Below are 85,379 nucleotides of genomic sequence, written 5' to 3'. Positions count from 1 at the left end.
GAGCGCCGTGTACGACTACCTGACCAGCAACGGCATCGACGCCGGTCGCCTGGTGGGCCCGGTGGGATACGGCGAGAGCCGTCCGATCGCGCCGAACACCAACGACGACGGTTCGGACAATCCGGAAGGCCGTGCGCGCAACCGCCGCACCGAGCTCAACGTCCAGAACTGAGTTCGACGTCAAGCAGGACCACGAAGCCCGGCGCATGCCGGGCTTCGTTTTTTCCGGCGAACCGTTTGCGGGGATGTTCACGTTTCACATGAACAAGCGCGTGCAAGGGTTGTTCGTTCCGATTGCCGCACCTACACTCGCGGTATCGAAAAGAGGGTGCCGGACATGCGCAAGACCGTTGTTTTCCTGCTGGGCCTGGTGGTCATCGCGCCGGGGTTCGCGCATGCGGCCGTGCAGTGTCCGTCGACGAGCGTGCCGCAGGCCGCGCCGCTGCGCCCGACCATCATTGCACCGGTATCGAGCGAGCTCGCCGCCTCGGCCTACCAGCTGGGCACCCAGGTCAGCGTGCTGAGCCAGGCGTACGACGAATCGCAGTCCGCCGACCAGGTGCTGCTGCGCCTGCGCATCGAGGGTTGCCAGAACGTCGCCAAGGCCATGCCCGCGCCGAGCGCGATCAAGGCCGACGACCCGGCCGCGTACAAGCCGAAGACCGAATTCGACAACACGCCGTGGCGCTTCGACATGAGCCAGAACGGCAAGCGCATGACGGCCGACGAATTCAGCGCGTGGATGCAATCGCGCGGCGTGCGGGTCGCCAAGGGCGCGGCGCCGGTGGCGGTGCCCGCCGCAGCGGTTCCGGGCGCGACGACGCCCGCAGTCCCGGCTGCCGATGCCACCGCGCCCCAGGCAACCGCGCCGGCCGCAACCGAGCCGGCTGCAACCGAGCCGCCGGCAGCCGAGCCGGCGACGGAAGCCGAAAAGCCCGTCAAGCCCTGATCGCCGGAGCGCAGCTGCTCCGGGCGTCTTCGCCGTGACCAGCACGCCTCGTCGGCCGCGCTACGGCCTGGCGCGCGTGCTGTCGAAGCGGGGCCTGTGCTCGCGCAGCGAGGCCGCCCGGTGGATCGAGGCGGGGCGCGTCACGGTCGGCGGACGGCGCGTGTACGACGCCGAGTCCCCGACGTTGGCGGACGACCCGACGATCCGCATCGACGGCCTCGCACCCGTCGCGCCGGCGCTGCGCTACTTCGCGCTCAACAAGCCGCGCGGCCTGGTTACCACGGCGATCGACGAGCACGGGCGCGACACCGTCTATCGCTGCTTCGATGGCGCCGGATTGGGCTGGATCGCGCCGGCCGGACGCCTCGACAAGGCCAGCGAAGGCCTGTTGCTGTTCGGCAACGACCCCGCCTGGGCAGCGCGCCTCACCGACCCCGCCACCGGACCGCGTAAGACCTACCACGTGCAGATCGATGCCCTGCCGGAGCCTTCCCTGCTCGCGAATCTGGTCGAAGGCGTCGCTTCGGACGGCGAGTCGCTGCGCGTGGTGTCGGCCACGCTGCTGCGCTCCGGCGGGCGGACGGCCTGGCTGGAAATCGTGCTCGACGAGGGCCGCAACCGCCAGATCCGGCGGCTGCTGTCCGCGTTCGACATCGCCGTGCTCCGGCTGGTGCGCGTGGCGATCGGCGGGCTCGCGCTGGGCGAGCTGGGCAAGGGGCAGTGGCGCGAGCTTTCGGCTGCCGACCTCGATGCGGTCTGGTCGTGAGTGGCCCGCAAAAACCGTAGGGGCGGCCTGGGCCGCTCGCTTCGATATTCGGATATCGCGAAGGGCCCGCGGCGGCGGCCGCTCCGCAACGCGCCGCGCGGCTCAGACCTTGAGGACGCCCAGCTCGCGGCCGATGCGCGTGAACGCGTCGATCGCGCGGTCCAGGTGCTCGCGCGTATGCGCGGCGCTGATCTGGGTGCGGATGCGGGCCTGGCCCTGGGGCACGACCGGGAAGAAGAAGCCGATTGCGTAGATGCCTTCCTCGAGCAGCCGCTGCGCGAACTTCTGCGCCAGCGGCGCGTCGTACAGCATCACCGGACTGATCGGATGCACGCCGGGCCTCAGGTCGAAACCCGCGGCGGTCATCCTTTCGCGGAAGTACGCGGTGTTGGCTGCCAGCCGCTCGCGCAGCTCGCCCGCGGCGTCGAGCATCTCGAAGGCTTTGATGCCGGCGGCAACCACGTGCGGCGGCAGCGAATTGGAGAACAGGTAGGGCCGCGACCGCTGGCGCAGCAGTCCGATGACCTCGCTCGACGCAGTGGTGAAGCCGCCCACCGCGCCACCCATCGCCTTGCCGAGCGTGCCGGTGATGATGTCGATGCGGTCGAGCACGCCCTTGACCTCGGCCGAGCCGCGGCCGGTCGCGCCGAGGAAGCCGGTGGCGTGGCATTCGTCGATGTGCACCAGCGCGCCGTACTTCTTCGCCAGCGCGGTGATCTCGTCGAGCGGGGCGATGAAGCCGTCCATCGAGAACACGCCGTCGGTGGAGATCAGCTTGGTCCGCGCGCCCGCGGCGTCGGCTGCCTGCAACTGCTTCTCCAGGTCGGCCATGTCGCAGTTGGCGTAGCGGAAGCGCTTGGCCTTGCACAACCGTACGCCGTCGATGATCGAGGCGTGGTTGAGCGCGTCGGAAATGATCGCGTCTTCCTCGCCCAGCAGCGGCTCGAACAGACCGCCGTTGGCATCGAAGCAGGCGGCGTAGAGAATCGTGTCGCCCTTGCCGAAGAAGTCGGCGATCGTCTTCTCCAGCTGCTTGTGCAGGTCCTGGGTGCCGCAGATGAAGCGCACCGAAGCCATGCCGAAGCCGTGCGTGTCGAGCGCCTCCTTGGCCACCGCGATGATGTCCGGGTGGTCGGCGAGACCCAGGTAGTTGTTGGCGCAGAAATTGAGCACCGTGCGGCCGTCTTCGAGCGTGATCTCGGCGGCCTGCGGACTGGTGATGACGCGCTCTGCCTTGAACAGGCCGGCGTCGCGGATCTCGTCGAGGGTGTCGGCGTAGCGTTGGGTCAGGGACATGGCGGTTCCGTGCGGATGTTGTTCTCGTAGGAGCGGCTTCAGCCGCGAGCTTTTTCCCGAGGGCTGCAGGAGCTCGCGGCTGAAGCTGCTCCTACAGAAACCTGGGAGGCGGTGCTCAATTCCAGCTCAGCACGACCTTGCCCGACTTGCCCGATTCCATCAGGTCGAAGCCCTTCTGGAACTCGTCCACCGGCAGCTGGTGGCTGAGCACCTTGCCCAGCGGGAAGCCCGACAGCACCAGCTGGGTCATCTTGTACCAGGTCTCGTACATGCGCCGGCCGTAGATGCCGTGCAGGGTCAGGCCCTTGAAGATCACCCGGTCCCAGTCGATGCCGGCGCCCTTGGGCTGCAGGCCGAGCAGGGCGACCTTGCCGCCGTTGTACATGCAGTCGAGCATGTCGTTGAGCGCGCGCGGGTTGCCGCTCATCTCCAGGCCCACGTCGAAACCTTCCATGTGCAGGTCGGCCATCACGTCCTTCACCGACTGGTTGGCGACGTTGACCACGCGCGTCGCGCCCATGTCGGCGGCCAGCTTCAGGCGATAGTCGTTGACGTCGGTGACCACCACGTTGCGCGCGCCGATGTGCTTGCAGATGCCGGCGGCCATGACCCCGATCGGGCCGGCGCCGGTGATCAGCACGTCCTCGCCGACCACGTCGAACTCCAGCGCGCAGTGCGCGGCGTTGCCGTACGGGTCGAAGAACGCGGCCAGCTCCGACGGGATCTGGTCGGGAATCGGCCACAGGTTGCTGGCCGGCATGACGATGTATTCGGCGAACGCGCCGTTACGGTTGACGCCGATGCCGACCGTGTTCGGGCACAGGTGCTGCTTGCCGGCGCGGCAGTTGCGGCAGTGGCCGCAGACGATGTGGCCCTCGGCCGAAACCCGCTGGCCGATCGCGTAGCCATTCACGCCAGGGCCGATGCCAACGATGCGGCCGACGAACTCATGGCCGATCACCAGGCCCGGCTTGATCGTGCGCTGGCTCCATTCATCCCACAGGTAGATGTGCAGGTCGGTGCCGCAGATCGCGGTCTTCTCCAGCTTGATCAACACCTCGTTGGGGCCCGCTTCGGGCACCGGCACTTCCTCCATCCAGATGCCCTTGGCCGCTTCGCGCTTGACCAGCGCCTTCATGGTCGAGGGAATCTGCGAGGGCTGGCTGGCGATGGGCGACATGGAATGGCCTGGGGTCCGGACGGATATGCGATTGTACCGCCCGGCCCCGGCGCCGACCCCGCCATGACCCCCGGCATTTGCCTCGCGGCCCCCGTCATGCCTATGGTCGGGGGTTTATCCCAGAACCGTCCCTTTTCGAGGAGAGATCGTGTCCCTGCGCATCCTGACTGCGGCCTTGGCCGTCGCCCTGCTGTCCACCGCCGCACGTGCCGATGAAGGCATGTGGGAACCCAGGCAGATGCCGGAACTGGCCGCGCAGCTCAAGGCGCGCGGGCTGCAGATGAACCCGGAAGACCTGTCGAACCTGGCCGCCAAGCCGCTCGACGCGGTGATCAGCCTCGGCGGCTGTACCGCCAGCTTCGTCTCGCCCAAGGGCCTGGTGGTCACCAACCACCACTGCGGCTACGGCGCGATCCAGTACAACTCCACGCCCGAACGCGACCTGCTCGCCGACGGCTTCGTGGCGAAGGATTTCGCCGCAGAACTGCCGGCCGATCCCAACGCCCGGATCTACGTCACCCAGGACATCCGCGACGTCACCGACCAGGTTACCGGCGACCTGGCGGCCGACATGGACGGCAAGGCCCGCTTCGATGCGATCGACGCGCGCCGCAAGGCGCTGGTCGCCGAATGCGAAAAGCCCGGCGGCTTGCGCTGCAACGTCTACAACTTCAACGGCGGCCTGCGGTTCTCGCTGATCCGGCAGCTGGAAATCCGCGACGTGCGGCTGGTGTACGCGCCGCCCGAATCGATCGGCAAGTTCGGCGGCGACGAGGACAACTTCGAGTGGCCGCGCCACACCGGCGACTGGAGCTTCCTGCGCGCCTATGTCGGCAAGGACGGCAAGCCGGCCGCGTACTCGAAGGACAACGTGCCGTACCAGCCCAAGAGCTGGCTGACCGTGTCCCGGGACGACCTGAAGGCCGGCGACTACGTGATGGTCACCGGCTACCCGGGTTCTACCAATCGCTACCGCCTGGCGGACGAAGTCAACGACGCGATCAGCTGGGAGTACCCGATGCTGGTCGATTACCTGAAGGACTACCTCGCCACCATCGACCGCACCACGCAGGGCGACAAGGCCGCGGCGCTGAAATACGCGTCGACCATCGCCGGGCTCAACAATGCGATGAAGCTGTTCCAGGGCCAGCTGGACGGCTTCGCGAAGATGGATGTCCCGGTCGGCGCCAAGCGCGCCCGCGAGGATGAGTTGAAGGCCTGGCTGGCCAAGCGCGGCAACGACGGCGAGGGCCAGGCCCGCGCCATCGACGCGCTGGAAAGGGAGCTTGCGGCCGAGCGCGCGACCCGCGAGCGCGACCAGTGGTTCGACGGCGCGGTAGGCGGCGGGTTGGCGGGCGTGGCGGTGCAGCTGTACCGCAACGCGATCGAGCAGTCCAAGCCCGATGCCCAGCGCGAGAGCGGCTTCCAGGACCGCGACGCGCCGCGCATGGAAGGCCGCCTGAAGTCGATGGACAAGCGCTACGACGCCAAGGTCGACAAGGCGATCATGGCGCTGCGCCTGCAGCGCTACGCAAGCCGCGTGCCGGCCGACCAGCGCGTGCCGGAGCTGGACGCATGGCTGGGCATCGGCGCCAACGACAAGACCATTCCGGGCCTTGAAGCGAAGCTCAACGCGCTCTACGCGGGCTCGAAGCTGGGCGACGAAGCTGCACGCCTGCAGTGGTGGAAGGCAGATAAGGCGGCGATCGACGCGTCCGACGACGCCGCGCTGCAGTTCGCGGCGAAGGTGATGCCGGCGATCCTGCGCCTGGAAGATGAAGACGAGGCCCGCAGCGGCCGCATCCAGGCGCTGCGCCCGCAGTACATGCAGGCGATGATCGACTTCAATGCCTCGCAAGGTCGCCCGGTCTACCCGGACGCCAACAGCTCGCTGCGCATCACCTTCGGTACCGTGCGCGGTTATTCACCGCGCGACGGCGTGGAGATGAAGCCGTTCACCACCCTGGCCGGCATCGTCGCCAAGACCACCGGCAAGGAGCCCTTCATCTCGCCGCGGGCGGAGCTTGACGCCATCGCCCAGGGCAAGGGCGCGCAGTATCGGATGGAAGCGCTGGGCGACGTGCCGGTGAACTTCCTCAGCGACGTCGACACCACCGGCGGCAATTCCGGTTCGCCGACGCTCAATGCGAAGGGCGAACTGGTCGGCCTGCTGTTCGACGGCAACTACGAAAGCCTGAGCGCGGACTGGATCTTCAATCCCGCGCTGACCCGCTCGATCCACGTCGACGCGCGCTATATGCGCTGGACGATGGACGAGGTGGACCACGCCGAACGCCTGCTTGAAGAGATGGGGCTGCCGCATGACTGAGCACAAGGGAGCATTGACCATGGCACTGCGCAGCGCATTGCTGGCATCCGCCGCCGGGCTGTCGCTCGGCGCCCACGCTGATGAAGGCATGTGGATGCCGTCGCAACTGCCGGAGATTTCCGCGCAGCTGGAAGCCGCCGGCTTCAAGGGCGATCCGAAGGACCTCGCCGTCCTGACGAAGCCGCCGATGAGCGCGGTGGTTTCGCTCGGCGGCTGCACCGCCAGCTTCGTTTCCCCGCAGGGCCTGGTGGTCACCAACCACCACTGTGCCTACGGCGCGATCCAGCTCAACTCGACGCCTGAAAGCAACCTGCTCACCAACGGCTTCAACGCCGCCACGCGCGCGCAGGAAGTGTCCGCCGGCCCGGCGGCGCGGGTGCTGGTGACCGAGTCGTTCGACCGAATCACCGACCGCATCCTCGCGGACGCGCGCGGCAAGACCGGCCGCGCCTATTACGACGCCGTCGATGCCGCCAGCAAGGCGGCCGTGGCCGAATGCGAGCAGGAGGCCGGCTACCGTTGCAGCGTCGCCAACATGTACTACGGCACGGACTTCTACCTGGTGAAGCAGCTGGAGCTGAAGGACATCCGCCTGGTGTACGCGCCGCCGGAGTCGATCGGCAGCTACGGCGACGAGATCGACAACTTCATGTGGCCGCGCCACAGCGGCGATTTCGCCTTCTATCGCGCTTACGTCGGCAAGGACGGCAAGCCGGCGCCGTTCGCGCAGGACAACGTGCCATACCAGCCGAAGGCGTTCCTCGAGGTGTCGACGGACCCGGTCGCCGAAGGCGACTTCACGATGCTTGCCGGTTACCCGGGCCGCACCTTCCGGCATCGCACCGCGGCCGAGTTCGCCGACCAGGTGCAGTCGCAGCTGCCGGCGCGCATCGACCTGTACGGGGCGCTGATCGAGACGATCGAAGGCGCCGCCGCCGGCAGCGCCGATGCCGGGGTGCGCTACGCCTCGCAGCTCGCCAGCCTCGAAAACGGCCTCAAGCGCGCACGCGGCGAACTCGAGGGCCTCGGCCGCAGCGACGCCGTCGACGTGAAGGCGAAGGACGAAGCCGCGATGCTGGCATGGCTGGCACCGCGGGCCGATGCGGCCGCCACGCGCGCCGACATCGATGCCGCACAGGCGGTGATCGCCCGCTCGCACGCCACCCGCGAGCGCGACACCCTGTTCGCGACGATGCGATCGCAGACCCAGCTGCTCAAGTCCGCGCTGCAGCTGCAGCGGCTGGCGGCCGAGCGCGGCAAGCCCGACCCGGAACGCGAACGCGGCTACCAGCAGCGCGACGAAGCCCTGATCGAGGCCTCGCTCAAGCAGGCGCAGCGCCGCTACGAGCCGGCAGTGGAGAAGGCCGTGCTGGCCGAACTGCTGTCGCGCTACTTCAGCCTGCCCGCCGACCAGCGCATCGCCGAGGTCGAGTCCGTCTTCGGCACCGACGCCGCGCAGGCCAAGGCCGCGCTCGACGCGCTGTACGCCAGCACAAAACTCGGCGACGAAGCCGAGCGCCTGCGCCTGCTCGCCGCGCCGCCGGCCGAGGTGGCCGCATCGACCGATCCGCTGCTGCAGGCTGCCGCGAAACTGCTGCCGGCCGAGTTGCGGATCGAGGATGCCGACAAGGCGCAGGAAGGCGAACTGCTGCGCCTGCGCCCGGCGTACATGCGCGCGCTGATCGGCTACCGCCAGTCCCAGGGCAGCGCGGTGTACCCCGACGCCAACTCCACGCTGCGCGTGAGCTACGGCAAGGTCAGCTCGCTCGACCCACGCGATGGCGTGCACTACGGGCCGCTGACCACGGTGCGGGGCATCGTCGAGAAGCATACGGGCGTGGTGCCGTTCGACGCCCCCAGGCCGCTGCGCGACGCGATCGCGAAGGGCGATTTCGGCAGCACCGCCGACCCGGTGCTGGGGACGCAGACGGTCAACCTCATGACCAACCTCGACACCACCGGCGGCAACTCCGGCTCGCCGGTGCTGGATGCGAACGGCCGCCTGATCGGGTTGAACTTCGACAGCAACTGGGAGGCGGTCAGCGCCAGCTGGATGTACGACCCGCGCTACAAGCGTGCGATCCATGTCGACGTGCGCTACCTGCGCTGGCTGCTGGCCAAGGTTTACCCGGCGCCGCGGCTGCTGGAGGAAATGAAGCTGCCGGCGGAGTAGCGCCGGCGGCGCAGCCGCATTCCATCACGCGGATCCGCATGGCGCGATCCGCACGACACCGATTCCGAAAGCAGGAAAAACAACATGCGAATGACGATTCTGGCCGCGACGACCGCGGCAACGGCCCTGGTGGTGGCGATGGCCCCGGTCACCGCCCGCGCAGGCGAGGGCATGTGGGTCCCGCAGCAGTTGCCGGAGATCGCGAAGACCCTGAAGAAGGCCGGCCTCAAGCTCGATCCCGACGACCTGGCCGACCTCACCGGCGACCCGATGGGCGCGGTGGTCTCGCTCGGCGGCTGCACCGCGAGCTTCGTGTCCCCGCAGGGGCTCGTGGTCACCAACCACCATTGCGCCTACGGCGCGATCCAGCTCAACTCGACGCCCGACCGCAACCTGATGACCGACGGCTTCAACGCCGCGCAGCGCAGCGACGAGCTGACGGCCGGGCCCAACGCCCGCATCTACGCACTGGAATCGATCGAGGACGTCACCGAGCGGGTCAAGGCCGCGATCAGCGCGGCGCCCGACGCGCTCGCGCGCGCCAACGCGCTCGATGCGATCGAGAAGCAACTGGTCGCCGGCTGCGAGGCCGGCGGCGGCTATCGCTGCCGGCTTTACAGCTTCGCCGGCGGCAACACGTACCGTCTGTTCAAGAACCTCGAGATCCGCGACGTGCGCCTGGTCTATGCGCCGCCCGGCAGCATCGGCGCCTTCGGTGGCGACATCGACAACTGGATGTGGCCGCGCCACACCGGCGACTTTTCTTTCTATCGCGCCTACGTCGGCAAGGACGGCAAGCCGGCCGCCTATGCCGAGGACAACGTGCCCTACCAGCCGAAGCACTGGCTGAAGTTCGCCGACAAGCCGCTGGGCGCGGGCGACTTCGTCATGGTGGCCGGCTACCCTGGCGTCACCAGCCGGTATGCGCTGGCCGACGAGTTCGACAACGCCGCTGGCTGGAGCTATCCGGCGATCGCCAACCATTACCGGCAGCTCGCGGCGCTGGTCGACGCGGCGGGCGTCAAGGATCCCGACATCGCGGTGAAGTACGCCAGCACCGTGCGCGGCTGGGAAAACACGATGAAGAACTACACCGGCCAGGTGGAAGGCTTCGAGCGCATCGGCGCCGCCGCGCGCAAGCGCAGCGAGGAAACCGCCGTGCTCGACTGGCTGCGCGCGCAGGGCGACAAGGGCAAGCCGGCGCTCGAGGCGCATGAAAAGCTGGTGGCGCTTGCCGCAGATGCCCGTGCCACCCGCGAGCGCGACCTCGTCGTCTCCCGCTTCGACAGCACCGGCGTGGTCGATGTCGCGCTCAGCCTGTATCGCCGCGCCATCGAGCACGAAAAGCCCGACGCGGAACGCGAAGCGGGCTACCAGGACCGCGACGACGCCAGCATCGAAGGTGCGATGCGGCAGATGGAGCGCCGCTACGTGCCGGAGATGGATCGCCAGCTGCAGCGCTACTGGCTGCAGCAGTACGTCGCGCTACCCGAGGCGCAGCGCGACGAGGCGATCGACAAGTGGCTCGGCGGCAGCGACGGCAGGCACGTCGAGCGCGCCATCGACCGGCTGGCGAAGACGAAGCTTGGCGACACCGACGAGCGTCTGCGCTGGTTCGCCGCCTCGCGCAAGGACTTCGAGTCGAGCAAGGACCCGGCGATCCAGTATGCGGTCGCGGTGATGCCGTCGCTGCTCGAGCGCGAGGCCGAGCGCAAGGCGCGTGCCGGCGATGCGCTGCTGGCCCGCCCGGTCTACCTGCAGGCCGTCGCCGACTACCGCAAGAGCAGGGGCGAGGCGGTGTATCCCGATGCCAACAGCTCGCTGCGCATCACCTTCGGCCACGTGCAGCCGTACACCAAGCTCAATGGCGCGAAGCAGCTGCCGTTCACCACGCTGGAGCAGGTCGCGGCGAAGGCCACCGGCAAGGAGCCGTTCGACGCGCCGCCCGCGCTGCTCGAAGCGGTCAAGGCCAGGCGTTACGGCGGACTGGCCGACAAGCTCCTGGGCACCGTGCCGGTGAACTTCCTGTCCGACCTCGACATCACCGGCGGCAATTCGGGCTCGCCGGTGCTGGACGCGCGCGGAAGGCTGGTGGGCCTGGCGTTCGACATGAACTGGGAAGCGGTGGTGTCGAACTGGGTGTTCGACCCGGAGATGACGCGGATGATCTCGGTCGACGGCCGCTACATGCGCTGGATCATGCAGGAAGTCTATCCGGCGCCGCAGGTGCTGCAGGAAATCGGCCTCGCGCCGCGCCCAAGGCGCTGACGCGCCCTGTCATTGCGATGAGAAACGGCGGCCTCGGCCGCCGTTTCCCTGCGTGCAACCGGCGCTGGTCGCTCAGGGCAGGTTGCACATCAGGTGGCCGTTGGTCACCGGATGGCTGGTGCGCGTGCCCTGGTAGCTGAAGACGCCGTCGCAGCTCACCGAGAACGTGCCGACCACGTGACCGGCATCGTCGAGATAGACGCCAAGATCGCCGTTGTTCGGCTTGGCGATGGCCAGCCCCGCGGCGAGGGCGATGGAAAGTCCAAGGGCGGTAAGGATCGTGTACCTGCGACGCATGCGTTTCTCCTGGTGGCATGGGAACGGCGCGTGCCCGACGTGACAGGACAGCCCCGGGGCATCGCCGCCCGAGCACGCTAGACAGGCCGATGTTGCATGCGCGTTAGCATTTGGTGAGTTTCTCCGGCGTGGCACCGCACCATCGCGATTTTGTGACTGCGTGCGCGCATCGCGTCCCCGGAAGCGGGTCTTGCTGCGCCACGCCCGGCGCGAGCGCTAGGCGAGTTCGAATTCCAGGGTGTAGAAGTGCTGGCCGTCGGCGACGTCGATGTGCATCGTTCCGGAAAGCCCGTCGAGTTCACCCGTGCCCGAATCGGGGACGATGGAAACCGACAGGCTTGGCGTGCCGCGATCCATCGTGCCGGCATGCTGCAGCGCGAAACTGCCGTCGCGCCCATCGAGCCGTCCCCGTACGTGCTCGATCGCCACGTAGGCGGCCGAGCCGGGCACCGCGGTGCCGACGCTGGTCATCTCCACCACGCTGCTGGCTTCGAGCGCACCGTGGAAGGTTTTCTCGAGGCGAATCCGCGCCATGTTCGTCTCCTCGCCGGCGCCCTCGACAACCGATTGCCCGGTGCGGCGGACATCGAACGTTCCCTTGACCTGTTTCATCGGCAGCGCTCCCGGTGGCGAGCCGGCATCCTCGCGCAGCGGGAGGCTGGACGCGAGTGCCGGTTGTGCGCGTCTGCTACGCTGCCGCCGCCCCCGCGGAGTCATCTCACCATGAAAATCCTGCTCGCCCGCCACGGCGAAACGCAGTGGAATGCCGAAGGCCGCTACCAGGGCCAGGAGGACATCGCGCTCTCTCCGGTCGGCGAGGCGCAGGCGCGGGCGCTCGGCGAACGCCTGGGCGACGTGCGCATCGACCGAGCGGTCGCCTCGCCGCTTTCGCGCGCGCGGCGTACCGCCGAGCTTGCGCTGGGCCCGGCGCGCGCCGGCATGCTGGCCACGGATCCGGGGTTGATGGAAATCGCCCATGGCACCTGGGAGGGCCTGCTCGCCGCCGAGATCCGCGAGCGCGATCCCGACCGCCTGCTGGCCTGGCGCGACGCCCCGCACGAGGTCCTGATGCCGGGCGGCGAATCGCTGCAGCACGTGTTCGATCGCGCCTGGCCGGCGCTGGCGCGCGCGACCACAGGCCTCGGCACCGACGACACCGTGCTGGTCGTGGCCCACGACGCGGTCAATCGCGTCCTGCTGTGCCACGTACTCGGCATCCCGCTGGCGCGCCTGTGGACCTTCCGCCAGGCCCCGACCACGCTCAACCTGCTCGAAGGCCGCGACGTCGACCATCTCGACGTGGTGCGCCTCAACGACTGCTCGCACCACACGCCGTTCTTCGGGGAGGCGGTGCACCGGGCGTTGTAGGCCATACCGGAGTCGGGCCGGCGCGCAGGCAGGACGGACGACGCTCACTCGCGCACCGTCGTGGGAGGTTTCAGCCGCAAGCTCTTGGCGGCGAGCTGAAGGACACGGTTCCGGCGCCGCATTCCCGGCGCGCACCATGGAATTCAAACGGGAAGCAGCGGCGCTTTTCGACTTCGGGGGCTCGCGGCTGAAGCCGCTCCCACGGGTTTGACTCTCACGATGCGCGCCCGGCAGTTCTCCCACCCGGACGCGCCCGGTCGAACGCTTCGATTCTCGTCCGGCACTCCCATTTCCGCCGGCAATCACCCGCCAAAGCGCTAGGCTATTCGCCAATGGCCCGACACCAACCCCCAGCATGCATCCCGACTCGCTGACCGACTGGCTCGCCTACATCGAAGGCCAGCACCCCCGGCCCATCGACATGGGCCTGGATCGCGTGCGCGACGTCGCGGCGCGGATGCGGATGGGGCGTCCGGCGCGGCACGTGATCACCGTCGGCGGCACCAACGGCAAGGGTTCGACGGTCGCCTTCATCGAGGCGATCGCGCGCGCGGCGGGCTGGAAGGTCGGCGCCTACACCTCGCCGCACCTGCTTGCCTACAACGAGCGCGTGCGCATCGACGGTCGCGATGCGGACGACGCCTCGCTGGTGGCGGCCTTCGCCGCGGTCGAAGCCGCGCGCAGCGCGGCGGGCGGGGGCGGTGGGACGGACGACACCGCGCTGACCTATTTCGAATACGGCACGCTGGCCGCGCTGTGGCTGTTCGAACGCAGCGGCCTCGACCTGGCCGTGCTCGAGGTCGGCCTCGGCGGGCGGTTGGACGCGGTCAACGTGGTCGATGCGGACGTTGCGGTGGTGACCACCGTCGACCTCGACCACCAGGACTGGCTTGGCGCGGACCGCGAGCGCATCGGCTTCGAGAAGGCCGGCATCGCGCGCGCGTGGAAGCCGCTGGTGCTGGGAGACAACGACCCGCCTTCGAGCGTGCTCGGCCACGCCTACGCGATCGGCGCTTCGACCTGGCGCGCCGGCAGTGATTTTCTCTTCGAACCGATCGACGACGCCCGCTGGCGCTGGCGCGAACTGGGTTTCGAACTGGAACTGCCGCTGCCCGCGCTCGCCGCGCCGGTGCAGATGCGCAACGCCGCCGCCGCGATCGCGGCGCTGCGGGCGCTGGATGCGACCGTTCCCGACGTCGCGTGGGCCCAGGGCGTGGCGGCGGCGCGCCTGCCCGGCCGCCTGCAGCGATTCGAACGCGGCGGGGTGGAGGTGATGGTCGACGTCGGCCACAACCCGCAGGCCGCGCGCGCGCTGGCGGCGTGGCTCGACGCCGCGCCGGTCGCCGGGCGCTGCCTGGCGATCTACGCCGCCCTCGGCGACAAGGACGCGAGCGGGGTGGTCGACGCGCTCGCCGGGCGGGTCGACGCCTGGTTCCTGGCCGGGCTGGAATCGGCCGGGCCACGCGGCACGTCGGTCGACGCGCTGGCCGCGCGCCTGGCGGCGACCGCGGCGGCGCGGGCCGATCGCCATCCGGACGTGGCCACTGCGCTGTCGGCGGCGCTGGCGCAAGCGAGCCCCGGCGACCGCATCCTCGTGTTCGGGTCGTTCCACACCGCGGCGGCAGCGCTGCAATGGCTGGCCGGCGATTCATGAGGGTGCGGGTGGCCCGCGTATAATTCGCGGGCCCCCGCGCTGTCGCGGCTGCGATGGAATCCGACTGTGGACTCTCAACTCAAGCAGCGCCTGATCGGCGCCGCCGTGCTGGTTGCGCTCGCGGTAATCTTCCTGCCGATGCTGGTCAAGGGGCCGGCTCCTGACAGCGGCGTGTCGGACGTGCCGCTGAAGGTGCCGGACGCCCCGCAGGGTGGATACGAGACCCGCGACCTGCCGCTGGTGACGCCCGACGAGGCGCCCGCGGGCGGCGTGGTCGGGATGCGGTCGCAGGCTCCCGCCGACGGCAATGGCGAGGCGCTGCCGACCGTGGACACCACCACCGCGCCGTCCGGGCGAGACGCACGACAGGCCGATGCGCCCGCCGAAGCCGGCGCGATGCTGCCGCCGACGGCCGCCGGCGGCGACTACGCGGTCGACTTCGCCGCCTACGACAGCAGCGTCAACGCCGACACCGTGGTCGCACGCCTGCGCGGCGCGCAGCTGCCGGCGTACCGCGAGGCGTCCCGGGTCGGCGAGCGCCAGGCCTGGAGCGTGCGGATCGGCCCGTACGCCACCCGCGCCGACGCCGAGATCGCCCGCGTGGAAGCCGCGCGCGTCGGCAAGCACGCCGGCGCCCGCGTGATCGCGCTGGATGCCGCCGAGCCAGCGGGCGCTTCCTCCGTATCCAAGCCGGCGCCCGCGCCGGAGGCCGAAGTCGCCAGCCAGCCGCTGCCGCCGAGCACCGTGGCCGCCAAGCCGGTCGAAGCGCCGAAACCGGTGGCCAAGCCTGCCGAAGCAGCCCAGCCTGTCGCCAAACCGGACGCGGCACGGGCCGCCGCAGGCGTCGGCTTCGCGGTCCAGATCGGCGCGTTCGGCAACGCCGCGCAGGCGGCCGGCAAGCGCGACCAGCTGCGCGCTGCGGGTTTCGCGGCGTTCACCGAAACGGTCGATACCGACAAGGGCACGCTGACCCGGGTGCTCGCCGGGCCGGTGGTGAGCCGCGCCGACGCCGAGCGGCTCAAGGGCCAGGTCAAGGCCAAGCTCGGCATCGACGGCATGGTGCGATCGCATCCCTGACCCCATATCGATTCCGCGGCCATCGTCCCGGCGGTGGCCGCGCTTCCCCCAGCAACGGCAGAAACCCCATGTGCGGCATCGTCGGCATCGTCGGAACCACTGAAGTCGCGGCAGCGCTGTACGACGGCCTGACCGTGCTCCAGCATCGTGGCCAGGACGCGGCGGGCATCGCCACCGTCAGCGGCACCCAGCTGCGCGTGCACAAGGGCAACGGGCTGGTGCGCGACGTCTTCGACGCCCGCGCGATGGCCCTGCTCGAAGGCCGCGTCGGCATCGGCCACTGCCGCTACCCCACCGCCGGCAGCGAGGGCTCGGACGAGGCGCAGCCGTTCTACGTCAATTCGCCCTACGGCATCGCGCTGGCGCACAACGGCAACCTGATCAACACCGACGCGCTGCGGCGCGAGGTGTTCGAGACCGACCGCCGCAACGTCAACACCGAGTCGGATTCGGAGGTGCTGCTCAACGTGTTCGCGCACGAGCTCGACACCCAGCGCACGCTCAGCCCCGAAGCCGCGCTGCGCGCAATCGAGGGCGTGGCCCGGCGGGCAAAGGGCGGCTACGCGGTGGTCGCCACGGTACTTGGCCTGGGCCTGGTGGCGTTCCGCGATCCGCACGGCATCCGCCCGCTGGTGCTGGGCCGGCGCGAGGCAGAGGGTGGCACCGAATATGCGATCGCCTCCGAGTCGGTGGCGCTGGACATCCTCGGCTTCGAGCGCATGCGCGACGTGGCGCCGGGCGAGGGCATCGTGGTCACCGCGCGCGGCGAACTGCACACGCGCCAGTGCGCCGAGCCGCTGGCGCACGCGCCGTGCATCTTCGAATACGTCTACTTCGCCCGCCCCGATTCGATGATCGAGAACATCTCGGTGCACAAGGCGCGCATGCGCATGGGGGTGACCCTGGGCGAGAAGATCCTGCGCGAGCGACCGGACCACGACATCGACGTGGTGATCCCGATCCCGGACACCTCGCGCGACGCCGCGCTGGAAATCGCCAACGTGCTGGGCGTGAAGTACCGCGAGGGCTTCATCAAGAACCGCTACGTCGGCCGGACCTTCATCATGCCGGGGCAGGGCGAGCGCGCGAAGTCGGTCAAGCGCAAGTTGAACCCGATCCCGCTGGAATTCCGCAACCGCGTAGTGCTGCTGGTCGACGACTCGATCGTGCGCGGCACCACGTCCAAGCAGATCGTGCAGATGGCGCGCGACGCCGGCGCCCGCAAGGTCTACCTGGCCTCGGCCGCGCCGCCGGTGCGCCATCCCAACATCTACGGCATCGACATGCCCTCGGTGGACGAGCTGGTCGCGCACGGCCGCAGCGAGCAGGAAATCGAGCAGCTCCTCGGCTGCGACTGGCTGATCTACCAGGACCTGGCGGATCTCGAGGCCGCCGTTGCCGGACCCAAATGCCCCGACCTCCGGTTCGACAGCTCGTGCTTCAACGGTCAGTACGTGACCGGCATCGAGCCGGGCTACTTCGACCGCATCCAGCAGCTGCGTTCGGACGAAGCGAAGCGACAGCGCCGCTTGGCGTCGTGACGACGGCGCCCGCGGTTGTGGGGGCGGTCTCGGGCGCGTCGCCGCCCGTCCGAGCCACGTCAGTCAGGAGTCTTCAGTTCCTTTCCTGCGAAAGTGGGGGAGGGCGCCGGAGCGGCGCCTCAAGCAGCGTTGCGAGCTTCGGCCCCCTTCGAGTGCCCATCCGTATTCACGCGGCGAGCATTAGGCGCGAAGGGCTCGGGGCTGAAGCCGCTCCCACGGCGGCGATGGCGTGACCGGCTCGCTGTTCGCAGCCGCCCGCGCCTGCCTGGACGCCGCGTCCCCTGACGACAAGGTCGCTGCCACTTTCGCCGCCGCCGAGGCCTTTGCCCGCGGCGAGCTGGCCATCGATGGCGACGCGCTGCCGCCCGAACCCATCGCCATGCCGGGCCGCCCGCCGCACCCGCGGCTGGTGCATCCGCGCGGCCTGCCGCGACGCGGTTTCGGCACGCCCGAGGGTCGCGCCGCGTTCATCCATTCGATCGCGCACATCGAGTTCAACGCCATCGACCTGGGGTGGGACGCGGTCTACCGCTTCCGCGGCCTGCCGGCGGCGTTCTATGCCGACTGGGTTGCGGTGGCGAGCGACGAGGCGCGGCACTTCTCGATGCTGCGCGAGCGCCTGCGCGCGCTGGGCCAAGATTACGGCGACTTCGACGCGCACAACGGCCTGTGGGAAATGGCCGAGAAGACCGCGCACGACGGCCTTTCGCGGATGGCGCTGGTGCCGCGCGTGCTGGAAGCGCGCGGGCTCGACGTCACGCCCGCGATGATCGTCAAGCTGCGATCGCTCGGCGACGAGGACACCGCCACGATCCTCGAAACCATCCTGCGCGAGGAGGTCGCCCACGTCGCGGCCGGGTCGCGCTGGTTCCGCTGGTACTGCGAGCGCGCGGGAGTGGCGCCGGAGCCGCGGTTCCGCGAACTGCTCGCGCAGTACGCGCGCTCGGCGCTGCACGGTCCGTTCAACTTCGAGGCACGCGCGGCCGCGGGATTCGGCGAAGACGAACTGGCAGCGCTGCGCCAGCTTTCGGCCGGGACCTGAACCGGCAAGGCAGCGGTGCCCTCGTCACCCGGGCTTGGCGGGCGGCCCGCTAGCGTGCGCGCAGACCTCCGAGGGAACGCGCCATGACTTTGCCCATCCGCCTGCCGTCAATCCTCCTGCTGGCCTGCCTGGCTGCGTGTACCGCGACCGATCGCGGCGGCGACCCGGCGCCAGGCCCGGCGGCGGACGCGCGCAATGCCGGCCAGCCGGTGGACGCCGCGAGCCCCGCCTCGAGCCAGGGCGATGCCCCGGCCAGCGACGGCTTCCGCGCGCGGGGCAACGAGCCTTTCTGGGCCATCGACGTGGAGGGCGATGTCCTCCACTTCGTGACCCCGGAAATGCCGGAAGGACGGACGCTGCACGGCAGGCGCATCGCGCATGCGAAAGGGGTGGCGTTCTCGGGCGAAGACGAGGGCAGGCCGTTCAACCTCGACATCACCCGCACCGCGTGCACGGATTCGATGTCGGGCGACCCGTTCGAGTTCACCGCGACCTGGGATTACGCCGGCCAGCGCATGCATGGCTGCGCGCGTTCGAGTCACTGAGCGATCCCGGCCTGCCCCTGCAGCAGCGGCGGAAGCCGCGAGCGCTTTTCCCCGCAAGACCGAGCCTCCGGCAGCGCTGGAGGCTGACGTCACGTTCGCGCGAAGGCGGGATCATCCAGTGATGCTGCCCCGTTGGAAGACCAGGTCCGTGGATGGCCAAGCGTTCGCGTGAAGCCGTTTCCTCGGGCGAATGACGAGTAGCGGCGAATCAGCGCTGCCGGGGCGAGCAGCCCGCAGCGTCCACTTGGAGCGAATCTTCAGCGCGAGGGCGCGGGCAGCGACGACAGGTCGAATCCCTGCGACGACACGCGCAGCACCGATCCCTGCTCGTACCAGTCGCCCAGTACGATCCTCTGCCGCGCCCCACCGCCGACCTCAAGCTCGTGAACCGCGGGGCGATGGGTATGCCCGTGGATGATCGCGTCCACGTCGTGCGCGGCAAACGCCGCCTCCACCGCTGCCGGCGACACGTCGGTGATCGTCTCCATCGTCCCGGCCTCGCGCAGTTCGCCCTGCCGCGCCAGGCTGGCGGCGCGCGCCTGTTGCGCGAATGCGAGGCGCGCTTCCAGCGGCTGCGAGAGGAACCGCGCCTGCCAGGCCGGGTCCCGCGTCTGCGCGCGGAACTGCTGGTAGGCCACGTCATCGGTGCACAGCGTGTCGCCGTGCATCAGCAGCACCGGCCGGCCCTGCAGGTCGATGCGGGTGGGATCGGCGAGCAAGGTCATTCCGGCGCTGCGCGCGTAGTCCGCGCCAAGCAGGAAGTCGCGGTTGCCGTGCATGAAGGATACCGGCACGCCGCTGTCGGACAGGGCCTTCAACTTGCGTGCGACGAAGGCGCCGGTTTCCGATGGGTCGTCGTCACCGACCCAGGCCTCGAACAGGTCGCCGAGGATGTACAGCGCGTCCGCGCCGCGGGCCTCGCCGTCGATGAACTCGCCGAACAGGCCGGTGATGTCCGGGCGCGCCGGATCGAGGTGCAGGTCGGAGATGAAGAGCGTCGCCATGGCGGCATTGTAGGTGCCAGCGCGCCCAGGGCCGCGAAGGCACCCCCGGCTCCCTGCAGGAGCGGCTTCAGCCGCGAGCTCTTTCCCGGATGGGACCGAAGCGGAAGAGCCGGCGGCTGAAGCCGCTCCGGCAGCGGAGGCCGTCCCGTTCTCCGTCGCATCTTCTCCGTCGCATCGCAATCGGCAGGCAGCTCGCGCACCGCGCTACGGTAAAATCGCGCGTTCCCCGTCCCCGGCGCATTCCATGACTTGCCGCACCCGCTTCGCCCCCAGCCCCACCGGTTACCTGCACATCGGCGGCGCGCGCACCGCGCTGTACTGCTGGCTGGAGGCGCGCCGGCGCGGCGGGCAGTTCATCCTGCGCATCGAGGACACCGATCGCGAGCGCAGCACGCAGGAAGCGATCGACGCGATCCTCGAGGCGATGGACTGGCTCGGCCTGGATTACGACGAAGGACCGATCTACCAGACCCAGCGCGTCGAGCGCTATCGCGAGGTCGCCGAACAGCTGGTGGCATCCGGCCACGCCTACTACGCCTACGAGACGAAGGCCGAACTCGACGCGATGCGCGAGGCCGCGATGGTGAAGGGTGAGAAGCCGCGCTACAACGGCGCCTACCGCGAGCAGGGCGCGCCGCATCGGGACGATCCCAACCGCGTCATTCGCCTGAAGAATCCGCGGGACGGCGTGGTGGCCTGGGATGACAAGGTCAAGGGTCGCATCGAAATCGCCAACGCCGAGCTCGACGACCTGGTGATCTTCCGTCCCGACGGCTATCCCACCTACAACTTCGCCGTGGTCGTCGACGACCTCGACATGCGGATCACCGATGTCGTCCGCGGCGACGACCACGTCAACAACACCCCGCGCCAGATCAACATCTACAAGGCCCTGGGGGCGCAGGTGCCTGCGTTCGCGCACCTGCCGATGATCCTCGACGAGCAGGGCGCCAAGCTGTCCAAGCGCACCGGCGCGGCCGACGTGATGCAGTACCGGAATGCCGGCTACCTGCCGCACGCGCTGCTTAATTACCTGGTGCGGCTGGGCTGGTCGCACGGCGACCAGGAGGTCTTCTCGATCGACCAAATGCAGTCGCTGTTCGATCTGTGCGACGTCAACGCCAAGGCCTCGCGGCTGGACCCGGCCAAGCTCGGCTGGCTCAACCAGCAATACCTGAAGAGCGACGATCCCGCGGCGGTGGCGAAACACCTGCAATGGCACCTGCAACAGGCCGGATGCGATCTCGCCACCGGTCCCGCGCCGTCCGACGTGGTGGTGGCGCTGCGCGACCGCGTGCAGACGCTCAAGGACATGGCCGAGCGCGCGCTGGTCTGGTACCGGCCGCTCGCGCAATACGACGAGAAGGCGGTGGCCAAGCACCTCAAGCCCGAAGCCATGGCGCCGCTGCGCGACATGCGCGCGCGGCTCGTGGCGCTGGAGGCCTGGACGGTCGAAGGCATCGACGCCGCCTTCCACGCCGCAGTGGAAGCGTCCGGCCTGGGCATGGGCAAAGTCGCGCAGCCGCTGCGCGTGGCGATCACCGGCACCCAGGTCAGCCCCGACATCGCGCATACCATCTACCTGGCCGGCCGCGACGAAGCGCTCGCGCGCATCGACGTGGCGATCGCGAAGATTCCTGCGGGCATGGAGTAGTAGCGCTTGGCAATGGCTGTCGCACTTTTCACTGTGGGAGCGGCTTCAGCCGCGAGCTTTCCCCGGGAATCACAAAGATCACCGAAGGCACGCTGCTAAAGCCGCTCCCACAAAAATGGACGCGCGTTCATCAGGCTTGAGTCCTGTGGCGCGCGCCACCATCATCAGGCCATGCCCAAGCACGCCTGCATCGATCCCAAGCACCATGTCCACGACGCCGAAGGCTTCGTGGCCGCGGTCGAGCGCGCCTGCCACGAACGCGGCCTGCGCCTGACCCCGATCCGTGCGCGCGTGCTCGGCCTGGTCGCCGATGCCGGGCAGCCGATCAAGGCCTACGACCTGCTCGAACGCATCCGCTCCGGCAACAACGCCGACGCGGACAACGCCGGGGCCGCCGCGCCGCCGACGGTGTATCGCGCACTCGATTTCCTGCTGGCCAACGGCTTCATCCACAAGCTCGAATCGGTCAATGCCTTCGTCGCCTGCCACCACCCGAGCACGGCGCAGCACTCGGTGCCGTTCCTGATCTGCGATCGCTGCCATTCGGCGGTGGAACTCGAGGACCTCGACGTCGTCGCGCAGCTGGAGACGCGCGCCCGGTCGCTCGGCTTCCAGCCGCAGGCGCAAACCCTGGAAGTGCACGGCCTCTGCGCGCGCTGCGCCCCCTGAGACCCGCCAGGAAGGTCTGAACTCGACTTTTGCTCGTCATTTCCGCGAAGGCGGGGATGACGGCAATAGATCAGGGATTCCCTGCGCAGATGCCGTCATCGCCGCCCTGCGGAATAGGAACCGCGGCGTCCCGGTGCAGAGGCAAGCCACTCGGGACTACCGCGGCGTGATCGCCCGACCGGATCCGTGCGCCAGCGTTCAACGCAGGATCGTCGCGGTCGCGAGCGCGGCCAGGTACAGGCCGAAGCCGAACACCGCGTGCGTGGCCAAGCTGCGCATGCGCGCCTGCGTGGGGTTCGGCGTCCTGGATGAAGCAATGCCGGCGCCAAGCGCCGGCTGCATCACGAACCACGGCAACACGACCGTCAACAGGCCGAGGACCAGGCAAGGCAGCAGCGTCGGCTGCCTGGCCCAGGCAGTTCCGTTTGCGGCCAGCAGCGCGGCGGCGAACGCGATCCCGGTGGCGTAGTGGAAACACCAGCCCAACGGCCGTTCGCCGCGTACCGGCGCCGCCGCCGCGATACCGGCGTGCCTGAAGCGTCCGCGCGGAACGTGCCCGATCCAGCGCCCCACCAGCGCCCAGTCCGGCGCACGGATACCGAACGCGCGTCGCAGCACTACGGTCCACGCGTCGAGCACCAGCGTGGCGCCGATGCCGATGAGCAGTGCGCGCAACGCGAAGTCGACGGCGGCGTCCATCACTGCGATTCCATCAGAAGAACACGCGCACGCCCGCGCTCACGCCACGCCCCGGCAGCGGCGCGACATCCTTGAGGAACGATGTGTGGGCCCGCGCCTCCCTGTCGAGCAGGTTGCTGCCGTCGAGGAACACTTCCCAGGCGTTGTCGTGCGCGGTGTCGGCATGCCAGGCCAGGTGGGCATCGACCAGGGTGTAGCCGGGCGTCGGCTGCTCGAATTCCGCAACCCGGTCCTGTTCGGCGTAGCGCACCGCGCCCAGCGAGGCGCGCAGTGGGCCGCGTTCCCAGCGCAGTTCGCCGCCCAGTCGCCACGGCGCGATCCGCGGCAGGTTGCCGCCGCGTGCTAGCTCCACGCTGTAGTCGTGGGCGTGGTCGCCGTGCGGCACCGAGACGTCGAGCTGGCGCGTGCCGCTGCCACTGAGCTTCGCCCGCACCAGGTCGCCGAACAGGCGCAGGTTCCACAGGCCGCTGTCGTTGTCGGCGAAGTTCCAGTCCATGCTCGCTTCGGCGCCGTTGAAGCGCGCGTCGTCCTGGGTCCACACCCGCAGCGGCCCATCGTGTTCCTCGACGCCGGTGTCGGCCAGGTAGATGAAGTCCGCATAGCGCACGTGGTAAAGCGACGCGCCGAGGGTCAGTGGACCCTGGTGCCAGTGCACGCCCAGCTCGGCGCGGTTGGCGGTTTCCGCGTCGAGGCGCGAATCGCCGAGTTCGACGCTGCCGGTCGCCACGTGCAGGCCGCTGGAGTACAGCTCCTCGGCAGTGGGCGATCGCTGCGCGCGGTCGAGACCGAACGAGAGGTGGAAGTCATTGGCGACGTCCCATCGCAGCGCCGCCGACACGCTGGTGGTGTCGAAATCGCGGTCGGGGCGCGCGGCATCCGCGCCCGCGTCGACGACGTCGATCCCGTTGCGATCGTACCGTGTGCCGAGCTCCAGGCGTAGGGCATCGAACTGCCTGCGGCCGATCCAGAACAGGCCGGTGTCGCGCGACTGCGAATCCGGGACGAACGCCTCGTCGCCGACAGCGCCGAAGTCGCGCTGCGCCCACTGCAGCCCGAACGCGCCGTCCCAGCCGCCCCAGGGCTGGTGCACCAGCTCGACGCGGCCCTCGGTGCTCTCGTTCTCGAACACGGTCCCCACTTCCTCGCCTTCGTATTCGGTGTGGGTGTAATCGGTGTGCGCGAGCTTGACCCGCAGCGAGGCGAACGGGCCGAGGTCGTCGAGGCCGCCGCGCAGCTCGCCGCGGCGCTGGTCCATCACGATCCGCACGCCGCCTTCTTCCGCGTGCGCTTCTTCGCCATCGTGTTCGTGCTCGTCTTCGTGTTCGTGGCCGTCTTCTTCCCCGTGCGCGTGCTCGTGGCCCGGCACCCCGTAGCGAGTGTTGAACAGGCTGTAGCCGACGCCCAGGAAGCCACGGTCGCCGACCCAGGTGATGCCGAGCGCGCCGCTGTCGGTGCGCAGCGCGCTGTTGCCGAGCGTTCCGCGCGTGGCCGGGTCCGGCGCCTCGCCTTCCTCCGCCATGTGCGCCGCGCTCTCTGCGTAGCCGGGGATGTCGTAATCGCCGGTCTCGCGATGCAGGGCGTCGAAGTGGAACACGAGGTTGCCCGAGGCCGACGTGCCGTCCAGGCGCGCCATGCCGGTGGTCTCGTCGTTGACGCTGCCGGCGCGCAGTTCGGCGCGCCCCTGCAGCGGCTGGTCGGTGGCGGCCTGCGGGACGCGGCCGTCGACGACGTTGACCGCGCCGCCGATGGCGCCGCTGCCGTAAAGCAGCGTCGACGGGCCTTTCAGCACTTCGATCTGGTCGGCGAGGAACGGCTCGATGGTGACCGCGTGGTCGACGCTTACGGTCGACACGTCGCCCGATCCGAGCCCGTCGCTCAACACCTGTACGCGTGCGCCGTCGAAGCCGCGGATGATCGGTCGCCCGACGCCGGGGCCGAAGTACGAAGACTGCACGCCGGGCAGCTTGTTGACCGTGTCGCCCAGGGAGTTGGACTTGGCTTCGTCGAGCCGCGCGCCGGCCAGCACCTCGACTGGGCGGATCAGGTTCTCGGCTGTGTCGGGCAGGGGACTGGCCGTGACCACGACGCTGTCCAGGTCCTTGACGTGGCGATCGTCCTGCACGTTCGCGTTCGCCGGATCGGGCGCAGGCGAGGAGGGGGCCGCGCTATCTGGTGCTGCAGCCGGGGCAGCGCCCGGAGGCGGTGTCGCCGCCACGGCAGCTGCCGGGAGGGCGACCGAGATGGCCAGGGCGAGCGCAAGGCGGGTAGGAGCGGGGGGCAGTCGGACAAATCGGGTCACTGAAGCGGTTCCTGGGGCAGGTCGACGAGAACGTTGCAAATGTTATAACATATCAATTCTGGACAACCACCCTGCCGCAAGTCACGATGCCCGCCCGATGAACCCACGCCTGCACGCCTTCCTCGACCGCTTCGGCGCCACCGGTTCGTTGGTCTGCGCCGTCCACTGCGCGCTGCTGCCGCTGCTGCTGGCGGCGATTCCCTCGCTCGGGCTGTCGGCCTGGCTGGGGGATGGCTTCGAACTGGCCTTCATCGCGTTCGCGACGTCGGTCGGCATCTTCAGCCTGGTCTACGGCTACCGCCGCCACCGCCGGATCCGCGCGCTGGGCGTCCTGCTGTTCGGCCTGATCCTGTTGTGGAGCGGGTTGCTGTACGGCCCCTGGCACCACGGCTCGGTGGCGCTGCATGCGGCGGTGATGACCCTCGGCGGCACCCTGATCGGCATCGCCCACCTGCTCAACCTGCGGCATGCGCATGACGCGAGCTGCGCGCATTGAACCCAAGCAAGGTATTGGATCAATCCCAGAATCCGCTGCGCGTATTCCCGGAGCCGGCTTGGGACTTCCGCACCCAGCCCCTTCGGGGCGCCCCCTGACAGCATTGAACCCATGCTGCGCATTGGTTCAATCCCAAAATCCGCTTCGCGTATTTCGGGCCCCGCTTGGTACTTCCACACCCCGCCCCTTCGGGGCGCCCCCTGACCCAGGGGGCTTTGCTCCGGGAAGGATCCGGGGGAAGGCCCGAAAGGCGAAGGCGGCAATGTCTGCGTGATAGAATCCCGGCCCTCGCGCGCGCCGCGATCCATCTACGAAGACACGATTTCAGGAGCACGACATGGGCAAGGGCGACCGCAAGACCGCCAAGGGCAAGCGCTACAACTCCAGCTACGGCAACGCCCGTTCGCAGGTGACCAAGAAGGCTGCAGGCGCGGCCTCGGCGCCGGTAGCGAAGAAGACCGCGGCCAAGACCGCGACCCGGGCGCCGGCCAAGAAGGTCGTGGCCAAGAAGACCGTCGCCAAGGAGTAAGCATCGGCCCGCTGCCGGTGTGATGAAAAGCCCCGCCAAAAGCGGGGCTTTTTCATGGGCCGCGTTCGGGCTCTCGGCGCGCGTACGTCCCATGCAGGAGCGGCTTCAGCCGTGAGCTCGCACGCTTCCCCCTACGAGGTTTCGGCGGCAACGCGACCGCCGGTCGCAACCTGCAGGTCTGCTTTGCAGGACGCTGCGGAACCTCGCGGCTGAAGCCGCTCCCACAAGCATCCCGGGATATCAAGGGGCCTTGGGGTCTGCTGCGCCAGCCTCGATCGCCGCCCACGCGCGCAGCAGGTTGCCGCCCAGGATCTTGCGGATGTCCTCGTCCTGGTAGCCGCGCGCCTGCAGGCCGGCGACCAGGTTGGGATAGTCGGCCGTGGTCAGCAGGCCCTGGGGCAGTTCGCCGCCCACGCCGTCGAAGTCGGAGCCAATGCCGACATGGTCGATGCCGACCAGCTTCACCCCGTAGTCGACCTGGTCGAGCACCGCGTCGATCTTGGTCACCGGCGCGGGATGGGCAGCGGCCCACGCCTTGTCGAAGGCTTCCTCGCTTTCCAGCGGCTTGCCAGCGGCTTTGAGCTCCGCATTGCGCTGGTTGAAGTCGTTGATCGCGCGGAAGTGCGCCTGCGTATCGGCCGCGCCCTTCGGATCGACGAATGCGGTGCCGAACGGGACCTGCACCACGCCGCCCTTGGCGGCCACTGCCTTGGCCAGCTCGTCGCTGATGTTGCGTTCGAAGTCGGGCGTGAAATGGCGGAACGCCGAGTGGCTGGCGATCACCGGCACCGTGCTGAGTGCGATCGCCTCGCGCGCGGATTCGTCGGAGATGTGCGAGACGTCGACCATGATGCCGAGCCGGTTCATCTCGGCGACCACCTGCTTGCCGAAGGGGCTCAGGCCGTGCCACTTGCGTTCGATCGCATACGACGAATCGGCGATGCGATTGGCCGCGCTGTGGGCGAGGGTGATGTAACGCACGCCGCGATCGAAGAAGAACTGCAGGTTCGCCAGGTCATCGCCGATCGGCGCGCCGTTCTCCATGCCCAGCGGCAGCAGCACGCGGTCGCCCTTGCGCAGCGCGTCGACGTCCCCGGGCGAGCGCAGCAGCGCGAACTTGTCCGGATGGCGCGCGGCCAGGGCCTCGACCGCGTCGATCATCTCGTTGGCCACCTGCCACGCCGTGCCGTTGTCGTCCTGCTTCGGCGAGGTGTAGATCGACATGAAGGCGACATCCAGGCCGCCGGCGCGCGCCTTCGGATAGTCGAACTCGCGGCCCTTGGCCTCTTCGCCCAGGTCCATCCAGCCGTCCATCAGCATGCCGGGCGCATCGATGTGGGTGTCGACGATGACCGCGTCCTGCGCCAGCGCGCGCGCGGCATCGGTGGCTTGCGCAGATGCGAGCGTGGGGACAAGGGCGAGCAGCAGGACGGGCAGAGTGCGTTGCATGGTGGTCTCCGGCAGCGACAGGAATTTGTAGGAGCGGCTTCAGCCGCGAGCTTTTCCGACATCTGCAGGAGAAACAGAAGCTCGCGGCTGAAGCCGCTCCTACAGGGATGCGATGGCGCTCAAGCGACGCGCCGGCCACCAGCGTACACCGCCGCGGCCAGCGATCCACCCAGCCAGTAGCACAGCTCCGCCGGCTGGCGCACGCGCCAGTGCACGAAATCCGCGCGCATGCCGGCGCGCAGCGCGCCGCGGTCCCCGAGGCCGAGCGCGCGCGCGCCGTTGATCGTCGCAGCGCGTAGCGCTTCTTCCGGGGTGAGGCGAAAATGCGTGCAGGCCAGCTGCATCGCCTGGCGCAGCGACAACAGCGGCGAGGTGCCGGGATTGCAGTCGGTGGCCACCGCCATCGGCACGTGCCGTGCGCGGAACAGGTCCAGTGGTGGCAATCGCGTTTCGCGCAGCACGTGGAACGCGCCCGGCAGCAGCACCGCCACCGTGCCGGCCACGGCCATCGCTTCGACCCCGGCCATCGACGTGTATTCGACATGGTCGGCCGACAGGCCGCCGAACTCCGCCACCAGCGCCGCGCCCTCCCCATCGCTGAGTTGGTCGGCATGCAGCTTCACCGGCAGCGCCAGCGCGCGAGCGGCCTCGAACACCCGCCGCGTCTGCGCCAGGCTGAAGCCGATGCGCTCGCAGAACGCATCCACCGCGTCCACCAGTCCCTCGGCATGCAGCCGTGGAAGCCAGTCGACGACCGCGTCGATGTAGCCGTCGGGATCATCGGAGAACTCCGGCGGCAGCGCGTGCGCACCGAGGAACGTCGCGCGCACCTCGATGCCGAGCATGTCGCCGATCCGGCGCGCAACTCGCAGCATCTTGCGCTCGTTGTCGAAGTCCAGGCCGTAGCCCGACTTGATTTCCAGCGTGGTCACCCCGTCGGCCACCAGCGCGCGTGCGCGCGGTAGCGACTGCGCCAGCAGTTCGTCTTCGCTGGCGGCGCGGGTGTGGCGCACGGTCGACACGATGCCGCCGCCGGCGCGCGCGATCTGCTCGTAGCCGGCGCCCTGCAGGCGCTGCTCGAACTCTCCGGCGCGTTCGCCGGCGAATACCGCGTGGGTGTGGCAGTCGACCAGTCCGGGCGTGATGCAGCCGCCGCCGGCATCGATCGCATCCCCGGCGAGTTCGCCGGGCAGCCCGGCGCGCGGCCCGGCGTAGCGGATGACGCCATCGCGCCAGGCGAGGGCGCCGTCTTCCACCAGGCCGTAGCCGGCGCCGCCGTCGAGCGTGACCAGGGTCGCGCCAGTCACCAGGCCATCTTCCGCTGCGCGTGCCGACTCGTTCATGCCCCGATTGTAGCGGTCGCGTTTCCATGGCGGGCGCGCGAGAATGCGCGCATGTCGACCTCCGCATCCCAGGTTCAGCGCACCCCCGAAGGCTGGCGCGCGCCCGGCATCGCTAACCTGCATTCGCACGCCTTCCAGCGCGCCATGGCCGGCATGGCCGAGCGCCAGACCCATCCGGAGGATTCGTTCTGGACCTGGCGCGAGACGATGTACCGGTTCGCGGCGCGCTTTGATCCCGACATGCTGCACGCGGTCGCCGCGCAGCTCTACGTGGAGATGCTCGAGGCCGGCTACACCAGTGTCTGCGAATTCCACTACCTGCACCACGCGCCCGATGGCCGCCCGTATGCCGACCCGTCGGCGATGTCGCAGGCGTTGGTCGCCGCCGCGCGCGACACCGGTATCCGGCTGACGCTGCTGCCGGTGCTGTACATGACCGGCGGCTTCGACGGCCGCGCCCTGGGCGAACGGCAGCAGCGTTTCGGCCACGACGTCGATGGCTACCTGCGCCTGTTCGAATCGCTGCATGCCGGGCAGGACGACGGCCTGCGCGTCGGCTGTGCGCTGCACAGCCTGCGCGCGGTGCCGGCCGACGCGATGCGCGCCGTGGTCGCCGCATTGCCGGTCGATGCACGCCTGCACGTGCACATCGCCGAACAGCTGGGCGAAGTGCAGGACTGCCTCGCGCTCCGCGGCGCGCGCCCGGTGGAATGGCTGCTGGCCAACGCCGCGGTCGACGCGCGCTGGACGCTGGTGCACGCGACCCACCTGACGCCGGACGAAACCCGCGGCATCGCCGCCAGCGGCGCAACTGTGGCGATCTGCCCGACCACCGAGGCCAACCTCGGCGACGGCCTGTTCCCGATGCGCGCGTACCTGGAGGCCGGCGGCGCCTGGGGCATCGGCTCGGATTCCCACATCTCGGTGTCGCCGGTCGAGGAGCTGCGCTGGCTCGAATACGGCCAGCGCCTGGCCACGCACCATCGCAACATCGCCGTGCGCGCCGGTTCGACCAGCGTCGGCGAAACGCTGCTGCACGACGTCGACGCCAGCCGCGCGCAGGCGACCGGCTTCGATGCCGTCGACGACCACGTGCTGCTCGATGCCGCCGCGCCGAGCCTTGCCGGCGCCACCGACGCGGACGTCGCCGACCGCTGGATCTTCAGCGGCAACCGCAACCTCGTGCGCGAAGTGGTGGTGTGCGGCGAACGCGTCGTCCATGACGGCCATCACCGCGACCGCGATGCGATCGTGCTGCGCTTTCTCAAGGTCATGGAGCGGCTACTGGGAGATTCCTGACCCGACTGGCGGTCGGGCCGTCGCTGCATGCCTGGGGCGCGGAGCTACTCCGGGCGCTCGAACAGCGCGTTCAAGCGCGCGTAGTCCAGCGCGTTGGCGAACGACGGCGCGAAGTCGCCGCCGAGCCAGGCCTTCACGGATGCTTCCGCCGTACCGTAGGCGTTGCGGAACAGCGCCGGACCGGCGCTGATCCGACGCACGCCGGCCTGCATCAGGGCGTCGATCGACGGTAGGCCGGGCATCGCCATGACGTTGATGGCCAGGCCCGGCACGGCGGCCACGATCTTCGCCGCATCGTCCGTCGAAGCCAGCCCCGGCACGAAGCCGCCGTCGGCGCCCGCATCGCGATACGCGGTGAGGCGCTCGACCGTCATCGCGACCGCTTCGTCGCCCTTGGCCAGGCCGCGCAGATACACGTCGGTGCGCGCGTTGACGAACAGCGGCGCGGCGCCCCCGGGTTCGCGGATCGCGCGGATCTTGTCCACGAGCAGCGTGGGCGCGCCGCCACCGTCCTCGAGGTTCACCCCGACCGCGCCGGCGGCCACGATCGAACGCAGCAGGTCCGCTACCGCACGCGGATCGTCGCTGTAGCCGTCCTCGACATTGACGCTGACCGGTACCGAGACCACGCGCAGGATGCCGCGCAGCGATTCGAGCAGCGCCTCGCGCGGCAGCCGGCCGCCGTCGGCATGTCCGAGCGCCCAGGCCACCGCGGCGCTGCTGGTGGCGACGGCGGTCGCGCCGGCCTCCTGCCACAGGCGCGCGCTTGCGGCGTCCCACGCGTTGGGCAGCAGCAGCGGCACATCAGTGTCGTGTAGCGCGACGAACTGGGCGTGTGGGGAAAGCGTCACGGATGACTCCGTATCGATGTCGATTGCCGATGATCCCGTAGGAGCGGCGGGAGCCGCGAGCTTTTCGTACAGGGGCGAGGTTGGCAGGAGCTCGCGGCTTCCGCCGCTCCTACAAGGCTTGTGTAGCGACTTGTCCGAACAGGTCCCCGCCCGGCAGCGCGCTTTCCAGCATCAGCAGGAACTGCTTGGTCGGCAAGCCGCCGCCGAACCCGGTCAGCGAGCCATCGGCGCCGATCACGCGATGGCAGGGCAGCACGATCGGGAGCGGATTGCGCCCGTTGGCCGCGCCTACCGCGCGTACCGCCTGCGGCTTGCCGATGTGCCTGGCGACGTCGCCGTAGCTCCAGGTCTGCCCGTACGGGATCTGCGCGAGCGTCGACCACACCTCGCGCTGGAACGGCGTGCCGACCGGCTGCAGCGGCAGGTCGAACGCGCGCAGCCTGCCGGTGAAATAGGCCTCCAGCTGCGCACCGGTTTCGCGCAGCACCGCGTTGTCGCCGCCCTCGATCGCCACGCTGCGCGGCAGCGGATGGCGCGGCGTGCTGAACCAGATCAGGCGCAAGTGGTCCTCGTCCGCGCCGAGCAGCAGCGGTCCGACGGGACTGGGGATGTGCTTCGAAACCACGTTCACGGAGGCTTCTCCCTCCTGGCAGCGGTGCGCCGCATTGCGCCATCGGATCGCGCAGGTGCGGGGCGCGACGTGTCGGTCGCAACGCGGTCGCGCTGCGACGTGGGCCTTCGTTTCGCGTTGGCGGGAGCCGGCATCGCCATCGCCGCGTGCCACAGCTGCAGCGTCGCGTAGCCACGCCACGGCCGCCAGGCCTCGGCACGCGCGGTCAGTGCCTTCGCGGTCATGCGCGTGCCATCCAGGGGCACGGCCTTCTGCAGCACCAGGTCGTCGGCGGGAAAAGCATCGGGGTGGCCCAGCGCGCGCAGCGCGATGTAGTTCGCCGTCCACGGGCCGATGCCGGGCAGGGCGGTCCAGTGCGCGACGAAATCGTCGAGCGTGCGTTCGACCCGGAAGTCGACGCGCCCGTCGAGGAGTGCACGCGCGATCGTGCGCACCGTGTCGGCGCGCGCGCGCATGATGCCGATGCCGGCCAGGTCCGCGTCGGCCAGCGCTTCGGGCGTGGGGAACAGATGCGTCAGCCCCTGCGCACCATGCTCGTCTGGCAGAGTCGTGCCGAAACGATCCGCGAGGCGCGCAGCCAGCGTGCGTGCGGCGGCCACGCTCACCTGCTGCCCGAGGATCGCGCGGACCGCGATCTCGAATCCGTCCCAGCCGCTGGGCAACCGCAGCCCCGGCCGACTGCGCAGCAGCGGCTTCAGGCGCGGATCGGCCGACAAGGCGGCCGCGATTGCCTGCGGATCGGCGTCGAGGTCGAACATCCGCCGCAGGCGCCCGGTAATGTCCAGCAGCCTGAACGCCAGCGGCGCGTGCAGTTCCAGCTTGAGCGCGTGCTCGCCGCCGGGCCAGCGGCTCACCCGCAGCCAGCCCGGCGTCGGATGCAGCGCGTTGCCCGCGACCACGCGGGAGTAGCCGTGCTCGTCCACGTGTTCCACGCCGGGCAGCGCGCGCCCGCGCAGGAAAGCGAGCATCGCATCGAAATCGTAGGGCGGGCGATAGCCCAGCCGCAGCGTCAGGCTTCCGCCGCGCTGCAGGTCCCGGGCCGCGTTCGGCCGGCGGCGCAGGTCGCGCGGCGCCATCCGGTACGCCTCCCTGAACGTGGCGTTGAACCTGCGCAGGCTGCCGAATCCCGCCGCAAGCGCCACGTCGGTGATCGGCAGCGGCGTTTCGGTCAGCAGCTGCTTGGCGAACAACAGGCGGCGGGTGCCGTGAACGCCGACCGGCGAGGCGCCGAGGCGCTCCACGAACAGCCGCCGCAGCTGTCGCTCGCCCAGGTTCACGCGCTCGGCGAGCACGGCCACCGACTGCTCGCCCAGTGCGCCCTGTTCGATCAGCTTCAGCGCGCGCGACACCGCCGCATCGCCGCGCCGCCAGGCGCCGTCGGAAGGCGACAGCTCCGGCCGGCAGCGCAGGCACGGCCGGAAACCCGCCGCTTCCGCGGCGGCTGCCGTGCAGTAGTAGGCGATGTTGGAAGGCTTCGGCGAGGGCGCGGGACACACCGGCCGGCAATAGATGCGCGTGCTGGTGACGGCGATGAAGAACAGTCCGTCGAAGCGGGCATCGCGACTCAGTCGCGCCTGCTCGCAGACCCGGTGTGGCGGCAGCGCGGTGGATTCGGGCGATGGCATGACGGCAGGCTAACACCGTCGCCGGGCGCGGACTCGCCGGATTCGGACATTGACGTTTCGGTGATTTCCGGCGTGCGCGGAGCACGCGCGCGAATGGCTCCAGAGGCTGTCGCGATGGCGAGAATCGTCGGCGCGCTGCGAAGAGCGCCTCATCCGATGCGGCGCATCAACTTCTCCCGCTGCGCGGGAGAAGGGCTACGTGAGCGCTACTCCGGCTCGGCGCACCACATTCTCCTGCCGCGCGGGAGACGGACTGAAGTCTGCCTCCGCGTCACTCAGTCCTGCGTATCGCGCAGCGCCGGCAGCAGCGGTGCGATATCACCGTCGTTCGGCGCCGGTGCGATGCCCAGCAGTCGCGCCAGCAGCGGATACACGTCCACGTTGTCGAACGCCGGGATTTCCACGCCCTGCCGGAACGCCGGGCCGCGCGCCACGAACAGCGCGCGCATCGACGGCAGAGCGGGGTCGTATCCGTGCGAACCGCGGTGCTGGTACTTCGGCCGCGTGGCGATCACCTGGCGCGGCAGGGTGTCCCAGCCCTCGTGCATCTGGCAGACGATCGGCGGGATGCGCGGATGGGTGCCGTAGTGCCAGCGTGCCGGCAACTCGCCCTTGCGCCAGCAGTCGTAGTGCGCGTGCGCGCCGAGCAGCTTCTTCGCAACCTGCCCCTCGTGCCCGAAATTAGGCGCGATGGTGATCACCTGGCCGATCGAGACCACGGTGGCTTCCTCCATCGTCACCATGTCCTCCACCGCCGCCGCCTGGCCTGGCGGCACCGCCGCCATGCCGTGGTCGGAGACCACGACCAGGTTGGTGCGGTCGAGCATGCCGCGCGCGCCCAGCCCGTCGCGCAGGCGGCCGATGGCGGCATCCACCGTGGCCAGGGCGACGCGCGTCTGCGGCGAGTCGGGGCCGTGTGCGTGCGAGGCGCCGTCGACCTTGTCGAAGTAGAGCGTCGCCACGCTCGGCCGCTGCCCGGGCGGCAGGTCGAGCCACGCCAGCACCTGGTCGACGCGGGCATTCGCATCGACTGCCTCGTCGAAGGCCTTCCAGTGCGACGGCCGCACGCCATCGATCGCCGCCTCGCTGCCCGGCCAGAACATCGTGGCGCTGCGCAGCCCGGCCTTCTCGGCGCCCACCCAGATCGGTTCGCCGCCCCACCAGCGGCTGTCGCCCACCGCCATGCGGTTGGACAGCTTGAAACCGCCCAGCGCCGGATCGCGCATCGTGTTGTGGACGATGCCCTGGTGGTCCGGTCGCAGCCCGGTGACGATGGTGTAGTGGTTGGGGAACGTAAGCGACGGATACGACGGCGTCATCCACGCGGCGCGCACGCCCTCCGCCGCCAGGCGCGCCAGGTTGGGCGTCGTGGTGGTGTCGAGATAGTCCGCGCGGAAGGCGTCGATCGAAACCAGCACCAGCGTCGCGGGGGCGACGTGCGTCCTCGACGTGGGCCCGGTGGCGGGAGTTGGCGCGGTGACGCAGGCGGCCAGCGCGCATGGCAGCAGGACGGAAGCGAGGAGCTGGGCGAGGCGCCTGGAGAGGCGTGTTCGGAAGTTTGGCATCGCAACAGGATAACGGCCCTCGATGACAACCATCATCCGGGCAAACCAAGCACACACCGCACGCGCGCGAGCGCTGCACAATCGCACAAATCCAGCGGGGAATGGAACGATCGCCATGCACGCACCCAACACGCTCAGCCTGCTTGTCGCGCTCGCCTGCCTGGCGCCCGTGTCGACCATTGCCGCCGACACGCCTGCACCGGCCGCGCCCATCGCGACGCTCACGGCCAGCGAGTGCGAAGTCTGGAACCGCGAATTGGCGTTCGCGCACTCGGTGGCGACCCACGACGCCGCTGCGTTCGCCGAACTGGTCCATCCCGGCGCCGCGTTCGAATCCGGCCAGCCGCAGCCCCTGCGCGGCCGCGCGGCGATCGTCGACGCCTGGAGCGGACTGATCGCCGGCAAGGGCATGCGACTGTCGTGGTACCCCAGCCGCGTGACCATCGGCGGCGCCGCCGACGTCGCCTGGTCGAGCGGCCCGGTCCTGTTCGAATGGCCCGACCGCCCGCCGGAGAAGCGCTACGCCACCGGCACCTACCATTCGGTCTGGACCCGCGACGCCGACGGCCGCTGGCGCGTGTTGTTCGACGAGGGCGCGGGCCGTGCGCCGGCGACGGTGGAAGACGCGGATCGGTTCCGCGCCCAGCGCCCGCAGGTGTGTCCCGGGGCCGACGCGCGACCCGGATGACGCGAGCCTAAACCGCGGCACCTCCGGCCAGCGCCGGTTGCAACCGGCGCGCGTATGGTTGGATCCACGGGGCTCGCACGCATCGGCCCCCGCCCGTCCGACCCCACGGAGGTATGCCATGAAACGTCTGCTCGTCCTGCTCGTCGCCGGCGGATTCGCGTCGCTCGCGTTCGCCCAGTCGGCACCCGTCGAACCCACCCTGGAACCCGGCGCCGCCGCCATCGGCACCGACGCCAGCGACGCCAAGGTGAACGACCGCAACTGCCTGCGCCAGACCGGCTCGCTGGTCACCACCAGCGCCAACAGGAAAGCCCGCCGCGCGGGCAAGCCGGAGACCTGCGCCAACGCCTTCGGCCGCTCCTACGACCGCGAAGACATCGAGCGCACCGGCGCCAACGACGTGGCCCAGGCGCTGCGGATGCTCGACCCGTCCATCCATTGACAGGCCAGCCCGCAGTACCCGCGAAAACGCCCGGCATGTCCGGGCGTTTTCTTGTGGCGTTGCGGGAACGGACCGCCAGCCGGCTCAGCACTTGTCCGACTCCCCAACCGCGTAGCGCAGCCCGCGCAGCAGGTGCCGGCGGAACGTCTCGTCGGCATACAGTTGTTCGCGATGCCCGAGCCCGGTGTACCAGGCCCGGCCCTCGCCCGGGGCGTGGCACCACGCGACCGGATGGTCCGCGCCCATCGTGCCGCCGTCGTACGCACCCTCGTCGAGCGTCGCCACCACGCGCACGCGGGTCCGCGGATTGCGGCGGTAGTTGTACAGCTCGTCGGTGACTCGCCACTCGATTCCCGGGAAAGCGGGAACCACTGACTTCGACTCCCAAGCCGTCGTGGGCATCGGCTGCTTGCGGGGGCATTCCACCCCGGCTCTCGCGCCGCCACGCCCCCACGAGCATCAGCGCTCGAACACCGCCCTGGCAGCCGGGTAGTCCACCGTGATCCGAAACCCGCGGAACGTCTCGCCGCCCAGCGCCCCGTCCACCGGCTGGTCCATCCACTGCGCCATGAACTCGTGGAACGTCTTGTCCGGCCGCTCCGAGAACCATGCAGGGCCCGTGCGATAGCCGCCGACCTCGACCGCCGGCACCTGGATCATCGCCATCCCGCCGTCGCCCTTGTCGATGTACGGCCAGTCCGGATGGCGCTCGCGCCAGCGTTGCATCACCTCGCGCGTGATGAAGTTGCCCGCGCGCTGGCGCGCCGACGCATCGCCCAGCCTCGCCGCCGCCGCTTCGTCGATGCGGAACGTCGCCCCGGTGTCGAACAGGAACTGCAGGTCCTCGCCATCGATGCGCGCCGGGATGCGCGGAAAGTGCGTGGCGTGCCCGCCGTCGGCGCCGATCTGGAACCCCAGTTCCACCACGTGCGCCGCCTCAACCTCGGGCAGCGCACCGTCGGGCAGCAGGCGCAGCGTGCCGGCGCGGTAATCCCACTCCCAGGTGCGGTCGCCGAACCACGCCGTGCCCAGCATGCCGTCGTGCATCCAATCCGGCCCCGGCATGATCGCCAGCTGCACGTCTTCCGCCTTGGGCGGCGGGATCCACGGACCCGCATAAGTCGGCCACGTCGTGGTGCCCAAGACGGGCTCGTGCTCCGAGCCCAGGTTGTTCTCCCCGTCGTACGCCAGCCCGAGCTTGTCCGCCCCGCGGGTCGTCAGGTTCATGCCGCCACCCGAATCGGTGAACAGCCGCAGCATCTGCCCGCCGGGCGCCTGCGCGTCGACGAAGAAGCGGTGGTGTTCCATCGTCGCCGGCAGCGTGTAGGGCAGCTGCGGCGTGGCGGCGGGCTCGGCGGCGAGCAGGGGGGAGGCGGCCAGCAGCGCCAGCCAGGCAAGTGATCGCTTCATCGGTAAACCAATGCGTGGAAGACACCAAGCCTGCCGCCGCGCCGCCATCGCGGCCAGTGACCCTGGTCACCGTGCCGATCGTCGGGAGTGCCCGCGCCGCAACCCCTCTGCCGCTGCGCGGGAGAGGGGCTCCAATCCCGATGCGATAATCCCCGCCAACGCGCACTTTCAGGTCTCGACCATGTCCGATCGCAAGCCGTCCCGCCTCGACGCCGCCCGCAGCATCCGCGCCCCGCGCGGCAGCGAACTCAGCTGCAAGTCCTGGCTCACCGAGGCCCCGTTCCGGATGATCCAGAACAACCTCGACGCCGAAGTCGCCGAGAACCCGGCCGAACTGGTGGTCTACGGCGGCATTGGCCGCGCCGCCCGCGACTGGGACTGCTACGACGCGATCCTGAAATCGTTGAAGGACCTCAACGAAGACGAAACCCTGCTCGTGCAATCCGGCAAACCCGTCGGCATCTTCCCGACGCACCCGGATGCACCGCGCGTCCTCATCGCCAACTCCAACCTCGTCCCCCACTGGGCCACCTGGGAACACTTCAACGAGCTCGATAAAAAGGGCCTGATGATGTACGGCCAGATGACCGCCGGCAGCTGGATCTACATCGGCAGCCAGGGCATCGTGCAGGGCACCTACGAAACCTTCGTCGAGATGGGCCGCCAGCATTACGACGGCAACCTGAAAGGCAAGTGGATCCTCACCGCCGGCCTGGGCGGCATGGGCGGCGCGCAGCCGCTGGCCGCGAGCCTGGCCGGCGCCTGCAGCCTCAACATCGAATGCCAGCAGTCGCGCATCGACATGCGGCTGCGCACCCGCTACGTCGACGAACAGGCCACCGACCTCGACGATGCGCTTTCCCGCATCGACAGGTACACGCAAGCCGGCGAGGCCAAATCGATCGCTCTGCTAGGCAACGCCGCCGAACTCCTGCCGCAGCTGGTCGAGCGCGGCGTGCGCCCCAATGCCGTCACCGACCAGACCAGCGCCCACGATCCCGTGCACGGCTACCTGCCGATCGGCTGGACCGTCGAGCAGTGGCTCACCGAACAAAAGCAGCATCCCGAGAAAGTCCGCGACGCCGCCAAACAGTCCATGCGCGTGCACGTCGAGGCGATGCTCGCGTTCGAAAAGCAGGGCATCCCGACCTTCGACTACGGCAACAACATCCGCCAGATGGCGTTCGACGAAGGCTGCAAGAACGCCTTCGACTTCCCCGGCTTCGTCCCCGCCTACGTGCGCCCGCTGTTCTGCCGCGGCGTCGGTCCGTTCCGCTGGGTCGCGCTGAGCGGCGATCCCGAGGACATCTACAAGACCGACGCCAAGGTCAAGGAACTGATCCCCGACGACCAGCACCTGCACAACTGGCTCGACATGGCGCGCGAGCGCATCGAGTTCCAGGGCCTGCCCGCGCGCATCTGCTGGGTCGGCCTCGGCCAGCGCCACAAGCTCGGCCTCGCGTTCAACGAGATGGTCCGCAACGGCGAACTCAAGGCGCCGGTCGTCATCGGCCGCGACCACCTCGACAGCGGCAGCGTCGCCTCACCCAACCGCGAAACCGAAGCGATGATGGACGGCAGCGATGCAGTGAGCGACTGGCCGCTGCTCAACGCCATGCTCAACGTCGCCGGCGGCGCCACCTGGGTCAGCCTGCACCACGGCGGCGGGGTGGGGATGGGCTATTCGCAGCACAGCGGCATCGTGATCGTCTGCGACGGCACCGAAGCGGCCGACAAGCGGATCGCGCGGGTGTTGTGGAACGACCCCGGGACCGGCGTGATGCGGCATGCGGATGCGGGGTATGAGATTGCGAAGGCTTGTGCGAAGGAGCAGGGGTTGAAGTTGCCAATGGGGTGAGGCCAACGACAGTACACTTTCACGGTGGACACCGGGGTTCGAATCCCCGTGGGGACGCCATCTCACCAGATCGGTCAACTGCTTACGGTAGATTGACCGATCTACCCACCTAACGACCCGCCTACGGTCGTTGGATGGAACGAGACAAACAATGCCGTCCGAAAGGGCGGCTTTTTTGCTTGTAGGATCGGCGGATGAGCGCAGAGTCCAAGGTCGGGGAAATCACGAAAGGCGGCCAGCCTGTTTGGTCATACGATCTGCGCGGCATGTCCATGTTCTGGATTCCGAAGGCCGAGGAGCTAGACCGCATGGTCCGGCTCGGGTTTGTCGCGTGGACGGAAGACTGCGAGCGAATCCGCGAAACGGTGAGGACCGACGGCGCCGTGCCCTACGACCACCCGCCAAGCACATTGACCGTCTGCTTTTTCTTGGCGGCGCTCGCCGTCGAGAACTTGCTGAAAGGCTGTCTTGTCGTGGAGAAGCCCGAGACCATCAAAGATGGAAGATTCCGAGGGGATGCAATCGGTTCGCATGACCTCCTCGTTATCGCGCGCGAAGCCGGCGTCTCGCTGACCAACGACGAGGAGGACTTTTGCCGGATCGGGACCGAAGCGATCATGTCCTTTGGGCGGTATCACATGTCAAAGAAGGCCCAGCACGACACGGCGCAGCTCACGATCAAGCAGAGCGCGTTCCCGATCTATGAGGCGCTGTTCAACAAGCTCCATAGACGGCTCAAAGAGACGCCGTGGAAACGCGCAGATGGCTCGGGGCCGGACTATGTCGCCCCCCCTATGAGCCGCGGACCTAGATCGCCCGCTGCATGTCGAGCCCGCGCCTCACGCCCGAACAGCTAGAACTCGCCCGCAAGCTGCTGGACGAAATCCGCGAACGCCTCGCGGCCTTGAGCGGCGGGGATCGGGACCTCGTGTTTGCCTATCGCCGCAAGGTCTACAAAGAGTTGATGCACGACGAGCGCAAGCCGATGGTCCGGCGCCGCTTGAAGCTGCTCAAGATGAAGGAGCAGCAAGGAACTAAAGGTGAACTAAAGGGGACGGAGGGAATTATGTCGCTTGATCGGAGAGGGCCAATGATTGAACTTCCCAGAGCAGGGGTCAGAGTGCGCTTTTGAGCCCATGACAATGGGTTCAAGCCGAAGTTCCATCGCTACGCTGCCAATGGCGCAAGAAGAGGTGCCATGTCGCCAGCTACGCGCTGCAGTTCGGCCCAACTTGGCATGTGGTGCCCCAGGAGGATCAGCGAATGACCACCGAGAACAAACGTCACGAGCTTGGTGAAGCCGCCCTCTCCGCGATTACTTGCGGCACCGGCGCTGCAGTCGTGGAGAGCCTCAAGGACATCGTCCCCGATCTGGCGGAATGGATCATCTCGTTCTCGTATGGCGACGTCATGGCGCGTCCCGGCCGGGACAAGCGGTCACGCCAGTTCGCTACCGTGGCGGCCTTGACCGCCATGGGTACGGCCATTCCGCAGCTCAAGGTGCATGTCCATGGCGCGCTCAACGTAGGATGCGAACCCGCCGAGATCGTCGAGGTCATGCTTCAGATGGCCGTGTTCGCCGGGTTTCCTGCGGCCATCAACGGGCTCAATGTGGCGCGCGAGGTGTTCCGGGAACGCGGCCTAAAGGGGACGGAGGGAATTAGTTTGAGAGCTAAAGGGGACGAAGGGATTAATTCGAGCAGTATTCCCGGTTAATTCCTTCCGTCCCCTTTAGATCACCTGGCGGGCGCAGCAATCAATCGGAGGGATGATGGCAGTCGAGTGGGTGCAGTCCGTCGACGCGGTCGACTGGGACGAGCTGTCGGAGCTTTACAGGATCGCCCCGCTCGGGACCAAGAGCGCGGACTGGCTGCGGACCGCCTACGCCAACAGCATGTTCAAGTGCATCGCGTTCGACTGCGCGAAGGTCGTCGCCGCCGGGCGCGCGGTGGCGGACGGCGTCGATTGCTCCTACCTGTGCGACATCGTGGTCCATCCCGCCTACCAGGGCCGCGGCCTCGGCAAGCGGCTCGTGCAGGAGTTGATCGGGCTTTCCGCGGGCCACCGGAAGATCCTGCTGTATGCGGTGCCGGGCCGGGAGCCGTTCTACGAAACGTTCGGCTTCCGGCGCATGAAAACCGCCATGGCCATCTTTTCCGATCCGCGCCGGGCGGCCGAGGACGGGTATACGGACGATGCCGGCGCAGAGGCCGACGTCTGATCGAGCAGCCGTGATCATCCAGGGTGCGGGTTCACTTGGTTTTCGAGGCGCGGGGAGCACCGTGCGCTCGACCGATGTAAGCCCAGCCAATTATGTAGCTGGCCGCCAGCCATGTGGCCAGGCGGCCCCGCAGTGGGTCAGGGCGTCAACACCACCTTGCGGCAGCCTTCCTGTTTGTCGTTGAAGATCCTGTAGCCCTCGGCCGCGTCGGCGAGCTTCATGCGATGGGAGATGATGATCTCGGGCGAAAGCCGGCCCTCGCCGATCCGCTCCAGGAGTTCGGCATGATCTTCTGGACGTGCGTCTGGCCCATCTTGAAGGTGAGGCCCTTGTCGAAGGCGTCCCCGAACAGGAACGCGTGCAGGAACCCGGCATACACCCCGGACACGCTGACCACACCACAGCTCTTCGTGTGCCTGCCGCGCCCGTGGATTGCTACACGCCAGGCACGGCGCACAATGCAATCCTCGGAATCAAACTGGATGAGTCATGGACACTGAAACTCTGATCAGCGCCGCCTTGCGTGAAGCCGGGTATGGGCCTGACGCGATCGGCTCGGCGTTGCCGAGGATCATGCGCATCCTCGATGCGGAAGACGTGCGCATCGCGGTGGGCCGCAGCTTGTCTCGCAAAGAGCGCGAGTACGTTCGCCTGCAGCTTGAACTCGGGCTCAGCGTATCGGAGGTTGTTGCCGGGTTGAACGCTTGAGTAGAGCCGCGTCCTCAATGGGTCAGCATGCAGTTTCAGGAAGCTGACTTCGCCTCCAGGTTGACCTGCGGCTCAATGGGTTGATTTACCTGATCGTAGTGGTCCACCGGCGAGGTCGGTAGCCGATTTTTTCGGCCAGGGGATGTGTTCGCACCGTGCCTGCGCCTCGAGCGTCTTGATCGCGAGCTGTTTGCAGACGTTGGAGAGAGCCGCAATCGCTTCACGCAGGGCTGCAGTATCGATCGTGCGATGCGTGGTACCGCTGCGCGCCCGGGATTGACGTCGTGGCGCGTGCGTGCCCCAATGCGGGAGCCGGACGGGATCCGGCTTTGGTCGGCCAGGTTTTGGGGAGCCCGCGCCATTGACCGTTGATCGCCGGGGAGATATCGCATGATCGGGATTCGCATCGTCTGTCTGCGCAGCCTGTGCTGTGCATCGCTGTTCGCGCTGGCATTGCCGGCCGTCGCACAAGAGGCCGGCAGCGCCGGGCAGGAACAGGACACAGCCGCGGCCAGGACCCTGGACGCGGTCACCGTGACCGGCACCCGCATCAAGCGCACCGAGGTTGCCGCCGCGCTGCCGATCCGGGTGGTGCAGAAGGAAGAGATCGAAGCGCAGGGCATCACCTCCGCCGAGCAGCTGCTGCAGTTCCTCAACGTCGCCAGCAACAGCGCCGACAGCCTGGCCGCCAACAGCGGCATCGCGCCGCCCGACACCCGCGGCAACAACGGGGTATCCGGGGCCAACCTGCGCGGGCAGGGCTCCGATGCGACGCTCGTGCTGCTCAATGGACGCCGTGTCGCCACCCACGGCCTTGCAGGGCAGGTGGTGGACCTGAACTCGATCCCGTTTGCGGCGATCGATCGCGTCGAGGTGCTGCGCGACGGTGCGTCGGCCGTCTACGGCACCGACGCCATCGGCGGCGTGATCAACTTCATCACCCGCACCGAGTTCAAGGGTCTGTCGGCGACCGCCGGTGCCGATGTCACCCAGGACGGTGGCGGCGACATCTACCGGGCCAGTGTGCTCGGCGGCTTCGGCGATCTCGACAGCGATCGCTGGAACGTCTGGGGCGCGCTGAGCTTCAAGGAGAACCGGATCCTGCGCGGCATCGATCGCGACTTCGCCAACAGCTTCCAGCCCGAGCGCGGCCTGTCGCCGGACACGCGCGGCACGCCGTTCGCGAATGTGTTCAACCAGACTGGCGGCCTGATCGTCGGCAGCCTGGTCGATCCCGACGACGGCGGGCTTCGCAGCGCGGTCAACCTGCTCGACTTGCCGGGCGGGCCCGGTTGCGAGGCCGGCGGCGACCTGATGGGCGCGTACGACGACGGGATCTGGAGTTCCCCCGGTTCGAAGTACGCGTGCGCCTGGGACTACGGCCGCGCGCGCGTGATCCAGCAGCCGGTCGAATCGACCCAGGTCATCGGCCGCGCCACGTTCAAGATCGCCGACCAGCACCAGGCCTACCTCGAATTCATGGGGTCGCGCGTCACGTCCAAGCGCCAGTTCGAGGCGCAGCAGCTGTCGTCGTCGACGTCGGTCGGGCCGGCATTCCTCGATCCGACCACCTGGTATCCGCTCAACGACCGGACCCAGGCCACCTACGACATGGTGTACGACGGGCTGGCCGCGTACTTCGGCGAGGACAACCTTGCGTACGGCAACCCCATTGCCTACCGCTGGCGCTGCATTGCTTGCGGGCCGCGCGAGATCGAGACCACGACCAAGGCCACCCGCCTGCTGCTCGGCTTCGAGGGCGCGATTGGCAGCTGGGACTACGGCGCCGGCGTGTCGCGCGCGGTGAGCAGGGCGGAGTCGGTGCTCGGCAATGGCTACTACTACACGCCGCAGCTGAAGGAGATCCTCGGCAGCGGCCTGCTCAATCCGTTCCTGCTGCCGGGGCAGGAGCAGAGCGCGGAAGCCATGGCCGCGTTGCAGGCGGCATCGGCGCGCGGGGCGCAGCTGTACGGCGGCGAGAGCACCAGCACGATCTTCGACGCGAGCTTCTCGGGCGGCCTGGGGTTCGCGCTGCCTGGCGGCGAAGTGCAGGCGGCGGTCGGCGTGGACCTGCGCCGCGAGGAGTACGAGTTCACCGGCCCGGAGGAAGCTGCGCTCGGCAACGCCTGGGTGTTCGGTGCGCCGGGCGACTCGCAGAACTACCTGCCGAAAGTAAGCCGTGACGTCAGGGCGGCGTTCGTCGAACTCTACCTGCCGATCGTCGATTCACTCGAGCTGACCCTCGCGGGGCGCCACGACCGCTACGACGGCTTCGGCGGCACCACCAACCCGAAGTACTCGTTCAAGTACCAGCCCGTCGACTGGCTCGCCTTCCGCGGCGCGTACAGCACGGGGTTCAAGGTGCCGTCGTTCGCCCAGCTGTTCCGCGCCCAGGCCGAAACCCAGTACACCAACCTCGACCTTGCCGATCCGGCCCTCTGCCCGGGTGGCATCTACAACCCGCAGGTCGCCGGCTGCGACGTGCAGATCCAGCCCGACATCCTGATCGGCGGCAACCCCGCGCTCGAGCCGGAAGAGTCGAAGCAGAAGAGCTTCGGCATCGTCATCGCGCCGACGGAGAACTTCAACTTCGCCATCGACTGGTGGGAGATCGAACGGCTCAACACCATCCGCAGCGGGTTCGACCTCGACGACATGCGGGCCGATTACGACCGCTACGCGGCCAACTTCCTCCGCAACGCCAATGGCTCGATCGTGCAGATCGACCAGCGCTTCATCAACACCGGCGGCAGCCTGACGCGCGGCATCGAGCTCGATGCCAACCTCACCGGCGAGCTGTGGGGTGGCGACTTCCACCTCAACCTCAACGGCAGCTACCTGGACACGTCGCGCAAGAAGGATTTCAGCAGCGATCCCTACGGCGACAACAGGGTGGGCAAGTACGAGCCCTACCTCAACCTGCCGCTGAAGTGGAAGCACACGCTGAGCTTCGGCTGGAGCAAGGGCGCGTTCACCCACACGCTGACCCAGGTCTATCGCGACGGCTACGAGGACTACCTGCCGCCCGGCCTGCGCAATGGCACGTACGTCCCACCGGATTACGATGCGGACGTGGATGCGTACGTCACCTACAACTACAGCGTGGGCTGGGACGTCTCGGACGCGCTGAAGGCGACCTTCGGCATCCGCAACCTGCTCGACACCGATCCGCCGTTCACCTTGCGCTACCTCGACCACGGCGACGGCGCCGCGTGGGAATCGCGCGTCGCCGATCCGCGCGGGCGTTCGTTCACCCTGCAGCTCGAGTTCAACTACTGGTGACGGCCGGCGCGGCGTCGGTCGGTCATGACTGGACCAGGAAAAGGCGGATCACGTTCGCTCGTCGAACGCTCACCAGTTGACCCATCCCACTGACCGGAGATCGCCATGGCCAAGTACCTGATCTCCTTCCCCAGCGCGGCAATGGTCGTCCCCGACGGCGAACTGGAGGCGGTCGGACGCGATGCTCACGCGGTGATCGAAGCCGCCAAGGCGGCTGGCGTGCATGTCTTCGCCGGCGGCATCGACGACAGCGTGCCACCTGCGCTCGTGTCGGAAGACGGTGGGGTTGCCCAAGGCGGCTACCCCTGGGCACCTGCGCTGGAGGGCGGCTTCACCGTGCTCGAACTGCCGTCGCGCGAGGAGGCCATTGTCTGGGCCGCGCGCATCGCGAAAGCCTGCCGCTGCGCGCAGGAGCTGCGTGTCTTCGGGGTCGACCCGCATTCCTGAGGCCGAGGAGCCGGGAATGCGCCTGAAGCTGCTCATTCTTGGCGTACTCGAGCGTGTCTGGCCCGTTGGCATTCCCAGCAACATCCAGCGTCTACCAGCGCACCGGCAGTTTGCGCTGGTGCGTGGCAGGGCACACGCTTGCAATCTGTTCGGACTGGCCGCGCTCGTGCTGCTCAATCTTTACGACCCGACCGTCCGCTAAGGGGCTGCCTGGCAAGTCGTGCATCCGGTGTAGCCCATGTCGAAAGCAGTTAGTGCAAAAAAGCCGTCCGTGATCGCGGGCGCCCTGTTCCTGGCCGGCGGGCTTGCCTTCGCAGCCGCAGGTGTCCTTGGCGGGCAGGTGGCCTTCTACGGCGTCGCGGCGGCATTCGCTGGCGTGGGTTGCGCCTTCATCGCCAAGGCCGGGAAAGCTCGCTGAGTTGTCCGGTTCAGAGGCACAGGACCGATGCGATCGGAGAGGCGACCGAGCCAGCACGATCGCACCGTTCCTGCCAGGCCGGACGCAGCATCCTCGGCAACAATGCCATGCGATCCGTGCGCCCGGACGACGGGCAACTTCGAATGACTGATCTGTAGAAGCGGGTCTGGCGGGTTTCACCGGATAGCAGGACAACTCGCCGTGCGCGTCGACCGGTCAGGCGTCCCGGACGGGTTGCTCGAGGTCATGGTCGCCATCCAGCTCCGCCGCGAATCTGTGCATCAGCCGCACCAGGTCGGCGACATCCTGCTGGTCCCAGCTGGCGAAGATCGCCCGGCCGATGCGTTCGCGCGCGGCATCGACCGCGTCGGTCATCGCCTTCCCCTGCGGCGTGACCACCGCACGGCGCACGCGGCGATCGTGCTCGCCCGCCTGGCGACCGACCAGCCCCAGGCTTTCGAGCCTGGCGACCTGCCGGCTGACCGTCGTGTGGTCGCGCCCTGCGCGATCGGCCAGCTCGACCACGCCGATGGGCCCCCAGCGCTCGATGCCGACGAGCAGCGGGAACAACGCCCGATCGAGGGAAATGCCCGCCTGCCGCACCAGCGCCTCGTCGCGCTGGGGCCGGTTCATGGCGCTGGCGATCGCCAGCAGGGCGTCGTGCAGGGTCCGCAGCTGGCGGGACATATGTGCATCTTGCACATTGTTCTTGGTCGGCATAGCATCGCTCCTGATATGTGCATATTACACATAAGGAGCTGCCATGACACTGCAATCCTCAACCGATGTCCTCATCTGCGGCGCCGGAGCAGCCGGCCTCACGCTGGCGATCGAGCTCGCCAGGCGAGGCCTCGCCTTCCGCCTCATCGACAAGAACCCAGGCCCTTTCGCAGGCTCGCGCGGCAAGGGAATCCAGCCACGTACCCAGGAGATTTTCGAGGACCTGGGGATCCTGGACCGACTCGTCGCGATCGGCGGCCTGTATCCGCCGCCGCGCAAGTACCGCGCTGATGGCACGTGGACCGATCTGCCATTGGACGGGCAGTTCGAATCGACGCCATCCGAACCGTATCGCCTGGCGCTGCTGGTTCCGCAGTTCCTCACCGAGGGCGTGATGCGTGACCGACTGGCCGAGCTCGGTGGTCAGGTCGCTTTCGGTGTGACGCTGGTGGACTTCGGGCAGGACGAGCAGGGCGTCCAGGCGCGCCTGTCCACGCCCGCCGGCGAAGAGGTCGTGCGCGCCCGCTACCTCATCGGCGCCGATGGCGGGCGCAGCTTCGTGCGCCGGTCATTGGGCATCGGGTTTCCCGGCAACACCCTGGGCATGCGCGCGGTGGTGGCCGACGTCACGCTCGAGGGCCTCGCACCGGACGCGTGGCACCAGTTCGGCGAAGGCGGCATGGACGCGTTCGTGTCGCTGTGTCCGCTGCGGGGGACCGATCTGTTCCAGCTGCAGGCGCCGGTTCCGCAGGAAGGCGAACCCGACCTTTCCGCCGCCGGCTTGACCCGACTGGTGGCGCAGCGCACGGGCCGGGACGACATCGTGGTGGATTCGGTGTCGTGGGCCTCGGCCTACGACATGAACGCGCGGCTGGCGGACCGGTACCGCATCGAGCGCGTGCTCCTGGTCGGCGACGCGGCGCATGTCCATCCGCCAACGGGCGGGCAGGGGCTCAACACCAGCGTGCAGGACGCTTACAACCTCGGCTGGAAACTGGCGGCCGTGCTGGGCGGCGGGCCCGAATCCCTGCTGGACACCTACGAGGAGGAGCGTCGGCCGATCGCGGCCGACGTGCTCGGCCTGTCCACGAAATTGCTGGACCAGGCGCAGCGTGGCGAGATGCGACGCGGTCGGGAGGTGGACCAGCTTGGCATCGGTTATGCCGGTTCGACACTCGCACCGGAGAACCCGCAGCGCAACGGCCGGCTGCGCGCGGGGGATCGCGCGCCGGATGCGCCGATACGCGGTGCAGCCGGGCAGCCGACACGGCTGTTCGAACTGTTCAAGGGCGCCCATTGGACGCTGCTTTGCAGTGCGACGACGGGAGAACCCGTTGCACCGCGTCCCGGCCTGCGCAGCTACTGCTTCGGGACGCGCGGCGGGTTTCTCGATGACGCCCACCACTTCGGCGACGCGTACGCATTGGCGGCCGGTGAGCGGGTGCTGGTGCGGCCGGATGGCTACATCGGCGCGATCCTGCCTCCTGGCGGGGCTGGGCCCGTGGACGAATATCTTCGTCGCGTCGGCGTTTGCAGATGACGCGCGCGCGCCGCGGACGTTGCATGCGCTGTGACGGGCTGGTCCTGTCGCTTCGGTCCGTCCATATCGCCGATATCTGCGCTGCGATCTGAGAGATGGCAAGGTGACCCCAGTGGGAATGAAGCGCATGCGTGCGACCGGTTCGAACTCTCGACTGCAGCCCTTGGCCCGGCCCATCCGCGATGGTGCTCTATCCTGCCGCTCGAGGCGCCCGGTGCCACTGGGCCGGCGCCGTTTTACTCGATCCATCTGGAACCCGCATGGAATCCCTGTCGCGACACTTCGTCATCGGCCTGTTCGCCATCCTCGTGTCCGCGTGCACCGCGGCCGCGCATGCAGCCTCGCCGTACCGCGTGGTCGGCTACGCCACTGACTGGACCACGCAGCAGGCAGCCGCACTGGAGAATATCGACGCACTGATCTTCGCGTTTGCCAAGGTCGAAGGGAACGACGTGGCGCTGCCGGGCGACGCGCCCGAGCGGCTGGCGAAGCTGGTGGCGCTCAAACGTGCGAAGCCGGCGTTACAGGTGGTCATCGCGGTTGGTGGATGGGGCGCCGGCGGATTCTCGGAGGCAGCGGCCACCGCGCAAGGACGCGAAGCGTTTGCGCGCAGCGCCGCGCAACTGGTGAAGGCGCACGGCGCCGACGGCATCGACGTGGACTGGGAATACCCGGGCCGCAGCGATGCGGGCATCGCAGCCAGTGCGGCAGATCGCGCCAACTTCACCGCGCTGCTGAAGGCGCTGCGCGCCGCGCTGGACGCGTCGGCGGGCGAGGAGCGGCATTACACGCTGAGCATCGCCGCCGCCGAAGGGTCGTTCGCCGAAGGCATCGACATCGCGGCGGTCGAGCCGTACCTCGACTGGTTCAACCTGATGACCTACGACTTCGTCAATTCGACCACGCCCACCACCGGCCATCACGCGGGCGTGTATCCCTCGTCCCTGGCGCCGTCGGGCGCGCGCAGCGTCGACGGCGCGGTGCGCGAATACCTGGCCGCAGGCGTGCCGTCGCGCAAGCTGCTGATCGGCGCGGCGTTCTACGGCCGCGAATTCGGCGAAGTGACGCCTTCGCACGACGGCCTGTACCAGCGCTACGAGCGTTACGTCACCGAGCATTCGTGGCCGGAGATCAAGCGTGACTACCTTGGCCGCAACGGCTTCGTGCAACACCACGACGCAAAGGCGCAGGCCTCCTGGTCATGGAATGCCAGGACGCGCAGCTTCGTCACGTACGACGATCCGGCCTCCATTGCCGCCAAGGCCGCCTACGTCAAGGCGCACGGCTTGGGCGGGATCATGTACTGGGAGCAGCGCCACGATCCCGAGGGCGAACTGGTGGAGGCGGTCCGGAGCGGTTTGCGCTGAGGGCAGGCGACGGGGATCGAGCACCGGATCGCGCGCCGCTTCCAAAAAAGGGATTCCGATTTCCGGCTGGTGTTCTTCGATCGCTGGCTCGTCGTGTGTTGACGGATCCGACGCGACGCGCAGGTCGGCGATGCACGCATCCCCAGCATCCGTTGCGGCGCTGCATTCTTCTTGATTTCGTCCCGAAGCCCTGCACGCGTGCCGGACCATCGGAGCACAGGCTTCCTGGCCGCCGGTTCCCCGGCAGCGTTGGGCGAAACCGCCATGCATTTCACCACGAGGCAACGCCGGCCGATCCCGCACCGTCCTGCCCTCGGCAAAATCCGCGCGCGCCCGGTCGATCGCACGGCACGTCGCTCACTCGAAAGATGAGCCAAACAAGTCCAGGACATTCTTCCGAGCCGCCGCGCGGTCCGCGCCCAGGCGCACCGGCCACGGCCCGAGGCGAAAGCACCCACAGCCTTTGGTTATGCCAGGTGCCGCTTTTTTCATAGGAGCTTTCGCGCGCCTGTGACTATGCTCGGACAAGGGGCTTTAAAGGGGAATCGGATGTTTCGACCGGAACACGCCAGGGCTCCTTCATCGGTTGAAGAATCGAACGCGCGGCCGTTTCGTCCGGCGGCATCTTGTTGCAGCAAACACTCGGGGAGAGTTGTCATGAACAAGCGTCCTGGCCGGAACGTTCCGACCCTGCTGGCTACCGCGGTACTGCTGGCACTCACCAACCTCGCAGCGGCGGCGCAGGAGGCCAGCCCCCCGCCGCCATCCGACGCGACCGCCACGACGGCCGCCGAAAGGCCGGGCGGAGCGACGACGAACCTGGACAAGGTGGTGGTGACCGGCACGCGCGCCGGCAACCGCACCGTCAGCGAGTCGCTGACGCCGATCGACGTGATCTCGGTCGAAGCATTGATGCAGACCGGCACGATCGACTTGGCCCAGGCCCTCGAACGCGCCATCCCATCGCTGAACTTTCCGTTCGCGCCCGCCTCGGACACGTTCGCGTTCCAGCGGCCCTTCGAAATGCGCGGCCTGTCCCCGGACCAGGTGCTGGTGCTGGTCGACGGCAAGCGCTGGCATCCCGGCGCGCTGGTGCTGAGCCTCGGCCAGATCGGCCAGGGTTCGCAGGGCATCGATCTGAACACGATCCCGATGTCGGCGATCGACCACATCGAAGTGCTGCGCGACGGCGCGTCGGCCCAGTACGGCTCCGACGCGCTTGCCGGCGTGGTCAACATCATTCTCAAGAAGGGCGCCGAGGGCGGCGATGTCCAGGTGGGCGGTGGCCAGTATTCCGCCGGCGATGGCGAGCAGTGGCAGGCAGCGGGCAATCTCGGTGTTGCGCTCGGCGGCGACAAGGGCTGGCTGCGCGTCACGGCGGAAAGCAGCAACCAGAATCCCAGCAACCGCGCCGGCGTCGATCGTCGTCCGGGCGTGAGCCATCTGGGCGTCAAGTTCCACTACGGCACCGTGAAGTTCAGGAGCGACAACCTGTTCCTCAACAGCCAGTACGACATCACGCCCGGCGTGCAGCTGTATGCGTACGGACATTTCGGCAAGCGCGTCGGCGAGCCGCGCGGGTTCTATCGCTACGGCACCAACACGCCATACCCGCGCCATCCCCTGATCGACATGGTGTATCCCGACGGCTTCCTGCCGAGGGAACACGGCGAGTCGACAGACCGCTCACTGGTGGCGGGCCTGCGCGGCGAAGTGAATGGCTGGTACTGGGACCTGAGCGGCAACTACGGCAACAACCGGGTGTCGTACAGCACGCTCGACTCGACCAACTTCGCCATGCTCAATGATTTCGGCAGCAGCCCGACCGATTTCCACGACGGCATCCTGTCGGCCTCGCAACAGACCGTCGACCTCGACATTTCCAGGGAGATCGGCGCCGACTCGCTGGCGCACCCGCTGACGCTGTCCTTCGGTGCGCAGTATCTGCGGCAGGCCTACGAAGTGCGTTCCGGCGATCCTGCTTCGTACTACGTCGGGATGTCCGGCGTCCCTGGCGGCGCCCAGGGCTTCGCCGGCTGGGGCCCGCAGGACGAGATCTCGGTGGACCGGCACAACATCGCCGAGTACGTGCAGCTGGAAGGCAACCTCACCGATCGCTTCGGCTTCTCCGCGGCGGCGCGCCACGAGGACTACTCGGACTTCGGCACGGCCAATTCGGTGGCGTTGTCGGGCCGCTTCGACTTCACCGACTCGTTCGCGCTGCGCGGCAGCGCGTCCACCGGCTTCCGCGCACCGGGGCTGGGCCAGCAGCACTATTCCGAAACCACCTCGGCCGCCGTGGGTCCCGGCAACTCGCTCGGGCTGCCGCCGGGCATCTACCTGCGCGGCCTGGTGCCGGTGGACAACCCGATCGCGCGCCTGCTCGGCAGCGAGCCGCTGGAAGCGGAAAAGGCGCGCAACTACACCTTCGGCGCCGTGTGGAATCCGACCGATCGGCTGAGCTTCTCCGCCGACGTCTACCAGATCACCGTGCGCGACCGCATCGCGCTGTCGAGCTCGCTGTCGCTCTCGACCCCGGAGGTCATCGCCTACCTGGCCGAGAACGGCATCACCAACCTGCAGTACCGCGGCCTGGCGTATTTCACCAACGCCGGTACCGTCAAGACCCAGGGCATCGACCTGGTGTCCAGCTATCGCATGCCCGTCGGCGACAACGGCTCGCTGTCGTCCACGCTCAGCTACGGCTACCACAAGAACGAAGTCACCGACGTCAAGCCCAATCCCGCCGTGCTCGACTCGCTGGGCCTGATTTTCCAGCGCCTCAACCGCAGTGCGATCAAGGGCCTGCTGGCCGACACCGCCCCGCGCAGCAAGCTGATCGTCAACGAGACCTATACCAGCGGCAACTGGGCGTTCAACGCCACGGCGACCCGCTACGGCCGCATCACGTCGTACGGTTCGACCAGCTACCTCGATGACACGGTGTATCCGGGCAAGTGGCTGCTCGACGTGGCCGCGAGCTATCACCGCGACCGCTGGACGTTCACGCTGGGCAGCGACAACGTGCTCAATACCTATCCGAAGCGGGCGCCGCTGGACGACGACCAGAATGGCGCGTTCCCGTATTCGTCCAGTTCGCCGTTCGGCTTCCAGGGCGCGTACGTGTACGGAAAGGTCCGCTACAGCTGGTGAATCCGGCGGTGGCAACAGTTTGAAAGCTCCTGCGCGAGCCGGAGCTTCCGTCGCGAGTTCCACCGGCGATCCGCGAAGCGCGGCGGCGGATTGCTCACTATTGCCGCATGCGGCCGGGCGCGACCCAATCCATGAAAGGTGACCGAATGTTCGACCAGGACACGCTGCAGACCCGCGTAATTCCGAATCGCCGCAACCTGCGCTGGTGCCGATCCGTGCTGGTGGTGGCGATCGCCCTGTCCACCGTGGCGCAGGCGCGCGACGAAGCGCCGCCGCGCACCGCTCCCGCCACCGCCGCGATCGCCAGCGCCAATGCCCTGGCGACCGAGGCCGGTTTCGAAACGCTCGCGCAGGGCGGCAACGCGGTCGATGCCGCGATCGCCGTCGCCACGTCGCTGTCGGTGGTCCAGCCGGAAGCTTCGGGTCTTGGCGGCGGTTTCCTCGCCCTGATCCACGACGCCGCCACCGGCAAGGACACGTTCATCGATGCGCGCGAGATGGCGCCGCAGGCGGTGAGCGAGGCCGACTACCTCAACGCCGACGGCACCCCCAATCGCGACACCTCGCTCAACGGCCCGCTTGCCGCCGGCATTCCCGGCATGCCGGCAGGCCTGGCCTACATGGCCGAAAAGTACGGCAAGCTGCCGCTGGCGGTGTCGCTGCGTCCGGCGATCCGGCTGGCCGACGAAGGCTTCCATCCCAGCGGCGCGCTGGTGCGTTCGATCGAACGCAAGGCCGACGTGCTGCGGCGCTACCCGGCCTCGACCGGCAAGTTCTTCCCCGGCGGCAACGTGCCGCAGGAATCCGCCCTCTTCCGCGACCCGGGACAGGGCGCGACGCTCAAGGCGATGGCCGAGCGCGGCGCGGACGGCTTCTACAAGGGTCCGGTCGCGCAGGAGATGGTCAAGGCGGTGAAGGCGGCCGGCGGCACCTGGACGCTCGCCGACCTGGCCAGCTACCGGGCCAAGGAGCGCGCGCCGATCGAGCTCGATTACGCCGGCTACAAGGTCATCACCGCGCCGCCGCCGTCCTCAGGTGGCGTGGCGGTCGCCGAAATGCTCAACATCCTCGCGCCTATCGACCTCAAGGCTATGGATGAAGCCCATCGCATCCACTACCTCGTCGAGGCGATGCGCCGCGCCTTCCGCGACCACAACGAATACCTGGGCGATCCGGATTTCGTGAAGATGCCGCTGGACATGCTGCTGTCGCCGTACTACGCCGACGGCTTGCGCCAGAGCATCCTGCCCGACCGGGCCACGAAGTCCGAGTGGCTGCCGTCGGTGGCCGCGAAGGATCCGGGCATGCACACCACGCATTACTCGATCATCGACCAGGACGGCAACATGGTGTCGATGACCGCAACGGTCAACACCACGCTGGGCTCCGGCTTCGTCGCCGGCGACAGCGGCGTGCTGCTGAACAACGAGATGGACGACTTCGCCCTCGTGGCCGGTCAGCCCAACGCGTTCGGCCTGATCGGCGGCTCGGCCAACGCGGCGGTCGGCGGCAAGCGGATGCTGTCGTCAATGACGCCCAGCTTCGTGGTCGGAACCGATCGCCTGGCAGTGATCGGCTCGCCGGGAGGTTCGACCATCATCACCCAGGTCTTCGGCGCCATCCTCGCCTTCATCGACGGCAAGGACGCGGGCCAGATCACCGCGCAGAAGCGCATCCACCACCAGTTCATGCCCGACCGCGTCGACATCGAGCAGGGCAGCGACGTGCCCGCGGACGTGCTGTCGAAGCTCGTGGAAATGGGTTACGAGATCAACGACGCGGACACGTGGGGCAACATGAACGTTGTGGTCTGGGACCGGGCCCGCAACGTCAAGACCGCGGCCAGCGACCCGCGCAACCCGAACGGCCTGGGCAAGGTCGAAGCCGTTCCTTGATCGACGCGCGATGCCTTTCCACGTCGGAGTGATGAAGCGCGGTGATACCGTGCGATCAAAGCCATAGGGCGGTCGAGCGCAGCGGTCCCCGATCCGCAGCGGCGGATCGCCTGCGCCTCATCCCATCCGGCGAGCGTTGAGATCGGTCGCAGGACCGCACCTGTCGTCCCCGGTCATCCACTTCTCCCTCGCTTCACCGTGGAGCCCGCGTGCGCTCACGCGCGCGGAGCAGACTGGCATCGCTTCGAAACCCGCGTGCGGACGCACCGGCCTACGAAGCGACCGACTGGCCTACTGGACGCGGAGAGAAGCCATGGCATTCCGGATGCGAGAAGACGTCGAACGGCGTACCAACCCCTGGCGGCTCGCGACCTGGGGCGGCGCCGCCTGCCTGTTGCTGCTGCCCTTGGCAGCGATGCAATGGTTCCCGGGCAGCGGCGTCGACTGGACGCTCGCGGATTTCGTGGTGATGGGCGCACTGCTGTCCATCGCCTGCGGCGCGTGCGAACTGGTGTGGCGGGCGACGGGCCTCTTCTATCGGGCGGCTGCCGGCATGGCGATCCTCACCGGCTTTGTCACCATCTGGGTGAACCTGGCGGTCGGCATGATCGGCGACGAAGGCAACCCCTACAACCTGCTGTTCGCCGGCGTGCTGGCCATCGCCGTATTCGGCGCCGCGTTCGCACGGCGGCGGCCCCGGGGCATGGCGCTTGCAATGGCGGCGACGGCGCTGGCACAGGCTGCGGTCGCCGGAGTGGCGCTCGCGGCCGGCGTCGATCTTCCCGGCGCACTTTGTTCCGGCGTCTTCGCCGCGCCGTGGTTGCTCTCTGCGCTGCTGTTCGAACTGGCGGGGCGCCGCGCGCCTGCGTGAGTCCCTGCGGGCTGCGTGCCGGCCGCCGGCCCGCAGGACGACGGTGCTGCTCCGGTCACTGCCACTGGCACAGGTGCAGCAGCACGCCAGAGGGATCGTGCACGAAGGTCACGATCGCCCCGTACGCCTGCAGCTTGGGCGGCTGCACGCGAGCGCCGGGAAACGCCTCTTTCCGCAGCACCGACTCGACCTGTCGGTGCCATGCCTGGGCATCGGTGACCGTCAGGTGGAGCATGCAGTTCTCGGCCACTTCGCGGATGTAGTAGTCCTGGACGTAGAAATGCTGGACATCGGCCACCCGCACCAGCGCCAGGCCGGCGTCCACGTCACGGGTTTCCCACCCCAGCGCCGCGTAGAACCGCTTGGATACCGCGAAGTCCCTCGCCGGGATGAAAGGCCTCAGGTCGGTAGCGCTCAAGGCGGACATGGATGCTCCTGTGCTTGCGTGGGCAGATGCCACGGGATCGCCCGGCCACGTTAACAAGCCAGGCGCGTGATTTCCCGCGATGCGGGCGAATCCATCGAGGGCCGGGACGCGCGCGCGCGGCGCTGCAAGTCGCGTGCGCGAAGCCGGTCTGGCCCGCGATTGCAGACGCATGGCTTGCTGCGATAATGCGGTGCAGCCAGGTCATCCGGCCCGGCACCAGGGGCGCATCGTGAAGAAGGGGATCATTGCGGCCGCGGCCGCCATCGTGTTCGTGTCCGGGATCGGCGTCGGGTATTCGGCCAAGCCTTCGCCTGCGCCCGCGCTCTATCACGGCCAGGCGGCCCAGGACGCCGGGCGCGGGTTGCTCGGACTGGCGCTGAAACAGGCCGAGGACGGCAGCTGGGAGCGGATCGGCGTGGCGCGCGTTTATTACCTCGGTGGGCTCAAGGCCGAAGGCCAGGCGATCTTCGACCAGGTGCTCGCCGGCAAGCACGACGATGGCGACGCCTACCGCATCGCGCGCGTGTATCGCGAGGCCGGCGAGACGGAAAAAGCCAATGCGATGTTCGAGCGCTACCTCGCCGCCAATCCCGACGACGCCCGCGCGCTGTCCGAGGTCGGCGCTTACGCCCTGCTGGAGGGAAACCGCGAAAAGGCCGAGCGCCTGTTCGACCGCTCCTTCGCCGCCGAGCACGATGACATGTGGGCCTCGTTGCAGGCCGCCGGCGCCTACCTCGGGGTTGCGCCGCAGCAGTAGGCACGGGCGCGCCCGGTCGATGGCGGCCGGGTGCGTGCGGGACGAGTTCGCGGGAGGGTTGGTGCGATTTGCCATCAGCGCGGCCCGACTGCCCGCGATGGTTCGGAAAACCGCCGAACCCGCACGGAGCGACGCATGATTCGAGTCGTCCAGTACGATCCCGCCTGGCCGGCCAGCTTCGACGCCGAAGCGCGGCGGATCGCCGAAAGGGTAGGGGGCGTCGCCGTCCGCCTGCACCACATCGGCAGCACGGCTATCCCGCAGACCTGCGCCAAGCCGATCATCGACATCCTGCTGGAGGCGACTTCGCTCGTGGTGCTCGATCGCCGGGCAGCGCGATTCGAGGCGCTGGGCTACGAAGCGATGGGGGAGTTCGGGATTGCCGGCCGCCGCTACTACCGCCTGGACGATGGCAAGGGCGTGCGAACGCACCAGCTGCACGCGTTCGAGGCGGACACGGCCGATGTGGTCCGCCATCTTGCGTTCCGCGACTACATGCGGGCACATCCCGCGGTCGCCGCGCGGTACGGCAAACTGAAACGCGGGTTGGCGACGCGGCATCCAAACGACATGGACGCCTACATCGCCGGCAAGCACGCGTTCGTGAGGGAGCATGAAAGGCGGGCGCTGTGCTGGAGGAGCGGCAGCGGAAAGATACAGAAGCCCTGACGACGTATTCCGATGCTCGCCTGCAGGCGCCGGTATCCACGCAATGGCTGCTTTGCGTGCCGCCGCATCGGAGGCGAGCGGCGACTCCAATGGCGCGCAGATTCACCCGTTCCGCTGGCGGACTCTGGTGATCGTGTCGAGCGCCCTGGTCGGCGACTGGCAGGCGCAACCGGAGTACCTGCCATGCGCAACCGGCGGCGTGCCCCCGGCTTGACCCAGGTCAGGGGAACGCGGGTGCCTCGGGAGCAGAATTTCGCCATCCCAACCAACCCGCAGCCATCCGCAACCCCCGGCTGCCCTGGAGCCTGCAATGAAGCACGTCACCGTCCGCATCCTGTGTGTCATCGCCCTCGTCACGGCGGCCATCGCCATGGCCGGGTTCGCCTCCACGCGTTCGGACGCCGGCGCGGTGCAGCCCGAGAGCCAGCCGTTCTCGATGATGACCCCGTTCTGACGGCAGGCCTCCTCGCCTGAAGCGGTCGGCCGTCCGGGCGATCGCTTCGCGGCCGTCGAAAGGCCGCGACTTTCTGCGTTGACTGCCTGGGCCGGTGCTTGCGCGCCGTGACTTCCCGCACGCGTCGATCCGCGCCTGCGGCAGGATCATGCGTGCATCCCCGCTGTCCACCGCCCGCCATGCGCCATGCCATTGCCGTCGTCGCCTGTCTGCTGCTGTCTGTTGCGGGCGCCGCGCATGCCGGCTCGTCGAAGACGCCGGAGCTGTCGTCGCGGCAGTGCGGGCTTTCCACGCCCTACAACGTGCAGGTCGACGGCGGCGGCGTCTGGCTGTACCGCCGCGAAGGCATGCCGCGGGAAATCTTTTTCCACGACGGCACGCTCAGCGTCGACCACCGCGTGCAGCCGGTCAGCGACGCCGATGCATGGCGCCTGCGCCTGATGGAACAGGACGCGCGGACGCTGATGCCCGAGGTCGCCGGCATCGCCCGCGAATCGGTCAGCCTGACCTTCGACGTGCTGGCTGGCCTGGTCCGCGCGATGACCGAGAGCGAGCGCAAGGCGCGCAAGGTCGAGCGTCACCGCGACGACGCGCTGGCGCACATCGACGACAGCCTCGGCAACGGCCGCTGGGACCAGGACGTGTTCGGCGCGCGGTTCGAGGCCGACGTCGGCCAGGTCTTCGAACAGGTCACCGGCAGCATTGCCCGCAGCACGCTGTGGGCCGCGGTCACCGGTCGCGCCGAGCGCATGGAAGCGCGCGCCGACAAGGTGGGTCGCGATGTGGAGCGGCTGGCCGATGCGCGCGCCAGCGCGCTGGAGCATCGCGCCGGATCCCTGTGCGTCCAGGTCCAGGCGCTGCATGAATTGCAGCACGCGCTGGAATACCGTTACCACGGCGCGCCGCTGGTGATGCTTGAGCGGGATGCGAATCCGGACGCGACGACAGCGACGGCCGTGCGTGTGGATATCGCGAATCGCGACGACGCGGAGTAACCGGGCGGTCGAGACATCGGTGTGGCCAGCGGAATCGCCGCCACGGCCGCTCCCGCCAGACCGATTGGCATCGCCTGACCATGGGACGCCGGCGATGCCGAAGACATCAGTCGGGCCCTTGGTCTGCGACGGGATCTCCCTCGGCAGGAACATCCATCCACCGGAGCGAGGCATGAAGAAGCGATTGGTGACAGCTGGATTGTCGGTGGTCCTGGCCTGGTCAGGCATCGCGCAGGCGCAGGTCGACCTGCAGGGGCTGGACCGCGACATGGCAGGCACGCGCGCGCAGGTGCTGGTGCTCGGCAGCGTGCACCTCTCCGAGCTGCCCGGAGGCGTCGAGCCCGGCTCGCTCGAACCGCTGTTGGCGCGGCTGGCCGCGTACGAACCGGATGTGATCGCCATCGAGGCCATTCCCGGCGAGAGCTGCGACCTGATGGCGCGGCTTCCCTCGGTCTACGACAAGCAGAGCGTGTCGGCTTATTGCGGCGGCACCGATGCCGCGCGTGCTGCCACCGGGCTGGACGTGCCGGCGGCGATCGCCGAAGTGGGCAAGGCGCTGGCGACCTGGCCGGCGGTGCCGGCGCCGGAGCAGCGGCGGCATCTGGCGGCGCTGTTCATGGCCGCCGGCGACAACGCGTCCGCGCTGACGCAGTGGCTGCAGCTGCCGCCCGCGGAGCGTCTTGCGGGCGACGGCCTCGATTCCGCGCTGGCGACGCAGCTGGGCAGGATGATGGCGCGCGACGACGAGCGCTACCGGATCGCCGCGCCGCTGGCCGCGCGTCTCGGCCTGGCGCGCGTGTTTCCGATCGACGACCACACCGGCGACAACGTTGCGATCGTGGACTCGGAAGTGGGCGCGTACGGCGACGCGATCCGGCAGGCCTGGGCGTCCAGCGAGGCGCAGCTGCAGCCGCTGCGCAAACGCGAGGGCGAACTGGTGGAGCGCGGAGACATGCTGGCGCTGTACCGCTACATCAATCGCCCCGACGTGCGCCAGGTGCAGGCCGACGGCGACTTCGGCGCCGCGATGCGCGAAACGTCGCCCAAACGCCTTGCGCAGGCCTACGTCGCGGGTTGGGAAACCCGCAACCTGCGCATGGTGGCCAACGTCCGCGCCGCGTTCCGCGAGCGGCCGGGCGCCCGCGTGCTGGTCATCGTCGGCGCCTCGCACAAGCCGTGGTTCGACAGCCTGTTGGGGCAGATGCAGGGCGTGGATATCGTCGACGTCGAGACGGTGTTGCAGGCGGGCCAGGAGTGATCGCGGTCCCCGCCGATCGCGGGGTTCCGGATGCACGCGTGTCGCCTGTTCCGGGCGGGCTCGTGGCCTGCCCGGCCGCGAACCGGGTCAGCGCTTCGTCAGTTCCAGCACCGGCGAGAACCCGCCGTAGATCATGCGCTTGCCATCGAACGGCATTTCGCCGGAGGCCTGGATGCGCGGATCCTGCATGAACTTCTCCATGCCGGCATCGCGCGTTGCCTTGTCGGGCCACTCCACCCAGGCGAAGACCACGGACTCGCCGTCCTTGGCCTGCACCGCGCGGCGAAAATCGGTCTGCTTGCCGTCCGGCACGTCGTCGCCCCAGCACTCGAGGACACGGGTGGCGCCGAACTCGATGAACAGCGGGTCGAACGTGTTGGCGTGGGCGATGAATGCTTCGCGGTTGGCGTCGGCTACGGCCATCACGAATCCGTCGATATAGGACATGGCAGGGTTCCTCTCAGCGTGGATGGACGCCCCGATGGGCGCTCTTGTGTCGACGACGATCCGGAAGGGGCCGGATCGACACGCGGGCTGGCGCAGCGGAGGCCAGCCGATGGGGACAGGTCTTGCCGTGCGCGCGTCAACGCAGGCCGGGCCGCTTCAATCCGGTATCTCTGGCTCCACCAGCTTGCCCAGCAGCACCAGTGATTCCTGCCAGCCCACGTAGCATTGTTCCACCGGGATCACCGCCGGCAGGTTCTCCTGCAGCACGTCCAGTTCGGTCCCGCACGAGACGGCCCTGAAAGTGATGGTGGTGATGATTTCACCGGGCAGATTGGAATCCTCGAAGACGTCGGTGTGGCGGATGCGCTGGTCCGGAACCAGCTCCAGGTACGAGCCGCCGAAGGCGTGTGCATTGCCGCTGGAGAAATTGGTGAAACTGATCCGGTAGCTGCCGCCGACCTTGGCCTCGAGTTGATGGACCTTGCAGGTGAAGCCGTTGGGCGGCAACCACTTGGCCAGTGCGTCGGCGTCGAGGAAGGCGCGGTAGACGCGCCCGGGTGGTGCGCGCAGGACGCGATGGAGGCGGACGGTGTTGCCGGTCATGGTGTTCTCCTTGCGCATGGACAGGGTTCACCTGGGACGACGAGCGGGTGGGGCGAAATCGACAGCGTCGATTGCGCGGTTTCGTCGCCTGATGTTGCGCCGCTGCCCGCGTGCGACGTTCAAGGCTTCGACAAACCGCGAGTGCCAATCACGGCGCGCGCGCGGTTGCACCGTCGCAAGGTTCGCCATGCGCGTCGCCGTCCGCCTGGTCACACGGCATGTGGCTGCTCCACCAAACGCTTCAGCCGCGACAGCGCGTCGTCCCATTGGCCCGACACCAGCGCCAGGTAGTCCTGCAGGCCGACGATCGACTTCGGGTTCAGCGCGAACAGGCTTTCGCGGCCCTGGCGCCGGCTGCGCACGACGCCGGCCTCCTCGAGCACGCGCAGGTGCTTGGTGATCGCCTGGCGCGTGAGCGCGCTGTCCTGGCCCAGTTCGGTGATCGACCGCTGGCCGCCGTCGCCGAGCTTGCCCACCAGCTCCAGGCGGGTGGCGTCGCCGAGCGCGGCGAACACCACCGCGGCGGCGGCCGCGCGCCGCGACCAGCGCATGCGCGCGCTGCGCGCCGCACTGGCGTCATTCGACATGGCGCTGGATGTTCCGCATCTGGGCGGTCCAGCCGCCGTCGTTCATGCGGAAGGCCTCGTCGCGCCGGTCCGCCGGGAGGCGGTCGAAGCCCGACTCGGTCACCGTCAGCAGCGTGCCTTCGCCGCGGGGTTCGAGCCGGAACTCGACCAGGGTCGGCGGTTCGTCCCTGTAATCCACGCCCGGTTCGAGCGCGTACGGGTGCCAGGTGAAGGAGAACAGGCGCTCCGGCACCATGTCCTTGACCACGCTGTGCCACTGGATGTGCTCGTAGCCGGGCTGGGTCATGGCGCCGCGGCTCTCCTCGCCCGGAACGAAGGGATTGTCCATCCTGACCCGGAACCATTCGCCGAACTCGCGATGGTCGGTCAGGGCGCGCCAGACCCGGGAGACGGGTGCGGCCAGTTCCACCTGCTTCTCGATACGGTCGGTCATATGCCACCTCCTGGTTGCGTATTTCGAGGGTAGCGCGCATATCCCATGAAGCGCAACCAGTCGGTTGCTTCATCTCCTTTCGCTCAAAGGTGGCAACACGCGTGCCCGATTGAGCGCGCTGCGGCAACACACCGTCCGCTTGCCAACGCGCCACCGCGGCTGCACCTTGGACTGATCCGATCGCAGGAAACACGCCATGGCCGACCTCTCCGCATATCCCATCGCCCGCCGCTGGCCGGCGCAGCATCCCGGGCGCATCCAGCTGTATTCGCTCAACACGCCCAACGGGGTGAAGGCCTCGATCATGCTCGAGGAAACCGGGCTGCCCTACGAGCCGCACCTGGTGGACATCATGGAGAACCAGAGCCACCTGCCGGAGTTCCTGGCGCTCAACCCCAACGGCAAGATCCCCGCGATCATCGATCCCGACGGGCCGGGCGGGCAGCCGCTGGGGTTGTTCGAATCGGGCGCGATCCTGATGTACCTCGCCGAGAAGACGGGCAAGTTCCTTCCCGTCGATGCCGCCGCGCGCTGGGAGACCATCCAGTGGCTGTTCTTCCAGATGGCGTCGATCGGGCCGATGTTCGGGCAGGTGGGGTTCTTCAACAAGTTCGCCGGCAGGCAATACGAGGACAAGCGCCCGCTGCAGCGCTATGTCGCCGAAACCAGGCGGCTGCTGGGCGTGCTCGAAGGCCGGCTGCAGGGCCGCGCCTGGATCATGGGCGACGACTACACCATCGCCGACATCGCCACGCTGGGCTGGGTGAACAACCTGATCACCTTCTACGAAGCGCGGGAACTGGTGGAGTTCGACCGGTTCGCCAACGTCGCGGCGTGGCTCGAGCGCGGGCTGGCGCGCCCGGCGGTGCAACGGGGGTTGCAGATCCCGTCGCGCGACTAGCGCCTGGCCCGCGAATCCGCCGGAGCGCCGGAAGCCGCGCGCTTCAGGTAACGCGCAGCCCGCTGCATCCTGCGATCCCGCGCCTGCATCGGGAGCCGTGGCAAGGACTGCGGAGAATTACTCCAGCAGCCAGCCGAATGCCCGCCGCAATTCGGCGCTGCCGTCCGTGTCGTACCAGCGACCGTGGGCGAGCACGATGCGCTCCGGCTCCCAGGCCAGCATGCGTTCGACCGCAGCCTTGAGCTGCGCGCGCTGGCACTTGAACGTGCGGCGCAGGTCGCGCGGCATAGAACCGTGCGGGTCCTGCACGCCGCCCAAGCGCGTGAGCCAGCGCATCCACGTGCTGCCGACCTTGCCGGGCTCGAAATTCTCGATGAAGTCCGTGAGCACGAGCGTGCGGCTGGCGTGGTGGAAGAACTCGACCTCGGTCATGAAGCTGCCCGCGATCGGCAGGGTCGAGATGGCGCCATCCCACGGATAGCCGGTTTCGGCGTCGAGCCGGTGGGCCTGGAAATCGATGCGCGCGCCGGCCTGTTCGCGGATGCGCGGGGCCAGCCAGACGCCCGCCCCGGGGTAGGCGCGCTTGTAGTCCGGGATCCACCAGTAATGGATCCGATTGGGGCCGACGATCCAGCGCGGCGTGCCGATCGCGGCGATCTGTTCGCGCAACCCGGCGGTCAGCGGCGTGGGCGAATGCACGAACAGGTCGCCGCCGGCCAGGCGCAGCAGCGTCATCCGGGTGGGGAAGGGCATCTTCGGCCACGGCATGCCGAAGCGGATGATCGGGCCGTCGACGATCCAGGCGTCCGCGGCAACGGGTTTGAGCGTGTGGAGTGGTGGATAGCAGGCCATCGATGCGTCGGCCATCGGCGTCTCCGTTCCGGCGAGCACGACATTGTGTCGCCGGCGGCGTGGACGCCGTGTTCTCCGGGGCCTCGGCGAACGGCGCAGGAGACGCAACGGAGCGTTCATCGCGCATTCGGTCGCATGCACGTATCCGCCATAGACTAGAGGTCGCGCTTTTCCCAGAGTCTTCGTCCCGTGATTCCCGCCCGTTCCCGCCATCTCTCGCAGCGATGGCTGCTGCCCTGCCTCGCGGCTGCATGCCTGCTGCCCGCGGCCTGCCAACAGCAGGCGCCCGAGCCAGTGCCCGCTGCCCCCAGGACCGTAGTGGCCAGCAGCAGCGAGGACGCGGGCGCGGTCAGCAGCGATGCCACGCCGGCCAGGGTGACGCAGGCCGAGCTGCTCAAGGGCACCGACTGGCCTGCGCTGCGGCTGGTGTCCGGGGACGCGTGGATCGACTGCGACCGCCCCGGCGTGCCGCCGCCCGGCACCGTCGCAGCCGTCGCCCCGCCAGCGGCCAAGGCGCCGCAGGCCGACAGCGATGGATCGTCTTCCCCCAGTGACGTCGTCGCCGCTGCGCTGGGCGTGGCCGACGCGGCGGCGGCGCCGGCGCCGGCCGAAGCGACGGCTGCAGGCGACGTCGACGAATCAACGGTGGTCGCCGACGTGCCGGCCGAGGAACCGCGGCCGCTGGTGGACCTGGGCTTCGCGGACGTGGAAGCAGCGATGTCACCCTGCCGCGAACGTGGCGCCGTGCGGCTGCGCTACGAAGGCAAGATCAGTGGCGACTTCACCGCGCTGGTGCAGCGCACCGCGGCCATGGCCGACCGGATGGAGATCGATACGCGAATTCTCGACATCGATTCGACCGGCGGCCGGGTCGAGGACGCGATGCCGGCCGGCGACGCGATCGCCGGCTCGCGCTGGACGATCCGGGTGCGTGCCGATTCGATCTGCCACAGCGCCTGCGTGCTGGTGCTGGCCGCCGGCGACGACCGCGAGATCGCGGGCAAGGTCGGCATCCACCGGATGGTGCGGGTCGGGTCGCTGGCGAGCACGCGCGCGGAACTGAGCCAGGAACTGCGCGAGGTGTACGGCGAAATCAAGGACTACCTGGAACGCAACGGCGCTTCGGCCGCCGTGGCGGACCTGATGATGACCGTGCCCAACCGCAGCCTGCGCCTGCTGGGCGACAACGAACTGCGCGAATACGGCCTGTCCGGCGCCAACGCGGTGCAGGACGACCTGGACCGCATCATCCTCGCGCGCAAGTGCGGCGACGATTTCGTCAAGCGCAGGGACGCGTTCATGCGCGCCTTCGCAAGCCGCTGCGAGATGGCGGACGACCAGGATGCCGTCGCGGCCTGCGCGGTGTCACTGGGCAACGAATATGGATTCCCCGACGAGACGTGCGCCGCCGATGGCCCGCTGGCGAGCCTGCGGCGCGCGGGCCGGCTGTCAGCGTCCGCCGCCGCCGCCGCCACCGCCGCCGCCGCCGGAGAAACCACCGCCGCCGCCACCGGAGGCACTGCCGGGCGGGGTGGCTGACGAGGCGATCTGCGAAGCCAGGCTGCTGCCGATCGCCTGGCTCAGGCTGCCCAGGCTGTCAACGCGGCCCCCCTGGTACCAGCCGATCGCTGCCGTCGTTGCCGCGGCCGCGGCCGCGCCCACGGCGAGGGTGAACTTCTTCGTCCAGGCCTCTTCGACGTCGAGCGCGACCGCGTACGGCAGCAGCCGCTCGTAGCGCGCGGCATCCAGCGGCGGCGGCGCCCCGGGACCCTGCAGGGCGCCCAGCTCGTCGCGTTCGGCCACGCCCAGGTAACGGCGGAACCCTTCGATGGCGTCGAGCAACCTGCGGCCTTCCGCCGTCGGCGCCTTGACCAGGACGCCGAACGCGATCGCGATGGCCAGCATCGCAAGCGCGATCGGCACCACCAGCAGCAGGCCGCCCGATTCGAGCCAGATCATGCCGACGCCGACCGTGAGCAGGGCCGTCAGCGCGACGATCAGGATCGCGAGCAAGATGCTGCCGGCATGGCGGGTGAACAGGCGCGGGTTGAAGCGCTTCTCCAGCAGGGCTGCGTGCCGGGCGAGGGCATCGCGCAGTGGCGCGGCGCTTTTGCTGGTGAGTTCCAGCTCCGGGCCGTCGGCGAACAGCTTTTCGAGCAGCAGGCGCTGGCCGGCGCCGGCCGGCGGCTCGGCACCGGCCAGGCGTTCCAGCCGCCAGGTGTCCGAGAGCAGCTGTTTGTCGCGATGGATCCGCAGCTGTCCGTCGACCGCGCCCGCCAGCAGCTCGGACGAGAAGCAGCGGTTGTCGTAGCCCATGCGCCTGACGAAGCGCAGCTCGGCCGGCGAGTACGCATCGGGCGAGCCGTCATCGGACGAGCTGGCGCCGGGCATGCCCTCGCCGGGCGAGCCCTCGCGCGGGGGTTCGTAGCGCACCACCACCACGCCGGGCGGCGGGTCGCGGCCCACCTGGCGCCAGCGCACCACGCAGAAGAACAACAGCGCCGCCAGGCCGGCCAGCGCGATCAGCGCCGCGCTGTTGTCTTTCAGCAGCCACCAGATCCGCTGCGGACGGGTCGGCGCGACGACGATGCCCTTCGGGAACGACAGCACCACCGTCATCCCTTCGCCGGCCCGCAGCGGCTGGGTGAGGGTCCATCGTGCGACGCCCGGCGCGGGCAGCGCCGTGTCGAACGCTCGCGCGGTCGAACCATAGTCTCCGGTATAGCCCTGGGCTTCCATCTTCGCCACCGGCACCGGTTGCGGCAGGCGCACCTCCACGCTGGCGCGCTCGATCGCGAAATCCCAGCCGGTGCCGATGGCGTTGAAGTACAGCTCGTCGTGGTCGTCGAAGAACCCGAGCTGGCGAGTGGTGCGGTAATGCAGGGTGTAGGTGTAGTCGGCAGGGACCTGCAGGAAGTCGTCGTTGCCGGTGTTGACGCGCACGCCGTTGCCGTGGCGCTCGGTGAACCAGGGTTCCGGCCGGTCGTCGCGCTGCACGCCCAGCACCTCGAACCCGACCATGACCCGGTTGCCCAGGCGATCCTGGTACCGGGTCGGGTAGTCCCGATAGATGCCGCGCCGGATGTTGCTGCCCTCGGCGCGCACCCGGACGTCCTCGGTGATGTCGAGGCTGCCGTCGGCGCGTACCTCGATCACGCTGTCGTAGGACAGGATGCGTTCCTGTGCGCGAGCCTGCGCCATGCCGGCAAGCCCGAGCAGCAGCACCAGGCCGAGGGGAACGGCCAGGGCCGCGATCGCCTTGATCGCGTGCCGGCCCGCTGCGATGGCCGCTGTCGCCGGAATCATCGCGGCAGCTCCACTTTCACCGCGGCGCGCTGCGCGTCGTCGGCCTGGAAGAATTCGGCGGCATCGAAGCCGAAGCTGCGCGCGACCAGCAGGTCGGGCACGCGCTGCACGGCGTCGTTGTAGTCGCGCACCGCGCCGTTGTAGAAGCGGCGCGCGTATTGCAGCTGCTCTTCCACGCCGACCAGGTCGCGCTGCAGCTGCAGGAAGTTCTGGTTGGCCTTGAGGTCGGGATACGCCTCCTGCAACGCCACCAACCGCCCCAGCGCATGTTCCAGCCGGTCCTCGACGTCGCCCAGGCGCCCCGGCGCCTGCTCGGCGGTGGCCTGCGCGCGCAGCGTGGTGACGGCCTCGAGCACCGCGCCTTCGTGCGCGGCATAGCCCTTCACCGCCGCGACCAGCGACGGCACCAGGTCGTGGCGGCGCGTGAGCTGCACGTCGATGTCGGCCCAAGCGGTGCGCACCTGGTTGCGCAGGCGTACCAGCCGGTTGAACAGCATGGCCGCCCAGGCCAGCAGGGCGGCGACGAGGAGGAGCGCCAGCAGCAGGGAGGTCGTCACGCGTGCGAGCCAGTTCGCGGTGGGGCCGATACTGTATCGGGCTTTCGTCCTGTCCCGTCGGGCTCGCGATCCTGTGGGAGCGGCTTGAGCCGCGAGCGCTTCCTGGCGGTCGGCGAGTCGGGGACCTTCTCGCCACATTCTCCCGCAGCGCACGGACGCTCGGTTGCCCGCCCTTGCAGGTGCTCATGCGGATGGCAGGTAGCGGGCAGCAGGCAGGCTGGATTGCTCTTGGTTGAGAGTCGAGTTGTCGGAACGGACTCGAGCGGACTCGCGGCGGAAGTCGCCCCGTGAAGATCCGGGAGAAGGACGGAGGCCGGGCCGACAAGAGATCAAGAGCTCGCGGCTGAAGCCGCTCCCACAGGGTCAAGGGCTCTCGGCGGAGTTCCGTCCGACAAGGGAGCAAGAGCTCGCGGCTGAAGCCGCTCCTACAGGACCATAGATCGCAGCGGAGCTGTCCGGTTGTTGCGGCGCCTTCGGTCAGCCGGCAGCGACTTCGATTCGCGTATCGCCGACCTCGACCCGTTGCCCCGCGCGGATCTTGCAGGTCTTGCGGGTTTCGACTTGTCCATCCACGCGCACCACGCCGCTGGCGACCAGGGCCTTGCCGGCGCCGCCGCTGTCGCAGAGGCCGGCCAGCTTGAGCAGCTGGTTGAGCTCGATGAAGTCGCGTTCGAGCTGGAAGTCGATCGATGGCATCGCGGCAGTCTACAGCGGCCCGGACGCCGGACCGAGGCATCCGGGCCGGGGAAGCGCAACGCAGGCGCATCCTGTTCAGCGGGCAGGATCGGCCGATCGCCAACCCTCGTGAGCACCGGCAGGGGCTTGTCGGGCGCGCCGCGGCTTGGCGTAGACTTGGCCGACATCCATATCCTGCACCGAGGAACCCGCATGAACCATCGTTTCCTGCTGTCCGTCGCCCTCCTGGCCTGCATCGGTACGGCTTCCGCGCAACAGGCGCAGCCATCGCGACCCGCGCAGCAGCCGGCCGCACGTCCAGCCGCGCAGCAGCCGGCGGCACGCCCGGCCCAGCAGACGCTCACGCCGCAGCAACAGGCGCAGCTGGCCAAGCAGAACGCCGACATGAGCAAGGCCGCGTTGCAGGTGATGCAGATGGTCGATGCCAACCAGATCGGGCAGGTCTATGACACCGCCTCGGCGACGATGAAGCGGATGGTCACGCGCGACGACTTCGTCAAGCAGATCACCATCGACCGCAACCGGCTGGGCAAGGTCTCCTCGCGCGGCGCTCCCGCGGTGAGCCGTTCGCAGTTCCCCGCAGGGGCCGCGGTGCCGGAAGGCTTCTACCTCAACGTCGCGGTGCCGACCACGTTCGCCAAGTCGCAGACGCCCGTGCGTGAACTGGTGTCGTTCCGCCTCGACGAGGACAAGACCTGGCGCGTCTCGGGCTACAGCCTGCGCGGGCCGAACGACGCCAAGTAAGTCGAAGCCGGCGTTGGATCGATCGGCGGGGCCGGGAAACCGGCCTCGCCTTTTTTTACCTGTATCCCCGGCATCCCTTGTCGGAGCGGCTTCAGCCGCTAGCTTTTCCCGATCCCGATCTTGTGGGAGCGGCTCGGCCGCGAGCTCTTCGAGTCGCGCCAATTCCGGCCGAAGAGCTCGCGGCCGAAGCCGCTCCCACATGGCGGCTACTCGCGCTCGAAGCGCGCGATCTCGTCGAGGGAGGCCTGCGCACGCATGACCGCGGGGCAGGCGTTGGTCTGGTCGAGGTAGGAGGTGACGCGCCGGCGCAGGGCGGTCGGCGACCAGTACATCAGCCACATCGAACCGAGCAGCCCCGCGGTCCCGATGGCGAGGAAGATGTAGACCACGCCATGGTCGTTCGCCCAGATGTCGACATCCAGCCAGAACTTGAACAGGATCAGGGTCTCCGGCACCCACAGCAGCCATTGCGACAGGCCGAGCCATGGCATGCAGCGCTTGCGCCACTGGCGGTAGAGCGTCAGGTACCGCTGGATCGTGACGACGGGTTCGGCGTAGTCGATCCGGACCAGCAGCAGCAACTCCATCACCCCGGCGATGATCAGCAGCACGCTGTAGGCGTGCATCACCAGGCCCGACACCAGCAGCGAGACGTTGTCGCGGTGCTCGATCCAGAAGATGGCGAAGAAAATCGTCAGCGCGACGCCGAGCGCGATCTGCAGCGCGCTCCTGACCAGCAGCCAGCGCAGGCCGGATTTCGCCGTCCGCACGCGGCTGTCGGTCAGCAGTTGCAGGTTGAGCGCGTTCTGCTGCTGCAGCCGGCGATCGAGCGATTGCCAGGCCTGCTTGAGTTCGTCGAGTTCCATGGTCGATTCCATCGTCATTCGTTGGTGGCGGGTGCGACGTGGTCGCGGATGCGCTGGCGGAGGCGGCTGATCTTGGTGGTGACGTTGCTTTCGGAAATGCCGAGCACCTCCGCCATCTCTCGGGTGCTGCGCTCGTCGAGGTACAGCAGCAGCAACGCGCGATTGAGCGGTTCGAGCGTGGCGATGAAGCGGTGCAGGACGCGCAGCGCCCCGGCGGCTTCGTGGTCGACCGCGCCGTGGTCGGCGATGTCGTCGACGTCGTCCAGCGGCACGGCGTGCCGGCGTCGCTGGCTGTCGCTGCGCAGGAACGAGATCCCCACGTTCAGCGCGATGCGGTACATCCAGGTCGAGAATCGGCGTGCCGGGTCGTAGCCGGGCCACGCCCGCCACAGCTGGGTCGCGATCTCCTGCGCGAGGTCGTCGCGGTCCTCGGCCGAGCGCGCGTAGGCGTTCGCGACCTTGAACACGATGCCGCGATGCTGCTGCAGCAGCGCACCGAAGGCGTCCCGCGTGTCTGCTCCCATGGTGGCGCTGGCGTCCATCGATCCTGTCCGTGCCTGCGATTGTGCCGCTGTCGAACCGTGATTCGCCGCAGCGGGGGGTTTGTCACGCCGGGCGGCCGGACTTCAGCTCCGTCCGTCGGCGCAGGCCGGCCGGGTCCCATAGCGGGTCCCTAGCTGCGCTGGATGACGTAAGGCGAGGCGGGCCAGCTGTCACGCCGAATTTTCGGCACCAGCGCACTGCGGCCTGCATGCCGCGTAGACGCTGCAGGCCGCAAGCTGCAGGCGGACCCAGGCGAGGAAAGACCATGCGCAGCAAGCTGCTCCGGTTCGGCAAGGGATTCCGCGTCGCGTTCGCCGTGCGCAAGGCGCAGGCTGCGGAAATGGTGATCGCGCCCGGCGACAGCGAGGGTGGGCCGGACAATCGCCACCGCGGCGCCGATCAGTGGCTTTACGTCGTGTCCGGCGCTGGCGTCGCGATCGTCGACGGTCGCCGGGTGGTGCTGAAGACCGGCCGGCTGCTGGTGATCGAGCGCGGCGAACGCCACGAGATCCGCAACACCGGCCGCGCGCCGCTCAGGACCCTGAATTTCTACTACCCGCCGGCGTTCGACGCCGACGGCGATCCGGTCGGGCCGGGCAGGAAGACGTGAGCGCGCTCAGCCGATGAGGTCCTTGTTCTCCGCCGTGGCCAGTACCTCCGGGTGCTCGATCGGCCGCCGTGGCCCGAACAGCGGATATGCCAGCACAGCGCCGAGGATGATCGCCACGCCGAGGTAGAACTGCGGCGACAGTTCGCGCTGTTCGCCCAGCAGGACGATCGCCAGCATGATCGCGTAGACCGGCTCGAGGTTCACCGCCAGCTGCGCGGCGAACGCGCTCATGTGCCGCAGCGCCACCAGCGACAGGGCGAACGGGAACAGCGTGCAGGCCAGCGCCAGCGCCAGCAGCAGGCCCAGGTCATGGGCATCGGGCAGCGCGAACAGCGTGCCCGAGAAGGCCGGGAACAGCAGCGGCATCAGCGGCGCCAGCGCCGTGAGCAGCAGCGTGCCGGCGCCCAGTTCGAGCGCGGTGATGGCCAACGGGTCGCCATGGTCGACGAAGCGCTTGTTGAGCGAACCGAAGATCGCCACCAGCAGCGCCGAGAGCGCGCCGACCGCGATCCCCACGTGCATGCCGTCGGGCACGCCGCCGACCACCAGCGCCACGCCGGGCAGCACCGCGATCCCCAGCAGCACGTCGCGCCACGAGAACCGCCGCCCGGCGAGCCAGGGTTCCAGCAGCGCGGTCATCGGCGTGCCCAGCGCGATGCAGGTGGCGCCGACGGAGGCGTTGGACAGCTTGATCGCGCCATAGAACGTCAGCCAGTGCAGCGCCACCAGCGCGCCGATGCCGGCATAGGCCAGCAGCAGCCGCGGCGACATCGCACGCAGCCCGCGCCAGACCTTCGGCAGCAGCGCCAGCGTGGCGGTGACCAGCAGCATGCGCCACCACACCAGCGGCAGGGCGGGCAGGGTGATGAGCTTGCCGAAAATGGCGGTGAATCCCCACAGGACGACGCAGAGGTGGATCTGCCACTGGGCTTTGGCGGTGGGAGTCATGGGGATGGCGCGGGGAGGCAGGGTGCATTATCGCCTTGCTTCGGGGGTTCGGCGCGGGCTCAGGAGGGTGAGCCTTCGGGAAGTCACGGCGGGTGCAGTCACGGCTTTCGCGCGGTGACGGCGCGAGCCATCCTTCTTGCTTGTGCAGTGAAACCCGGCGCAAAGAAATCACACCCCACCGGGGCGGAGCAGGAATGCAGGAGAGGCGGAAGCCGCGACCGTTCGAGTGCGGCACATGCCAAAGCTCGCGGCTTCCGCCGCTCCTGCCAAAGCGGGGTCAGGCGCCGAGCTCCCTCAGCAGTGCCATCGCCGCGGCCGGGTTGCGCTCCTTGGCAGCGCTGATGAAGAAGATGAAGACCTCGCGCGCGGCCGCGGGCTTGGCCGGTGTCGGACCGATCCGCGGCAGGTCGCCGGGGTCGCCGCCGGCGGCCCACTGGCGCGCATGCGCGGCCCACTGCTGCAGTTCCTTTTCCGGGTAACCGGTGGCGACACCTGATCGCGCGCGCATCAGCCGGGCGTAGACGAAGTCCGCGGTGACGTCGGCGAACGACGGATGCTCGTCCGAATCGGTGAATACCGTTGCCATGCCATGGCTGCGCGCCAGGGCGAGATAGGCCTCGTCGACGAAGGACGGATCGTGTACGTCGAGCACGTGCCGCAGCTTGCGCCCGCCGGACCGCTTGGGCAGGAGTTCCACGAACGCGGAAAAGTCATCGGCGTCGATCCTGGTGCCGCGATCGAACTGCCACACCAGCGGCCCGAGCCGGTCGCCGAGCTCGACGATGCCGCCGATGAAGTCCTCGACCTGGGTCCCGGTCTTCGCCAGCACCCGCGACCCCATGATCCGCTTCGGCGCCTTGGCCGAGAACACGAAGCCCGGCGGCGCCTCATCGCGCCATTTCGCGTACGTGGCCGGCTTCTGCGCGCCGTAGTAGGTGCCGTTGACCTCGATCGCGCTCACGTGTCGGCTGGCGTATTCGAGCTCGCGCCGCTGCACCAGGCCGGCGGGATAGAAGTTGTTGCGCCAGGGCGCGAAGGTCCAGCCGCCGATGCCAACGCGGATGCCGTCGACGGGGCGTGGCGGCGGTGCGGAGAACAGGTCGTCGCTCATGCGTGGTCCTTCCACGGGTCGTAGCTGCCGAACCACCACAGGTGGCCCTCGATGTCGCGGCAGGAATAGCCGCGTCCGCCGTAATCCTGGTCGGCGATGTCCATCACGATCGTCGCGCCGGCGGCCTTCGCCTGCGCGTAGTGCGCATCGGCGTCGCGCACGACCACGCACGGACTCTGCGTATCGCGCATGCCGATTTCTTCCGGCTGGACGATCTGCCGGCCCCATTCGCTGGCGTTGTCGGCCGAGCCGAGCATGACCATGCCGTTGCCGAACGTCAGCTGCGCGTGGTGCACGGTGTCGCCGTCGGCGTACACGGCCTGCTTCTCGAAGCCGAAGGCGCGGCACAGCCAGTCGATCGCCGCGAGGGCGTCGCGGTAGCGCAGGCAGGGGATGATGGTGGCGGTAGTGTCGGCGGCATGGGTCATGGATGGCTCCTCGGGTGGATTGGACGGTGCCACCCTATGCGGCCCCGTGCGGGGCGTCTTGTAGATTCCGGCATCAACCGATCGGCACGTGGCTTGCGTGCTGGCCACAGCTTGCAAGCCAGGCCGTGGGCGTCAGCCCGGCGAATGCGCGGAACTCGTGGACCAGGTGCGGCTGGTCGTGGAAGCCGCCGTCGGCGGCAACGCCGGCCCAGTCGACGGCGCGGTCGTGGTGCACCTGCGCGACCAGGCGGCGGAACCGTTGCAGGCGCGCATAGCGCTTGGGCGACATCCCCACCTGTTCCCGGAACAGCTGGCCAAAGCGGCGCGGCGACAGCCGGCAGTGCGCGGCGACGGCGCCGATGCGCTGGACCCGCGGCGCGCCGTCGAATATGCGCAGCGCATGCGCCACGGCGGGATGCGGCCGCGCGGCGCCGGCCTGTTCCTGCAGCCAGGTCTCGACGATCCGCAGGCGCGCGTCCGGGCCGCCCGCTTCGAGCAGGCGTGCGCGCAGGCCGCAGGCCGTGCTATCGACGAGGTCATCGAGGTCGACGTGGTCGTTGGCCAACAGGTCCATGCGCTCGCGGAAGAACGGGGCCGCGGCCCCGGCCCGGAACACGACGCCGACCACCGCCACCTGCTCGGCAGTGTCGATCACGAAGCTGCGGTTCGCCGGCCCGTCGAACGCCGCGCCGGCGAAGCGCCGGCAGCGCAGCGCGGCATCGTAGATCCGGCTCTCGTCCTCGACCAGGTTGATGACCAGCTGGCCGCACGCGGACGGCAGCATCCGGTCGAAGCGGTGCGCCTGCGGCGGCATGTCCCAGTCCCAGATCTTGTCGACCAGCTGCGACAGCGGCGTCGCGGGAGCGCGGACGATGAATCCCATGCCTGTGGCTCCGGTCCGGCTTTCGCGCAGGGTAACGCAGCGGGTCGCCATCGGCACGCTGCGCGCGCTGCGTCGGCGGGCGCGGGCCCCTGTCTACAATGGCCGGACATCTCACCGGGGAATCCATATGCCCGTCGCTTCGACGCTCCCGCGCAGTGCCTGCCTGGCGCTGCTCCTTGCCCTCTCCTGCGGCACTGTCTTCGCCGCACCGCCTGCCGCACCGCCTGCCGCGCCGGTTGCGGCGGCAGTCGACGCCGCGCCGGTGCCGGCGGACCTCCAAGACCTTGATGCCTATGTCGAGCGCGTGCGCGAGCAGTTCGACGTGCCCGGCATCGCGGTCGCGATCGTCAAGGACGGCCAGGTCGTGCTGGAGCGCGGCTACGGCGTGCGCGAGCTGGGCAAGCCGGACAAGGTCGACGCGCACACCCAGTTCGCGATCGCGTCGAACACCAAGGCCTTCACCGCCGCCTCGATCTCGATCCTGGCCGATGAAGGCAAGCTCAAGCTCGACGATCGGGTGATCGACCACCTGCCCTGGTTCCGCATGTCCGATGCGTACATCACGCGCGAGATGCGGGTGCGCGACCTGCTGGCGCACCGCAGCGGGCTGGGTCTGGGCGCCGGCGACCTGCTGTTCTGGCCCACCACCACCTACACCGCGCGCGAAGTCGCCGAGCGCCTGCGCGACGTGCCGATCAGCGGCGGCTTCCGCGAGCGCTATGCCTACGACAACATCCTGTTCGGCGTCGCCCAGCAGGTGATCGAGCAGGCCAGCGGCATGTCGTACGAACAGTTCCTGCGTACCCGCATCTTCGGGCCGCTGGGCATGGCCGAGACGCGCTTCAACGCCGACTACCTCAAGCCCGGCGACAACGTCGCCACCGGCCACGCCAAGTTCGACTTCAAGGACCTCAAGCCGGTCGCGCCGCTGACCTGGTCGAACGTCGCCGGCGCCGGCGGCATCTATTCCAGCGTGCACGACCTGGCGAAATGGATGCGCGTGCAGCTCGACGGCGGCGTGATCTCCGGCGAAGGCGACGACGCCAAGCGGCTGTTCAGCGCCGAGCGGCAGAAGGAAATGTGGTCGGTGCTGACGCCGATCCCGATCTCCGACCCGTCCGTGCCCGAGCTCGCCGCGACCAAGCCCAGCTTCCTGGGCTACGGCGAGGGCTGGGTACTCACCGACTATCGCGGCCGCAAGCTCGTCTACCACACCGGTGGCTGGCCGGGCATGGTCTCGCGGCTGACCCTGGTGCCTGGCGAGGATCTCGGCGTGGTGGTTTTGACCAGTGCCGAGGTTGGGTCGGCGTTCAACGCGATCACCATGCGCGTGCTCGACGCCTACCTCGGCGCGCCGCGCACCGACTGGGTGGCGGCGTACGCGGCCGCGGCGGCCAAGTCGCAGGCGAAGGCCGACGAGAGCTGGCAGAAGCACGAGGCCGCGCGCGACGCAGGCTCCAGACCGTCGCTGCCGCTGGACGGATACGCCGGCACCTACCGCGATCCGTGGTACGGCGATGTCGCGATCACCCGCAGCGGCCAGGGCCTGCAGATCCAGTTCTCGAAGACCCCGCAGCTGCTGGGCGACCTCGAACACTGGCAGCACGACACCTTCATCGTGCGCTGGCGCGACCGCGGGCTGAACGCGGACGCCTTCCTGACGTTCTCGCTCGATCCCGACGGCAGGATCGTCGAAGCCAGGATGGTGCCGATCTCGCCGCAGACCGATTTCAGCTTCGATTTCCAGGACCTGCGGCTCGCGCCCGTGAAAGACCAGGTGGCTGCGAGGCCCTAGGGCCTCGACGGCGCCGTCTGCTGCGCGGGCGTTGTCGCCCGCCCAAGGTGGTCCGGGGATGGCGCAACGGGGTCGCCCCTGCGTGTGCCATGCGGGTCGTCCCGGTTCGCGGAGAACGCGGGTGCGACAATGCCTCGCCGTCAGGAGCCGCGCATGATCTTCCGCTGGTTCGAATCGCTGGTCGACATCTTCGGCGACGCCGACGACGCCATGCCGCCGCGCGGCGTGTGGCGCTTCTACTGGCACTACCTGCGCCAGGTGCGCGGGATCCTGCTGTCGATCTGCGTGCTCGGCTTCTTCGTCGCCCTGGTCGAGGTCGCGCTGTTCGATTTCCTCGGCCGCCTGGTGGACCTGACCGCGGAGTCGCCGGCCGGCTTCTTCGCCCGCCACGGCAGTGAGCTTGCGTGGATGGCGTTCGTCGCGCTCATCGCGCGGCCGCTGCTGCTTGCGCTGCACGACCTCATGGTCAACCAGGCCCTGGTCCCGGGCCTGACCGCGCGGGTGCGCTGGCAGCAGCATCGCTACGTGGTGCGACAGAGCCTGGCGTTCTTCCAGAATGACTACGCCGGCCGCATCGCCAACCGGATCATGCAGACCGGCGCCTCGCTGCGCGAATCGGCGGTGCAGATCGTCGATGCGATCTGGTACGTCGCGGTCTACACCGGCACCGCGCTGGTGCTATTCGCCAGGGCCGACGCATGGCTGGTGTTGCCGCTGGCGCTGTGGGTGCTCGGTTACGCCGGGCTGCTGGCGTTCTTCGTGCCGCGCGTCAAGCAGCGCTCCTGGCAGGCCTCGCAGGCCAGATCCGGGGTGATGGGGCGCGTGGTCGACGGCTACACCAACATCGCCACGCTCAAGCTGTTTCCGCACGCGGGCCGCGAGGATGCCTACGTGGGCGAGGCGATCGCGGACAACGCCGAGAAGGTGCGCCTGATGACGCGCATGACCACGGCGATGGACGTGAGCATCACCGCGTTCAACGGGCTGTTGATCGTCGGAACGTCGGCCCTGGGGCTGTGGCTGTGGAGCCGCGGCGCGATCACCGCCGGCGACATCGCGCTGTCGACCGGCCTGGTGATCCGGATCAACAACATGTCCGGCTGGATCATGTGGGTGGTCAACGGCATCTTCGAGGACATCGGCACCGTGCAGGACGGCATGACCACGGTGGCGCAGCCGCGCGACGTGGTCGATCGCGAAGGCGCGAAGCCGCTGGTCGTCACCCACGGTGGCATCCGCTTCGAGGACATCCACTTCCACTACGGCAAGCAGGGCGGGGTGATCTCGGACCTCGGTCTGGTGGTGCGGCCTGGCGAGCGCATCGGCTTGGTCGGGCCTTCGGGCGCGGGCAAGTCGACCCTGGTGAACGTGCTGCTGCGCCTGTACGACCTGGAGGCGGGCCGGATCCTGATCGACGGGCAGGACATCGCCGGCGTGACCCAGGAGAGCCTGCGCGGGCAGATCGGTGTGGTGAGCCAGGACACGTCGCTGCTGCATCGCTCGATCCGCGACAACCTGCTGTACGGCCGGCCCGATGCGACGCACGCCCAGGTCGAGGCCGCTGTGCGCGGGGCGCGCGCGGACGGCTTCATCGCCACGCTGGTCGACGGCGAGGGTCGCACCGGCTTCGACGCGCAGGTCGGCGAGCGCGGAGTGAAGCTGTCGGGTGGCCAGCGCCAGCGGATCGCCATTGCCCGCGTGTTGCTGAAGGACGCACCGATCCTGCTGCTGGACGAAGCGACGTCCGCGCTCGATTCGGAAGTGGAGGCCGCGATCCAGGACAGCCTGGACGTGCTGATGGAGGGCAAGACGGTGATCGCCATCGCGCACCGGCTGTCGACCATCGCGCGCATGGATCGGCTGGTGGTGATGGACCAGGGGCGGATCGTCGAGAGCGGTACGCACGCCGAGCTGGTCGCGCGCGACGGGCTTTACGCGCGGCTGTGGCAGCGGCAGACGGGCGGCTTCGTTGCCGCGGATGTGGCCGAGCCGGATGTTCCGTAGGAGCGGCTTCAGCCGCGAGTTCGTGCCCTTGGAACACCGGCAGTGGCGAACACAGGCAAAGCCGGCGCGACTGCCCGGTAGCGGCATGCCGCACCCGCTGAGATCAAAAGCTCGCGGCTGAAGCCGCTCTTACAAAGGCATGCGGTCACTCGATCGGCTGGTCCAGCATCAGCTGGCGCACGAAGCGCACCGGCGGCGCGCCGTACGACAGCACCTGGTCGTGGTAGGCCTTGAGGTTGAACTTGTCGCCGAGCCTGGCTTCCACGGCCTTGCGCGTATCGAAATGCTCCTGCACGCCGACGAAATAGGTCGGCAGCTGCGCTGAACCCAGCTGCGCGCGCACCCACTTGCCGGCCGCTTCGCGCTCCTGCTGGAAGGCGTCGTGGGTCATCAGCTGCATTGCCTGCTCGCGCGACCAGCCGTCGACGTGCACGCCCTGGTCGAGGATCGCGTTGGCGATCGTGCGCAGGTAGAACTTCAGTTGCACCAGGCGGAACAGCGGGTCGCCGTCGAGGTAGCCGGCGTCGGCCATCATCTTCTCGGTGTAGACCGCCCAGCCTTCGGCGAACGGGCCCGAGCGCAGCACCGCGCGCAGCGTCGACGGGAACCGGGCCGAGTGCGCACCCTCCAGGTAATGGCCCGGCATCGCTTCGTGGATCGCCAGCAGGTCGATCATGCGCGAGTTGTATTCGCGCAGGAAGGAGGTGGCCTGCTCGTCGCTCCAGTCGTCGGGAATCGGCGAGATCGCGAAATAGGTTTCCAGCCCCTTGTCGAGCGGTCCGGGCGAGTCGCAGTAGGCCACCGCGACGCCGCGCTGGAACTCGGGCATCAGGATGATCTTGACCGGGTCGTCGGGCACCGTGACCAGGTCCTTCTGCTTCACGAACGCGGTGGCGTCGGCCAGCGCCTGCTTGGCCGCCTCGACGACATCGTTGCGGGCGGGGCGGTCGGCGTAGGCGAGTTCCAGCGCGGCCTCGATCGCGGCCTGGCGCTGGTCGTCGCTGGGCGCATCGGGCATCTGCGGCGCATCGGCCTTGTCCTTGAGCACCGTGCGGGCGATCCCGTACATCTCGTCGCGCACGCGTTTGACCTCGGCCTCGGCGCGCTGCCTGATCTCGACCCGCGACAGCGCCGAGTTGAGCGAAAACTTCAGCTTCTGGTCGTACAGGTCGGCGCCGATGCGAAAGTCGCCCTTCGCGTTCGGCACCAGGGTGCCGTCCAGCCAGGCCTGCTGCTCGGCCACGGCCTTGCGCAGCCCGGCCACGGCATCGTCGAGCTGCTTGCGGTCGACGCCCGCCAGCTGGGCGGCGTTGGGCGTGATGAACTGGTCGACCAGCTGCAGCAGGCCGGCGTTCTGCCTGGCGACGGTCTCGGCGTGGACCTTCGGCACACGCGCGGGATCGAGGTTTTCGCGCATCTGCGCGAACAGGGCCGGGATCTTCTGCATGCGCGCGGTCGCCGACTTGAGGCGCTGCGGCATCGGCGCGAACTCGCGCGCCATCAGGTTGTAGATCGCGCCGCCCGCCACGCCGTTGTAGACCTGCGGATCCCAAGCCCACGCCTGGAACGTTTCGGTGCTCCAGATGTCGCCCTGCAGCTGGTTGCGCAGGATCAGCGCGTCCACCTGGTTCTCGCGCGAGAGGCTGGACGCGTCGATGGCGTCGAGCCTGGCGAGGATCTGCTTGCTGAAATCGACACCCTTCTGCCGGCCCGCGGCGCCGAGGTCGTCGAGCTGGTCGTCGAAACGATGGTCGCCGACCTGGGTGGCGCTGACCGGGTTGAGCTGCAGCCATCCGTCCAGCCACTGCTTCGACAGCGCGGCGAATGCGGTGTCGGCCTCGACCGCGCGCCCGGAGGCGGCATCGGGCTGCGTCGCGTCCGCAGCGGCGGGCGCGGACGGCGTCTGTGCCTGGCAGGCAGACAGGGCGAGGGCGAGCAGGGCGACGGCGGGCAGGGTCTTGCGCATGGCGGTTCCGGCAGGGCGGTGGAAGCCCCCGATTCTGGCATGAAGCGGCGGCGCGGCCATGCGGGTTGCGTTGGCGGGTCGCGGGCATCGCCGGCGGCATGGCGCTAAGGTGCACGCCTCACCCAACGGAGCCGTGCCCATGACCCACCACGGAAGCTGCCACTGCGGCGCAGTCGCGTTCGATCTCGAAGGCGACGTGACCGATGCGATCGACTGCAACTGTTCGATGTGCCGCCGTCGCGGCGGACTGCTCGCTTTCTTTCCGCGCGAAGCGCTGACCCTGACCACGCCCGAATCGAACTACCGCACCTATCGCTTCAACAAGGAACACCTCGCGCACCATTTCTGTCCGACCTGCGGCATCGCGCCTTTCAGCGAGGGCGCCGATCCGCGCAGCGGGGCGAAAATGGTGGCGGTCAACGTGCGCTGCCTGGAAGACGTGGACCTGTCCTCGCTCAAGGTTTCGCAGGTGGACGGCGCGAGCTTCTGATCTCGTCCGCTGGTGTAGCCGGCCTCGAATTGCTGGCGGCTTGCACCGCCGTTGTGGGAGCGGCTTTCAGCCGCGAGCTTTCGGACAGTGCCGGCGGCATCAAGAACTCGCGGCTGAAGCCGCTCCTACAGGGCTATGCGGCTTCCGATGCAGGCATCGTCTCCCGCGCCTGCTCGCGCAGCCACTCGATGAACGCCGCTGCCGGCGCACGCGGGCGCCGGTGCGCCGGATGCACGACGTAGTAGGCGAAGCGGGTCTTGAGCACCGGGCCCGGCAGGCGCCGCAGTTCACCGCGCTGCAGCCAGGGCGCGGCGATGTGCTGCCGCGCCAGCCCGATGCCCAGGCCCACCGCGGCCGCGCGCATGACGTCGGTACTGTCGTTGAACATGTGCATGTCCGGCAGGCGCTGTCCGTGCAGGCCCGCGGCGCGGAACCAGTCCGGCCAGCCCTGCAGCGCGAGGTCGGAGAGCAGCGGGAACCCCAAAAGGTCTCCGGGGCCGGCGATGCCGTCGACGCCGGGCAGCGACGGTGCCGCCACCGGAAACAGGGCGTCGTCCATCAGGTGCCGGGCCTTGAGGCCAGGCCAATGGCCGGGGCCGTGGCGCAGCGCCAGGTCCGGGCCGCCGTCGTCGAAGCGCGCGAGCGCCGTGCCGGTGTCGAGGCTGATGCGCAGGTGCGGATGCGCGGACAGGAAGCCGGGCAGCCGCGGCAGCAGCCAGCAATGGGCCAGCGAGTGCAGGGTGTTGATGCGCAGGCGCTGGCGGTCGTCGCTGTGGCCCAGCGATTGCGCAACCGCTTCGAGCTCCGAGACGGCCGCGGAGGCGGCGTCCGCGAGCAGCCGGCCCTCGCCGGTCAGCGTCACCCCGCGCGCATGGCGCTGGAACAGGACCACGCCCAGGCTCGCCTCGAGCTTGCGCACGTGGTGGCTGACCGCGCTGGCGGTCAGGTGCAGCTCGTCCGCGGCGTGGGCGAAGTTCTGGTGGCGGGCCGCGGCGGCAAACACGCCAAGCGACGGCAACAGGGCGGAGCGCAGGTTCATGCGGGGCCTCCTTGAGACACAAGCCTGATTTGTGGCTTGGACGCAAAGTATGCGCTTGCAGGGGCTTCGCCGGCCCGGAAAATGCACGCCAGTCCCCCACAGGATTCACGTCATGAGCAGCGTCGAGTGCACGCCGGCCACCGCGGCCGACCTGAGAGAGGCGACCACGCGCGACTGGATGACTCCGCTCGAACTGACCGTGCTGGGCGCGATCTGGGGCGCCTCGTTCCTGTTCATGCGGGTGGCGGCGAACGACTTCGGCGCGGTCCCGCTGGTCGAGATGCGCCTTGGACTCGGTGCGCTGGTGCTGCTGCCGTTCCTGTGGCGCTCGCGCGCGCATTTCCCGCGCTCGTTGTGGCCGAAGCTGGCCCTCATCGGCGCGATCAACTCGGCGGTGCCATTCATTCTGTTCGCGTGGGCCGCGCAGCGCGCGCCAGCGGGCGTTGGCGCGATCGCCAATGCGATGACGGTGCTGTTCACCGCGCTGGTCGGCTTCCTGTTCTTCGGCGAGAAGATCGGCACGCGGCGTTCGTTGGCGCTGCTGGCTGGATTCGCCGGCGTGGTGGTACTGGCCAGCAGCAAGATCGCAGGCGCGAGCATCGGCGGGGCGGTGGTCGCCGGGGCGACGGCCGCGTTCCTCTACGGCATCGGCATCAACTTGGTGCGCCGGCACCTCACCGGCCTGCCGCCCGCGGCCGTGGCCGCCGCGACGCTGGGCACGTCGGCGCTGCTGGTGCTGCCGTTCGCCATTTCGTCCTGGCCGCAGCATGCGATCCCGATGCAGTCGTGGATCTCGGCGTCGATGCTCGGCGTGCTGTGCACCGGCATCGCCTTCGTCATGTACTACCGGCTGATCGCCCGCATCGGTGCGAGCCGCGCCTCGACCGTGACCTACCTGGTGCCGCTGTTCGGCGTGGCCTGGGCGTGGATGCTGCTGGGCGAGCCGCTGACGCTGGCCATGGGCGTCGCCGGCGCGATGATCCTGGGCAGCGTGGCCATCAGCCAGCGGGGCGCGCGATGACCGGCATCGGCGGCGACGTGCAGGCGCTGCTCGCCGGCGACTTGCCGGCGGTTGCCGTCGGCCCGGGTTGCGTGCGCCGCGACCTGCCCGCCGCGCGCGGCGCGCGCGCCTGGATCGTCGAGATGGCGCCGGGCAGCGAATGGCCGCACGTCGACGAACACCCGACGGGCGAGGACGTGTACGTGCTCGAGGGCGAGATGATCGAAGGGGAGCGGCGCTTTCCCGCCGGCACCTGGCTGCACTTCCTGCCCGGCTCCTCGCACCGGCCGCGCACCGAAACGGGGCTGCGGCTGCTGGGTTTCAATCCGGTGGAGTGGGGAGACGGCTGAAGCCGAACGCCGGGTTTCCTCAACGCAGTCGACGCGCAACCGTAGGAGCGGCTTCAGCCGCGAGCTCCTGATTCGGAACGCATCTTCCGGGAAAGCTCGCGGCTGAAGCCGCTCCTGCAAGGGTCTCGGACAGGCTGCTATTTTGGGCTCTCCTTCTCCAGGAGCCGGGCCGTGAACTCCATCTGCGTCACCTGCGGAACGCAATTCGCCGACAGCGACGGCGAGCCGGCGCAATGCCCGATCTGCGAGGACGAGCGGCAGTACGTCGGCCACGCCGGGCAGCGGTGGACAACGCTCGAGGCGCTGCGCGCCACGCACCGCAACCGCGTCGAACCGGAGGCCGAAGGCCTGCTCGGCATCGGTACCGAGCCGGGTCTCGGGATCGGCCAGCGCGCTCTGCTGGTGCGCTCACCGGGCGGAAACCTGCTGTGGGATTGCATCACGCTAGTCGATGATGAAACGGTGGCGCGCGTGCGCGAGGCAGGCGATGTCCGCGCAATCGCGATCTCGCACCCGCACTACTACTCGGGCATGGTCGAGTGGAGTCGCGCGTTCGGCGACGTGCCGATCCTGCTGCACGCCGCCGATCGCGAATGGGTGATGCGCGAAGCGCCTGCGATCGAGTACTGGGAGGGCGAAACGCGCGAGCTGTGGGACGGCATGACCCTGGTCCGCTGCGGCGGCCACTTCGCCGGCGGCACGGTCGCGCACGTGCCACAGCTGCACAACGGCCGCGGCGCGTTGCTGACCGGCGACGTGATCCAGGTGGCGATGGACAATCGCCACGCAGGATTCATGCGCAGCTTCCCCAACTACATCCCGCTCTCGGCGCATGCGGTGCGCGCGATCGCGGCGGCGGTTGAGCCGTATCGGTTCGAGGCGATTCACGGCGCGTGGTGGGGCCGCAGCATCAGTGCCGACGCGCGCGCGGCGCTGGCGCGTTCGGTCGAGCGTTACGTGGCAGCGCTCGAGGGCGTGTACGACGGGCGTTGATGTCTCGGCCGTCGAGGCTCGTCGTGACGCTTGCGGTCCCCGGCGCTTATTCGTCCTCGTCGTCCTCGAATTCGACCAGTGCGTCCAGGTCGAAGGCCAAGGCTTCGACGGCTTCCCTGACCTTGCGTTCGGTAGAGGCATTGGGCGCGTCGATCTCGATCTCGTGCATCTGCGGGCCTCCCACGTCGCTCAGGCCGGCGGAGCTCGAATCCGCGTCGTCCATGTGCGTCATCAGGTCGCCGATCTCCTCGACGTGTTCGATGCCGTCGAGGCTTTGCAGCAGGTTCATCACCGCGCGGACGGCATCGTTGCTGCCGGTCAGGCGAATGCGGAGCAGGGCCATCTTGCTTCGTTCCTTGCGCGTCTGGGATGCAGGCAGGCTAGCCGGGGAAAAGCTAAACGCGCGTGACGGATGCGATCAGGAATCCGAGTCCGCCGGCGGTACGCGGGTGGGGATGGAAATGTTGCACAGGTCGATGTGCCCGGCCGGCCGCTTGTACCAGTCGTCGCGGCGGTTGCGGCGCGACTCGACCACCGCGTCGAACAGCGGCGTGTCGGTGCGCAGCACCTGCAGCCTGGAGCGTTCGGCTTCGGGGACGTCGGCGGCGAGGCGGATCGACTTGATCGGCACGCGCTGCGCCGCCTCCTCGTAGAAGCCGAGCGGGCCGGTGCCGCGCGGCAGCACGCTGAGCCTTTCCATGCCGTCGACCACGCGCCCGACCAGGGTGATGTTGCGATCGAGCTGGCGCGGCGACTGGCCGTCGACCACGTACAGCTCGCTGCCGTCGCTGGAATCGGCGGCCACGTCGCGGCCGGCGCCGACCGCGCCATAGCAGTGCGCGAGCCAGGCCTCGCCGGACTGCGGGTCGCGCGCGGCCGGGAAGCCGCCGGCAAATCCGACCTGCGGCGCCCAGCCGTCCTTGTCTGGCAATGCGTGGAAGTCCAGGCCCTCCGCCTTGCGCTCGAACTCGGCAGGCAGTTTCGCCTTGGCGCTCCCCAGCGACTTGCGCGGCTGCCCCTCCTCGGCCGGATCGCCCCACTGCACGACG

General features: G+C 68.9%; 83 protein-coding genes and 3 pseudogenes (1 of these 86 only partly in view). 50 read left to right on the top strand and 36 right to left on the bottom strand.

Annotated elements, in window-relative coordinates; genetic code table 11:
* From ACFOM9_RS16315 to ACFOM9_RS15040, 3 genes and pseudogenes are all read left to right on the top strand, one after another.
* A pseudogene (locus tag ACFOM9_RS16315) lies at nucleotides 1-172 on the top strand (OmpA family protein); the annotation flags it as partial.
* A 165-nt stretch (nucleotides 173-337) separates the two neighbouring features.
* Nucleotides 338-826: pseudogene (locus ACFOM9_RS15045) on the top strand (hypothetical protein); the annotation flags it as partial.
* A 16-nt stretch (nucleotides 827-842) separates the two neighbouring features.
* Nucleotides 843-1,715, top strand: a complete 873-nt coding sequence (locus ACFOM9_RS15040; protein WP_386712674.1) for a pseudouridine synthase — start codon at nucleotides 843-845, stop codon at nucleotides 1,713-1,715.
* A 102-nt stretch (nucleotides 1,716-1,817) separates the two neighbouring features.
* On the opposite strand, the gene kbl is transcribed toward ACFOM9_RS15040, so the two are convergent.
* Both kbl and tdh read right to left on the bottom strand, forming a co-directional pair.
* A complete protein-coding gene (kbl, locus tag ACFOM9_RS15035) occupies nucleotides 1,818-3,011 on the bottom strand; it encodes a glycine C-acetyltransferase (protein WP_386712671.1) in 1,194 nt (397 codons plus the stop codon).
* Nucleotides 3,012-3,126: 115 nt separating this feature from the next.
* Nucleotides 3,127-4,161: an L-threonine 3-dehydrogenase gene (gene tdh / locus ACFOM9_RS15030; protein WP_386712701.1), complete on the bottom strand. Its 1,035-nt coding sequence runs from the start codon at nucleotides 4,159-4,161 to the stop codon at nucleotides 3,127-3,129.
* A 250-nt stretch (nucleotides 4,162-4,411) separates the two neighbouring features.
* Between tdh and ACFOM9_RS15025 the strand changes: the two genes are divergently transcribed.
* The 3 genes from ACFOM9_RS15025 (at nucleotide 4,412) to ACFOM9_RS15015 (ending at nucleotide 10,961) form a co-directional block, all read left to right on the top strand.
* Nucleotides 4,412-6,520, top strand: coding sequence for a S46 family peptidase (locus ACFOM9_RS15025; RefSeq protein WP_386712698.1), 2,109 nt, complete (start codon nucleotides 4,412-4,414; stop codon nucleotides 6,518-6,520).
* A 19-nt stretch (nucleotides 6,521-6,539) separates the two neighbouring features.
* Nucleotides 6,540-8,693, top strand: a complete 2,154-nt coding sequence (locus tag ACFOM9_RS15020; protein WP_386712668.1) for a S46 family peptidase — start codon at nucleotides 6,540-6,542, stop codon at nucleotides 8,691-8,693.
* Nucleotides 8,694-8,777: 84 nt separating this feature from the next.
* The gene (locus tag ACFOM9_RS15015) at nucleotides 8,778-10,961 is read left to right on the top strand and encodes a S46 family peptidase (protein ID WP_386712665.1); all 2,184 of its coding nucleotides are present in this window, start codon (nucleotides 8,778-8,780) and stop codon (nucleotides 10,959-10,961) included.
* Between the two features lie 72 nt (nucleotides 10,962-11,033).
* On the opposite strand, the gene ACFOM9_RS15010 is transcribed toward ACFOM9_RS15015, so the two are convergent.
* Entirely contained in the window at nucleotides 11,034-11,258 is a 225-nt protein-coding gene (locus ACFOM9_RS15010; protein WP_386712662.1) for a DUF6289 family protein, read from the bottom strand.
* Nucleotides 11,259-11,474: 216 nt separating this feature from the next.
* On the bottom strand, nucleotides 11,475-11,870 hold the full coding sequence (locus ACFOM9_RS15005) for a DUF3224 domain-containing protein (protein ID WP_386712659.1): 396 nt from the start codon (nucleotides 11,868-11,870) through the stop codon (nucleotides 11,475-11,477).
* Between the two features lie 111 nt (nucleotides 11,871-11,981).
* Here ACFOM9_RS15005 and ACFOM9_RS15000 point away from each other — a divergent pair, with 111 nt between their 5' ends.
* The 6 genes from ACFOM9_RS15000 (at nucleotide 11,982) to ACFOM9_RS14975 (ending at nucleotide 18,485) form a co-directional block, all read left to right on the top strand.
* The gene (locus ACFOM9_RS15000; protein WP_386712656.1) at nucleotides 11,982-12,626 is read left to right on the top strand and encodes a histidine phosphatase family protein; all 645 of its coding nucleotides are present in this window, start codon (nucleotides 11,982-11,984) and stop codon (nucleotides 12,624-12,626) included.
* 355 nt (nucleotides 12,627-12,981) lie between these two features.
* On the top strand, nucleotides 12,982-14,280 hold the full coding sequence (gene folC, locus ACFOM9_RS14995) for a bifunctional tetrahydrofolate synthase/dihydrofolate synthase (RefSeq protein WP_386712653.1): 1,299 nt from the start codon (nucleotides 12,982-12,984) through the stop codon (nucleotides 14,278-14,280).
* Between the two features lie 66 nt (nucleotides 14,281-14,346).
* Nucleotides 14,347-15,357 (top strand): SPOR domain-containing protein, encoded by a 1,011-nt coding sequence (locus tag ACFOM9_RS14990; RefSeq protein ID WP_386712650.1) that lies wholly within the window; start codon nucleotides 14,347-14,349, stop codon nucleotides 15,355-15,357.
* Nucleotides 15,358-15,425: 68 nt separating this feature from the next.
* On the top strand, nucleotides 15,426-16,898 hold the full coding sequence (gene purF, locus ACFOM9_RS14985) for an amidophosphoribosyltransferase (RefSeq protein ID WP_386712647.1): 1,473 nt from the start codon (nucleotides 15,426-15,428) through the stop codon (nucleotides 16,896-16,898).
* Between the two features lie 229 nt (nucleotides 16,899-17,127).
* On the top strand, nucleotides 17,128-17,940 hold the full coding sequence (locus tag ACFOM9_RS14980) for a ferritin-like domain-containing protein (RefSeq protein WP_386712644.1): 813 nt from the start codon (nucleotides 17,128-17,130) through the stop codon (nucleotides 17,938-17,940).
* A gap of 83 nt (nucleotides 17,941-18,023) precedes the next feature.
* Nucleotides 18,024-18,485, top strand: coding sequence for a COG3650 family protein (locus ACFOM9_RS14975; protein WP_386712641.1), 462 nt, complete (start codon nucleotides 18,024-18,026; stop codon nucleotides 18,483-18,485).
* 257 nt (nucleotides 18,486-18,742) lie between these two features.
* On the opposite strand, the gene ACFOM9_RS14970 is transcribed toward ACFOM9_RS14975, so the two are convergent.
* Nucleotides 18,743-19,489, bottom strand: coding sequence for a UDP-2,3-diacylglucosamine diphosphatase (locus tag ACFOM9_RS14970; RefSeq protein ID WP_386712638.1), 747 nt, complete (start codon nucleotides 19,487-19,489; stop codon nucleotides 18,743-18,745).
* Nucleotides 19,490-19,733: 244 nt separating this feature from the next.
* On the opposite strand from ACFOM9_RS14970, the gene gltX reads away from it, so the two are divergent.
* Entirely contained in the window at nucleotides 19,734-21,143 is a 1,410-nt protein-coding gene (gltX, locus tag ACFOM9_RS14965) for a glutamate--tRNA ligase (RefSeq protein ID WP_386712635.1), read from the top strand.
* 171 nt (nucleotides 21,144-21,314) lie between these two features.
* A complete protein-coding gene (locus ACFOM9_RS14960; protein ID WP_386712632.1) occupies nucleotides 21,315-21,812 on the top strand; it encodes a transcriptional repressor in 498 nt (165 codons plus the stop codon).
* Between the two features lie 198 nt (nucleotides 21,813-22,010).
* Here ACFOM9_RS14960 and ACFOM9_RS14955 read toward each other — a convergent pair whose 3' ends face one another.
* The gene (locus ACFOM9_RS14955; RefSeq protein ID WP_386712629.1) at nucleotides 22,011-22,511 is read right to left on the bottom strand and encodes a DUF2938 domain-containing protein; all 501 of its coding nucleotides are present in this window, start codon (nucleotides 22,509-22,511) and stop codon (nucleotides 22,011-22,013) included.
* 13 nt (nucleotides 22,512-22,524) lie between these two features.
* Nucleotides 22,525-24,792 (bottom strand): TonB-dependent receptor, encoded by a 2,268-nt coding sequence (locus ACFOM9_RS14950; protein WP_386712695.1) that lies wholly within the window; start codon nucleotides 24,790-24,792, stop codon nucleotides 22,525-22,527.
* Between the two features lie 115 nt (nucleotides 24,793-24,907).
* Here ACFOM9_RS14950 and ACFOM9_RS14945 point away from each other — a divergent pair, with 115 nt between their 5' ends.
* Entirely contained in the window at nucleotides 24,908-25,306 is a 399-nt protein-coding gene (locus ACFOM9_RS14945; protein ID WP_386712626.1) for a MerC domain-containing protein, read from the top strand.
* A gap of 337 nt (nucleotides 25,307-25,643) precedes the next feature.
* Complete coding sequence (locus tag ACFOM9_RS14940) at nucleotides 25,644-25,835, top strand: 30S ribosomal protein THX (protein ID WP_386712623.1); 192 nt, start codon at nucleotides 25,644-25,646, stop codon at nucleotides 25,833-25,835.
* A 240-nt stretch (nucleotides 25,836-26,075) separates the two neighbouring features.
* On the opposite strand, the gene ACFOM9_RS14935 is transcribed toward ACFOM9_RS14940, so the two are convergent.
* Both ACFOM9_RS14935 and hutI read right to left on the bottom strand, forming a co-directional pair.
* Nucleotides 26,076-27,284: a dipeptidase gene (locus ACFOM9_RS14935; protein ID WP_386712620.1), complete on the bottom strand. Its 1,209-nt coding sequence runs from the start codon at nucleotides 27,282-27,284 to the stop codon at nucleotides 26,076-26,078.
* A gap of 119 nt (nucleotides 27,285-27,403) precedes the next feature.
* On the bottom strand, nucleotides 27,404-28,627 hold the full coding sequence (gene hutI / locus ACFOM9_RS14930) for an imidazolonepropionase (protein ID WP_386712618.1): 1,224 nt from the start codon (nucleotides 28,625-28,627) through the stop codon (nucleotides 27,404-27,406).
* Between the two features lie 51 nt (nucleotides 28,628-28,678).
* Between hutI and ACFOM9_RS14925 the strand changes: the two genes are divergently transcribed.
* Nucleotides 28,679-29,926, top strand: a complete 1,248-nt coding sequence (locus tag ACFOM9_RS14925) for a formimidoylglutamate deiminase (protein ID WP_386712616.1) — start codon at nucleotides 28,679-28,681, stop codon at nucleotides 29,924-29,926.
* Nucleotides 29,927-29,970: 44 nt separating this feature from the next.
* Here ACFOM9_RS14925 and ACFOM9_RS14920 read toward each other — a convergent pair whose 3' ends face one another.
* The 4 genes from ACFOM9_RS14920 to ACFOM9_RS14905 form a co-directional block, all read right to left on the bottom strand.
* Entirely contained in the window at nucleotides 29,971-30,777 is an 807-nt protein-coding gene (locus ACFOM9_RS14920) for an isocitrate lyase/PEP mutase family protein (protein WP_386712613.1), read from the bottom strand.
* A 109-nt stretch (nucleotides 30,778-30,886) separates the two neighbouring features.
* Entirely contained in the window at nucleotides 30,887-31,408 is a 522-nt protein-coding gene (locus tag ACFOM9_RS14915; protein ID WP_386712610.1) for a methylated-DNA--[protein]-cysteine S-methyltransferase, read from the bottom strand.
* Nucleotides 31,405-33,033, bottom strand: a complete 1,629-nt coding sequence (locus tag ACFOM9_RS14910) for a DNA-3-methyladenine glycosylase 2 family protein (RefSeq protein ID WP_386712606.1) — start codon at nucleotides 33,031-33,033, stop codon at nucleotides 31,405-31,407. Before ACFOM9_RS14910 ends, ACFOM9_RS14915 begins: the two co-directional genes overlap by 4 nt.
* A gap of 275 nt (nucleotides 33,034-33,308) precedes the next feature.
* Nucleotides 33,309-34,598 (bottom strand): alkaline phosphatase family protein, encoded by a 1,290-nt coding sequence (locus ACFOM9_RS14905; RefSeq protein WP_386712603.1) that lies wholly within the window; start codon nucleotides 34,596-34,598, stop codon nucleotides 33,309-33,311.
* Nucleotides 34,599-34,713: 115 nt separating this feature from the next.
* Between ACFOM9_RS14905 and ACFOM9_RS14900 the strand changes: the two genes are divergently transcribed.
* Nucleotides 34,714-35,286, top strand: coding sequence for a YybH family protein (locus ACFOM9_RS14900; protein ID WP_386712600.1), 573 nt, complete (start codon nucleotides 34,714-34,716; stop codon nucleotides 35,284-35,286).
* 118 nt (nucleotides 35,287-35,404) lie between these two features.
* Nucleotides 35,405-35,728: a hypothetical protein gene (locus tag ACFOM9_RS14895; protein WP_386712597.1), complete on the top strand. Its 324-nt coding sequence runs from the start codon at nucleotides 35,405-35,407 to the stop codon at nucleotides 35,726-35,728.
* 84 nt (nucleotides 35,729-35,812) lie between these two features.
* Here ACFOM9_RS14895 and ACFOM9_RS14890 read toward each other — a convergent pair whose 3' ends face one another.
* Nucleotides 35,813-36,130 carry a ThuA domain-containing protein gene (locus tag ACFOM9_RS14890; protein ID WP_386712594.1) on the bottom strand — a complete coding sequence of 106 codons (318 nt, stop codon included), beginning with the start codon at nucleotides 36,128-36,130 and terminating at the stop codon, nucleotides 35,813-35,815.
* Nucleotides 36,131-36,187: 57 nt separating this feature from the next.
* A complete protein-coding gene (locus tag ACFOM9_RS14885; RefSeq protein ID WP_386712591.1) occupies nucleotides 36,188-37,138 on the bottom strand; it encodes a hypothetical protein in 951 nt (316 codons plus the stop codon).
* Between the two features lie 181 nt (nucleotides 37,139-37,319).
* Between ACFOM9_RS14885 and hutU the strand changes: the two genes are divergently transcribed.
* From hutU to ACFOM9_RS14860, 5 genes are all read left to right on the top strand, one after another.
* On the top strand, nucleotides 37,320-38,996 hold the full coding sequence (hutU, locus tag ACFOM9_RS14880; protein ID WP_386712588.1) for a urocanate hydratase: 1,677 nt from the start codon (nucleotides 37,320-37,322) through the stop codon (nucleotides 38,994-38,996).
* Nucleotides 38,997-39,190: 194 nt separating this feature from the next.
* On the top strand, nucleotides 39,191-39,853 hold the full coding sequence (locus ACFOM9_RS14875; protein WP_386712585.1) for a hypothetical protein: 663 nt from the start codon (nucleotides 39,191-39,193) through the stop codon (nucleotides 39,851-39,853).
* Nucleotides 39,820-40,128 (top strand): hypothetical protein, encoded by a 309-nt coding sequence (locus tag ACFOM9_RS14870; RefSeq protein WP_386712582.1) that lies wholly within the window; start codon nucleotides 39,820-39,822, stop codon nucleotides 40,126-40,128. Before ACFOM9_RS14875 ends, ACFOM9_RS14870 begins: the two co-directional genes overlap by 34 nt.
* A 131-nt stretch (nucleotides 40,129-40,259) precedes the next feature.
* Nucleotides 40,260-40,712 carry a carboxymuconolactone decarboxylase family protein gene (locus tag ACFOM9_RS14865; protein WP_386712579.1) on the top strand — a complete coding sequence of 151 codons (453 nt, stop codon included), beginning with the start codon at nucleotides 40,260-40,262 and terminating at the stop codon, nucleotides 40,710-40,712.
* A gap of 70 nt (nucleotides 40,713-40,782) precedes the next feature.
* Nucleotides 40,783-41,217, top strand: coding sequence for a GNAT family N-acetyltransferase (locus ACFOM9_RS14860; protein WP_386712576.1), 435 nt, complete (start codon nucleotides 40,783-40,785; stop codon nucleotides 41,215-41,217).
* 137 nt (nucleotides 41,218-41,354) lie between these two features.
* On the opposite strand, the pseudogene ACFOM9_RS14855 reads toward ACFOM9_RS14860, so the two are convergent.
* A pseudogene (locus ACFOM9_RS14855) lies at nucleotides 41,355-41,629 on the bottom strand (hypothetical protein); the annotation flags it as partial.
* 77 nt (nucleotides 41,630-41,706) lie between these two features.
* Here ACFOM9_RS14855 and ACFOM9_RS14850 point away from each other — a divergent pair.
* From ACFOM9_RS14850 to ACFOM9_RS14830, 5 genes are all read left to right on the top strand, one after another.
* Complete coding sequence (locus ACFOM9_RS14850) at nucleotides 41,707-41,925, top strand: polyprenyl synthetase (protein ID WP_386712573.1); 219 nt, start codon at nucleotides 41,707-41,709, stop codon at nucleotides 41,923-41,925.
* A gap of 390 nt (nucleotides 41,926-42,315) precedes the next feature.
* Nucleotides 42,316-45,207: a TonB-dependent receptor domain-containing protein gene (locus ACFOM9_RS14845; RefSeq protein ID WP_386712571.1), complete on the top strand. Its 2,892-nt coding sequence runs from the start codon at nucleotides 42,316-42,318 to the stop codon at nucleotides 45,205-45,207.
* Nucleotides 45,208-45,312: 105 nt separating this feature from the next.
* The gene (locus tag ACFOM9_RS14840; protein WP_386712568.1) at nucleotides 45,313-45,654 is read left to right on the top strand and encodes a YciI family protein; all 342 of its coding nucleotides are present in this window, start codon (nucleotides 45,313-45,315) and stop codon (nucleotides 45,652-45,654) included.
* A gap of 16 nt (nucleotides 45,655-45,670) precedes the next feature.
* On the top strand, nucleotides 45,671-45,856 hold the full coding sequence (locus ACFOM9_RS14835) for a hypothetical protein (protein ID WP_386712565.1): 186 nt from the start codon (nucleotides 45,671-45,673) through the stop codon (nucleotides 45,854-45,856).
* Between the two features lie 69 nt (nucleotides 45,857-45,925).
* Nucleotides 45,926-46,072: a hypothetical protein gene (locus ACFOM9_RS14830; protein WP_386712562.1), complete on the top strand. Its 147-nt coding sequence runs from the start codon at nucleotides 45,926-45,928 to the stop codon at nucleotides 46,070-46,072.
* A 216-nt stretch (nucleotides 46,073-46,288) separates the two neighbouring features.
* Here ACFOM9_RS14830 and ACFOM9_RS14825 read toward each other — a convergent pair whose 3' ends face one another.
* On the bottom strand, nucleotides 46,289-46,759 hold the full coding sequence (locus ACFOM9_RS14825; protein ID WP_386712559.1) for a MarR family winged helix-turn-helix transcriptional regulator: 471 nt from the start codon (nucleotides 46,757-46,759) through the stop codon (nucleotides 46,289-46,291).
* 76 nt (nucleotides 46,760-46,835) lie between these two features.
* Between ACFOM9_RS14825 and ACFOM9_RS14820 the strand changes: the two genes are divergently transcribed.
* The 5 genes from ACFOM9_RS14820 to ACFOM9_RS14800 all read left to right on the top strand — a co-directional run bounded on the left by ACFOM9_RS14820 (nucleotide 46,836) and on the right by ACFOM9_RS14800 (nucleotide 55,618).
* A complete protein-coding gene (locus ACFOM9_RS14820) occupies nucleotides 46,836-48,332 on the top strand; it encodes an FAD-dependent oxidoreductase (RefSeq protein ID WP_386712556.1) in 1,497 nt (498 codons plus the stop codon).
* A 260-nt stretch (nucleotides 48,333-48,592) separates the two neighbouring features.
* Entirely contained in the window at nucleotides 48,593-49,699 is a 1,107-nt protein-coding gene (locus ACFOM9_RS14815) for a glycoside hydrolase family 18 protein (protein WP_386712553.1), read from the top strand.
* A gap of 657 nt (nucleotides 49,700-50,356) precedes the next feature.
* The gene (locus tag ACFOM9_RS14810) at nucleotides 50,357-52,852 is read left to right on the top strand and encodes a TonB-dependent receptor plug domain-containing protein (RefSeq protein ID WP_386712551.1); all 2,496 of its coding nucleotides are present in this window, start codon (nucleotides 50,357-50,359) and stop codon (nucleotides 52,850-52,852) included.
* Nucleotides 52,853-52,998: 146 nt separating this feature from the next.
* Complete coding sequence (gene ggt / locus ACFOM9_RS14805; protein ID WP_386712692.1) at nucleotides 52,999-54,747, top strand: gamma-glutamyltransferase; 1,749 nt, start codon at nucleotides 52,999-53,001, stop codon at nucleotides 54,745-54,747.
* 313 nt (nucleotides 54,748-55,060) lie between these two features.
* Nucleotides 55,061-55,618, top strand: a complete 558-nt coding sequence (locus ACFOM9_RS14800; protein ID WP_386712548.1) for a hypothetical protein — start codon at nucleotides 55,061-55,063, stop codon at nucleotides 55,616-55,618.
* Between the two features lie 55 nt (nucleotides 55,619-55,673).
* Here ACFOM9_RS14800 and ACFOM9_RS14795 read toward each other — a convergent pair whose 3' ends face one another.
* Entirely contained in the window at nucleotides 55,674-56,045 is a 372-nt protein-coding gene (locus tag ACFOM9_RS14795) for a glyoxalase (protein ID WP_386712545.1), read from the bottom strand.
* Nucleotides 56,046-56,274: 229 nt separating this feature from the next.
* Here ACFOM9_RS14795 and ACFOM9_RS14790 point away from each other — a divergent pair, with 229 nt between their 5' ends.
* From ACFOM9_RS14790 to ACFOM9_RS14765, 6 genes are all read left to right on the top strand, one after another.
* Nucleotides 56,275-56,802 carry a tetratricopeptide repeat protein gene (locus ACFOM9_RS14790; RefSeq protein ID WP_386712542.1) on the top strand — a complete coding sequence of 176 codons (528 nt, stop codon included), beginning with the start codon at nucleotides 56,275-56,277 and terminating at the stop codon, nucleotides 56,800-56,802.
* Between the two features lie 135 nt (nucleotides 56,803-56,937).
* Complete coding sequence (locus ACFOM9_RS14785; RefSeq protein WP_386712539.1) at nucleotides 56,938-57,471, top strand: GrpB family protein; 534 nt, start codon at nucleotides 56,938-56,940, stop codon at nucleotides 57,469-57,471.
* Between the two features lie 43 nt (nucleotides 57,472-57,514).
* A complete protein-coding gene (locus ACFOM9_RS14780; RefSeq protein ID WP_386712536.1) occupies nucleotides 57,515-57,685 on the top strand; it encodes a hypothetical protein in 171 nt (56 codons plus the stop codon).
* Between the two features lie 96 nt (nucleotides 57,686-57,781).
* On the top strand, nucleotides 57,782-57,925 hold the full coding sequence (locus ACFOM9_RS14775; RefSeq protein WP_386712533.1) for a hypothetical protein: 144 nt from the start codon (nucleotides 57,782-57,784) through the stop codon (nucleotides 57,923-57,925).
* Between the two features lie 179 nt (nucleotides 57,926-58,104).
* Entirely contained in the window at nucleotides 58,105-58,920 is an 816-nt protein-coding gene (locus ACFOM9_RS14770) for a DUF2884 family protein (RefSeq protein WP_386712530.1), read from the top strand.
* 172 nt (nucleotides 58,921-59,092) lie between these two features.
* Nucleotides 59,093-60,178, top strand: a complete 1,086-nt coding sequence (locus ACFOM9_RS14765) for a DUF5694 domain-containing protein (protein ID WP_386712527.1) — start codon at nucleotides 59,093-59,095, stop codon at nucleotides 60,176-60,178.
* Between the two features lie 87 nt (nucleotides 60,179-60,265).
* On the opposite strand, the gene ACFOM9_RS14760 is transcribed toward ACFOM9_RS14765, so the two are convergent.
* The 4 genes from ACFOM9_RS14760 to ACFOM9_RS14745 form a co-directional block, all read right to left on the bottom strand.
* Entirely contained in the window at nucleotides 60,266-60,625 is a 360-nt protein-coding gene (locus ACFOM9_RS14760; protein WP_386712524.1) for a DUF1428 domain-containing protein, read from the bottom strand.
* Nucleotides 60,626-60,781: 156 nt separating this feature from the next.
* The gene (locus tag ACFOM9_RS14755; RefSeq protein WP_386712521.1) at nucleotides 60,782-61,228 is read right to left on the bottom strand and encodes an SRPBCC family protein; all 447 of its coding nucleotides are present in this window, start codon (nucleotides 61,226-61,228) and stop codon (nucleotides 60,782-60,784) included.
* Nucleotides 61,229-61,437: 209 nt separating this feature from the next.
* Nucleotides 61,438-61,815, bottom strand: a complete 378-nt coding sequence (locus ACFOM9_RS14750; RefSeq protein ID WP_386712518.1) for an ArsR/SmtB family transcription factor — start codon at nucleotides 61,813-61,815, stop codon at nucleotides 61,438-61,440.
* On the bottom strand, nucleotides 61,805-62,248 hold the full coding sequence (locus tag ACFOM9_RS14745) for an SRPBCC family protein (RefSeq protein ID WP_386712515.1): 444 nt from the start codon (nucleotides 62,246-62,248) through the stop codon (nucleotides 61,805-61,807). Before ACFOM9_RS14745 ends, ACFOM9_RS14750 begins: the two co-directional genes overlap by 11 nt.
* A gap of 196 nt (nucleotides 62,249-62,444) precedes the next feature.
* Between ACFOM9_RS14745 and ACFOM9_RS14740 the strand changes: the two genes are divergently transcribed.
* Complete coding sequence (locus ACFOM9_RS14740; RefSeq protein WP_386712512.1) at nucleotides 62,445-63,149, top strand: glutathione S-transferase N-terminal domain-containing protein; 705 nt, start codon at nucleotides 62,445-62,447, stop codon at nucleotides 63,147-63,149.
* A gap of 117 nt (nucleotides 63,150-63,266) precedes the next feature.
* Here the strand turns inward: ACFOM9_RS14740 and ACFOM9_RS14735 are convergent, their stop codons facing one another.
* Nucleotides 63,267-64,016: a DUF4336 domain-containing protein gene (locus ACFOM9_RS14735; protein WP_386712510.1), complete on the bottom strand. Its 750-nt coding sequence runs from the start codon at nucleotides 64,014-64,016 to the stop codon at nucleotides 63,267-63,269.
* A 303-nt stretch (nucleotides 64,017-64,319) separates the two neighbouring features.
* On the opposite strand from ACFOM9_RS14735, the gene ACFOM9_RS14730 reads away from it, so the two are divergent.
* Nucleotides 64,320-65,540: a hypothetical protein gene (locus ACFOM9_RS14730; RefSeq protein ID WP_386712507.1), complete on the top strand. Its 1,221-nt coding sequence runs from the start codon at nucleotides 64,320-64,322 to the stop codon at nucleotides 65,538-65,540.
* Here ACFOM9_RS14730 and ACFOM9_RS14725 read toward each other — a convergent pair.
* The 3 genes from ACFOM9_RS14725 to ACFOM9_RS14715 form a co-directional block, all read right to left on the bottom strand.
* A complete protein-coding gene (locus ACFOM9_RS14725) occupies nucleotides 65,451-67,307 on the bottom strand; it encodes a DUF2207 domain-containing protein (protein WP_386712504.1) in 1,857 nt (618 codons plus the stop codon). The genes ACFOM9_RS14730 and ACFOM9_RS14725 overlap by 90 nt on opposite strands.
* Complete coding sequence (locus ACFOM9_RS14720; RefSeq protein ID WP_386712501.1) at nucleotides 67,304-67,864, bottom strand: LemA family protein; 561 nt, start codon at nucleotides 67,862-67,864, stop codon at nucleotides 67,304-67,306. The genes ACFOM9_RS14725 and ACFOM9_RS14720 overlap by 4 nt, the downstream gene beginning before the upstream one ends.
* Nucleotides 67,865-68,341: 477 nt before the next feature.
* On the bottom strand, nucleotides 68,342-68,560 hold the full coding sequence (locus ACFOM9_RS14715) for an RNA-binding S4 domain-containing protein (RefSeq protein ID WP_386712498.1): 219 nt from the start codon (nucleotides 68,558-68,560) through the stop codon (nucleotides 68,342-68,344).
* 192 nt (nucleotides 68,561-68,752) lie between these two features.
* On the opposite strand from ACFOM9_RS14715, the gene ACFOM9_RS14710 reads away from it, so the two are divergent.
* A complete protein-coding gene (locus ACFOM9_RS14710; RefSeq protein ID WP_386712496.1) occupies nucleotides 68,753-69,304 on the top strand; it encodes a DUF4019 domain-containing protein in 552 nt (183 codons plus the stop codon).
* 206 nt (nucleotides 69,305-69,510) lie between these two features.
* On the opposite strand, the gene ACFOM9_RS14705 is transcribed toward ACFOM9_RS14710, so the two are convergent.
* Nucleotides 69,511-70,182: a hypothetical protein gene (locus tag ACFOM9_RS14705; RefSeq protein ID WP_386712493.1), complete on the bottom strand. Its 672-nt coding sequence runs from the start codon at nucleotides 70,180-70,182 to the stop codon at nucleotides 69,511-69,513.
* A gap of 2 nt (nucleotides 70,183-70,184) precedes the next feature.
* The gene (locus tag ACFOM9_RS14700) at nucleotides 70,185-70,712 is read right to left on the bottom strand and encodes an RNA polymerase sigma factor (protein ID WP_386712491.1); all 528 of its coding nucleotides are present in this window, start codon (nucleotides 70,710-70,712) and stop codon (nucleotides 70,185-70,187) included.
* Nucleotides 70,713-70,978: 266 nt separating this feature from the next.
* On the opposite strand from ACFOM9_RS14700, the gene ACFOM9_RS14695 reads away from it, so the two are divergent.
* Nucleotides 70,979-71,323 carry a cupin domain-containing protein gene (locus ACFOM9_RS14695; protein ID WP_386712488.1) on the top strand — a complete coding sequence of 115 codons (345 nt, stop codon included), beginning with the start codon at nucleotides 70,979-70,981 and terminating at the stop codon, nucleotides 71,321-71,323.
* Between the two features lie 6 nt (nucleotides 71,324-71,329).
* Here the strand turns inward: ACFOM9_RS14695 and ACFOM9_RS14690 are convergent, their stop codons facing one another.
* The 4 genes from ACFOM9_RS14690 to ACFOM9_RS14675 all read right to left on the bottom strand — a co-directional run bounded on the left by ACFOM9_RS14690 (nucleotide 71,330) and on the right by ACFOM9_RS14675 (nucleotide 74,693).
* Complete coding sequence (locus tag ACFOM9_RS14690) at nucleotides 71,330-72,271, bottom strand: DMT family transporter (protein ID WP_386712485.1); 942 nt, start codon at nucleotides 72,269-72,271, stop codon at nucleotides 71,330-71,332.
* Between the two features lie 277 nt (nucleotides 72,272-72,548).
* Nucleotides 72,549-73,382 (bottom strand): DUF72 domain-containing protein, encoded by an 834-nt coding sequence (locus tag ACFOM9_RS14685; protein ID WP_386712482.1) that lies wholly within the window; start codon nucleotides 73,380-73,382, stop codon nucleotides 72,549-72,551.
* Complete coding sequence (locus ACFOM9_RS14680) at nucleotides 73,379-73,810, bottom strand: VOC family protein (protein WP_386712479.1); 432 nt, start codon at nucleotides 73,808-73,810, stop codon at nucleotides 73,379-73,381. The genes ACFOM9_RS14685 and ACFOM9_RS14680 overlap by 4 nt, the downstream gene beginning before the upstream one ends.
* Before the next feature lie 73 nt (nucleotides 73,811-73,883).
* Entirely contained in the window at nucleotides 73,884-74,693 is an 810-nt protein-coding gene (locus ACFOM9_RS14675; RefSeq protein ID WP_386712476.1) for a DUF6597 domain-containing transcriptional factor, read from the bottom strand.
* A gap of 127 nt (nucleotides 74,694-74,820) precedes the next feature.
* Here ACFOM9_RS14675 and ACFOM9_RS14670 point away from each other — a divergent pair, with 127 nt between their 5' ends.
* A complete protein-coding gene (locus ACFOM9_RS14670) occupies nucleotides 74,821-76,488 on the top strand; it encodes a serine hydrolase (RefSeq protein WP_386712473.1) in 1,668 nt (555 codons plus the stop codon).
* A gap of 153 nt (nucleotides 76,489-76,641) precedes the next feature.
* Nucleotides 76,642-78,492, top strand: coding sequence for an ABC transporter ATP-binding protein (locus tag ACFOM9_RS14665; RefSeq protein ID WP_386712470.1), 1,851 nt, complete (start codon nucleotides 76,642-76,644; stop codon nucleotides 78,490-78,492).
* A gap of 145 nt (nucleotides 78,493-78,637) precedes the next feature.
* Here the strand turns inward: ACFOM9_RS14665 and ACFOM9_RS14660 are convergent, their stop codons facing one another.
* The gene (locus ACFOM9_RS14660; RefSeq protein ID WP_386712467.1) at nucleotides 78,638-80,458 is read right to left on the bottom strand and encodes a DUF885 domain-containing protein; all 1,821 of its coding nucleotides are present in this window, start codon (nucleotides 80,456-80,458) and stop codon (nucleotides 78,638-78,640) included.
* Between the two features lie 139 nt (nucleotides 80,459-80,597).
* Here ACFOM9_RS14660 and ACFOM9_RS14655 point away from each other — a divergent pair, with 139 nt between their 5' ends.
* A complete protein-coding gene (locus ACFOM9_RS14655) occupies nucleotides 80,598-80,948 on the top strand; it encodes a GFA family protein (RefSeq protein ID WP_386712465.1) in 351 nt (116 codons plus the stop codon).
* 133 nt (nucleotides 80,949-81,081) lie between these two features.
* Here ACFOM9_RS14655 and ACFOM9_RS14650 read toward each other — a convergent pair whose 3' ends face one another.
* Nucleotides 81,082-81,987 carry a LysR substrate-binding domain-containing protein gene (locus ACFOM9_RS14650; RefSeq protein WP_386712462.1) on the bottom strand — a complete coding sequence of 302 codons (906 nt, stop codon included), beginning with the start codon at nucleotides 81,985-81,987 and terminating at the stop codon, nucleotides 81,082-81,084.
* Nucleotides 81,988-82,099: 112 nt separating this feature from the next.
* Between ACFOM9_RS14650 and ACFOM9_RS14645 the strand changes: the two genes are divergently transcribed.
* From ACFOM9_RS14645 to ACFOM9_RS14635, 3 genes are all read left to right on the top strand, one after another.
* Nucleotides 82,100-83,008, top strand: a complete 909-nt coding sequence (locus tag ACFOM9_RS14645) for a DMT family transporter (protein ID WP_386712459.1) — start codon at nucleotides 82,100-82,102, stop codon at nucleotides 83,006-83,008.
* Nucleotides 83,005-83,337 (top strand): cupin domain-containing protein, encoded by a 333-nt coding sequence (locus ACFOM9_RS14640; protein WP_386712456.1) that lies wholly within the window; start codon nucleotides 83,005-83,007, stop codon nucleotides 83,335-83,337. Before ACFOM9_RS14645 ends, ACFOM9_RS14640 begins: the two co-directional genes overlap by 4 nt.
* A gap of 171 nt (nucleotides 83,338-83,508) precedes the next feature.
* A complete protein-coding gene (locus ACFOM9_RS14635; protein WP_386712453.1) occupies nucleotides 83,509-84,330 on the top strand; it encodes an MBL fold metallo-hydrolase in 822 nt (273 codons plus the stop codon).
* A gap of 46 nt (nucleotides 84,331-84,376) precedes the next feature.
* On the opposite strand, the gene ACFOM9_RS14630 is transcribed toward ACFOM9_RS14635, so the two are convergent.
* Together ACFOM9_RS14630 and ACFOM9_RS14625 are read right to left on the bottom strand one after the other, a co-directional pair.
* Entirely contained in the window at nucleotides 84,377-84,673 is a 297-nt protein-coding gene (locus ACFOM9_RS14630; RefSeq protein ID WP_386712450.1) for a hypothetical protein, read from the bottom strand.
* A 75-nt stretch (nucleotides 84,674-84,748) separates the two neighbouring features.
* Nucleotides 84,749-85,379: the 3' portion of a peptidylprolyl isomerase gene (locus tag ACFOM9_RS14625; protein ID WP_386712448.1), read on the bottom strand. The gene runs 293 nt beyond the window's last position; 631 of the gene's 924 nt are visible here — the last part of the coding sequence; its start codon lies beyond the right edge, outside the window; its stop codon occupies nucleotides 84,749-84,751.

This window comes from Luteimonas notoginsengisoli, assembly GCF_042648885.1.
GTDB classification, from domain to species: domain Bacteria; phylum Pseudomonadota; class Gammaproteobacteria; order Xanthomonadales; family Xanthomonadaceae; genus Luteimonas; species Luteimonas notoginsengisoli.
The sequence above is the reverse complement of the archived record's forward strand: the minus strand, read 5'-3'. Positions and strand labels throughout refer to the sequence as shown.

Excerpts from the sequence above, each read along its gene's own strand:
- ACFOM9_RS15040 (WP_386712674.1), top strand. The coding sequence starts at position 843 with ATGCCACCGCGCCCCAGGCAACCGCGCCGGCCGCAACCGAGCCGGCTG.
- kbl (WP_386712671.1), bottom strand. The coding sequence starts at position 3,011 with ATGTCCCTGACCCAACGCTACGCCGACACCCTCGACGAGATCCGCGAC.
- ACFOM9_RS15025 (WP_386712698.1), top strand. The coding sequence starts at position 4,412 with ATGTGGGAACCCAGGCAGATGCCGGAACTGGCCGCGCAGCTCAAGGCG.
- ACFOM9_RS15020 (WP_386712668.1), top strand. The coding sequence starts at position 6,540 with ATGGCACTGCGCAGCGCATTGCTGGCATCCGCCGCCGGGCTGTCGCTC.
- ACFOM9_RS15015 (WP_386712665.1), top strand. The coding sequence starts at position 8,778 with ATGCGAATGACGATTCTGGCCGCGACGACCGCGGCAACGGCCCTGGTG.
- ACFOM9_RS15010 (WP_386712662.1), bottom strand. The coding sequence starts at position 11,258 with ATGCGTCGCAGGTACACGATCCTTACCGCCCTTGGACTTTCCATCGCC.
- ACFOM9_RS15005 (WP_386712659.1), bottom strand. The coding sequence starts at position 11,870 with ATGAAACAGGTCAAGGGAACGTTCGATGTCCGCCGCACCGGGCAATCG.
- ACFOM9_RS15000 (WP_386712656.1), top strand. The coding sequence starts at position 11,982 with ATGAAAATCCTGCTCGCCCGCCACGGCGAAACGCAGTGGAATGCCGAA.
- folC (WP_386712653.1), top strand. The coding sequence starts at position 12,982 with ATGCATCCCGACTCGCTGACCGACTGGCTCGCCTACATCGAAGGCCAG.
- purF (WP_386712647.1), top strand. The coding sequence starts at position 15,426 with ATGTGCGGCATCGTCGGCATCGTCGGAACCACTGAAGTCGCGGCAGCG.
- ACFOM9_RS14975 (WP_386712641.1), top strand. The coding sequence starts at position 18,024 with ATGACTTTGCCCATCCGCCTGCCGTCAATCCTCCTGCTGGCCTGCCTG.
- ACFOM9_RS14970 (WP_386712638.1), bottom strand. The coding sequence starts at position 19,489 with ATGGCGACGCTCTTCATCTCCGACCTGCACCTCGATCCGGCGCGCCCG.
- gltX (WP_386712635.1), top strand. The coding sequence starts at position 19,734 with ATGACTTGCCGCACCCGCTTCGCCCCCAGCCCCACCGGTTACCTGCAC.
- ACFOM9_RS14960 (WP_386712632.1), top strand. The coding sequence starts at position 21,315 with ATGCCCAAGCACGCCTGCATCGATCCCAAGCACCATGTCCACGACGCC.
- ACFOM9_RS14955 (WP_386712629.1), bottom strand. The coding sequence starts at position 22,511 with ATGGACGCCGCCGTCGACTTCGCGTTGCGCGCACTGCTCATCGGCATC.
- ACFOM9_RS14945 (WP_386712626.1), top strand. The coding sequence starts at position 24,908 with ATGAACCCACGCCTGCACGCCTTCCTCGACCGCTTCGGCGCCACCGGT.
- ACFOM9_RS14940 (WP_386712623.1), top strand. The coding sequence starts at position 25,644 with ATGGGCAAGGGCGACCGCAAGACCGCCAAGGGCAAGCGCTACAACTCC.
- ACFOM9_RS14935 (WP_386712620.1), bottom strand. The coding sequence starts at position 27,284 with ATGCAACGCACTCTGCCCGTCCTGCTGCTCGCCCTTGTCCCCACGCTC.
- hutI (WP_386712618.1), bottom strand. The coding sequence starts at position 28,627 with ATGAACGAGTCGGCACGCGCAGCGGAAGATGGCCTGGTGACTGGCGCG.
- ACFOM9_RS14925 (WP_386712616.1), top strand. The coding sequence starts at position 28,679 with ATGTCGACCTCCGCATCCCAGGTTCAGCGCACCCCCGAAGGCTGGCGC.
- ACFOM9_RS14910 (WP_386712606.1), bottom strand. The coding sequence starts at position 33,033 with ATGCCATCGCCCGAATCCACCGCGCTGCCGCCACACCGGGTCTGCGAG.
- ACFOM9_RS14905 (WP_386712603.1), bottom strand. The coding sequence starts at position 34,598 with ATGCCAAACTTCCGAACACGCCTCTCCAGGCGCCTCGCCCAGCTCCTC.
- ACFOM9_RS14900 (WP_386712600.1), top strand. The coding sequence starts at position 34,714 with ATGCACGCACCCAACACGCTCAGCCTGCTTGTCGCGCTCGCCTGCCTG.
- ACFOM9_RS14895 (WP_386712597.1), top strand. The coding sequence starts at position 35,405 with ATGAAACGTCTGCTCGTCCTGCTCGTCGCCGGCGGATTCGCGTCGCTC.
- ACFOM9_RS14890 (WP_386712594.1), bottom strand. The coding sequence starts at position 36,130 with ATGCCCACGACGGCTTGGGAGTCGAAGTCAGTGGTTCCCGCTTTCCCG.
- ACFOM9_RS14885 (WP_386712591.1), bottom strand. The coding sequence starts at position 37,138 with ATGAAGCGATCACTTGCCTGGCTGGCGCTGCTGGCCGCCTCCCCCCTG.
- hutU (WP_386712588.1), top strand. The coding sequence starts at position 37,320 with ATGTCCGATCGCAAGCCGTCCCGCCTCGACGCCGCCCGCAGCATCCGC.
- ACFOM9_RS14875 (WP_386712585.1), top strand. The coding sequence starts at position 39,191 with ATGAGCGCAGAGTCCAAGGTCGGGGAAATCACGAAAGGCGGCCAGCCT.
- ACFOM9_RS14870 (WP_386712582.1), top strand. The coding sequence starts at position 39,820 with ATGTCGAGCCCGCGCCTCACGCCCGAACAGCTAGAACTCGCCCGCAAG.
- ACFOM9_RS14865 (WP_386712579.1), top strand. The coding sequence starts at position 40,260 with ATGACCACCGAGAACAAACGTCACGAGCTTGGTGAAGCCGCCCTCTCC.
- ACFOM9_RS14850 (WP_386712573.1), top strand. The coding sequence starts at position 41,707 with ATGGACACTGAAACTCTGATCAGCGCCGCCTTGCGTGAAGCCGGGTAT.
- ACFOM9_RS14845 (WP_386712571.1), top strand. The coding sequence starts at position 42,316 with ATGATCGGGATTCGCATCGTCTGTCTGCGCAGCCTGTGCTGTGCATCG.
- ACFOM9_RS14840 (WP_386712568.1), top strand. The coding sequence starts at position 45,313 with ATGGCCAAGTACCTGATCTCCTTCCCCAGCGCGGCAATGGTCGTCCCC.
- ACFOM9_RS14835 (WP_386712565.1), top strand. The coding sequence starts at position 45,671 with ATGCGCCTGAAGCTGCTCATTCTTGGCGTACTCGAGCGTGTCTGGCCC.
- ACFOM9_RS14825 (WP_386712559.1), bottom strand. The coding sequence starts at position 46,759 with ATGTCCCGCCAGCTGCGGACCCTGCACGACGCCCTGCTGGCGATCGCC.
- ACFOM9_RS14820 (WP_386712556.1), top strand. The coding sequence starts at position 46,836 with ATGACACTGCAATCCTCAACCGATGTCCTCATCTGCGGCGCCGGAGCA.
- ACFOM9_RS14815 (WP_386712553.1), top strand. The coding sequence starts at position 48,593 with ATGGAATCCCTGTCGCGACACTTCGTCATCGGCCTGTTCGCCATCCTC.
- ACFOM9_RS14810 (WP_386712551.1), top strand. The coding sequence starts at position 50,357 with ATGAACAAGCGTCCTGGCCGGAACGTTCCGACCCTGCTGGCTACCGCG.
- ggt (WP_386712692.1), top strand. The coding sequence starts at position 52,999 with ATGTTCGACCAGGACACGCTGCAGACCCGCGTAATTCCGAATCGCCGC.
- ACFOM9_RS14800 (WP_386712548.1), top strand. The coding sequence starts at position 55,061 with ATGGCATTCCGGATGCGAGAAGACGTCGAACGGCGTACCAACCCCTGG.
- ACFOM9_RS14795 (WP_386712545.1), bottom strand. The coding sequence starts at position 56,045 with ATGTCCGCCTTGAGCGCTACCGACCTGAGGCCTTTCATCCCGGCGAGG.
- ACFOM9_RS14785 (WP_386712539.1), top strand. The coding sequence starts at position 56,938 with ATGATTCGAGTCGTCCAGTACGATCCCGCCTGGCCGGCCAGCTTCGAC.
- ACFOM9_RS14780 (WP_386712536.1), top strand. The coding sequence starts at position 57,515 with ATGGCTGCTTTGCGTGCCGCCGCATCGGAGGCGAGCGGCGACTCCAAT.
- ACFOM9_RS14775 (WP_386712533.1), top strand. The coding sequence starts at position 57,782 with ATGAAGCACGTCACCGTCCGCATCCTGTGTGTCATCGCCCTCGTCACG.
- ACFOM9_RS14770 (WP_386712530.1), top strand. The coding sequence starts at position 58,105 with ATGCGCCATGCCATTGCCGTCGTCGCCTGTCTGCTGCTGTCTGTTGCG.
- ACFOM9_RS14765 (WP_386712527.1), top strand. The coding sequence starts at position 59,093 with ATGAAGAAGCGATTGGTGACAGCTGGATTGTCGGTGGTCCTGGCCTGG.
- ACFOM9_RS14760 (WP_386712524.1), bottom strand. The coding sequence starts at position 60,625 with ATGTCCTATATCGACGGATTCGTGATGGCCGTAGCCGACGCCAACCGC.
- ACFOM9_RS14755 (WP_386712521.1), bottom strand. The coding sequence starts at position 61,228 with ATGACCGGCAACACCGTCCGCCTCCATCGCGTCCTGCGCGCACCACCC.
- ACFOM9_RS14750 (WP_386712518.1), bottom strand. The coding sequence starts at position 61,815 with ATGTCGAATGACGCCAGTGCGGCGCGCAGCGCGCGCATGCGCTGGTCG.
- ACFOM9_RS14745 (WP_386712515.1), bottom strand. The coding sequence starts at position 62,248 with ATGACCGACCGTATCGAGAAGCAGGTGGAACTGGCCGCACCCGTCTCC.
- ACFOM9_RS14740 (WP_386712512.1), top strand. The coding sequence starts at position 62,445 with ATGGCCGACCTCTCCGCATATCCCATCGCCCGCCGCTGGCCGGCGCAG.
- ACFOM9_RS14735 (WP_386712510.1), bottom strand. The coding sequence starts at position 64,016 with ATGGCCGACGCATCGATGGCCTGCTATCCACCACTCCACACGCTCAAA.
- ACFOM9_RS14725 (WP_386712504.1), bottom strand. The coding sequence starts at position 67,307 with ATGATTCCGGCGACAGCGGCCATCGCAGCGGGCCGGCACGCGATCAAG.
- ACFOM9_RS14715 (WP_386712498.1), bottom strand. The coding sequence starts at position 68,560 with ATGCCATCGATCGACTTCCAGCTCGAACGCGACTTCATCGAGCTCAAC.
- ACFOM9_RS14710 (WP_386712496.1), top strand. The coding sequence starts at position 68,753 with ATGAACCATCGTTTCCTGCTGTCCGTCGCCCTCCTGGCCTGCATCGGT.
- ACFOM9_RS14705 (WP_386712493.1), bottom strand. The coding sequence starts at position 70,182 with ATGGAATCGACCATGGAACTCGACGAACTCAAGCAGGCCTGGCAATCG.
- ACFOM9_RS14700 (WP_386712491.1), bottom strand. The coding sequence starts at position 70,712 with ATGGACGCCAGCGCCACCATGGGAGCAGACACGCGGGACGCCTTCGGT.
- ACFOM9_RS14695 (WP_386712488.1), top strand. The coding sequence starts at position 70,979 with ATGCGCAGCAAGCTGCTCCGGTTCGGCAAGGGATTCCGCGTCGCGTTC.
- ACFOM9_RS14690 (WP_386712485.1), bottom strand. The coding sequence starts at position 72,271 with ATGACTCCCACCGCCAAAGCCCAGTGGCAGATCCACCTCTGCGTCGTC.
- ACFOM9_RS14685 (WP_386712482.1), bottom strand. The coding sequence starts at position 73,382 with ATGAGCGACGACCTGTTCTCCGCACCGCCGCCACGCCCCGTCGACGGC.
- ACFOM9_RS14680 (WP_386712479.1), bottom strand. The coding sequence starts at position 73,810 with ATGACCCATGCCGCCGACACTACCGCCACCATCATCCCCTGCCTGCGC.
- ACFOM9_RS14675 (WP_386712476.1), bottom strand. The coding sequence starts at position 74,693 with ATGGGATTCATCGTCCGCGCTCCCGCGACGCCGCTGTCGCAGCTGGTC.
- ACFOM9_RS14670 (WP_386712473.1), top strand. The coding sequence starts at position 74,821 with ATGCCCGTCGCTTCGACGCTCCCGCGCAGTGCCTGCCTGGCGCTGCTC.
- ACFOM9_RS14665 (WP_386712470.1), top strand. The coding sequence starts at position 76,642 with ATGATCTTCCGCTGGTTCGAATCGCTGGTCGACATCTTCGGCGACGCC.
- ACFOM9_RS14660 (WP_386712467.1), bottom strand. The coding sequence starts at position 80,458 with ATGCGCAAGACCCTGCCCGCCGTCGCCCTGCTCGCCCTCGCCCTGTCT.
- ACFOM9_RS14655 (WP_386712465.1), top strand. The coding sequence starts at position 80,598 with ATGACCCACCACGGAAGCTGCCACTGCGGCGCAGTCGCGTTCGATCTC.
- ACFOM9_RS14650 (WP_386712462.1), bottom strand. The coding sequence starts at position 81,987 with ATGAACCTGCGCTCCGCCCTGTTGCCGTCGCTTGGCGTGTTTGCCGCC.
- ACFOM9_RS14645 (WP_386712459.1), top strand. The coding sequence starts at position 82,100 with ATGAGCAGCGTCGAGTGCACGCCGGCCACCGCGGCCGACCTGAGAGAG.
- ACFOM9_RS14640 (WP_386712456.1), top strand. The coding sequence starts at position 83,005 with ATGACCGGCATCGGCGGCGACGTGCAGGCGCTGCTCGCCGGCGACTTG.
- ACFOM9_RS14630 (WP_386712450.1), bottom strand. The coding sequence starts at position 84,673 with ATGGCCCTGCTCCGCATTCGCCTGACCGGCAGCAACGATGCCGTCCGC.